Origin of the sequence: Corynebacterium sp. HMSC076G08 (assembly GCF_001811515.1) — a bacterium.
GTDB classification, from domain to species: Bacteria; Actinomycetota; Actinomycetes; order Mycobacteriales; family Mycobacteriaceae; genus Corynebacterium; species Corynebacterium hiratae.
Map to the genome: position 1 here is coordinate 1 of NZ_KV805007.1, position 115,343 is coordinate 115,343.

The following is a 115,343-nucleotide window of genomic DNA, read 5'->3' on the forward strand; positions in this document are numbered from 1 at the left end:
AGCCGGGCAAGCCAGGTGAGCCGAACGAGCCGGGCAAGCCGAACGAGCCAGGAGAGCCTAACGAGCCGGGCAAGCCGAACGAGCCGGGCAAGCCGAACGAGCCTCGTATCCCTGAGCTCGGTGGCTTGTGGCCGCTGCTCATTCCGCTGGTTCTTTTGCCGCCGGTCTTGAGTCACTTCTTCAAGCCGCCGCATGATCCTGCACTGCCGCAGAAGCCTTTCGAGCCGCTGAAGCCGCTGGATCCGAAGGCCCCAGGCGAGGCTCCGCAGCAACCGCAGCCGGAACAGCCGCAGCCGCAGGCACCAGGTGAGGCAGCGCAGCCGAGTGCTGTGGAGTCCAACAACAATGCTCAGCCGAGCCAGAGCGACAACACCACTCGCTCTACTGGCAAGACCTCGAGCACGAAGGACTCCAAGAAGAGTTCCTCTTCTAGAGCCCTGGCGAATACCGGTGCAAATATCCTGTGGCTTCTTGCCGCAGCATGGGCACTGATTGCTGGAGCAGTACTGCTTCTGCGTCCTGGTCGCCGCAAGGAGTCCTAGTCCGCTAGGAAGCTTCAGGGCCGGGTTGCCCTGAAGACACGGTTTACTAAGCCGTGAATGAAACGCCCGAGCATTAGCTCGGGCGTTTCTCTTTTGACTAGTTCATTGTGCTGGTTCGCTTCCGTTGTTGAGAGCCAATGCCGTGTATTAGGGCAGAGCCAAGACTGTGGGACAGGGAAACGGCGGATACCGTATTGATTGACCCGGTGACGTCGTTCGCTCACCTCGGCACTGGGGCTTAACTAGTGGCGCGCGTCCTTACGTGTGACTGTATTCGCCGCCTTCGTTGCTTCACCTGTGGCATCCCGTCCCGGTGTTCGTCGTCAAAGAAACCACCTGTGGTGCTGCCTTTCATGCAAGCCTCCCTTCGCGCTCGCGGGGGTGCGTCGGGAGGCTGATTGAGGTTCCACCGTGAGCGCGAAGGGGAGGGGCGCGGTCATGGTCGCGGGGGACTGGTTAGTCGATGTGACACTGGAAACTTTGCCATTGCACTTGCACGCAAGGTCGTTGCGGTGCCCGCCCGCGGCGGTTCGGCTGGCTTGGAGCCCTCGTCCCTGGTCGTCTTTCTAGCGAAATAAAAGGCCCCGGCCACCACGCTCGTAGTGAGTTCGTGGTGGCCGGGGCCTTGCTAGCGTCGCTGTGCTGTGTGCCAGCGCCTGGGGCTTAAGCGCCTTTAGACGTCGAAGGCTTCCTCCAGCAGGTTCTTCTGCTCAATCTGGTGAACCTTCGCGTTACCGGTAGCAGTCGAGGACTGCGAGCGGCGGGAGACGCGGACCATCTCCGGCATATCCGGGATGAGGTCGCGCAGGTGCTCGTTGTAGAACGGCCACGGGCCCTGGTTGGCCGGCTCGTCCTGTACGAAGCGAATCTGCGTTGCGTTCGGGTAGGCCTCGAAAGCCTCACGCAGGCGGTTGAACGGAATCGGGTGGAGCATCTCCACGCGCACGATGGCGATGTCGTCGCGGCCATCGGCTTCCTTCTTCTTGGCCAGCTCCCAGTAGAGCTTGCCGGAGACCAGCATGATGGTCTTGACCTTGTCGGTATCGCCGACCTTCTTGCCGTTGATGTCAACGTAGTTCGGGTCGTTGATGACGGACTGGAACTTCTTGACCTCAGTGAAGTCCTCCACAGAAGAGGTCGCGGCCTTGTTACGCAGCATGGACTTCGGCGTGAAGACGACCAGCGGGCGCTTCATCTCACCGAGTGCCTGGCGGCGCAGCAGGTGGAAGTGGTTAGCCGGGGTAGACGGCTGGGCCACGGTCATGGAGCCCTCAGCACACAGCTGCAGGAAGCGCTCAATGCGGGCGGAGGAGTGGTCCGGGCCCTGACCCTCGTAGCCGTGCGGCAGCAGAAGGATCAGGCTGGAGAGCTGGCCCCACTTGGCCTCACCGGAGGAGACGTACTCATCGATGATGGTCTGCGCACCGTTGGCGAAGTCACCGAACTGTGCCTCCCAAGCCACGACAGCATCCGGGTTACCCACGGTGTAGCCGTACTCGTAGCCCATGCCAGCGAACTCGGTCAGCGCGGAGTTGTAGACCATGAACTTGCCGCCATTGCCCTTGGACTCAGCCAGGCGGGCAACCGGGTTGTACTCGTTGCCCGTGCGCGGGTCGAAGGCCACAGCGTGGCGCTGGGTGAAGGTACCGCGGCGGGAATCCTCACCGGCCAGACGCACGACCTTGCCGGCGTTAGCCAGGGAGCCGAAGGCGATGAGCTCGCCCCAGCCCCAGTCGATGCCGCCCTCACGAGCAGACTTCTGGCGGTCCTTGGCCACCTTGGCCACACGCTTGTGGTACTCGAAGCCCTCCGGAGGGGTGCCGTAGGCGTCACCGATCTCGGCGATTTCCTCGGCGGTGATGGAGGTATCCAGACCACGGGTCAGCTCCTGGGAGGAGGTGATACCGGTCTGTTCCTTCGGGCCAGCCTCTTCAGCCTTCTTGTGGTCGGCGAAGACGGACTCCATCTGATCGTGGAAGTCGCGCGCAGCTGCCTCTGCCTCTTCATCGGAGAGGTCACCACGGCCGATGAGCTCCTCGGTGTAGCGCTCACGAACGGACTTGTGGTCATCGATGATGTCGTACAGCAGCGGCTGGGTCATGGACGGGTCATCGGCCTCGTTGTGGCCGCGCAGGCGGTAGCACACGAGGTCAATGAAAACGTCCTTGCCAAAGCGACGGCGGTACTCGGTAGCGAGCTTGCCCACCCAGACAACAGCCTCCGGGTTGTCGCCGTTGACGTGGAAGACCGGGCAGTCGAAGCCCTTAGCCAGGTCGGTGGCGTAGTGCGTGGAGCGGCCGGAGTCCGGGGTGGTGGTGAAGCCCACCTGGTTGTTGACCACCACGTGGACGGTACCGCCGGTGGTGTAGCCGCGCAGCTGTGAAAGGTTGATGGTCTCCTGGACCACGCCCAGGCCGGTGAAGGATGCATCGCCGTGGAGCATGATCGGCACAACAGTGTGGCCCTCGGCGCCCTTGTCCAGGATGTCCTGCTTGGCGCGTGCGATACCTTCCATGACCGGGTCGACGGCCTCGAGGTGAGACGGGTTAGCAGCCAGGGTGACCTTGATTTCACCGTCACCAAACATCTGCAGGTGCTCGCCCTCAGCGCCCAGGTGGTACTTCACGTCACCGGAGCCGCCCATCTGGCCGCCCTTGTAGTTGCCATCGAACTCGCCGAAGATATCCGCCAACGGCTTGCCCACGATGTTGAAGAGCACGTTGAGGCGGCCGCGGTGCGGCATGCCGATGACAACTTCGTCGAGGTCCTGGCCAGCGGCGGTGTCCACGATGGAATCCAGGAGGGCAATGAGGGACTCAGCACCCTCCAGGGAGAAGCGCTTCTGTCCCACGTACTTGGTCTGCAGGAAGTTCTCGAATGCCTCAGCGGCGTTGACCTTCTGCAGGATGTACTTCTGCTCGGAGTTGGTCGGCTTCGGCATACCGGCCTCAATCTGCTCCTGCAGCCAGCCGCGCTCATCGCGGTCCAGGATGTGGGCGTACTCGGAGCCAACCTTGAGGGTGTAGGCGGCGCGCAAGCGGCTGACCACCTCACGCAGCGTCATGGTCTCCTTGCCGCCGAAACCGCCGACGTTGAAGGTGCGGTCCAGGTCCCAGATGGTCAGGCCGTGGGTAGCCAGGTCCAAGTCGCGGTGATCCGGCCAGGGCAGGCCCGGTTGCTTCCAACCCAGCGGGTTGATGTCCGCGAGCAGGTGGCCACGGGAGCGGTAGGCCTCGATGTACTGCATGACGCGCGTGTTCTTGTCGACGCCCGTGTTGGGGACGTCGGCAGCCCAGCGGAAGGGCTGGTAGGGAACGCCCATCGATTCGAAGAGCTCATCCCAGAAGGCATCATCCAGAATCAGCTGGCCCACGGTGCGCAGGAACTCACCGGACTCCGCGCCCTGAATGACACGGTGGTCGTAGGTGGAGGTCAGGGTAACCAGGCGGCCGACGCCGAGGTCCGCCAAGCGGTCGGCAGAGGTACCGGCGAACTCTGCCGGGTAATCCATGGAGCCCACACCGATGATGGAGCCGGAGCCCTTGGTCAGGCGGGCGATGGAGTGGCGGGTGCCGATGCCGCCCGGGTTGGTCAGGTTGATGGTGACTCCGGAGAAGTCATCCATCGTCAGCTTGTTCTTGCGGGAGCGGTCAACGATGTCCTGGTAGGCATCGATGAACTCGGAGAAGGTCTTGTTCTCCGCTTCCTTGATGGCAGCCACGACGAGGGCGCGGGAGCCATCCTTCTGCGGAAGGTCGATGGCCAGACCCAGGTTGACGTGCTCCGGCTGGACGACGGTGGGCTTGCCATCCTGAAGCTCGTAGCGCACGTTCATATCCGGGTGGATCTGCACGGCCTTCACCAGCGCGTAGCCCAGGATGTGGGTGAAGGAGATCTTGCCGCCGCGGGTGCGCTTGAGGTGATCGTTGATCATCGCGCGGTTTTCCCACATGAGCTTGACCGGGATATCGCGCACCGTGGTAGCGGTGGGGATCTCCAGGGACTCGTCCATGTTCTTGGCGATTGCCTTGAACATGCCCTTGAGTACGCGGGAGCCCGGCTCCGGTGCTTCCTTGATGCGGTCCAGCGGGGACTCAGACTTCTTCGCCGTCTTCTTCGCAGCCTTCTCGGCGGCGGGAGCCTTGGAATCGCTCGGTGCCTTAGCACTCGGAGCAGCGGAAGACTTCTCCGCAGCCTGGACCTTCTTCGGCGCGGCCGGTGCCGCGCTCTTCTTCTGGGTGGGGGTGCTGGATTGAGCGTTCGCAGCCTTGGACTGTGCGGCCGACTTCGGTGTCCCGTTGGCCTCAAAGTACTCGCGCCACTCCTTGTCTACGGAGTTCGGGTCCTTGGAGTACTGCTGAAACTGTTCGTCAATCAGCCACGCATTCGGGCCATAGATGCTCGAGTTGCTCACGGCAGATGCTCGCCTCTTTCTGTGCTTCTAAGTTTGTCTTTGTTCGACTCTAGTAGGCCAATCCACGGGTGCGAAAGGCACCCCGAAAAGTGTCTCCCCATATGATACGGCCCTTGTAAGTTTGCTCACTACCCTGGGCGGGTTTCGCCCCTTTTATTCCCCCTGCAGGGGGGAGAGCTGGGTGCCCGCATGGTTGATCACTTGGCGTCCCAATTTACGGTTGGCGGTCGTTCCCAGTACCGCGCCCACACCCATCGGCAGCAGCTTGGACACCCATGCCCACTTGAGTTTCTTGGTGGCCTGCTTCATGAATAGCTTGGTCAAGCGGCCGTTGAGACCGCTAAGGGTGGGGCCGGAGAATCGCGAAAGAGTAGCAGCGGAGGTGACTCCGGAGAGCGAGGTTGCATCACCCACAAAGGTATCGACCAATGCGCTGCCTTGAGAACCAGTGAGCACCACTAGGACCAGGGCGCGGCGGCGTTCCTTGTCCCGGATGTTGTCACCGCGCAGGTGCGCGGAAGCCAGGATGTACCAAGCAGCCGCCTCGAGGAAGACCAAGGATTCCGCGCCAATAGTGGCTGCACCAGTGACCAAGCCGATGCCGGGGATAGCCGCGGAGGCGCCCGCGGCAGCACCCGTACCGGTGATGATGTTCATGAAGTGCTTGTCGATGAGCTCTTGCAGCTCCGCCGGACTGGCGTCGGGGTTGCGCTTCTTCACGCCCTCGACGTAGTTGATGATGACAGACGACTGAACAGAAACGATCTTGTCGATGGCCCCCAGGAATCCTTTGGTAATGCGGTTGGCTTCATCGACCTCTAAGGTGCCCACGGCCTCTGCTGAGCCGGCTTGATCGACCGATGCTTCCCGGCGACTAACTGCCTTATCTTTGCTGTCCTTGCCAAAGACTTTGTCCGACATTGTCTCACCTAACTTTTTAACTAAATCTGATTGTGAATCTGAACTGTATGTTTACCACCGTATCGAAAACGTTTTATTCAGCGCGCCAGCAGGTTAGCGCATTAGGGTAAGAGGCATGAGCGAGTTTGAGCCTTCCCCCTCGCGTGAGGTCGGCGCAGCAGCGGCGCGCTTGCTTGCCGAATCCCTGCATGCCCGTGCCCGCGCCGCGCAGGAGGCGGCACGCACCGCGCTTGCCGACGACCTCACGGTACTCACCACAGGAGGTTGGGTGCGCGGTTGCATTGAGGAAGATTTGCGCCCGGACCGCCCGATTTCTGCGCCGGTGCGCTCGTGGCGTGGCATCCCTTTCGGCGCTGATACGTCTGGGGCCAACCGTTTCATGGAGCCGCGGCCTGCCCCGGCGTGGGAAGGGATCCGGGATTGTCGCGAGTTCGGGCACGTGGCCCCGCAACCGGTCTATTCCTGGACGGATCGCATCGAAGGCGCGGAAGATTGCTTGACCCTCGATATTGTCCGCCCACACCGCAGCGTCCCCTCGGACACTTTGGCGAGTTCTGGGGCTCCGGCGACTTCTATGGCAGGGGAGAAGCTGCCCGTCGTGGTGTATCTGCATGGCGGCAGTTTTATCGTCGGCTCCTCCCACATGCTGATGCTGCGCGGCTTCGAGTTCGCAGCCCAGATGGACGTGGTCTATGTTTCGGTGAATTTCCGCTTAGGCGCTTTGGGCTACCTTGATGTCCGCAGCTTGGGCGGAGAGGCCTGCGCCAACCCGGCTGTGGCGGATCAGGTCTTAGCGTTGGAGTGGGTGCGCGAGAATATCGCTGCCTTCGGTGGGGACCCGGACAACGTCACGCTCATGGGCGAATCCGCCGGCGGCGCAGCGGTCCTGACACTCATGGCGGTGCCGCGTGCAGAAGGGCTGTTTCACCGCGCGATTGCGCAGTCGCCGCCGATAGGCATGATTCATTCCCGTGCGCAGTCGGTGTTTTGGGCCCGCGAGCTGGTTCACAAGATGGCCTTGCCGCGCGATACCACCGCGGATGATCTCCGCCGCGAGGATTTCGCGGACTTGGTGCGCTCCGGGCAGTCCATGATGTGGCGCGCGGGCGAGTTACTGTACCTGAACTCCTGCTACGCGCCGACTGTCGACGGTGACCTCATCGCGCAACATCCCATCGAGGCCTTTGAGGACGGCAACCAACACCCAGTGCCGCTGCTGGTGGGAACCAACTCTGGTGAGGCCAGCTTTGGTAAGTTCCTCTTCCAACGCCAGCGCGCCCGCGAGCGCGCGGCCCTGCGGCTGCTAGCCTCTTTCGATCCGGAGAGCGCGCCGGATGTCATCGCGGCATACGGCGGTGCGGTCTCGCGCCGCGACTTTGGGGACTTGCTGACCGACGCCCTCTTCTGGGCCCCCACCGTCCGCGTGGCCTCCGAACACGCACGGCGTTATCCGACGTGGATGTACCGCTTCGACTTCGCGCCGGCGGCGCTGCGCTGGTTGGGATTGGGGGCGATGCACTCGATGGAGCTCTCCAATATTTTTGGCGACCCAGGAGCGTCGCGCGTCTCCTTCCTGAACACCATCGCCAAGCCTTCCGAAATGGAGAACGTAACCGGGGCCATGCAGACGCAATGGGGCGAATTCATCCGGGGCGGGGCTCCGCGAGAGGATTGGCCGCAGTACACAGCCCCAGAGCGCTCGACCATGGTTTTCGATGTGGAGCCGCGCGTGGAGGAGGCGCCGATGGAGGGGCGTCGCCAAGCATGGGAGTCCTACGACATGTTGGAGTGGGGCACTGGGCGCCCGGAGATTCTGAAGGAACTGGGATTCCTGCTCAATGAGGAGAGCTATTGATGGGGATCGCAGGTAAGATGTGTGGGGCCTTGGCAGCAGCCCGGGTGAGACTCCCACATGGACGGATGTTAATCACATGAGCTTTTTTGAAGATATCGCCTCTGCGCTGGACGGGGAGGGCATTGAGTCCCGCGTCAACGACGATGTGATGTTCGTGCCCATCACCTCCGATTTGGAAATCCAGTTTGTGGAAATTGACCCCATCCTGCCGGCGGCCAACGTCTATATTGCCGCAGCCGATGTGGATGAAGACGATGAAGACTTCGAGGCCGTTTTAGTTTCCGTGGCGTTCTCCGTAGAGGATGCAGTCGAGGCCGTGTCGCGTCACATCGCCACCGACCAGGTGGTAACCGTGCTGCGTGACCTGCTGGAGGGCACCGATGAACGCATCGCTGAGTTGGAGTTTCTCCAGGATGAGTTCAATCCGAACCTCGTCGTGGCGGAGGTAGCCAACGACTCGGAGCTGCGCGTGCTGGTGGAGACCATCGACGGCGTCCCGAGCGCGGTCGTGCGTTTCCTCTCCTTCGACTTTGACGAGGAGGAGCTCGACGAGCTGGAAGACGAAGCAATCAGCAAGCTCTGGGAGGCCGAGGCCTCCGAGGACATGAGCGAGGAGGAGCGCGTTGCCCTGTTCGGCTCCGCGGAAGACGAAGACGGCGGGCTAGCACCCATCATTGAGGTCCCCGCCGAGGCCCTCGAGCTGGGAACCTACACCGACTTCGACCGCCTCTTTGACGTGCTGAGCCTCGTCTCCGATCAAGCCCTGGATTGGGAAGCTCAACTGGTGAGCATCGATGACTCCGACTTCGACGAACCGGAGGTCTACGACATCTTCGGCGCCGACGATGAGGATGAGGACGACGTTCTCTTCGACGACGATGATGACGAGGACGAGGACTACGACGAAGACTCCGAAGACGCCGAAGAAGACAACGAGTCTGACTAAACAGACGACACCGAGCTTCTACGGTAGGGTAAGCGGGTATTATTTCTCGACTTCGAAGAGGAGCAGCCGCAGCCAATGCCGGATAACAAGGCATCGCACAGCCAGCGTCTGTGTGTTGGATCCGCTCTAGCATGCTTGTGCCTGGCTTGGGCTCTGACGCTGGCCCCGAGCTACGGCCACACAGGCTTTGTCTTCGATTCCGCCTTATCAACCGGTGCATGGTGCCTGAGTTTGCTGGGAGCACTGCTGTTCATCGCTGCGCAATGGCGATCCTTGGGAAACCACGCGCTTGTCAACCCGCTGCTGGCGGTGGCGGCGAACCTACTGTTGTCGTCGCTGATTTTCAACGTCAACATCCCCTTGTACCTCGACATGATGGGCACGGCGTTTATCGCAATCGTCTACGGCCCCGTCTTAGGAATCGGCACGTCAGTTTTAAGTGCGTGCCTGGCCAGCATCAACAACCCGCTGCTCTTGGTCTATCTGCCGACCGCGGTGGTGGTGGCTTACCTGTTTGGTTGGCTAGCGCGCCGCGGAGTGTTCAAGCGGATGGTGGCCATGATGCTCGCCGGAACCGGGGTAGGCGTGGTTGCCGGGCTACTATCCGCTATGTCGACCTTGCTCCTTCCAACTGAGTACGAGCAGCAAGGGCCCCTCCAACTTCTGGCATTGCTGGAGCTGATCCTGCGCGACGAGCGCCTGGCAGTCCTAGTGCAAACCTTGAGCTCCGACATCATTGATAAGACTTTTACGGTGCTCGTGGTCTGCTTTTCCATTCGCTTGGCGCCGCGGGCGATCCGCCGCCTCTATGATTTCCCGGAGACACGCCCGGCTCTCGGCCGCGTGCTAACAGAGGATCGGTTCTCGCTTTCGCTTGAAGAAGAGCCACCCCGCAACTTTTTCGAGCGCATGCAGCGCTACTTCTAGCAGGCGTACAACGCTCGAGACTGAGCCTCATGCACTGCGGAGGGAGCGCATTACGCAGCCTGGCTGAAGCCTTCGAAGAGCGAGAGTGGTGAATGCACCGGGGTATAAGCGCTATCCACCAGCCACACAAACGTGGCCGCGCTGCTGCTGGAAATTTCATGCACTGCGGAGACGAGCTCCTCTGGGACTAGGGCGCGCACCCATGCCTCCGCCAACGAAGGGGAAACCGGGCGGCCGGTGGGGTCGGTGATGCGCACCGTAATGAGATAGGACGGCACGCGCCTTTCGCCGTAGCCCAGTACGCGAGCCTTGGCGCGCTCACCCACGCGGTGGCGCGAGACAGTAAAGGTCAGCGGTAGTGATTTGCCATCCTGTATGTCTACTGGTGGCAACACCTTTGATGGCGGCCGCCATTGCGGAGTGGGTCGCGCGAGCGAGCGCGGGTGGCGGATGATGCTTTCGATGGAGCGAAGAGTTTCATGGTGGTGGTAGAGGATCTCAGTGGTGAGTTCGCTCGTACTCACGTCGGCCGGGAAAGGGGACTGAACGGACTGGTGAATGCTGCTGTAGTTCTTCATGGCCCACACACTAGGGGTAGGCACGGACATCACCGCACACAGATCCGAACGGTTGTTCGAGCAGGCGTTCGGTCATTTGACGTGATGAGCTACAGTGAGTGGCGATATGAAAAATACTGCAGCACCGCAGGTTAAAATCCCGCGGGAAATCTGGGTCATGGTCACCGCCGGGTTCATCATCGCCTTAGGCTATGGTCTCATCGCGCCGCTGCTGCCGCAGTTCATCGTCAGCTTTGACGTCTCAATGGCCGCAGCTGGTCTCGTAGTCTCCGTCTTTTCTGCCAGCCGTCTCATCTTTGCCCCCGCTGCGGGCTTTCTCATCGACCGCGTAGGTACGCGCAGGGTGTATGTGACGGGATTGCTGACCGTGGCAGTTACCACCGGCCTCGTGGGCGTGGCGCAGGAATACTGGCAGATCGTCGCCTTGCGCACTATCGCCGGTATTGGTTCGACGATGTTCACCGTCGCGGCGATGGGGCTCATCGTGCGCCTCGCCCCACCCAGCATCCGCGGGCGCTGTTCGGCCACCTATGCCACGTCCTTCCTCCTCGGTAACGTCATCGGCCCTCTCGTTGGCGCGAGCCTCTCCTTCCTGGGCTTCCGCTGGCCCTTCTTTATCTACGGTGTTGGTGTGGCGATTGCGGCGCTCGTCGTGTGGAGCCTCATGCCGCCTGTGTCCAAGGCTGATGAGAGTCGACGCAGCCTCCCGCCGATGCGTTTAGAGGAGGCCTGGGCGGACACTGCTTATCGTGCAGTGCTGACGTCAAACTTCGCCCAAGGTTGGATCAATATGGGCGTGCGCGTAGCCGTTCTACCGCTGTTTGCCGCTGCGATTTTTGCCAACGGCGCATCCGCGTCGGGTATAGCATTGGCGGTCTTTGCCGCGGGCAACGCCATCGTCCTGCAATTCTCCGGCTCCTGGTCCGACCGCGTGGGGCGCCGTCCACTCATCGTGGCGGGCCTCGTGGGGTCTGCCTTGTTCGTTGGAACACTGGGCTTGGCGACGAACATCGTTTCCCTGCTCATCCTCTCCGCCCTGTCCGGCGCGGCTTCGGGCCTTATCGCCCCTTCGCAGCAGGCGGCTGTGGCAGACATCGTTGGTTCCCAGCGCTCGGGTGGCCAGGTGCTGTCGACATTCCAGATGGCAGGCGATTTCGGGCAAATCCTGGGCCCCATCGTCATCGGTCTCCTGGCGGATAGGTACGGGTTTGAGACAGCCTTTGGTTTCTGCGCGATTGTCGCCGTGGCAGGTGTTGTGGCGTGGATGTTTGGTCGCGACACCCTAGGGGAGAGGAAAGGTATCCTGCGGGGTCTGCGCCGCCGCTACCGCCCACGGCGTTAATAGGCGTGGCTCTATCTAGCGAGTACGGCGCACTTTCTTGCTGCACGCAGCCCAACGAGGCGTCGTGCCAGTCTTGAAGCTGCGCTCCCGAAAACGCGTAAAGCCATAGATGGAAGTTCCAGAACCGTTATCAGGGCGGCTCCACCCCTTCCGGCTGCGCTCGCTCGCGGCTCCCATGACTGTCCTCCACACTTCTGCACAAAGGCATCAGAGACTAATCTTTTCTTAATCTGCTAAGCAAATATTAATTTATGGTGATAACGACGTCAACTTCACAGCTTGACTTTAAGTGAGGCTTAAGCCACAGTGCGTCCGGCTGCGTACAACTGCTTGGGCATGTCGCGACGAAGACTCCATTCAAACTGGATGGGTTTCTCGCCTCTGTGCGTGACGTAATCGACATTGCCCAAGAAGGTATATGCCGACGCAGTGTCTACCTTGTTCCGCTTAGTAAAACGCGTAGCGATGATGATGTTGCCGTTGAGTTCGTGGTGGTGGATGTAACGTCGGGCCCTTGCGGACTTGAGGGACGTGGTGGATTGGGACTCCCAGTGCAAACGATCTGGCGACAGCGGATAATCGCGGTAGTTCGTCGAGGCACTCACGTTTTCATCCTTCTGGAATGTGACGAGGAAGAGATCAGTGTTGGAGGCATCGAAGCGGCGCACGCCCTCACGTGGCAAGTTTGCGAGCTTGCGCAACGGGCCATCGTCCAATGCCCCGACCAGTTCGGCAAGACTGTAGTCCGCGTGAGTTTCTAAGACGCTATTCGTTGATTTCTCCGGGATGACGCGGGACCGGTCGAGCGTGAGCTGCATGACTTGAGTAACCTCAGCGACGAAGGAAGGACAGGCCCGGATGATACGCAGGGCCTCATCAAGGGATTCCGGCACCGTCGTATTTGAATTTGCCCACAGAGCCAGCACGAGCATAGTGGCATATCGGGTTTGCTCGGGAGTCATGTCTTTCTCGTTGGGCCCGTCCGGAGAAATAAGAAGACTGTAGGCCGCTACGCGGTTCGGGTCATTGATGTGCAGTAGCACGCGGATTCGGCTGAGAAGAAACTCCTCGTGTTCATTTGCGGGGGCGGAGGGCAACAGTTCTTCGTCGCGCAGCAACGTGGTCCACGTAATACCCTTGCGGCGGTAGATGTCTTCCACGGGGACGCCAGAGCTATTTATGAAGCTTGCGAGGTCGGTCGTGCCGTAATCAGAAATGAGTGCCCGTATCTTCTTAACGGAGTTACGGGCCAAGCGCTTGATGTTCTTCAAGACGCGCTCGGTAGTCACGCGGTCCAAAGTGATGTTGGAGCCTGGTGGAGCAGTGGGGAAGCCCTGCTCCACCTCCTTGGCCAGGTTCTTTCCGCGCGCGGCGGTCAAGACCTTGAAGCGCTCTTCGAAATCGAATTCTTCGTGCTGGACACCTAAGAAATCAAAGACGGTGCAGGCGTTCTTTCCTTCGTTGAGGCGCAGACCTCGGCCAAGCTGTTGGACGAAAAGCACTGGGCTCTGCGTCGGGCGCAGAAGCAGCAGCGTGTTGACCTCGGGGATGTCCACGCCCTCGTTGAAAATATCGACCGCGAAGATGATGCTGATGGTGCCTTCGCGAAGCTGCTCAATGGCGCGTCGACGCTCATCGACACTGAGCTTGCTGCTTACCGCTTTGGCAGGGATGCCGAAAAGGTTGAATTGCTCGGCCATGTATTCGGCGTGAGCGATGGAGACGCAGAAGCCAAGGGCCTTCATGTCGGAGAGGTCGAAGATACGGCGGTTGAGCTCATTGATGATGAACCTGGTGCGCTTTTCACCGGCCTTGATATAGAACTCGCTGAGCTCCGCAGTCTGGTAGTCCTTCTTCCCACGGTTCCAAGTCAGACTCGTCAGGTCCGTGTCATCGTCCACCCCGTAGTAGTGCAAGGGGGCAAGGAGCTGTAGGCGCAACGCATCCCAGAGGCGAAGTTCATGTGCCACGCGGTAGTCGAAATACTTCTGCACGTTCTCGCCGTCACCGCGCTCCGGTGTGGCCGTTAGCCCCAAGAGCTCGCGCGGTTGCAGGTAGTCGAGCACTGCCCGGTAGGTCGAAGCCTCGGCGTGGTGGAACTCATCGATGACGACGACTTCAAAGTGATCCGGCGCAATCTGGGCTAGGCGCTTCCCATGCAGGGACTGGATGCTGGCGAAGACATGGTCCCACTCGGCTGGCTGCTCACCGCTGACGAGGAGCTCACCAAAACCAGAAGTGCGAAGAACCTCGCGGTAGGTTCGCTGGGCCTGGGTAAGAATCTCGCGCCGGTGAGCAATGAACAGTAACCGTGGCCTACGCCCCTGCTTCTCGCATAAGCGGCGGTAGTCCAGTGCTGCCACAACAGTCTTGCCTGTGCCGGTAGCGGCAATGAGGAGGTTGCGGTGGCGATCGTGAACTTCGCGCTCGGACTCTAGGGCTTCAAGCATCTCCTCCTGGTAGGGGTAGGGCTCAACGCGAAGGCCTGACAGCTCGAGCTTCTCGCCGGGCTTTGATTCGAGGAATTTGGCGCTGCCGAGCGCGTTTACGAGGCGGTCGTAGTCTTCCTCGGGGTCGAAGGCTTTGAAGTGAGTGTCGTACCAGTAGCTATCGAAGGTCTTGATGAACTTTTCGATGATCTCCGGAGTGGAGGAGCGTGAGCCGCGGACGTTCCATTCCCAGCCGTCGACAAGCGCCGAGCGCGAAAGATTTGAGCTACCGATGAACGCGGTATCGAAGCCAGACTGGCGGCGGAAGAGCCAGGCCTTGGCATGCAGGCGAGTGGTCTTGTGCTCATAGCAAATCCGGACCTCAGCGCCATAGTCCTCCACGAGACGACGCACGGCGGCGGCTTCGGTCGCTCCGCAATACGTCGAAGTGATGACGCGCAGCGGGATCTGATGATCCCTGAGGTACTCCAGTTGATCGCTGATGACCGCAATACCCGAACTCTTGATGAAAGCGCACAGCAAATCGACGGAGTCCGCAGTGCGGATCTCGCGGGCGATCTCGACCGACATATTGGTGTCGTCCACGCTGTTGGTGAACAAAGCACTGGCGTTGAGTGAGACCTCGGGAAGCTCTGGTGCCTCTGCGAGCTCTGAGCTGTAGATGGCATAGAGCAGCTGTTCCGCAGAAATAGACTCATCTTCCCCGAGGTGTTGTGCGAGTCCATTAATGAGGGCCACGCGCTCCTCGGGCTTATTTAGCTCTGTTAGTTTTTGCTCGAGGACCTTGGCAAAATGCTGGGACACTGCCGCGGCGAACCGAGGGTTCACGTCTTTCATGGTTCCATGGGCGATGCCCGTTGCGGCCGTGGGACGAGCCCGCTTAGTTTCCTCGATCCGCTCCTGGATACGAGCGGTGACCGGGGTTTCATAGATGCCGAAAGGCAGGAGAGAATCGGAACTCATAGGCGCGAAGAAACCAGCTTGACGGCGGGGATGTCTGCGGGAGCCCAGTCGAGTTCCTGCGCCTCGGCAGGGGACACCCAACGAGTCGCATCGTGATCACTGAGAGTCAGGTCACCGGACTCGATGGTGCACAGAAACGTAGTGAGCTCGATGGTGGCGAAGTCATACTCGTACACGGTCGAGGTGACCTTGTCGCCAACGGTTGCGGTTACGGAAAGCTCTTCCTTAATTTCACGCGCGAGAGCCTGCTCGGGTGTTTCACCGAGTTCAATCTTGCCGCCCGGAAATTCCCACATGCCGGCTAGGGATTTTCCCGGGGCTTTGCGGCAGGCCAGGAATCTATTGCCCTTAGCGAAGACGGCTCCGACAACACGAATCGGTGAACTCATGGGGACCAGTATGCCGGCTGGCCCCGGTCTTATCTAGGAATTCGTGTCCGCGGCAGCAGAAAAATGCGCCGTCACAATGTCATCAATCAACCGCGCGGCCAGCTTGGCGGTGTGGCTGTCGGTGTCGAATTGGGGATTGAGCTCGACGACGTCGACAAGCGCGAGGCGTCCCGTGGCGGCGATGGTGAGCGTGAGTTCACGGATGGTGTTCAGGGGTACGCCGAGGCCGGCGGGGGCGGAGACACCCGGTGCCTGGTCGGCGGGGAGGACATCCAAGTCGATGGAGAGGTGGATGGGCTTGGCACCGGAGCAGATGCTGTCGATGGTTGCGCGCAGCTGGGCGCGGTCCATGCTGAGCAGTTCCTCATCGAGGACGACGGTGACGCCGAGGGCAGAGGCTTCGTCGAAAAGTACGGGCGTGTTGTTGGGACGGGAGATACCCAGGACGGAATAGTCGAAGTCCTCCCGGCCCACCAGTTCAGAAATCTGCTTGAACGGGGTGCCGGAGGTGGGCACGTCCGCGGTGCGGAGATCGAAGTGCGCGTCCAGGTTGATGATCTGCAGCGGGCCCTGAGCCCTAAAGGCGCCGCGGTGGGAACCGAAGGCGGTCTCGTGCCCGCCGCCGAGGATTATGGGCAGGTGCCCGGCGCGCGAGAGTGTCTCCACTGCGTCGGAGAGGCGCGCATGGGAGCCTTCCAGGTCGGTGCCTTGGGTGGTGATCGTGCCGGCGTCGTAAAGCGGGTGCGTATGGTGCAGCGCCAGGGAACCCAGGGCGGTGCGCAGTGCGGCCGGGCCCGCAGCCGCGCCGGGGCGGCCATGGTTGCGCTCAACGCCCTCGTCGGAGGCGAAGCCCAGGAGTGCGACGCCGGGTTCTGCCTGGGGCTTGGCGACGTCCAGCGGGCGAATCACGCTGTGCCACCGCGCATGCTCGGGGCCCGGGCCATCGGAGCGGCCGGACCACTCGGGGGCAGGGGAGTAGGCGGGGGCATCAACGGTGTTCATGGTTATCCTTTCGCGTCTGTTCCTTGCGGAGCTTTTCCCTGTGGGGAGCTCGCGGCGGCGCTGCGGCGGCCGGTGAGGTAAAAGATGGCGGACATCAGGAGGATGAAGATAACGCCCGTGGCGAGTGCCGGGCGGTATTGCTCCTGCCACACCATGATGCCAAAAGTGAAGATGATGAAGGCGATGGAGAAGTATTGGCCCCAGGGCCAGAAGGGGACGGTGTATTTCAGGCTGGCGCGTTCTTCGGGTGGCATCTGGCGGCGGGAGGCCACGTGGGCGAGCAGAATCATCAGCCACACGTAGATGGTGGCAAAGGTGGCCAGGGAGGCGATGACCTCAAAGACGTTATCCGGGATGAGCGCGTTGAGTCCGGTGCCGATGATCATGACGATGAGCAGGATGATCATGGTCATGACCGGCACACCGCGGGTCTTCTTAGCCATGACTTTCGGCGCGAGGTTCTGGCGGGCCAGGCCGGTGAGGACGTTGCCGGCGCCGAAGAGATCGGCGTTGATGGCAGAGACCGCCGCGGTGATGACGACGACGTTGAGGGCGGCCGCAGCCCAGGTGACGCCGAGGGTGGAGAAGATTTGGACGAAGGGGCTTTCCTCGCCGGTGATGCTGCGCCAGGGGTTGATCATGAGGATGACCAGGATGGCCAGGACATAGAACAGCAGGATGCGCACCGGGATGGTGTTGACGGCCTTGGGCACGGACTTGGCGGGGTCTTCTGCCTCCGCACTGGCCACGCCCACGATTTCCGTGCCGCCGAAGGCGAAGAGGACCAGGATGAAGGAGGCGACCATGCCGGAGACGCCGTTGGGGAAGAAGCCGCCATCGTTGACCAGGTTGACAGGGCCGGTGGTCTCCGCGGTGGAGAGGCCGAAGACTAAGACAGCCACGCCACCTAGGATCATGGCGATGACGGCGCCGACCTTGACGATGGTGAAGGCGAATTCCAGCTCGCCGAAGGCTTTGACGGTGGCGAGGTTGGCGCCGCCGACGAGAAGCAGTGTGGCGGCTACCCACACCCATTTGGGCGAGCCGGGGAACCAGAATTGCATGTAGACGCCGATGGCGGTGAGATCCGCCAGGGCCACGATGACCATCTCGAAGGCGAACATCCAGCCAGTGATATAGCCGGCCCAAGGGCCTAGGAAGGTGCGGGCGTACTCGGCGAAGGAGCCGGTGACGGGGTGGTGCACGGACATCTCACCGAGTGCGCGCAGGAGAAAGTAGACCACGGCGCCGCCGAGGAGATAGACCAAGAGAACCGAGGGCCCGGCGGCTTGGATGGCGCCGGCGGAGCCATAGAACAGGCCGGTGCCGATGGCCGAGCCTAAGGCGATGAAGTGCAGGTGCCGGTGTTTCAAGCCGGGGCGCTTGGTGGTGGTTTCTGCCACGGGGATGCGTCCTCCTCTGTGCCCCTGTTGTGGCGCTAGCTAGTCCTAGCGCTGCGGATGAGGGGAGTGGTTGGTGCGAGTGATTCCGGGAGCTACTTTCCTCTAGTTAGTGTGTCCGGTCAATTCCGCTACGGGGCAGAGGTCGATCTGGCCTATGACCCTGCACTCATTCGCTACTCGGGGGTGACCTATGTGACATTTGTTCGGGGTGGCGTTAGTATATGGAAGACCTGCGTGTGGCTGTCGCGTGGGCATGGCTACAAGCACTCGCCGTCGTGTGTTGGCGAGGGTGTGCTTGGCGCGTTCGTGTAGTGGACGTGTTGTGGCCGTGCTAATGACGTGTCGTTTCCACCACCGTGAGGTAGAACATGAAATCTGAAGACGCAATCGTTGACGCCTTCTACGAGAGCGAGGACGACGTCCCCTCCAAGAAGGGTATCTGGCGCCTCTTCGTCTACAGTGCTATCGGCGCTTTCGTATTCTTCTTTCCCATTAGCTACGACGGAAAGAAATCCATCCCGCTTGACCACATGGTCACCATCATCCGCACCTATGCGGACGTCTTGGTGCCTTGGTTCATCCTGGCGCTGGCGCTCTACGGCACGGTGCGCAGCATCGTGAATAAAAACTGGAAAGAAGGCCCGCTCCAGGCGGTCTTTACTGCGCTCAACGTGGTGGGCCTGGTGGTCTCCTTCCTGATGGTCATCGGAAAGCTTCCCGGAGTGCTGGGCAACGAGGACATCGTGCCCTTCCTGTGGAACTCGATTGCCACGCCAGTCGGGCTCATCGTGCCCATCGGCGGCGCGTTCTTGGCCTTGCTCATCAGCTACGGCCTTCTGGAATTCGTCGGCGTATTCATGCAGCCCATCATGCGCCCGCTGTGGCGCACGCCGGGGCGCTCCGCCATTGACGCGGTGGCCTCCTTCGTGGGCTCCTACTCTTTGGGAATCCTCATTACTGACCGCGTGTACCAGCGCGGCGGCTATACCGCGCGTGAGGCTTCCATCATCGCGACGGGCTTCTCGACGGTCTCCGCTGCCTTCATGGTGATCGTCGCCAAGCAGCTCGACCTTATGGATATGTGGGGCATCTACTTCGGTGTCTCCCTCGTGGTGACCTTCCTGGTCACCGCGATTACCGTGTGGATTCCGCCGCTGAGCAGGATTCCTGATGATTACATCGATGGTGTGGAAGCGGATCCGGAAAAGCCGGTGAAGGGCAATTTCTTTAAGGCCGCGTGGCGGGAAGCGCTGCTGGCGCTGGACCGCGCGCCGTCTTTGGGCGCTGCCATTTGGGAGAACCTGCGCGATGGCGTGCGCATGGCGTCGGCGATTGTGCCCTCCATCATGTCCGTGGGCCTGATTGGCCTGCTGCTGGCTAACTTCACGCCCCTCTTTGATTGGCTGGGCTACCTGTTCTACCCGTTCGCGTGGCTTGTCCAGCTGCCGGAGCCGGAGCTGGCGGGCAAGGCCGCTGCTATGGGTATTGCGGAGATGTTCCTGCCGGCGACGGCCGTGGCGGGCTCTGAAAGCATGGTGCTCAAGTTCGTCATCGGCGTGGTGGCGATTTCCGCCATCATCTTCTTCTCCGCGCTGGTGCCGTGCATTCTGGCTACTAAGATTCCGATCAAACTCTGGCAGATCGTGGTCATCTGGTTCGAGCGCGTGGTGCTGACCATCATTATTGCGACGCCGATTGCCTTCCTGGTGACTTAGCTGGGACTTGTACGAGGGCTCACTAGAATGTGGGCCCATGAGTACCTCCCGAGTCCCGGCGGCGCGCAATGCGCTGGAGATCCTCCGGCTGCTGTCCACTATCGACGTGCCGATTTCCGCCGCGCGCATCCGCAGTGAGCTGAACCTGCCGCGCTCCACGACTTACCACCTGCTCAAGGAGATGGTGGACGCGGGCTTCGTTGTGCACCTGCCGGAGAACCAAACCTATGGGTTGGGGCTCGTTGCCTATTCGATGGCTGCTGCCTACGCCACGCAGCAGCCCCTCGTGCGGGTAACCCAGGGGCACCTCGAGCGGATTGCCAGCAGTGTCGGGGGTTCGGGGCACCTGTCGCGTTTGGCGGGCTCGGAGATTCTCTACCTCAACGAGATTCGCGCGCCGGGGGCGCTGTCCTTGGTGACGGAGAGGGGAGTGCGGCTGCAGGCGCAGCGCACGGCCTCCGGGCGGGCGATGCTGGCCCTGCTCCCGGAAGCGGAGTGGCGTGCAGCATTCGTCCCCGGTTCTTTAGGTTTTGGGGAGTACAAGGAAATCTTGCGCCAGGTGCGCGAGCGCGGCTGGGCCGAAGAGGTTGAGGTGGTGGCGCGCGGGCAGGCGTCGGTAGGCGTGGCGGTGGTTGACCACGTGGGCAGGCCCGCGGCGGCGCTGGCGGTGACCTTCCCGGTGGGGACTGCCGACGCCGCCGACGTCGCCCAGCAACTGCACGCTGCAGCGCAGCAGGTGGCGGAGAGGATGTACGGGCGCCGCTAACTGGTCGTGCGCGGGGTATTGGCGCGCCGGGCAGCCTGTTGTACTATGAGCGCAACGCGTAAGGCTGTCGCGCGTATCACTATTTTTCTATTCTTGTGAAAGCAAGTACGTGTTTTCGCGTGCCTTCTTCCCTTCCACGCGGGTGGTGGGGCGGGGTACCACAGCGACGTCAAAGGAGCCTTACATGTCTAATTCTTATCCCTCCACCGTGACCGTGGGTATCGGTGCGCTGAGCATCGAGGAGGTCGTGGCCGTTGCGCGCTATGGCGCGAAGGTGGAGATCTCTGAGGATGCCCTGGCGGAAATCGCCTCCACACGTGAGCGTGTCGAGGAGCTGGCCCAGGATCCGACTCCGGTCTATGGCATTTCCACCGGCTTCGGTGCCCTAGCGCGCCGCCACATTCCGGAGGAGATGCGCGCGCAGCTGCAGCTTTCGCTCGTGCGCTCCCATGCGGCGGGCACAGGCCCGGAGGTTGAGCAAGAGGTCATTCGCGCGCTCATGCTGTTGCGCCTGTCTACCCTGTGCACTGGGCGTACTGGCGTGCGTCCGGTGGTGGCGGAAACCTATGCCGCGGTGCTTAACGCGAACATTCACCCGGTGGTCCGCGAGTACGGTTCCCTGGGATGCTCCGGTGACCTTGCGCCGCTTGCGCACTGCGCGCTGGCGCTGTTGGGTGAGGGCGAGGTGCGCGTCGATGGCGGCGAGGTCACCCCGGCCGCCGAGGCCCTATCCGCTGCGGGTATCGAGCCGCTCAAGCTGCGGGAAAAGGAAGGCCTAGCACTGATTAACGGCACCGATGGCATGCTGGGCCAGCTCTGCCTGGCCATTACAGACTTGCGTGAGCTGGCCAAGACCGCCGATATCGCCACCGCGATGACGGTGGAGGGCCTGCTGGGTACCTTGGTGGTCTTTGCCGATGACCTGCAGCAGCTGCGCCCGCACCCAGGCCAGGCAGATGCTGCGGCCAATATTCTGCAGGTCGCAGAGGGATCGGAGATTCTCGCGTCCGCTCTCGAGGAATTTAAGAAGAAGCAAGTCCAGGACGCCTACTCCGTACGCTGTGCGCCGCAGGTGGCTGGCGGTTTCCGCGATACCGTGGCGCACACAGCAACGGTTGCGGAGCGCGAGCTGGCCGCGGCCGTCGACAACCCGGTGGTGGCCATGGACGGGCGCGTGGTCTCCAACGGCAACTTCCACGGCGCGCCGGTGGCCTATGCGCTGGACTTCCTGGCCATCGTCGTGGCGGACCTGGCCTCCATCTCTGAGCGCCGCACCGATCGCTTCCTCGATGTTGCTCGCAATCGCGGCCTCAATGCCTTCCTGGCCGATGACCCAGGCGTGGACTCCGGCCACATGATCGCGCAGTATGCGCAGGCGGGCATCGTCTCTGAGCTCAAGCGCTTGGCCAACCCGTCTTCGGCGGATTCCATCCCGTCTTCGGCCATGCAGGAAGACCATGTGTCCATGGGCTGGTCGGGTGCGCGCAAGCTGCGCAAGGCCGTGGACGGCCTGCAGCGCGTGCTTGCCATCGAAATTCTCACCGCCGCCCGCGCTATTGATATGCGCGAGGGCCAGCCGGCCAAGGGTACCGGCGCGGTCATCGATGCCCTGCGCCAGACCGTCCAAGGCCCGGGCACCGACCGCTACCTCTCTCCGGAGATCGAGGAGACCGTGCGCCTGGTCAAGGAGGGTGCGCTGGTGGCTGCGGTAGAGGGGGCCGTCGGCACGCTGCGCTAAACACCTCCCGCCCCATGGCATGTGCCATGGGGCCTTCTCTTGCCGTCTTATTTCCAAAAATGCAGACCTGGAAGTGCAGACCTGCTGGTCGTCGCAAAGCACTGCCTTGCGCTGGACGACGCCCACCTGCATGAATGCACTTCCAGGTCTGCACTTTTAGGCTGGGCACCGGATTACAGGTAGTGCGGCGGAGGTGAAGAACGGAAGCCTATCTGTGGCGAGGCACACAAAGCTGGGTTATGAGTAGTGCATGAACAATGAACAACTCTTTAGCTTTTTAGACCAGCACCTTATCGACCTTCGGAAGCTGCCCAATGATGATCCCCGGTGGAAGAAGGTGCATGCCGGCAAGGTGGCCAAACTGGCGTGGTGCTTCGTGCTGCCGATGGTGCATTGGCACGAACTCAAGCCGTGGCAGAAGGAGACCGCGAAGGCGTACGTGCTCGGGTTGACCTTGCCCAAGGCGACATTAGTGGGAAAGTCCGCCGCCCTTATTCACGGCATTCCGCTGGTTGTGCCGCCGACCGAATGGGAGGCAACGTTGCCTTCGAACTCGGTACCTCCACGATCTAAAGCCACTGTCCGTTATCGCCGCATGGACTTGTGCGGTAAAGAGACGGTGGTTCACGGGATTCGCGTGTCAACCCTGGAGCGCACGGCCATTGATATTGCGCGGTTCTATGGATTTGAGGAGGGGCTCGTTGCCGCCGATGACGTGCGGGCGCGCAATGTTGGCCAGTTCTGGATCAGTGAGACGCTCGGCGCTATGGGGAGAGTTAAGGGTGTTGCCGCCGCGCGGCGGGCGGTTGCTGAAAGCGTCAATTGCGCGGAGTCACCGTGGGAATCCTATGCCCGTGCCTTGATTCTTGCGGCGGACTACCCGGAGCTGCGCTGGGTCAAGGCGCAGTATGTGATTGAGAACTATCGAGCGGATCTGGTCATTAATGGGTGGCTCGTGATTGAGATTGACGGAAACGTCAAGTACCGCTTCGAGGCCGAAGAGGTAATTCGCGCGGAGCATCGGCGCCAGCAAGCCATCCTCAACAAGGGCTACATCGTCTTGAGGTTTAGCCCAGAACAGTTGAGTTCGCGGCCTGACTATTTCCAGGAGACGGTGGGCAAGCACCTGGCACGCGGCCCGCGCTTGTAAAAGTGCAGACCTGGAAGTGCAGACCTGCTGGTCGTCGTAAAGCATTGCCTTGGCGCTGGACGACGCCCTCCTGCGTGAATGCACTTCCAGGTCTGCACTTTTGGGTTGGGCTCTGGGTTGCAGGCAGCGCGGCGCTGAAGTGCCTGTCAGGCGACAGTCTTGTATCTGAGACAGGCGGGCAAAAAGAGCCCTAGAAGTTGGTGCTGCGTCACAGTAGCTTCTGATGTGTGACGCTGACCAAGCCCCACAAGGGACAGCCCCGGGCAACCGGCCTTGGGGGTTTGGAAGGGCGTCGAAAAGCACGAGCGAAAGGAAGTCATGTCTGAACCCCGCGAAGTACGCGCCCCGCGCGGAACCGAAATCACCGCCAAGTCTTGGCAGACCGAAGCCCCGCTGCGCATGCTCATGAACAACCTCGACCCCGAGGTTGCCGAGCGCCCCGAGGACCTCGTAGTCTACGGCGGCACCGGCCGTGCAGCCCGCAGCTGGGAAGCATTTGATGCCATCGTGGAGTCGCTGAAGGATCTCGAATCCGACGAGACCCTGCTGGTGCAGTCCGGCAAGCCGGTCGGCATTTGGAAGACCAACGAGTGGGCACCGCGCGTGCTCATTGCGAATTCCAACCTGGTCGGTGACTGGGCTAATTGGGAGCACTTCCGCAAGCTCGAGGATGAGGGCCTGATGATGTACGGCCAGATGACGGCCGGCTCCTGGATCTACATCGCCACCCAGGGCATCCTGCAGGGTACTTTTGAGACCTTCGCGGCCGTGGCCAAGAAGCGCTTCAACGGCACGCTCGCCGGCACCTTCACCCTGACCGGTGGCTGCGGCGGTATGGGCGGCGCGCAGCCGCTGTCCGTGACCTTGAACGGCGGCGCCTGCCTCATCGTTGACGTTGACGAGACCCGCCTGAAGCGCCGTCAGTCCAAGCGCTACCTCGATGAGGTCGTTACCGACCTGGATGAGGCCCTCAAGCTGGTGCTCGACGCCAAGGAGAACAAGAAGCCGCTGTCCGTCGGCCTCGTGGGCAATGCCGCCGAGGTCTTCCCGGAGGTGCTGCGCCGCCAGCGCGCGGGCGAGTTCACCGTGGATATCGTCACGGACCAGACCTCCGCGCACGACCCGCTGAGCTACCTGCCCACCGAAATCACCGTCGAGGATTGGCACAACGAGGCCAAGGCAGATCCGACCACCTTTACCAAGAAGGCCCGCGAGGCCATGGCGGCCCAGGTCCAGGCCATGGTGGAATTCCAGGACGAGGGTGCTGAGGTCTTCGACTACGGCAACTCCATCCGTGATGAGGCCCGCAAGGCCGGCTACCAGCGCGCCTTCGAGTTCCCGGGCTTCGTCCCGGCCTACATCCGCCCGCTCTTCTGCGAGGGGCTCGGCCCGTTCCGCTGGGCAGCGCTCTCCGGCGACCCGGAGGACATCAAGGTCACCGACCAGGCACTCAAGGAGCTCTTCCCGGACAACGAGCACCTGCACAACTGGCTCGATGCTGCCGAGGAGTACGTGGAGTTCGAGGGCCTGCCGGCGCGTATTTGCTGGCTGGGCTACAACGAGCGCCACAAGGCGGGCCTGCTCTTCAATGACTTGGTCAAGGAAGGCAAGATCAAGGCCCCGATCGTCATCGGCCGCGACCACCTCGACTCCGGTTCCGTGGCCTCCCCGTACCGCGAGACCGAGGCCATGCTCGACGGCACCGATGCCGTGGCCGACTGGCCGCTGCTCAACGCCATGACCGCAGTCTCCTCCGGTGCTACCTGGGTATCCATCCACCACGGCGGAGGCGTGGGCATGGGCCGCTCCATCCATGCGGGCCAGGTCACCGTGGCTGATGGCACCGAGCTGGCTGCCGCCAAGCTGCGCGCGGTGCTGACCAACGATCCTGGCATGGGTGTTATCCGCCATGTGGATTCCGGTTACACTCGCGCCAAGGAAGTCGCCGACGAGCGCGGCGTGCGTATCCCGATGGAATTCAAGGCCCGCGACTAGACAAGAGAGGAATCGAAGATCATGGCCACCCTGTTTACTGGAATCTCAGAGCTGCGCACGGTGTCGGAGGCCGGCACGCTTGCCGACGCCGCCCTTATCGCCAACACCGACGGAACCATCGCCTGGATCGGCCCGGCCTCCGAGGCGCCGGACGCCGACGAGAAGGTCGACCTGGGCGGGCGCGCAGTTCTGCCGGGCTGGGTGGATTCCCACACTCACATGATCTTCGATGGCGACCGCTCCGCCGAGTTTGAGGCCCGCATGGCGGGCGAGTCCTACCAGGCCGGCGGCATCGCCGTGACGATGGACGCGACCCGCTCGGCGGGGGAGGAGCGCCTGGAAAAGCTCTTGGTGGAGCGCATCGCCGCTGCCCGCCGGGGTGGTACGACGACCTTGGAGACGAAGACCGGTTATGGTCTCAATACCGAATCCGAGGTGGAGGCCGCTCGCGTGGCGGCCCGCCACGTCGATGATGTGACCTTCCTCGGCGCGCACCTCGTGCCGCCGGGAGCAGAGGCCGAAACCTACCTCGACGAGGTTGTGGGCCCGATGCTCGACGGCGTGGCCGAGCACGTGCAATGGATTGACGTCTTCTGTGAGCGTGGTGCCTTCGACGAGGAGCAGTCGCGCCGCGTGCTGGAGGCGGGCAAGGCTCGCGGACTTGGCGTGCGCGTGCATGGCAACCAGCTCGGCGAGGGGCCCGGCGTAGCACTCGCGGTGGAGTTGGGCGCGGCCTCCGTGGATCACGTCAACTACCTCAGTGATGCGGATGTTGAAGCGCTGGCCTCCTCCGAGACGGTGGCCACGCTGCTGCCGGCGTGCGACCTGTCCACGCGGGAACCGCTGGCGCCGGGGCGCAAGCTTATTGATGCCGGCGCGACCGTCGCCATCGCCTCCAACCTCAACCCGGGCACCTCGTACACCTCCTCGATGAACTTCTGCGTGACCACGGCCGTGCTCCAGCAGCACCTCACCCTCGATGAGGCCATCGCTGCCGGCACGCTGGGCGGTGCCACCGCGCTGCGCCGCCAGAATGTTGGCGAGGGCAAGGACGCGCAGGGCCGCCCGGCCAAGGGTTCGCTGGTGGTCGGCGCTGCCGCGGACCTGCATGTCCTCGATGCCCCGAGCGCTATCCACCTGGCTTACCGCCCAGGCATGCCGATGACCTGGAAGACCTTCGTCGGCGGCCGCGAGGTCTAGAGCGTAAAGTCTTACACTCTAGAGTGCAAGACTTTGCAGTCTGCGGTATTCTGCAGACATGATGTGGACGGTCGATGAGCTCGAGGACTACCTCGAGCACTGTCGCCTCCTACAGTCGGATACGACGACCGTGGAGGTGAAGTCAGGGCGCGGCGGAATGCCTCAGTCCCTGGGGGCTACGCTGTGTGCTTTTGCGAATATGCCGCGTGGCGGCACCGTCATCATTGGAGTGGCGGAACCCGACTTTGCGGTGCACGGCGTGGACGATCCCGGAGCCATCGAAAGCGCCCTGGCGGATCAAGCACGCACCCTCGCGGAACCCGCGCCCTTCATTGAGACTCAGACCCTCTACGTCGAAGGGCGTGCTGTCGTGCTTGGTCACGTTGAAGGTGTGCTGCCACACCAGCGGCCGGCGCTCTATCGGGGGCGGCCCTACCTGCGCATGGCGGATGGTGACTACGTTATGAGCTCCAATGACCTCCGCATGGTCGAGGTGGATAAGCTGCACGCGCGCGAGGCCATTGCCTATGACTCAGCGCCCGTTCCTAGGTCAAGCCTAGAAGTTTGTGATGATTCGGTGCTCAAGGAAGCAGTGGCGGAGCTGCGCAGCGCCACCCCTCGTTTGCGGGATGTCAGCGATACTGAGCTGCTGGAACTATTCCGCGTTGTCGATTCCCAAGGGCAGCTGAGCGTGGCCGGATTGTATGCTCTGGGGCGCTTTCCACAGGGGTTCTTTCCCGACCTGCATATTTCTGCGGCCGTGCAATACCCAGCGGGGGAGGAAGGACCGCGCACCCGGAACTTGGAGGAGTTTTATGGACCCGTCCCGGATCTGGTGGATGGAGCCGTGGCGTGGGTGCGCAGGAATATCGACACCGATTTGGTCTACGGCACGGATGGCCACTTGCGCGAGGTTCCAGAGCTACCCCTCGAGGCTGTTCGTGAAGTCATTGCTAATGCTGTGGTCCACCGCGACCTCGGCCCAGAAAGCTTAGGTGCGGGCAAGTTTGTCACTGTCCGGCTGACCCGCCAAGCTTTGATTGTGACTAGCCCCGGTGGATTGCGGGGTATCTCCGTGGAAGAGCTCAGGGGAAAGATGCTGTCACCCGTCGCTGTGAACCCGCGACTGTACACATTGAGCACGAAGCTGCGGCTTGAGGACGGCGAGCGTGTTATCGAGGGCCAGGGCGGAGGAATGCGGGTGGTCTTTGAATCGCTTCGAAAAGCCGGATTGCGCCCGCCCACTCTCATCGATACAGGAGTGCGCTTCACCGTAATCCTGTGGCGGTCAAGGCGAGGCGATGGCGAACATGACGCGGCACCGCACGGTGCTCACGCTTCCTCTCTGTCTGCTCCGAAGCCTGCGAGCATAGGCAGTGAGGGCAGTGTGGTGGAAGATGGGCTCGTCGCCAAGCTCGGCGGAAACCCAGCCCTTGTGCTTGCTGCACTACGCCGGAACGGCGAGCTCTCGCTCGTGGACATCGTGAACAACACGCAGCTCACCCGCGGCCAGGTGCGTTACGCGTTGGGCAAGCTCATCGAGTCCGGGCACGTCACGATGCGCGGCAAGCACGGTGACCGCGCCACGCGTTACGCTGCGAAGGAGTAGCCCGAGGCGGAAAAGCTCGGGTAATTCAGCGGCGAAATAGCTAATTGGGTGCCGGTGCCGTACTCTGGTCTGAGCAATGAGCATTACCGATAACGCCACCGGCGGCGTAAACGAGCCGGAAGAATTCAATAAGTCGGAATCTCAGGAAAACTCGCAAGGTGGCGAAGCATTGGACGCTTCGCAGGTGTCGAACCAGGACACCGGGGCTGCGAATAACCCTGAGGACACCGGCGCTGAAGAAACTTCAGCCAACGACAACTCCCAGGGTTTTGCACACCTCGGCCTTCCCGATGACGTTCAGGAAGCCGTGTCCAAGGTGGGCTTTACCAAGCCATCCCCAATTCAGGAAGAAACCATCCCGATCCTCATGGAGGGCCGCGACGTCGTCGGTCTGGCCCAGACGGGTACGGGTAAGACCGCGGCCTTCGCTCTGCCGGTTCTCTCCCAGATTGATACCGAGGCCCGCTACCCGCAGGCTCTGGTCCTCGCGCCCACGCGCGAGCTGGCCCTCCAGGTAGCGGACTCCTTCCAGTCTTTCGCCGACCACTTGGGTCGCATCGAAGTTCTGCCCATCTACGGTGGCCAGGCTTATGGCATCCAGCTCTCCGGGCTGCGCCGTGGCGCCCAGATCATCGTGGGCACCCCGGGCCGCGTCATCGACCACCTGGAGAAGGGCTCCCTGGATATCTCGCAGTTGCGCTTCCTCGTCCTCGATGAGGCGGACGAGATGCTCAACATGGGCTTCCAGGAAGACGTCGAGCGCATTCTTGAGGACACCCCAGAGGACAAGCAGGTCGCACTCTTCTCGGCCACCATGCCGAACTCGATTCGCCGCCTGTCCAAGCAGTACCTCAACGACCCTGCCGAGATCACGGTGAAGTCGGAGCGCCGCACGAATGACAACATCACGCAGCGCTTCCTGCTGACCCCGCACCGCCACAAGATGGATGCCTTTACCCGCATCCTCGAGGTCATTGACTACGACGCCATCATCGTCTTCTGCCGCACCAAGCACGCGACCGAAGACGTGGCCGATAGCCTCAAGGAGGCCGGCTACAACGCTGCCGCCATCAATGGCGATATTGCCCAGCAGCAGCGTGAGCGCACCGTCGATCAGCTTAAGGATGGCCGCCTTGACATCTTGGTGGCTACCGACGTTGCCGCCCGCGGTCTCGACGTGGACCGCATTACCCACGTGGTCAACTACGACATCCCGAATGACACCGAGTCCTACGTGCACCGCATCGGCCGTACGGGCCGTGCTGGCCGCACTGGTGAGGCCATCCTGTTTGTCACCCCGCGTGAGCGTCGCATGCTGCGCTCCATCGAGCGCGTGACCAACGCCCGCTTGGAGGAGATGGATCTTCCGACCGCGGATGAGGTCAACGCTAAGCGTAAGGAGAAGTTCTTCGCTTCCATCGGCGCTTCGCAGGAGGACAAGCAGTTCGAATTCTTCCGCGACATGGTGCGCGAGTACTCCGCAGCGGAGAATGTGGCGATGGATGATATCGCCGCGGCCTTGGCCGTGCAGCTGCAGGGCGGGACGGACTTCCTGCTCAAGGAGCGCCCGGTGACTAAGAAGGACCGTCGCGAGCGCGATCGCTTCGAGCGCGACGGCCGCGGGCGTGACCGTGATCGTGGTCGTGACCGCGGTGGCCGCGACCGTGACCGCGGCCCGCGCCGCCCGGATGGGGACTTTGAGACGTACCGGCTGGACGTCGGCAAGCGTCAGAACGTGCGCCCGGGTGCGATCGTGGGCGCGCTGGCCAATGAAGGTGGCCTGACCTCCAAGGACTTCGGCCGCATTACCATCGCGGTGGGCCACACCTTGGTGGACCTTCCGAAGAACCTGGACCCGGCAGTGCTGGACCGTCTGAAGGACACCCGCATTTCTGGACAGCTCATCAAGATTCAGAAGGATACCGGCCGCCCGCCGCGCCGGAACTACGATGACGACCGCGGTCGAGGCGGTTACGGAGGACGCGGACGCGGTGAGCGCGGCGGATACCGTGACCGTGACCGCGGTGGACGTGGCCGCGACCGTGGCGGTCGCCGCGGGGGCTGGCGCGACTAGGCTCCGCTAGGCGCCGCAGCGGCCCCAACGCTGCACGAGAAAACCTCCCAAACTCTCACTGAGAGCTTGGAAGGTTTTATCTGTTGAGGCCTAAACCGAAGAGTTTAGACGTACATCAGGATGGCGCAGACAACCCACAGCAGGTTGAAGATACCGGAGAACATCGCCAGCTGCTTCTTCAGCTTGGCCACATCGGCGCTGCCCGGGCTGGCAATCGCAGCCATGGCCTGGTTCTGCTTCGGGATAACCACGACGAGCAGAATGACCCAGGCGATGACGGAGAGCAGAAGGGCAATGTGGAACTGGACCTGAGACTTGTAGGCAGCCAGGTCAGTAAGGAAAACAGCCAGGCCGATGACCGGAACGATGGCGGAAATGTAGCCATAGGTCGAGGTGATCTTGTTGAGGATGCCGGCGGCACCAGCGGCCGAAGCATCACCGGCGCCAGCCTTTGCCAGCTGGGCAGGGAAGGCGGAGGTGGAGATACACACGGTACCGACCAACAAGATGGCAGCGAAGGCGTGAAGGAAGATGAGCAAGCTTGTCATGGGGAGTGCGCTTTACCTTTCTGTACGGGGCTTTTCCCAGCGAAAGTCTAACGGTGCTGGGAGATGAAATCGAATCGGCACTGGTGGCGCATGACCACATAGTCGCGGGAGGGAAGCGGGAGTTGGTACTTGCGCGCCACCGCAGCAAGGCGCAGGGAATAGTCGCAGCGGTTGGCGGGCGGAAGCCAGTCCGCCGGCAGGGAATCGGACTTGGCTTGGTTCAAGTTGCGGGCGGTGGCAACAAGGTTGAGCGGATCGTTGGCGAACGCCATCTTCTTTTCCCGCGGCCAGGTTGACGCGCCGAGATCCCAGGCTGCTGAGAGCGGAAAGACGTGGTCGACTTCGACGCGCTCCGCCGCAGGTGCGCGGGCATAAGGATCGAAGAGGGTGCCGTCGATGGTCTGCGCTGCTTTGACGTTATCGCGGGTGCCCGGCGCCCAGCCGCCGAAGTCATCGCGGTCGTAGCCAGAGACCTCCACACGCGCAGGCACGGTAGCCACACCCAGGTCCGGGCCGGGAAGGAGATGGTAGCCGCCGTAGGCCACCGTGGCTATGGAGAGGAAACCGATATAGGCCGCGCGCAGGTTCATGCACTTTTAGACTGCACGTGGCGTGGAGGGGTTCCTGAAGGGCTCGGAGGGGCGTCGCCAAGCACGCAATTAGGTGGGTTGTGATGTCAACAAAACTTGACAAAATAAGAATAGTTTTAATAATTAGCTTGGTAATAGATTAAGAATGTCAAAATTACTGATCCCGCTATCACTGCTAAAAGAAAGGAAACGCAGTGAAATCTCCGCTCCCCATTCTTGCTGCGACATGTCTCGTTGTTGCAGCAAGCCCTCTTGCCTTTGCGCAGGACGTCGCGCCGGAACTGCCGGAATCTGCACTCGCCGAGGAAGCCCTCAAAGACCCCATAGCAACGGAGAGCCCCAACGAATCCGGTGACATTAAGGATGCCGCCGAAGAGTTAAAGAATTACTCCACAGCACCAGCACCTGGTGGTAACAGTCCGGTCGGTGATGAATACTCGGCCTTCTACCACGATGCTGTAGATCTGGAGTCATCCACCCCCGGCCAGCTTTTCCGTTCCGCGCCTGTTCGCAACCCGGCGAATACCCTCGGAATTACAAATATCGGCCCCTACAAGGCCCAGCGCATCCTGTATTCCTCTACCAACCGCACGGGAGAGAAAACGGCAGTCAGCGGCATTGTTATTGAGCCCAAAGCAGCATGGACGAAGCCGGGACCACGCCCGGTTGTAGCATTCGCCCCTGGTACCCAGGGTGTGGCAGACCGCTGTGCGCCGTCGCGCAAGATTGCTGAAGGCGTGGGGGATTATGAGCAGTTCTTCTTCGAGCAATACTTGAAGAAGGGATATGCGGTGGTGGTGACAGACTATGAAGGTCTTGGTACCCCAGGAATGCACACTTACATGGACCGAATCTCCCAGGGGCATGCAGTCTTGGATAGTGCGCGTGCGGCACAGCAGCTGAACGGCTGGGATATTAGTGGTGACAACCCCGTGTTCATTAACGGCTATTCGCAGGGAGGTGGGGCAGCGGCATCAGCAGCGGAACTCTATGATGACTACGCGCCTGAGCTTAACGTCAAGCTAGCAACGATTGGTGCTGCACCCGCGGATCTGACGTTGCTGCCGCCGGCTCTCGACGGCACGCTGTACTTCCTTTTTGAGTCCTATGCGTTGTTGGGCTTGAGTAACTCCTATGGCGAAGACCTGTACGCTCATCTCAATGAGAAGGGGGCTGCAATTCTCAAGCGCGCCACCAACACCTGCACCCTGGGGCTGGCTGGCTTTTCAGGAACCACCATTGAACAGATCAGCAATGAGGGCAAGAGCGTTGACCAATTCATTGCTACTGCGCCCTATGACCGAATTCTGGCGGACCAGCACATTGGTTACGATGCGCCGTCGATTCCGGTGGTGGTTACGCACGGCCGCGGCGATGACGTGATTCCTTTCTCCACCGCTGAGCAGCTGGTTGAGCAGTGGACTTCGCGCGGTGCAAACGTGACCTTTATTCCGAATGATGCCCGCTCCCACGTGGCTGGTACCGTCCCGCATATTACGGAATCCGTCAAGGCTATTGAGGCAGCGCTGTCTTAAAAGGAAGGTGTCTCGGGCACCTCAGTTCACAAGACAAACCCCTCGCCGGAGCTTAGTGATGAACTAGCTCGACGAGGGGTTTAAAAGTAGGAGGGGGGAGGGGCCGAAGGCTACTTCTGAACCTTCTCCGCGGCCTCCTCGAAGTCCAAGTCATCGTTTTCTTCAACGAGCTTGGCCAAGCGGGTAGCCTCCTCGAATTCCTGGATGACCTTCTCATCCGGAGCCTTGGTAGCAAGGGAAACACCGACGGATACGAGCAGAGCGGAGATGAAGCCCGGAACCAACTCGTAAAGGGTATCGCCCAGCGGGCTCATGCCCCAGCCGATGGCCACGACGGCACCGGTGATCATGCCGGCGATGGCGCCGGTGGAGTTGAGGCGCTTCCAGTACAGCGACAGCAGCACCAGCGGGCCGAAGGCGGAGCCGAAGCCGGCCCAGGCGAAGCCGACCAGACCCAGAATCGAATCCGACGGGTTGATTGCCAGCACAGCGGCGACGATGGCGATGGCCACGACGGCAGTACGGGACAGGTTGATCAGGACGTTCTGGCTTGGCTTCTTCTTAGCGAAGATGAGGTAGAGGTCCTCAATGAGGGAGGTGGAGACCACCAGCATCTGGGAGGACATCGTGGACATGATGGCTGCCAGAACAGCGGTCAGAACCAGACCAGCAAAGAGCGGGTGGAACATGACCTGAGCCATGTCCAGGAAGATGGTCTCGTAGTTCTCCTGGTCGGTGATGGAGTGGTTGGTCTCAGTGAAGAAGACCGTGCCGGAGAGCGCGACGAAGATGGCTCCGATCAGGGAGATGCCCATCCAGCTCACACCGTAGAAGCGGCCTGCGCGGGCGTCGGAAGGCTTGCGCAGCGCCATGAAGCGCACGATGATGTGCGGCTGGCCAAAGTAGCCCAGGCCCCAGGCCAGGTTGCCGATGATGACGGCAGCGGATACACCGGAGAACAGGGAGAAGTAATTGGGGTTCTCAATCACGCCACCGGTGGCGTAGGGGTTCTCAGCGGCGAAGCTGAAGATATCGCCCGGGTTGTCCAAGGAGAAGAGCACCATGATCGGCACGATGATGAGGGAGGCGAACATGAGCAGGCCCTGGACGGTATCGGTGTAGGACACCGCCAGGAAGCCACCGACGAAGGTGTAGAAGACCGTCACGGCTGCCACGACGAGCATGCCGACCATGTAGTCGCCGCCGAAGCTGGACTCGAAGTAACGGCCGCCGGCCACCATGCCGGAGGAGACGTAGAAGGTGAAGAAGAAGATAATGATGGCCGCCGCGATGATGCGCAGCAGGCGCGACTTATCGTGCAGGCGGTTTTCAAAGAAGGAGGGCACGGTAATGGAGTTGCCGGCAATTTCGGAGTAGGAGCGCAGACGCGGCGCGACCCACTTCCAGTTGGCCCAAGCACCGATGAGGAGGCCGATCGCCATCCACAGCTCGGACATACCGGTCAGGAACAAAGCGCCAGGCAGGCCCATGAGCAGCCAACCCGACATATCGGAAGCGCCGGCGGATAGGGCGGCTACGAACGGGTGGAGGCCGCGGCCGGCGAGAACGTAGTCGTCGTACTCATCCGTCTGCTTGTAGCTCCAGAAGCCGATAGCGGCCATGGCAAGCAGGTAGATGATCATCGCAACGACATACCAAGTGGAGTCTTGCACTGATCTCTCCTTGAGATTGAGATTAAAAAATAGGACCTAACCACGCTAACGAGGCACAAGCTCCTACCCAACTGAAAATTGGCTGGTTGACCAGTATTTGGTTACCTTGGTCACAGCTTATTGTACGGTCTTACTGGTGTTACGTCGTTATGTAACGAGACTATAACGATTGTCTATTTAGGCAGGATTCGGGAACTTTCTGCGACCCCGTCCCCAAAAGGCGTGCTGCTAGACTGGCCCCTATGGCTTCTTACCTGCTGCATGGCCTCTGGCTGCCCGTCTCCGGCCTGAGTCTATGGATCGAACAGGTCGAAGGGCACAAAATCATCATGCCCTCAGCAGTCCCAGGGGGAACCTTCCCGGATGTGGTCGATAGCATCCTGAGCAAGAAGACCTTCCGCAACCGCGCGCGAGTCTCCCTGCGTACGCCGAAGGGCAAAGATGTTTCCCTCATGGTGCCCATGGCTATGTTCGCCCCAGATGAAGCGGTAGAAACATTGGCCAAGCTGGAATACCTCGACACCGATAGCCAAGCGGCCACCCCAGAGCAGCGCGCGACCATCGCGCCGGATCTCCTGTGGCTCATCCGTGCTTATCGTGGCCTCTTCCGGTTTGTTCGCGCTGGCCGGGTGACCATCCGCCTGTCCTATCAAGCCGGTGAGTGGTACCCCATGTGGCAACTGGCCTCCGGTTTGGGCGAGCGCAGCTGGCTGGCGGAGATGCTAGCCTCCGCGCCCGGCATCCTCTCCATTAATAACCGGGCTCTCACTGATGATCTGGCGGATGAGCTCACGCACTGGATTGCCTACACCCAATTGCGCCCGCAGATCGATGCCCCGCGCGCAGCACCCTGGCATGATTTCGCTCAAGCACTGTTGAGAACTTCGCCCGTGAAGAAGGGGCGAGCGCAGTTATTGCGCGGGCTCAACGAGTGGAAAGACTCCATTACCTCTGTAGATCTTCAACTGGTCTTCCTCGTCGAGGAGCCGCCAAATGATTCTGTCTCCGTCGAGGATGCAGCATGGCCTATTCGTCTGCTGGTTCGCTCCGGCACGGATTCGCCGCTGCCGGTGCGGCAGGACCAGTTGGATCGGGGGAGCGTCGAGAAGCTGCGTGAAGCCCGTCGCCACGCCTTCGATGTGGCCCCGCGGCTAAAGTACAATTCCGCCCCGGCGAGCCGACATGCGGGTGATTGGGACGTCTACCTGACTACCGAACAGCTCGTGGATTTTGTCACCCACGACGCCGCTGCCCTGCGTAAGGCCGGTTTTACCGTCCTGTTGCCCAAGTCTTGGTCCCACATGGAGACCAAGGCCAAGCTGGAAACCACGGAGGTGCGTGATCCGGCTGATGCCGCCACCAAGGCGCACATCGGCATGGAGAAGCTGTTCAGCTATGACTGGAAACTTTCGGTGGGGGATACGCAGCTTACCGACGCCGAAATGCACGAGCTCATCTCCTCCAAGTCCGGCCTGATTCGCCTGCGCGGCGAGTGGGTGATGGCGGATACACAGGCTTTGAACAAGATCTCGCAATACATGCGCGAGTTGGCCGATACCGCCCGCCAGCGCGCCCTAAAGGAGCTCGAGCAGCTCGCCGCGACCGCCGAGATGGCCCGCCAGCTGGAACAACCCGGCTGGGAAGAACTTGTGGCCGAGGTGGAACGCCGCCGCAAGGAATTCAACGAGGGTGAACAAGAAGAAGCGGTCACGCTGGCGGACCTGCGCGAGATGGCCTTGAAGTCGATGGCGGAGGACCCCGTTGCCTTCACTGGCTCCGAGTGGCACACCTCGCTGCTTGGCGGGCTGGATAGTACTGCGCCCGACCGCGTGGAGATCCCCGATACGGTCCATGCCGAGCTGCGCGAGTACCAGCGCCGGGGCGTCGACTGGCTGTATTGGATGTCCCGCAACAACATCGGCGCGGTGCTGGCGGATGACATGGGTTTGGGCAAGACGCTGCAGCTGTTGTCCCTGCTGGCGGTAGAGAAGGCTGCCCATGAGACTGAGGGGGAAGCGGAGGCGTGGAAGCCCACCCTAGTGGTTGCCCCGACCTCCGTGGTGGGCAACTGGGCTAGGGAAGCCAAGCGCTTCGTGCCGGACTTTAAGGTCATGGTGCAACATGGCACCGGGCGCCTAAAGGGCGAGGAGCTGGTCACGGCGGCGCAGAACGCCGATATCGTCATCACCTCCTATGGCACGGTCAGCCGTGACTTCCTGACCTTGAGCAAGGTGGAGTGGGACCGCGTGGTCCTCGATGAGGCCCAAGCGATCAAGAACGCCTCCACGCGCTCCTCCAAGGCCGTGCGCGCCATCCCCTCGCGGCACCGCGTGGCGCTGACCGGCACGCCGATTGAGAACCGGCTGTCGGAAATGCGCTCCATCCTGGACTACTGCAACCCCGGGATCCTGGGCTCAGCTTCCTTCTTCCGCAACCACTTTGCCAAGGCCATCGAGCGCGAAGGAAGCGATGTCATGGCGGAGCGCCTGCGCCTGCTCACCGGCCCGTTCATCTTGCGCCGCCTCAAAACGGATCCGAATATCATCGATGACCTGCCGGAGAAGTCCGAGCAGATTATCACCGTGCGCATGACCGATGAGCAGGCCGCCCTCTACAAGGCCCTGGTCAATGACGTGGAACAGGCCCTGGCAAAGAAGAAGGAGGGCATCTCGCGCCGTGGCCTCATCTTGGCGTCACTGACCCGCATCAAGCAGATCTGCAACCACCCAGCGCACTTCTTGGCCGATGGCAGCGCTGTCACCATCAAGGGCAAGCACCGCTCCGGCAAGGTGGAAGAACTCATGCGGATCATCGACCAAGCCATCGAATCCTCGGAGCGCGTGCTGGTCTTTACCCAGTACAAGGCTTTCGGTGACGTCCTCCAGCCCTACCTGTCTGAGCAGCTGGGCTGCGAGATTCCCTTCCTCCACGGCGGGGTGAGCAAGAACCGGCGCGACCAGATGGTGGAGGAATTCCAGGCCGATGATGGCGCACCCGTCATGCTGCTCTCGCTCAAGGCGGGTGGTACCGGGTTGAACCTCACGGCGGCGTCGATTGTCGTGCACATGGACCGCTGGTGGAATCCGGCGGTGGAAAACCAGGCCACGGACCGCGCCTTCCGCATCGGCCAGCAGCGCAACGTACAGGTCTACAAGATGATTACCGCCGGTACTTTGGAGGAATCCATCCAGGACATCCTCGACGGTAAGACGCAGCTGGCCGGTGCCGTCGTGGGCGAAGGCGAGGGCTGGCTCACCGAACTGAGCCCCGAGCAGCTGGCGGACCTCATGAGCTACAGGGAACAGGAGAAGTAAATGGCACCAAAGAGTCCTGAGGACAACAACGTCATCTACGCCAACTTCGGCACCCGCAAGCGCGTGAGCACTCCGGAGGAGGTCAACCGCGTCGACCGCGTGCGCACCATGCAGCCGGCGGCCACGCGCCTGCTCAACTTTGTCAACCAGCAAACGGATTCCGGCCGAATTCGCCGCGGGCGCCAGTACGCCACGGAGGGCCACGTCGTGGGCCTCGATGTGCGCAATGGCGCGGTGCACGGAAAGGTCGCGGGCTCCCAGAACGAGCCTTTCGCGGTGCTCATCCAGGTGCCCTACCGCAATAACGAGGACATCGGGCGGCTGTCGGAGATGTTCGCGCGCACCCCGAACTCCGTGGCGCAAGCCAGGGAGGGCATGCTTGCCGACGCCTCCCTCGACATCCTCATCGCCGAATACCCCGACGACCTTCGCTTTTCCTGCACCTGCCCCGACCCGGAGTACGTGTGCAAGCACGTCGTGGCGGTGGCAGACCGCCTCGCGGCCCGGATGGATGCCGATCCTTCCGTGATTTTTGCCCTGCGCGGACTCGACTTCGCGCGGCTCGAGCAAGCGGTCATGGAGCAGGCCAAGGCGGCCTCGGAGGACTCGTTTTCCGCTTCTGCGGCCGCTGAAATCTCGGCCGAGGAACGCAATGCTTTGTTCTGGGAGGGGCGCGAGCTGCCGCCGTTGCCGGAGCCGAAGACCGCTCCTGCGGTGGATGATTCCGACCCGGAACTGTTGCGCAAGGCCATGCGCTCCGTCAGCCATACGAACATAGATTTGCTTCGGGCGGTCTCCGATGTCGAGGACCTTTACTATCATCTGACGCACTAGACATTGCCACCTTAAGGGGAGGGGCTCACACGCCCAGCCCTGGACCACGTTGTAGGGAGTTTGCATGGCCGCGGTCACGTTCATCCACACCTCCGATTTTCAGCTGGGCATGACCCGCTGGTTTTTAAGTCCCGCGGCGCAATCGCGTTTTGATGATGACCGCGAGGCGGCGGTGTTGCGCCTGGGGGAGCTGGCCACCAAGACGGGTGCCGAGTTCATCGTCGTGGCCGGTGACGTGTTTGAACACAACTCCTTGAGCAAGTCCACGCTGCTGCGGGCGAAGGATATGTTCAAGCGCCTGCCGGTTCCGGTCTACCTGTTGCCCGGCAACCATGACCCTCTCGTGGCGGATTCCATCTTCTTCAACTCCTTTGCGGATAACGTGCACGTGATTGCTGATTCGGAGCCGATTGCGGTGCGCCCGGGCGTGGAGATCGTCGGTGCTCCTTACCTGTCCAAGCGGGCCAACTATGACCTCGTGCGCCGCGCGCTGGAGCCGCTGCCGCCTGCCGAGGAGGGTGCGGTTCGCATCGCGGTGGGCCACGGCCAGGTGGAATCCCGCGCGGGCGAAGGCGAGGACTCGGATGCGGATACGATCGACCTCGCCTTCGTGGAGGAGTGTCTGGATAAGGGGGTTATCGATTACTTGGCGCTGGGGGATACGCACTCCACTGAATCCTTGGGCCGCTCCGGCAAAGTGTGGTTCTCGGGCAGCCCAGAGACCACCGCTTTCGACGATAGGGAGCGCGATTCGGGCAACGCCTTGGTGGTGACCGTTGAGGGGGATCGGGTGGACGTCGTCAAGCACCGCGTTGGCCGTTGGGACTTCCGGGCGATTGATGCGGACATCGACTCCATGGAGGATGTCGAGGGCTTCCTCAAGTTTTTGGACGCGGTGCCGGAGAAGATTCGCACCGCAGTCAAGTACAGCCTGCGCGGCACCGTGGGCTTGAGCGCGCAGGCCCGTTTGGAGCAGGGCCTAGCGGAGATGGAGGAGGTCTTCGCCTCCCTCAAGCCCCGCGAGAGAACCATGGATCTGCATCTGGCGCCCTCGGAAGAGGAGCTCAGCGAGCTGAGTTTGAGTGGGTACGCCGCGGATGCACTAGCGGAGCTGCTTGAGGATCTAGATAATCCCGCCGCCCGCGACGCTGCCAACCTGTTGTTCCGCCTCAGCGCGAAGGGAGTCTAAACCATGATGCAGCTGCATTCTGTGGAACTGAACAATGTCCGGGGCGTGGAGCATCTGGAGGTCAAGGACCTCCCAGAGACCGGGGTGGTGGTCATCGGTGGGCCGAACGAAGCCGGCAAATCCACGCTGGTGGAGGCCATCGATTTCGTGCTTACGGAAAAGCACACGGCCAATTCCAAGCCGGTGCGGGCGCTGCAGCCTGCCGGCCGCGACGTGGGGCCTGAGGTCACACTGGAGGCGACCGTGGGGCCTTACCGCTTCCGCATTCGCAAACGGTGGGTGAAGAAACGCACGTCGGAGCTGCACGTTTTCTCCCCGCGCCCGGGCCAGTGGACCGGAGCCGAGGCGGATGGGGAGTTGGAGCGGATCCTCAGTGAGAACGTGGACCGCGCGCTTCTCGACGCCCTCTTCGTCCGCCAGGACGACAACCACCAAGGCATCGCCGCGGTGGGCATTCCTTCCCTGACCGCGGCGCTGGAGGAGCAGACCGGAGCGAGTGCCGCGGCGGAAGACTCCGAGCTGCTCACGCGCATCGAGGCGGAGTACAAGGAGTACTTCACCGCGAAGACAGACAAGTCGGCAGGAGACTATAAGGCTGCCATCGCCGCGCTAGCGGATGCTGAGGAGAAGCACGCTGCCGCCGAGGCAGCGCTGCGCGAGCTCGACGGTGTGGTGGAGCGCTATGAGGCTGCCGAGCTGAAGAAGAAGGAGGCTGAAGCCGCTCTGCCGGCGGCCGCGGAAGAATGCGAGCGCCGTGACGGTGAGCTGGTCGCCGCACGGGCTGCCCAGGAGAAGGTCACCGCGCAGGAGGCTGCAGTGACTCGGGCGGCGGAGGCCGTGACGCGCGCGGAGGAGGAAGCGGAGCGCCGTAAAGCTGTGGTTGCTGAGCATGCCGCAGCCGTAGAGTTAGCAGAGCGCGCCGCCGCCGCGGTTGTGGAAGCCCGGGAGCGGACCGAGGAAGAAGCCGCCGCCCGCACGAAACTAGAAGAAGAGCGCGCCGAGGTCCACAAGCGCTACGAGGCCGTGCGCGAGGAACGCCAGCGCGCCCGCCGCGCGCAGCAGCGTGCTGAACGTGAGGCCCTGGGCACCCGACTCGAAACACTGAACAAGCTGGAAGAGACTTTGGCGGCCCGCCGCCGTGAGCTGGCGGCGACTCCCGACGTACCGAACCTTCAGGCCTTGGAGGACGCGGCTCGCGAGGTTACTGTCCAGGAGCGCCTGCGGGCAGCTGCGGCGGCCAAGCTTTATTTTTCCGGTGAGGGCTCCTTTGTCGTCGATGGCGAGGAACGTGCGCTGGAGAACGGTCAAGAACTGGCAGTCGAACTGCGCGAGGGCACCACGCTGAAGGTCGGTGACATCACCGCCCGCTATGCAGCCGGTGCGGGCGATAGCGGTGAGGAAGGCGTGGAGAAGGCCCGCGTGGAGCTCGCACGCCTGCTGGAGGATGCCGGGTGCGACGACCTTGAGTCCGCCCGCGCCACCCACGAAAAGCACGCGGAGCTGGCCTCCGCCACGGATACTGCTGCCCGCGAGCTTCATGCTGCGCTGGGTGGGGAGGACCTGGGTGAGTTGCGTGCGCGCTTTGAGGCGGGCGCGGCCGATGCTGAGGACGCCGAGAAGGTGGGCGGGACTACTGAGGACGACGCAAAGCCGCGGGAGCTCGACGTAGTGGAGCGTGAGGAAGAGGAGTTGCGCAGGAAGCTGGATGAGCTTGATCGCGCCCTGGCGCCCTACCGCGAGAACAAGGCGGGCGCGGCACTGGAGGTGGCTATGGTCCGTGCGGAGGAGGCCACCGCGCAGCGCGATGCCAAGGCCGCGGCAGTGGCGTCGGCGCGTGCCCAGCTTGCTGATGAAGGCGTGACCGCCGCTATCGAAGCAGCACGGACCGCGTACGCTACTGAGAAGAAAGCGCTGGAGGAGATGTCCGCCGTCGATGTCGACACCGCGGAGCAGTTGGCGCGGGGAGCGCATACGCACGTTGATTCCCTGAATACAGCGGTCAATGCGGCGGTGGGGGATATGCGTGAGTTCCGCGGGCTTATCGATATGCACTCGGGCGCGGCCGAAAACGAGGAGAAGGCCGCTGCCGAACTCGACGTTGCTCGTGAGCGCCACGCTGCCATCCAGCGCCGCGCGGAGGCCGCGCGCTACCTGCGTTCGCTCATGCTGCGCCATCGCGATGCCGCCCGTCAGCGTTATGCCGCGCCTTTCGTCACTGCACTCAACGGACTAGCCCGCACCGTGTTCGGCGGTGACGTGGACTTCGAGCTTTCCGAAGAGCTCAAGGTCCAGGCGCGCAGCCGCAACTGCGAAACCGTGACCTTCGACGCGCTCTCCGGCGGCGCGAAGGAGCAGTTGAGCATCTTGACGCGCTTTGCCATCGCCCAGCTGGTGTCCAGTGAACCGGTACCCGTCGTTATCGATGACGCGCTGGGCTCCACCGACTCGCAGCGTCTCCAGCTCATGGCGGCACTGTTTACAAAGGCAGGGAAGACAACGCAGGTCATCGTGCTCACCTGTATGCCGCAGCGCTATTCCTGGGTACCCGGGCGCATAGACCTGGACATGGAGAGGCTTAGGAATGCTTAAGAGCCGGAGTGTAGGGTAAGTGCCATGACAGCGGATATTCGATGGCTCACCGGCAGCGAGCAAGAGCTGTGGCGCCAACTCCTGGCCAGCATTCGCAAGATTAATCGCGGCATGGAGGAAACCCTCTTGGCCTGCAGTGATATCTCGGCGGCCGAATTCTCGGTGCTCGTTTCGCTTTCGGAGGCACCCGAGCATACCCTGCGCCTGCGCGATCTGTGCACAGAATTGGAGTGGGACCGCTCCCGCGCTTCCCACCAGATCACCCGCATGGAAAAGCGTGGGCTCGTACGCAAAGAAAAGTGCGCAGGCGATGCCCGCGGCGTGGAGGTCGTCATGACGCGGGCCGGCCGTGAGCGACTTGAGGCGGCGGTGCCGGAGCATGTTGAGTCCGTGCGCCGCATGGTCTTTGACCATCTGGATCCCGCCGATGTTCCGGCGCTTCTGCGCTTTTGTGAAGGCGTGCTCTCGGAGAAAAACCTTCCGGGCTATGACGGCTTCGTGCCGGATGAGCGCCTGGGCACTCGTGACCACTAGCTGCGCCCACCGGGGTAGAGTAGGCCCCGTCCGTTTACGCACCAGGAGGTGACCCGTCCACATCATGATGGGACAAGAATTGTTCGAGCACCCAGAGCGCCAATACACCACGTACGTCATCACGCCGCTGAAGGAACTCAGCGTTCAGGTAGGCTCCGTCGAGGACTTGGAAGAGCTCAGCGAGGAGCAAACCGCCGCACTTGAGCACGCCCTCGAACAGCACCCGGACGGGGCTCTGACCTTCGATGATGCCTCCCAGTTGTGGATTATCGGCGCGGAGGATGACATCGAGCGCATGTTTCAGGATCGTGAGGACTTCGTCGAAGCGCTCAACAACAATGAGGACCCTGGGGTCTAGCCCACAGTCGGTGTCATACTAAAGGCGGATAGCGGCCGAAATATCTGCGTTTAACTACGGTCAGCTCTGCATAAACTGCTAAGATACTCTGTGTTAATGGGCGAGCATCCCACACGCCACCACGAGACGGTTTCCGCGAAAACTTCTCAGGCACAGGGAGCTAAGTGAAAGGACTAAACATGATCGTCGAGCGCGATTTGGCTCAGGAGCAGCGCGAAGCAGCTGCCCGTGACAAGGCTGATGGCTGGGTTTCCGTCTTCGTTGAGTGGATTCCCTCCATGCTTCTTTCCGTGGTGATGCTGGGAGCTTTGATGTTCGGCATGTACTACGTCGAGCACGGCACCCTGGACATCACCCAGCCGATCGTCAACCAGCACATCACCCAGTAGCCTGGTTCGCCTCCTCGCTGCCGTCCAGCGGGGAGAATAGCTTGACTTGAGCCCCAGCAGAATTTCCTGCTGGGGCTTCGTCCTTCTCACCTGCCGCAACACTCAACCTGTTCCTTTGCGCCGAAAGCCATTGCGGTTCGGGAAGGGCTTCATGCATGCGTAGAACCATGCCCAGGCCGCCGCGCAGCTGCCCTCGTTGACAAAACTATCGCTCCCGCCTCAAGATCTCGCTTGATCTTTGGCAACTAGGGCAGTGTCGAGCCTGAGAGTTAGTTTCCGAGCCATCACTTCTTCGCCCTTCGCGCTCACCGCGAGCCTTAAACAGCCGCCGCCCGCGGCTTCGGTGAGCGCGAAGGGCGAAGCCATGCGATAGCCTGAACTCCATGGCCTCTCATATCTACGTTCGCTATCTCAACGGCCCGCTCCTGTGGCTGGGAATTATCGTCGGTCTTGCCGTCGTGGCCGCTGTGGTTCCCACGATGATTGACTCCACGTGGGCAGCCACCCTTTTTGGTGCCTTGGTCATCGCTACAACCGTGGCCTGCATCATGATGCGAGTGAAAATCGTCGTGAGTGACGACGACGTTGTGGTTTCCATCCTGGGTATCTTCACGAAGAGGATTGCACTCAGCGATATCACCGGTGCCAGCGTCGGGCCTGAGACTGGGCTCAAGGAAGGCGCAGGCCCGCGTGTTGTCGATGGGTCTCCGGCCTATATCGTTTCTGGGCCGACTGTGCGCATCGAGCAGGGCCGAAGCTCTCTCATCGCTTCGGCGAAGAATCCGGAAGAAGTGGTTGCGGATATTAAGGCGCGCTTGCGTTAGTTCCATATCCCCAGACCTCGAACCCGAAACCTCCAAGTGAGTGGCTTGGTGCCGTCAAGCGCTGGGTGACGCCCACCTGCAGGTTGCGGGTTTCAGGTCTGGGGGAATGCAGAATGGCAGAGTGCGAAAGGCTTTCCCGCACTCGCGGCATCATTAAAATTGCGGGCCGCGGTGCGGCCTGATGGGAGAGAGGTTTGGGCATGAAAAAGTGCCCCTGACAGGGATCGAACCTGCGACCTTCGGTACCGGAAACCGATGCTCTAATCCGCTGAGCTACAAGGGCATTGCTGGCGAAATGCCAACGATGCGATTCTAGCCTATAAAGACTGAAGCGCAGTAATTGGCCTCACGCCGATGGGGGTGTGGCGGGAGGAAGGGGCGGCTAGGTAAGTCGCCCCTTCATTGTTTCGCAGCCTGTGTTACTGGGCGGGCTGCTCCTGTGCCTGGGGCTGGTCAAAGAAGCCCGGCGCATCCGCGGTGTGGACCTCACCGGTGCGCAGGTAATCAACCACGATCTGGTCGACGGCCTTGTTGCCCATCGCGAAGTGGCCGTGACCCGGGCCGTGGACGGTCACCACGCGGGACTGCATCGGATCCGAGAGACCGCGGTAGAAAGCGTACGGGGTCTGCGGGTCACCGGTGGCCTGCAGCTGCAGCGGCTTGGTCTGCAGGTTCTGGCCGGAGACGGCAATCGGGGTGTTGACCGGTGCGCGGCCACCGCAACCCGCGCCGGAGGCGTACATCGAGTTGAACAGAGTGAAGGGGTCAATCGTGACGAAGTTCGACCAGAGGAACGCCGGAATGAGGGTGGGATCCGTCGGCGCGGTGTTCTCATTGCACATGATGATGTTCTGCATGCTCACGGCATTGAGAACGTCCTGCTGAGCCTGCTGCGGATCCTGCTGAGGCTGCTGTGCTGCCTGCTCCTCAAAGTTGATTGGCTCGATGCCGCCGATGTGCTTAGCCAGCGTGTCCCAGGCCTCTGGGCGGGGGAGCAGCTCACGGGTCGCGGACAGCGTCGGCGAGGAGGCTTGGACAGCTTGCGGGTTGCGTACCTTGCCGGCGAGGTGCTCTGCCTGCACGCGCAGCTCACCGGTAGCAGTCATGATGTTAGCGCCTGGCTGTCCGGCGAATTCCAGCCCCGGCGGGAGGTCACCAATCTGGGCGTTTGGTGGAAGCACAGTCGGGCGCACGCCTGCCTCGGCGGCAACAATCTGGGACCAGCGCTCGTAGGCCTTCAGCGGGGTCTTTCCGGCGTGGTAGGTGGCGTCATTCTTGGACACGTACGCGAAGAAGTCATGCAGCGCATTCTCGTAGCCTGCCTGCTGGGAAGCGAAGATCTGGTTCCATGCCATCTTCGGATTCATACCGGAATCCAGCACGACCTTGTCGGTGTGCTGTGGGTAGAGCGTGGCGTAGGTGGAGCCCAGGAAGGTGCCGTAGGAGAGACCGGCGATGTTGATTTTCTCCTCGCCGAGTGCCTGGCGGACAACCTCCCAGTCCTTTGCGGTGTTTTCCGTCGTCAGGGAGTCCGTGTAGCCGGGGGTGTTCTTCTCGCAGTCATTGCGGGTAATCGCGCCGATCTGCGTGATCTCCGCAAGGGGATTGGCGCCCAGCTCACTGGCCGTGCAGTTCACCTCTCCCGACTCGCGCAGGCCACGCGGCTGCACACCGATGATGTCGTAGCTCTGTTTGACTTCCTCCGGCCACGCGGCGAAGCTCACCCAGCTATACGCGTCACCGCCCGGGCCACCCGGGTTGGTAAACAGGGTGCCCTGTCGGTTTCCGGTGGCCTTGAGGCGGATGAGGCCGACGTCGATGGTGCCTTTCTCCGGGGCATCGTGATAGGTCGGAACGGTCACGTGCCCGCATTCAGCGCGCTCTTCGGTGACCCCTTCCGGGCACGGGCCCCAGTTGATGGTGGGTTGGTCGGCGTGAGCAACAGCGGGCGCGGCAACCAGGCCGGCAGCAACAGCTACGGGCCCCAGCACCGAGCCTAAAACGCGAGAAAGACGCATAGAATAAGGCTCCTGAAATCGTTAATTAGTACGTGCCTTATCCTATGCGCCGGGGGTGATGTGAGCCGAGTGTTCGGAAGGGGCGGGTGCCCCCGAACGTCACATTACTTAACAATCACCACAATGAGATCGCGAGGGCCGTGGACACCCTCCACGCGGGAGAGCTCAATATCCGAGGTTGCGGACGGACCAGAGATCCACGTCGCCGGGCGCTCCGGGTTCATGCGGGAGACCATCTCCGGGACGCCGTAGACAATCTGGTCCTTACGCACGATGCACACGTGACGGTCCGGCACCAAGGTCAGCGCGCGACGGCCACAGGTTTCATTGGACTCGAGCACGATGGTGCCGGTCTGCGCGGAGGTGACGTGGGATTCGGTCACCACGGCGTCGACAGCGTCGAGCTCACGCGGGTCCTTGGCGTTGTCATCCGGGGTAGAGGTGCCCTCGAAGCCGTCGAGAAGCCCGGCATCCATGCCGGGTGCATAGACGACGTTCGAGCAACCGCGCTCTTTAAGGATGTCCACGAGGGTGGAGTTCAGCCCGGACTCATCGGTGACGTGTACATCAGCCTTGTAGTCCTCGAGGCGGTCCACCAGCATCTCGCGCAGCTCATCTTCGTTGAGCGTGCCTTCCTTCTGGTACTCGCGCGGGATGTCTACGTGGTCCGGCAGGCCGGCCTGCTTCTGGGCGGCTGAAATACGGTTGAGGATTTCCTCTTTGGCGGTGGTCACTTGATGCCCTCCTTCTTGGCTTGGGCGAGGAGTTCTTGAGCTTCGTCAGTGTTGAACCATTGGCGGAAGGACTTCTTCGGCGGAACGGCAGTATCGCGTACCTCGGACCAACCAGACATGAACAGCGGCAGCTTGTCGATGACTCCGTTGAAACCACCGAGGACACGGCCGAGTGCCACCATGTGGGTGATCTGGTTCCAGATCTTCGGGTTCTTCCACACCAGCTCCACGACCTGGAAGAGCTTCTCCTCGACCGGCGGGGTGGCGTGGGTGACCTTCTGGTAGCGGTTTTCCAGAATGACCTGGGAGAGCGGGATGCGCACCGGGCACACCTCGTCGCAGCGGCCGCACAGGGAGCAGGCATAGGGCAAGCTTGCCGACGGATCGTTGTGGTCCTTCATGCCAGTCAGCTGCGGCGTCAGGGAGATGCCGATCGGGCCTGGGTAGACCGAGCCATAGGCGTGGCCGCCGGCGCGCTCGTAGACCGGGCAGACGTTCAGGCAAGCAGAGCAACGGATGCATTTGAGCGCCTCGTGGCCGACGGGGGAAGACAGAGCAGCGGTGCGGCCGTTATCCAGCAGCACGATGTGGAAGTTCTGCGGGCCGTCGCCCTCGGTAACACCCGACCACATGGAGGTGTACGGGTTCATGCGCTCCGCGGTGGAGGAGCGCGGCAGCAGCTGCAGGAAGACCTCGAGGTCCTGGAAGGTCGGGACAAGCTTCTCAATACCCATCACGGTAATGAGGGTCTCCGGCAGGGTCAGGCACATGCGGCCATTGCCCTCGGACTCCACGATGTTGATGGTGCCGGTTTCTGCCACACCGAAGTTAGCGCCGGAGATGGCGACCTTGGCCTTCATGAACTGCTCGCGCAGGAACTGGCGGGATGCCTCAGCCAGTTCCGCCGGCTCGGCCTTGAGGGAGTCATCGGTATTCGGCATCTTGTTGACAAAGATGTCGCGAATCTCCGCGCGGTTGCGGTGGATAGCCGGGACCAGAATGTGGGAAGGCTTGTCCTCACCCAGCTGGACGATGAGCTCCGCCAGGTCAGTTTCCTGGGCGTGGATGCCGGCCTCTTCCAGGTGCTCGTTGAGCGCGATTTCCTGGGTGGCCATGGACTTGATCTTGACCACCTCGGTCTCACCGGTCTCGCGGATAAGACCCTCGATGATCTCGTTGGCTTCCTTGGCGTCGCGTGCCCAGTGGACGATGCCTCCGCGCTTGGTCACCTGCTCTTCGAATTGGAGCAGCAGTTCGCCCATGCGCACGGCGACGTCATCCTTGAGTGCCGAGCCGGCGTCGCGAAGCTGCTCCCAGTCCGGTGTTTCATCCACGGCGTGCTGGCGCTTGTCACGAATCGTGGTGGTGGCGTGGTGCAGGTTGCGGCGCTGGGTGGCGTTGTTGAGGCCCACGTGAGCCAGCGGCACGAAGGCCTTCGAGCCGCGCAGGTTGCCGTAGCCTTCAGGAGCGCGCGGAGGAGTGGTGTCGAGGAAGGAAGTCATTAGAGCATCTTCTCCTTGGAGTAGGCCGCAGAGGTAGGAGTCCACGGGTGTTCCTTGGTGGAGGCGAGGATTTCCGCCAAGTGGATAGCGCGAACACCGGAGCGCTGGCGGGCCAGGGCACCACCGATGTTCATCAGGCAGGAGGAGTCACCGCCGGTGACGTATTCGGCCTCGGTTTCGCGGATGTGGCGGGTTTTGTCACCCACCATCGCGGCAGAAACCTCGGCGTTCTTGAGCGCGAAGGTGCCGCCGAAGCCACAGCACTCTTCAGCATTAGGCAGCGGGGCGAGGTCGATTCCTTCGACCTCCTTAAGAAGCTGGTAGGGGCGGTCACCCAGTTTGAGGAAACGTAGGCCGTGGCAGGAGGGGTGGTAGGTCACGCGGTGAGGGAAGAAGGCGCCGACGTTGGTGACACCGGCGACGTCGACAAGAAACTCCGGCAAGTCCAGGGTCTTGCCGGCTGCCTTCTTGGCGCCGTCCACATCAGCGGAGGTGCCGAAGCGGTCCGCGATCATCTCGTGCTGCTCGCGCACGGCGCCCACGCAGGAGCCGGAGGCAGAAACCACGTAATCAATGGAGGGATCCGCGAAGGCGTCCGCATAGGTGCGGATCATGCCCAAGGTCTGCTCCTGGTAGCCGGTGTTGATGTGCATCTGGCCGCAACAAGTCTGTTCCTCGGGGAAGACGACGTCGTAGCCCAGGCGGGAGAGGATCAGGGCCGTGGCCTTGTGGGCATCGGGGAAAAGTGAGTCACCGATGCAGGTGGAAAACAATGCTACTCGCATTTGTGAGCGCTCCTTAATCTGCCTCCATGTGGCTTGTCCCGTGCTGTGCACAGCGGAGTTGTGCTCGGATGCGCGCTACCAGGACAGCCGCACTGGGCATTTTTCGAGTGTGTACCTTTGAGCCTACCGCCCAAAACTCACATTATCGACACGGGATTACCCCTCCTACCTGGCTTTTTATCGCAACACTAATGTTGTGAAATTCCTAACGTGCGGTGATGGTCGCAGCGGTCGCGGCCGATATGAGGCAACCCCCAGACTGGGCGATGAAGACGCCCGAATCTGGGGGTAGTTAGTGGTGTAGAACTTTATGGCTAAACCCTTTTAGGGGACCAAGAAGCCCAGCACGTTGGTCATGAGGAAGACGATGACGCACACGACGGCGAGGAAGGCGACGGAGTAGCCCACGACCGCCTTGAAGATGCGGGATTCCTCGCCCTCCATCTGCACGGCGGTGGCGGCGATGGCCAGTGACTGCGGGGAGATCATCTTGCCCACAACGCCACCGGAGGTATTGGCGGCCAGCATGAGGTCCGGATTGACGCCGATGCGCTCGGCGGCGGTGACCTGCAGGTTGGCAAAGAGTGCGTTGGCGGAGGTATCCGAGCCGGTGACGGCGGTGCCGATCCAGCCCAGGACGGGGGAGAAGAGCGCGAAGATGCCGCCGACAGAAGCCACGAACTGGCCGATGGAGATGGTTTGGCCGGAGTAGTTCATGGTGTAGGCCAGTGCGAGGACCAGGATGATGGTCAGCGCGGAGAACTTCATGCGGGAGACAACCTCGCCGAACTTGGTCAGCGGCGCGGAGGCGTCCAGCTTGTAGCGGCCGTTCTCGTTGAAGGTCATGTAGATAAGGGCCACGATGATGCCGGAAATCAGCAGTAGGGTTCCCGGGTTGCCCAGCACGTTGAACGTGAAGGCGGTGTCCATGGCGTGGCCTTCGGCGTCGAAGACGGTGCCGTCGAGAAGCGGCCAGGCAACGTTGACCTGGAGGAAGCCGAAGATGGCCGGCCATGCGGTGGCGATGGCGAAGACAGCGGTGACCACGGCATAGGGCAGCAGGGCCATCCAAATGCGGCTGCCGTTGAGATCCGTGACCTCCTCCTGGGCGGGCAGCTCCATGCGCTCGCGCAGGCTGTCGACACCCTTGGGCTTCCACACACGCAGGAAGATGAAGCCCGCGCCGAGGGAGACGATGCAGGCCACGACGTTGGTGAGCTGGTAGGCGAAGAAGGTAGCCGCGGCCCACTGGGCAATGGCGAAGGAGATGCCGATGACGGCCGCGGCGGGGCCGGCCTCCTTAACACCGCGCATGCCGTCAAGGATAAAGAGGATGAAGAAAGGCACGACGGCGGCAATGAGCAGGACCTGGAGGGAAATCAACGCGGCGATGTCAGCGGTCTGCTCGGCGGTGCGCCCGCCGACCGAGCCCGCGGTGGTGACTGGGATGCCCACCGCGCCGAAGGCCACGGGCGCGGTGTTGGCAATGAGCACCGTGGTGGCCGCCTTGAGCGGCTTAACACCCAAGGCCAGGATCATGGTCGCCGTAATCGCGACGGGAGCGCCGAAGCCGGCGAGGGCCTCCAGCAGGCCACCGAAGCAGAAGGCGATGAGGATGGCCTGGATGCGGATATCGCCATCGCCCAGCAAGTCAAAGGTCTTGCGCAGGTCATTGAATCGTCCGGAAGCCACGGTCACTTCGTAGAACCAGATGGCGGTGATGATCACCCAGACGATGGGGAAGAGGCCAAAGAGTCCGCCGCGCACCGCGGAGGACAGGGCCATGCCGGTGGGCATGTCCATGCCAAAGACTGCGATGAGGAGTGCCACGAGAAGCGCTACCGCACCCGAGGTATGGGCGCGGGCCTTGAGGCCCAAGAGCATGATGAAGAACGCGATGAGCGGCAGCGTGGACACCAGCGCGGTAAGCCCCACGTTGCCAGCAATGGCGTCGGTGGTGATGTTGAAGGTTGACATAAATCTCAATTCCAGTTGGCTCCCGCTGGCGTCCTCGTGGAGATCCCCAGGATGCGGCACCGCATGTTTCGGCCGAGCGAGAGGGCGAAAGATTGAATCGATTCAGATAACGCCTTTTAGGGTAGAACTTGGCGCTTCGCTGTGCTGCATTGTTCACCCGATGGGGGTGAGTGACCTTGCTAACGTCTGAGACCTGGTAGCGCCTCCAAGCGGCGGAGACGATAGACTTTGGCCCTATGAATCCTGAAGATCTTTCCGTCCTGATCAAGAACACTGCCGCCGCCGTGCTCACCGAGCATGAGCTGGACTCCTCCGTCCTGCCGGAGACCGTGAGCGTGGAGCGCCCGCGCAACCCGGAGCACGGCGATTACGCCACCAACCTGGCACTCCAGGTGGCCAAGAAGGCCGGCACCCAGCCCCGCGAGCTGGCGCAGTGGCTGGCGGATGCCCTCGCCGGCAATGACGCCATCGATGAAGCATCCATCGCGGGCCCGGGATTCCTCAACATTCGCCTCGCTGCTGCTGCCCAGGGCGCCATCGTGGCCCAAGTCCTTAGCGCCGGTGCGGACTTTGGTAGCAACTCCACCTACCAGGGCAAGAAGATCAACCTGGAGTTCGTCTCCGCGAACCCGACTGGCCCGATCCACCTGGGCGGAACCCGCTGGGCTGCCGTGGGCGATTCGCTGGGCCGCGTGCTCGAAGCCTCCGGCGCGGAGGTGACCCGCGAGTACTACTTCAACGATCACGGCGGACAGATCGACCGCTTCGCTCGCTCCCTCGTGGCTGCCGCCAAGGGCGAGCCCACCCCGGAGGACGGCTACGGCGGCGATTACATTAAGGAGATCGCGCAGGGGGTGCTGGATCAGAACCCGGCAGCTCTCGATGGCAGCGACGCCGACGTGCAGGAAGCCTTCCGCTCTGCCGGCGTGGAGATGATGTTCGCCCAGATCAAGGAGTCCCTCCACGAGTTCGGCGTGGACTTTGACGTCTACTTCCACGAGAACTCCCTCTTCGAGTCGGGCGCGGTGGAGAAGTCCATCCAGAAGCTCAAGGACAACGGCAAGCTCTACGAAGCCGAGGGCGCATGGTGGCTGAAATCCACCGAATACGGTGACGATAAGGACCGCGTGGTCATCAAGTCCGATGGCAACGCCGCCTACATCGCCGGCGATATCGCCTACGTGGCCGATAAGTTCGACCGCGGCCACGACCTGGCCATCTACATGCTGGGCGCAGACCATCACGGCTACATCGCTCGCCTGCGCGCCTCGGCCCAGGCCCTGGGCTATGACCCGGAGGCCGTCGAAGTCCTCATCGGCCAGATGGTGAACCTCGTCCGCGATGGCCAGGCGGTCAAGATGTCCAAGCGTGCCGGCACCGTCATCACCCTTGATGACCTTGTCGAGGCTATCGGCGTCGACGGCGCGCGTTACTCCCTGGTGCGCTCCTCCGTGGATTCCAGCCTGGACATCGACTTGGGCCTGTGGGCTTCCCAGTCGGCGGATAACCCGGTCTACTACGTGCAGTATGGCCACGCCCGTATTTGCTCCATCCTGCGCAAGGCAGCAGAGCTGGGCTTCGACACCGCCGCGCTTGCCGACGGCCCCCTCGACCTCCTCACCCACGAGAAGGAAGGCGACCTCATCCGCACCCTAGGCGAGTTCCCCGAGGTTGTGGCCACCGCCGCTACGCTGCGTGAACCGCACCGCATCGCGCGTTACGCCGAGGAGCTTGCCGCCGTGTTCCACCGCTTCTATGACCAGTGCCAAGTGCTGCCGAAGGCTGGTGAAGAGACCGAGCCGATTCACTCCGCACGCCTCGCCCTGGCCAGCGCCACCCGCCAGGTCATGGCCAATGCCTTGACCATGGTCGGGGTTAGCGCACCGGAGAAGATGTAAGAAAAGGTATCGATGACTGATTTCAATTCTCTTCCGGCCCACGTGTGGCCGCGCAACGCAGCGCGTGACTCCGATGGCGTGGTCTCGATTGGTGGCGTTTCCCTGACCGAGCTGGCCGAAGAATACGGCACCCCGCTCTATGTTTTCGATGAACAGGACTTCCGCTCGCGCTGCCGGGACATGGCCCAGGCCTTCGGCGGCCCTGACCACGTGCACTACGCCTCCAAGGCTTTCATCACCAAGCGCATCGTGCGCTGGGTAGACGAGGAGGGCCTGTGCCTCGACGTCGCCTCCCTCAATGAGGCCAAGCTAGCGCTCGCCGCGGACTTCCCGCCCGAGCGCATGACCGCGCATGGCAATAACAAGGAAGACGAGTACCTCGAGCTGTGCGTTAACGAGCGGATTGGCCATGTGGTGCTGGATAACGCGGAGGAGCTCTCGCGCCTCAACAGCATTGCTGCGGCCGCCGGCCGCGTGCAGCCGGTGATGATTCGCGTGAAGCCTGGCGTGGATGCCCACACGCACGAATTCATCGCCACGGCTCACGAGGACCAAAAGTTCGGCATCTCCCTGTCCACCGGCGCTGCCTTCGAGGTGGCTCGCACGGTGCTGGAATCCGCGAACCTTAAGCTCGTGGGATTGCACTGCCACGTGGGCTCCTCGGTGTTTAATGCCGATGGTTTCAAGCTGGCAGCCGAGCGCGTGCTGAGCCTGTACAAGCGCATTCACTCCGAGCTCGGCGTTGCCCTCGAGGAGTTGGACTTGGGCGGCGGCTTCGGCATTCCCTACATGGAATACGAGGAAGCCCTCGACGTCGCCACGCTGGCCAAGGACCTGCTCGACGCCGTGGAGCGCACCGCTACTGAGCTCGGCATCAAGCCGCCTTTCGTGTTGGTGGAGCCCGGCCGCACGCTGGTGGGGGCCTCCGCGGTCACCGTCTACCGCGTGGGCACGGTCAAGGATGTGGAGACCGGCAAGGCGGATCTGCCGATGCGCCGCTACCTCTCCGTGGACGGTGGCATGTCCGATAACATCCGGCCGGCGCTCTATGGCTCGGAGTACGACGTGCGCGTGGTCAACCGCCGCACCCAGGGCGAGCCCGTAGATTCGCGCATCGTGGGCTTCCACTGCGAGTCCGGCGACATTCTGGTCAACGAGCGCCGTTTCCCCTCGGATATCACTACCGGGGATCTCCTCGCTTTCGCCACCACCGGTGCCTATCAGTACATGATGGCCTCGCGCTATAACGGTGCTTTGCGCCCGGCGGTCGTCTCCGTGCGTGACGGCAAAGCCTCGCTCATGCTGCGCCGGGAAACGGTGGAGGACTTGTTGGCGTTGGACGTCGACTAGCGCGGCGTTGCCACAGCTCACCGCATTTTATTCACAAAGATATGGCCGGTCGCGCGTTGTGCCGGCCACTTCGCGTAGAAATAGACAGCTCGTTCTGTATAGTGATGGGCTAGCACGTAACAATCATTCGCAATTTCAACAAGGGGACACCATGACGATGACGAACCGTAGCAAGAAACCCGAAGGCGAACCCGTAGGAATCGCGCTGCTTGGATTTGGCACCGTGGGCGCCGAGGTTTTCCGCCTCGTGCAGGAAAACGCTAACGCTTTTGCGCACCGCATTGGCGGCCCCGTGGAGATCCGCGGCGTCGCCGTGCACAACAAGAACAAGCTGCGCCCGGGCGTGCCGGCGGAGCTACTGACCGACGACGCCAAGGCACTTGTCCTGCGCGATGATATCGACCTCGTCGTCGAGGTCATCGGCGGCATTGATTTCCCGCGCGAGCTCGTCCTCGCGGCCCTCAACGCCGGCAAGTCCGTGGTTACCGCCAACAAGGCTCTCGTGGCCGCGCATGCGGATGAGCTCGCTGAGGCCGCCGACCGCGCTGACGTCGACCTTTATTTCGAGGCCGCCGTGGCCGCTGCCATCCCGGTGGTCGGCATGCTGCGCCGTTCCCTGGCCGGCGACAAGATCCAGCGCATCTCCGGAATCGTCAACGGCACCACGAACTTCATCCTGGACGCCATGGAGTCCACTGGTGCCTCCTATGAGGACGCACTGGCTGAGGCCACCCGCCTGGGCTACGCCGAGGCCGATCCCACCGCTGACGTGGAGGGCCACGACGCTGCCTCCAAGGCCGCCATCCTGGCTTCCCTGGGCTTCTACACCCGCCTGACCTTCGACGATGTCTACTGCGAGGGTATTTCCAAGATCACCGCGGATGACATCAAGGCTGCCAACCAGGCTGGCTACTCCATCAAGCTGCTCGCCATCTGCGAGCGCCTCGTCGATGAGGAGACCGGTGCGGAATCCGTTAATGCCCGCGTGCACCCGACGCTGGTTCCGAAGGAGCACCCGCTGGCTTCGGTCAGCCAGTCCTACAACGCCATCTTCGTTGAAGCGGAGGCCGCTGGCTCTCTGATGTTCTACGGCAATGGTGCCGGCGGTAACCCCACGGCATCCGCTGTGCTGGGTGATGTCATCGGTGCGGCACGCAACATTGTCCACGGCGGCCGTGCGCCGGGGGAGAACACCTACGCCAACCTACCTATTGCGGAGTTCGGAGAAGTGGAAACTCGTTATCACGTCGACATGGAAGTTGAAGACCGCACCGGCGTGCTCTCCGCCATTTCCGGTGTCTTTGCCCGCCATGGGGTCTCCCTGCGCACCGTGCGCCAGGAAGACGGCGATGCCACCGCTCGCCTCATCGTGGTCACCCACGCGGCGAAGGAAGCGGTGCTTGAGGATATCGTCGCTGCCCTCGGCGAGCTCGATGAGGTCAAGGCTGTCCACTCCGTCATCCGCCTCGGCGTCTAAGGGTTTTAGGTACAACAATGAGTATCGATATCGAAGTAGGCACCAAGGTCACGGTTCAGGTCCCGGCCTCCTCGGCCAACCTGGGCCCGGGCTACGACACCCTCGGCATCGCGCTGAGCCTTTACGACACCGTGGAGGTCGAGGTCACCCGCTCCGGCTTGGAGGTAGAAATCTTCGGCGAGGGCGCCGAAGAGCTGCCGCGCGACGGCTCCCACCTTGTGGTCAAGGCCATCCGCTCCGCACTCAAGGCCGCCGATGTCGAAGTCACCGGCCTGCGCGTGGTGTGCACGAATAACATCCCGCAGTCCCGCGGCTTGGGCTCCTCAGCGTCTGCCGCGGTGGCCGGCGTGGCCGCGGGCAACGGCCTGGCTGGGTTCCCGCTCTCCGAGGAGCAGGTTGTGCAGTTGTCTTCGGCCTTCGAAGGCCACCCGGATAACGCCGCGGCCTCCGTGCTGGGCAATGCGGTGGTCTCCTGGACCACCGTGCCTGTCGACGGCCGCTCGCTTCCGGAGTACCGCGCCGCCACCTTAGAGGTTCACCCAAGCATCAAGGCCACGGCCTTGGTCCCGGACTTCCATGCCTCGACGCAGGCAGTGCGCCGCGTGCTGCCCTCGCACGTCACGCATGCCGACGCCGCCTTCAACGTCTCCCGCACCGCGGTGAACGTGGCGGCGCTGACCGCTTACCCGGACCTGCTGTGGGAGGGCACCCGCGACCGCCTGCACCAGCCTTATCGCGCTGATGTCCTGCCGGTGACCGCGGAGTGGGTCAACCGCCTGCGCAATCGCGGCTATGCCGCCTACCTGTCGGGCGCTGGCCCCACCGTCATGGTCCTGCACACCGAGCCCATAGAGGAAGAGATCCTCGACGATGCCCGCGAGCAGAACCTGCGCGTACTGGAGCTGGAGGTCGCCGGGCCGGTCTCCGTCGAGCGTGGTTAGGCTAGCTAGCTGGGCTTTTCCACGCTGATCCGGCACACACCGTTGCCGGACTTGGGGATAAGTTTCAGGCTCAGCCGCCCGCCGGAATCGGCCGCCGCCTGCTCCAAGTAGCCATCGTGGATGGCGCAGACGAAGGGGGAGGGCTCTACTCCGGCGGTCACAAACGGGCAGGCGTGCAGCTCCACATCGGTGCGGCCCTCCTGGTCGAATTGCTCGGCTGAGGTTACTGGGTCAAAGCCCATTTCGCGCATCATCCGATGAAGCGAACCGAGCGCCTCAGCACCATGGCTGCTGGCAGCGGTCTTCGCCCACTCGCGGCCAAGCTCCCGCGCCTGCTCTGAGGCATAATCATTGAGCTGCTCCTTAGCCGCCAGGGCTTTAATCAACACACTGATCAGCGTGACGTACTCCTCCGCGACCGAACGGTTGTCCGGCACCCGCACTTGGAAGATCAGGGAGGGGCGCCCGCGCCCCTGCGCTGGGGCGGTGACTACTCGCACCGCGCCAGCGTTGACGAGTTCATCCAGATGCCCGCGCGCGGTGTTAACGTGCATGCCCATTTTCTTAGCAACTTCTGCGGCCCGTGCTCCTTGCGGGAACTTCTGCAAAACCGAGAGGACTTCGCGCTGCTTGGGGGAGAGCTTCATCGTGTCGGGAAAGAGCTCGGTCGATGAGCGAGGACTTTGTGTAGAAAATGTGGACATGGACTGTAGCTCCTTGATTAACGCTACGAGGATCCTACATCCAGACCGCTGTTTTTCTACTATTGCGGTCAGTACATATACCGAGATCTCCCTCACGACATGGGTAAATACACTGGATTAAGTACGGGTGTAGACCGTGAGGGCGCTGGCGTCGAGGGCCACGGGCACCACCTGGCCGGGAGCGTTTCTACGCGCTGGCTGGCCCACCGTGACCCGTTGGCCGTCAATATCAACGAGGGTAGTGCTTCCCAAATCAGCCACAATGGTGGCACTCAAACTGGTGGCGCCCTGCGCGCCAATGGGGTCGAAGCACAGCGCGGTTTGAGGGAAGGCCGCCCAGTGTTCGCCGTTGCGGTCTGGAGCAAACGTGTCTCCTCTGAAGGAACCGCGCAGTACATTAACGCCCGCTAGTTCTGCCATGAAGCGGGTGGTAGGTTGCTCCAGTAGTCGGTCTGCAGGGCCCTGGGAGACAATGTCGCCAGCTTCCATTACAGCGATATCGTCTGCCAGAGTTTCGAGGTCCACACGGCTGTGGGTGACAATGACCGTGGTGCGATCAGCGGCTGAGATACGCAGAAGGTGGCGCCACCGGGCGGCGGATTCGACGTCCATAGCGGCAAAGGGCTCGTCCACAATCAATACCTCTGGACGAGCGGCAAGCGCGCGCAGGAGGGCGACCTGCGCGGCTTGCCCGCCGGAAAGCTCGGAGACATGCCCGAGCTTCTGCAATCCGGCTGCGCTCAGAAGCTCCTGGGTGCGTCGTGTGTCCTTGGTCACCATGGTCAACGCTTGAGCCACGGTGGCAGTGGGTGGTAGCCCGGGGTCTTGGGAGAGCATGACCACGCGCTCGGCGTTAGTCTGGGCTCCTTGCAAGCGCCCGCTAATAAAGCGCATCAGCGTGGTCTTGCCGGCGCCGTTGGGGCCAACCACCGCGGTTACGCGCCCGCCACGGAAAGTTGTGGTGGTGTTGTCGACCGTTACGGAAAGCTCGTGGGGTGGCGCCAGCGGGGCAGTCGCCGCGCGGAGTGCATCTGGGTCCATCGGTTTCAAAGCGCGTACAGCCTGCTCGCGGCGGCGCCGCAGTAGCAGAGGCATTCCGGCTGCGGTGAGGGTGAGGATGGCTATCCCGATTAACACGGCCGACAGAGCATAGGCATTGTCCGCGCTGACCTCACGCTCAAGATAGATACCGCTCGGCATGGTTCGGGTAGAACCGGGCAGGGAACCGGCGAAGGTGATCGTCGTTCCGAATTCGCCCAGTGAGCGTGCGAAAGCGAGCGCTCCGCCCGTGAACACGGCAGGAAGGATAGTCGGGAGGATGATGCGCCAAAGGATGGTCCCTGCGCTCAGGCCGATGCCCCGCGCGCTAGCCACGACCTCAGGATCGAGCTGCCGCAGTGCGGAGTCCACCGCCACAACTACGAAGGGGAGGGTGACAAATAGATGAGCGGCCACGACGCCGGGGAAGGCAAAAGATATGTGCAGCCCTGCTTGCTCCAATGCTGGGCCAAGCAGACCGCGGCGCCCGAGCAGCGCGGTAAGGGCCAAGCCGCCAACCACGGGAGGCATGGCCAAAGGGAGGTAGACCACCAGCCGCACAAGGTGAGACACGCGGCGTAGCTGCTGGAGCCACAGAGCCAGACAGGTGCCCAGCAACGTGGACAACAAGGTAGACAACGCCGCCGCGGAAAGGCTGACGCGGAGAAGGTCATGGGTCGCCGGAGCGCTCAGCGTGTCGGCGAGCTTCGGCCAGGGCACTCGTACCCCGAGGGCGAGCACCGGGGCAAGGATGTAGACCGCAGCGAGCACGCCGGCGGCGATGACCGGCCGCGTTGTCCGCGGGCGCTGTTCGCGCAATATCACTCGTGACACTTAGTCCACCGGGGTAAATCCGAATTTTTCCCAGGTGCTGTCAAAATCCGAATCGAGGAGGTTGAGGACATCCTGGGTTTCATCGTGTCGGGGCGAATCAGACACGACCGCGCCCATGATCTCGTTACGGAAGTCTTCCGCGCGGTCAAGCGGAATGGCCTCGACATCCTCGCTACCGGCAGCATCGGTGGAATAGACCCACCCGGCGTCCGCCTCGCCGGAGGCGACCTTACCTAGGACGTCAGCTACCTGGCCTTCAAGGGAGGAGGCCTGCAGATCCCAGTTGTTGGCCTCCATGATGCGCGTGGAAATCGCACCGCAGGGCACGCTCGGATCGCAGAGGACCAAGCGCGCGGAGGAATCCAAGTCCGCCGCGGAGCGCAGTCCTAAGGGATTGCCTTTCGGCACGACCATGACCATAACGTTGCTAGCGAGGGCTACAGGAGTGTCCACGCTGCCTTGCGCAGTCGCATTCTCCATGGTCTCGCGAGAGGCAGTAAGGAGCAGATCTGCGGGCGCTCCTTCATTGATCTGCTGAACGAGCGCGGAAGAGCCGCCATTGTTGAAGGCCAGCGGAGTTTCAGAAGCACTGGAGAGGTCGTCGTTGAGCACGCGCGTGGAGGACGCTGCAAAGACCTGCAACGGCTCGTCGGAGCTCGAGGTGCAGCCGGCCACTGTCAGCGCGGCGGCGAGAACAGAGACAGCAATTTTCAAGCGGCGCATGGTCAGTTACGTTACGGCATCTTTACGCGGTCCGCGTGAATTTAATATGGACTTCCTTTGGTTCCTTCTTGAGGTATTCACGGTCGAAGGATTCTTCGCGCTGGTCCACTTCGTTGAGCAGCGGAAGCGGGTCGTGGGGAGCAATGAGAATCATGGATTCGCCCACGTTGAGGGTGCCCAGCGCTCCGTGGATGGCGCCGTGGCGCACCGCGTGGGGAATTTCGGAGGCGTTGAGGGTGGGGATGGAGGGGCCTTGGGAGGCGTCAATAAGCGGCAAGTTCATGGGATTTTCCCTTTCGAGTTCTAGGGCGGCGGGCGTTGCTGCCCGTGCAACTAATTTACTACGATTATATCCGTGCAAATAAGAATGTCAGATATGTCTCTGCGTGATGTCTCCATGGCTGCTCGTCGGCGCTGGCACACCATTGCTTTTAGCCTGGTCGCCGTATGGTTCGCAGTGGGCGTGGGAATCGCAGTGGCGAATTTTTGGGGAGCGCCCGTGGTGTGGTGGGACCTTATCCACCCATTTACCCTCGGCGCGCTGACTACAGCCATCCTCGTGTTCAGTACTCACTTCACGGAGGCACTCACTCGCACCCCGGCTGTCGGTTTTCGCGGGGTCGGCGCGCGGGTCGGGCTGGTTCAGGTGGGGCTGGTTCTTCTACTCGTTGATCGCGCAGGCTACGACTGGGGCGTGCTCTCGGATATCGGCTCCGCTCTCGTCATCGCTGCCGTTGCGTGGCACCTGTGGGCGCTGTGGGGCAAGCTCCGGGGGTCATTGTCTGGTTCCTTCGCCGTCACCGTGCCTTTTTATCTGGCGGCGGCCTGCTTCATGATCTTCTCAGTAGTCCTGGTGATTCTGGCTGCGCACGGGGTGGGAAACTACTCGTTATTGGTAGCAGCGCACTCACGCGGGATGGTGTGGGGGTTTGCCTTGCTGACCATCCTGGGCACGGTCATTACACTGCTGCCCACGTTGACCCGAACCCCCATTTCAGCGGTTGCCCGGGCGCGGTGCAGCCGGGCTTTGACCGTGCATTGCGTGGGCCTAGCGGCGGCCATGCTTGCCGACGCCTCCGGGCTCACCCGCGCCGCCGGCATGGCACAGCTGCTCACCGTGCTTGCTGCCGTGCTCATTATCCAGCCGCTGCTGGCCGGCGCGCTTGGCGGCGAGAAGACCACGGCAAGCGTGTCCGCGATGGCGGGCCTGGTATGGATGGTGGCTCTCTGCGCCGGTGACGCCGCGGCCACCATCACAGGGGCCTACCCACGTGCAGTCACGTTGCTACTCATGCCAGCGTTCGTCGGTGCCGGCCTGCTGCAGCTGGTGACCGGGGTGCTTCACCACATGCTGCCCATCCTGGCCGGGGCAGTCCGTCCCGCGCGTGGACACCTTCCGGGGTTGTTGCGCGTGGCGCTTATCAACCTCGGCGGTGCGCTCAGCCTCCTCGGCATTGTCAGTGCGTCCGTGGCCGGGCTTATCATGATGGGGCTTGGCCTCATCGCCAATATTGTGGCCCTAGTGTGGGCCCTCGCATCATCCCAAGGAGAAGTTCATGTCAAGCGCGCCCGTTAAACAGGAGCATTCTGAGAAGCAATGGGCATCCTGGCTCATTATCATCGTGGCGCTTCTCGCCGTCATTGGGCTGGCGGTGTTCAACTCGGCCACGGGCAGGCAAGACCCAGCTACGGTGGCATCCGCCGACGCCGTGACTGTTGACGTCTCCGTGGACGGCATGGCCTTTGTCCCGTCCTCCATTGACGTGGCCGCGGGCAGTCACCTCGTAGTGAACTTCACCAACACCGGCGACCAGGTACATGACCTGAAGATCGGACGCGAGGAGACCGGACGGGTAGAACCGGGCGAGACCGTGCAGCTGGATGCCGGGGTCATCGAGGAGTCCATCGAAGGATATTGCACGATCGCCGGCCACAAGATGCAGGGCATGACGTTCATGGTCAACGCCGATGACTCCGCTTCGAGTGGGCATGATCATGCGGGGGCGTCGGAAAGCACGGGCTCTGCTGGTGCCCCGGCGAAGGTGCCCTCGGCTGCCGAGCGCATGGCAGCTCGCGAAGGATTTGAGGCTTTTGATGCTTCCCTTGCCCCTGCCAAAGGTGACCTTCATGAGGAAACGTGGGTGATGACGGAGGAGGAGATGGAAGTTGCCCCGGGAGTGCGCCAAACCCGGTGGCTTTTCAACGGGCAGGCGCCCGGTCCAACCCTGCGCGGCAAGGTGGGGGATACGTTCCGCATCACCATCAAGAATGAGGGCTCGATGGGGCACTCGGTGGACTTTCACGCTGGGGAGGTCAACCCGGATGAGAACATGAAGACCATCCAGCCGGGCGAATCGCTGACCTATGAATTCGTGGCTCACAGGGCGGGTATCTGGATGTATCACTGCTCGACCATGCCGATGAGTCTGCACATTGCCAACGGCATGGCAGGAGCGGTGATCATCGATCCGCGCGGCGAGGATGCCCTCGCAGACGTCGATGCGGAGTACGTCATGACGGCAAACGAGATTTTTCTGGCCTCCGCGGGCAAAGAAGCAGAGGGTGCGGATGCGCAGCGAGTCAGCGACGGCGATTATGACCTCACCGCCTTCAACTACTATCCCAACCAATATGACGAGGGCTTAGCCCCGCTGCGCGCCAAGGTGGGCGATACCGTGCGCATTTGGCTGGTCAACCTCGGCCCGGATCTGCCATTGAGCTTCCATGTCGTGGGCGAGCAATTCGACACCGTGTATAAGGAAGGCGCCTACCTAATTAAGGGCGCGAAGGATTCCGGTTCCCAGGCGCTGGACCTCTTGCCGGCCCAGGGTGGATTTGTGGAGATGACCTTCAACGAGCCGGGGACCTATTCCTTTGTTAATCACCTGATGACGAATGCGGAGAAGGGCCAGCACGGCCAATTCATCGTTGAGTAGCAAGTCGCTCGCGCCGCGCTCGTAGCTCGTCCAAGGTGTCGATATCGCGCACTGCGGGCGTTGCCTCGACCTCGGCGATGGTGCCCGCGAGCCTCAGTAAGTGCATGGCCGGCTTGTTGCGTGGATCTCTGAGCTCCTCCAGCGCGCGGGTGAGGGCCTCGGTGCGCCACAGCGCGCACAGCGGCTGCGGGAGCCCATCGAGTGTGGCCACTGCGACATCAGCACCGGAGCTTTCTAATGCCTGTTCGAGGGCAGGCAGCATCTGTGGGGAATCTGGGGCATCGACGGCCAAGATGGCGGTCGTGGACTTTGCGGCACCAGCCAGCGCGGCGTGGCCCGCGGCGATTCCCGCGGCTGGCCCGCCGAAAAGGGGCTTTTCACATACTTGGGGCATGCCCAAGTGGTAGGGCGAGACAACCGCCACCGGCGCATCATAAGGCAATTGGCGCAGGAGGCGGTCGATGAGGCGCTCACCGGCGAGGATGATACTTGCCTTGTCCACACCACCCATGCGTGTGCCGCGCCCACCCGCCAAAATAATGACACCTGACATTGTTCACTATCCTTCCTCACCCGGCAGGTCGCGGGACCAATCACCCGAGCGGCCGCCGGACTTCGCTGTGATGCCGCAGCGCCGGATATAAGCGGAGCGGTCCACGCCTTTCACCATGTCGATGAGAGCTAGCGCCGCAACGTTCACCGCGGTCAGCGCCTCCATTTCCACGCCGGTGCGGTCGGCGGTGTGAACGGTGGCTTCGATGAAGACGTGGTCTTCGCGCAGCTCGATGTCGACCGCGCACCCGTGCACGCCGATGGTGTGGGCAAGCGGTAGGAGATCCGGGACCTTCTTGGCGGCCGCAATACCGGCCACTCGAGCAACCGCAAGCACGTCGCCCTTCGGCACGGTTCCTTCCTGCAGCGCGGTGAGGACCTCCGGCGAGCAGGCCACCTCGCCTTGGGCGGTGGCGGAACGCACGGTGGGCTTCTTATCGGTGACGTCCACCATGTAGGCGGAGCCGGCCTCATTAAGGTGAGTGAACTTCATGGCTACAGCGGGTCCTTTCCTTGGGTGGACCTAGCCTATCTGACGAAGAGTGGGCCGATCCGGCGTTTAGAGGCGCGATCTTTGGCAACAACGGAGGGGTGGGGGATGTGGTGAAGCACCGTGAAGCTAGTAGGGGTAGACGGTAAGTTGCTCCCCTGTGGTGACGGGGCTCGTCAGCAGCGCGAAACCTTGCGTGCCGGGCAGTGCTGCAACGTGGTGGCTGCGCATGCGTGGTCCAGGCGGCGGGAAGGCGGTGATGCTTCCGTCCAGAGCAATCGAGCACGGCTGAATAAGCGGGCGGTGCGGATGCGGGAAGTCAGCCCCAGCGACGGCCGTCAGGTGCGGCCGGTCTAAAACTCCGGTGGGGCGGGGCAGCCCACGCAAGGAACGCATCAGCGGGGTGAGGTAGAGATGCGCGGAGACGAACGCCGCCACCGGGTTGCCCGGCAAACACACCACGGGAACACCGTCCCACAGCGCGTGGCCTTGCGGCGCGCCGGGGCGCTGGTTGACGTGTCCGAACCAATAAGAGCCGCGCTCCACGGCATCCTCAACGACCGCGCGAACCACGTCAAAGGCTCCTGCGGATACCCCGCCGGTGGTGACGATGAGATCGGAGTCAGCGGCAGCCGCGTCGAAGCGGCGGCGCAGCTCAACGGGTGAATCGCCACATACCGTGCGGGCGATGTCAACGGGGCCGGTAGTGCTAAGGAGTGCGTCGAGCATCGGACCATTGGAATCCGGGAGCTGGCCGTTGAGCAGCTCCTCACCCGTGGCAATGACGGTCACCCGCGGGGTGCGGTGGAGCACGGCGGTGTCGACGCCGGCGGAGAGGGCGGCGGCGATAAGGGAGGCGTCCACCAGCGTGGCGGCACCGGCTAGTTGGTGCCCGGCCTCGATGTGGGAGCCGCGCCGCCGGATGTGGTTGCGCTCGGGAAGGCGGTGCACCGTGACGGTCTCAGGCAGTGGCCCGGGGCCTGGTGGAATATCGGTGTCTTCCACGGGGATGACCAGACCATCAAAGCCCGCGGGTACTGGACCACCGGTCATGATGCGCAGCGCAGTGCCGGGCGGCAGGGTTTGGGCCGGCGCGCCGGCAGGCACATCACCCACGACAGGCAAAGTGAAGGGAACGGTGAGACTGTCTGGTGAGGAAGGCTGAGGAATGAGGAAGCCATCCATGGCCGAATTATCCTGCGGCGGGAGGGGAAGGCGGGCGACGAGGGGCTCAGCCAGCACGCGACCCTGCGATAAGGCAGCGCGTTCCGAAGGCAAGGTGCGGACCAGCGCGTGGAGGCACTCGAAGTATTCCTCGATACTTAAGTCAGTCCCGGTACTCGTCATTGCACCCAATCTAGCCACCGATGGCGGACATCGGGCGATCTGGCTGGAGGAAACCTTCATCATCCACCCCGTGGCCCGGTAATTTCCTCCACATTTCACCCGCCCACGCGGTAGCTAGCTCCGCATCGCTGGCGCCAGAGCGCATGAGGTCGCGCAGGGAGGTTTCCGAGTTGCCGAAGAGGCAATTGCGCACCGCGCCGTCTGCGGTCAGGCGCGTGCGGTCGCAGTCCCCGCAGAAGGGCCGAGTTACGGAGGCGATCACCCCGATGTGTCCTATGGGGAGGGAGCCATCGCGCGAGACCGCGGACCACAGTGCCGCCGGCGCGGAGCCGCGGGGTTTCTTAGCCGGGGTGAGCTCGAAGTCTTCGGCCAAGCGCGCCAAGATATCCTCCGCGGTGACCATCCGGGAACGCGCCCACTCCTCCCGTGGGCCCAATGGCATCTGCTCGATGAAGCGCAGTTGCGCGCCGCGTTCGAGGCAAAAGCGAGCCAAGGGAAGGATCGCAGACTCGTTGACACCCGGCATGATGACGGCGTTGATCTTGACCGGGTCCATGTCGGCGGCCAGCGCGGCGTCGATGGATGTGAGCACATCCGCTAGGCGGTCGCGCCGGGTGAGCCGGGCATAGAGCTCCGGATCGAGGGTGTCTAAGGAGATGTTGACGCGGTCGAGCCCGGCGCGCTGCAGCCCCGGCAGGCGCTTATCTAGGCCCAGCCCGTTGGTGGTGAGAGCAGTAGTGGGTGCCGTACCTTCGTCGGTCCGCAGAGCTTTGGTCGCGGCGATGATTTTCTCTAAGGAGCCGCGCAGGAGCGGCTCCCCGCCGGTGAAGCGCACCTGCTGGATGCCGAGCTTGTCTACCGCGAGGCGGATAAGACGGATGGTTTCTTCATCGCTGAGCGTGTGTTCGGTGGGCAGCCACTCATAACCTTCGGCGGGCATGCAGTAGGTGCAGCGCAGGTTGCAGCGATCCGTCAGGGAGACACGCAGGTCGCGGGCTTGGCGGCCGTAGCGATCCACGAGCGCGCGGCGGCCGTCGGGCCCTGGCGCCGGCAGGTCCGTGGGCGGAGTCCCCGCGCCCCGTACGCGCGGCAATGGCAGCGTCAGCGGGGCGGAGGTGTGTGGCGAAGGTTGGGATCGTTGGGCGGACATTGCTGGCAAGTCTAGATCGAAGCCTGCCGTATGAGTAGGAGGGGTCGGGCTAGTCCTCCCCGTCATCCTCTCCGGCATCGAGGCGCTGCGCCTCGCCCGGGCCCTTCAGCCGGATGATGTTGTACTCGCCCTCCGCCAGGTGGGCGCGCAGGTCCTTCTTGTCGAATTTGCCCACCGAAGTCTTATCGATGGATTTCACGAAGGTCCAGTACTCCGGCAGCATCCAGGAGGGAAGCTCAGAGCGCATCCCGTTGCGCAGGCGCTCGGCGGTCTCAATCGTGGGGCTGATGTCCGCGGCGAGCACGGTGACAGCCAGCGGGCGCTCCACCCACTGTTTGTCGGGGTAGCCAATGACGGCGCATTCCAGCACCACCGGGTTGGCCATGATGAGGTTCTCCAATTGGACGGAGTAGATCCACTCACCGCCGGAGCGGATGACATCGCGGGCGCGATCCTCCACGGTGAGGAAGCCATCCTCGGTGACGAAGCCGACGTCGCCGGTGCGCAGCCAGCCGTCGGCCGTGAACTTGGAGTCCGCGTCCTCGACATCCTTGCCACGGAACTCGTGGGCAGCACCGCCGTCCTCCGAAGCGGGCGAGTGGTAGTAAGAACCGGTGACCAAGTTGCCGCGGACCTGAATCTCGCCGGCATTGCGGTCCGTGGTGTTGACCACGTGGCCGTCATTGACCACGCGGTATTCCAGGGAGGCAGGGAAGCGCCCTTGGGAGATGCGGTAGGCCCAGCGAGCCTCGCCCGAGGCGCCTGAGGGTGGGCGGGCCACCGTGCCCACCGTGGTGGTTTCCGCCATGCCCCACACGTGGACCACGTCCACGCCGTAGCGCTCTTCCCAGCTTTTGATGAGCTGCGGTGGCACAGGCGAGCCGCCAGCGAAGATCTCCGTCAGCGTCATGCGCTCCGGTGGATTCTTGAGGTAGTGCACGAAGAGCTGAATCCAAATGGTGGGCACACCGTGCGCCACGCGCGGGGAGGTGGCGGCGATGATTTTGGCCAGGGTGGCGGGGGAGACGTCGGCGTCGGGAAGCACCAGCGGCGTGCCCGTCATCCACGCAGCAAAGGGAACACCCCAGCTCAGCACGTGATAGATGGGGATGCAGCACAGGAATGTCTCGCCGTGGGTCACACACAGGGAATCGGAGGAGCGCAGCTGCATTCCTTCCAAGTACAGAGCGCGGTGGGAGTAGAGCACGCCCTTTGGTGCACCAGTGGTGCCGGTGGAGTAACACAGTGCGGCGGCGGTGTGCTCATCCAAAACCGGCCAGTCATACACGGTGGAGCGCCCATCCAGCAGTTGCTCGTAGCTGTAGATTTCAACGTTGCCCGGCAGAGCGGTGCTGGGCTTGCCGACGCCCGTAAACACCACCGCACGCACACAGTCCACACCTTCCAGAACCTGGGCTAGCTGCTCGGCGAGGCGACAATCCGCGACGATGACGCGGACCTCAGCGTGGTTGATGATGTGCCGGATCTGATCATTCATCAGCTGCTTGTTGAGCGGGGTGAACACCGCTCCCTTACAGGCGGTGCCAAAAAGCACTTCGAGGTGCTCGGCGCAGTTCCACATCAGTGAGCCCACGCGCTCGTCACCGGTGATGCCGAGCGTGTCATGCAGGGCGTGGGCGAAGGCGGCGGCGCGGGCGCCGACATCAGCGAAAGTGGTTTCCTCGCGTTCATTGCCGGGATTGGCGCTGTGCCAGGTGATGACCTGGGTTTGGCCGTGGACGGAGGAACCGTACTCCAGGATGCGGGTGAGGGACAGCGGGATATCCTGCATTGTGGAGAGCATGCGCACTACTTTAGCCGTGTCAGTGTGAGCGCGGGGGAAGGATGCGGTATAGTTATCCGCGACTGGTGGGGAACGCTTTCCCCGCATCTCCGAGCTCCCTCCACGGCGCACACACCTGCGGTGACACTCTCATGGCAGTCCAACGGTGCGCGCGACGGTGAGAGGGGAGAGATACGCTCGCAGTCGCCTTCTTAAAATATCTCCCCGCGCTTGACCCGCGGCCGATTCCTTGAGTGCTTTCAGGAGTTCAACAAGGAGTCCTTCACGTTCCGTACCGCCGGGCCGGAGAGGGGGGAGAGCCAAGACAACCACCGCCCACGGGGATCGCGGTTGCGTGAACTCGCTGGTGGCGGAGGACCATCCCAATTACACACTGGCTTCCAACGCCCGCTTGGAACAGCACCACGCACAGTGCAGGTGCGGCAGACAAGACGGCGCGCGTTGGTGAAGCGACGAAAGGATATCCGTGAGCGATACGGACAAGACCGCAGCACAGGATCTCGCCTCCCTGAAGCTGCCGGAATTGCGCAAGCTAGCTGCGGAGCGCGGACTTCGCGGCGTCTCCGGACTGCGCAAGGGGGATCTCATTACTGCCCTGACCACCGGCCAGGTGCCGGCGCGCGGCGCGAAGGCCGCTGCCCAGGGCGAGGCTAAGGACGCACCCGCCGCAGAGGACTCCGCACAGAAGGAGTCGAAGAAGGACGCGCAGCCGCGCCGCGCGACCCGCAAGGCTTCCCGCCCTGCCGGCGCTGCTGACCAGGCCTCCGAGAAACCGGAGTCTGAGAACACCCATAAGGGCGAGGACGGTGCTCAGGAGTCTGAGCAGAAGGACGGCCACGACGAGCAGCGCTACGAGTCCCGCTCCCAGGCCCGCCGCGCCCGCCGTAACCGCGCGCGCCGCCAGGAGCGCGAGGCCCGCGAAGAAGCCAAGGGCAATAACAACGGCAACGGAAATGGCAACGGCGCCGAGGACAAGCAGTCCAAGTCGGAGGGTAACCAGTCCCGTGGCGGCAACAACTCCGACAACTCCGATAACGGGGACCACGGCAACGGTGGCAACAACGGCGGTGGCAATAACGGGGGCGGCAACAACAACCGCCGCGATAACCACCGCAACGATGATGACAACAACGGCGGCGGTGGCCGCCGCAATCGCCGTAACCGTCGCAACCGCCGCGGGCGTGACCGCGATGGCGGCGGCAACGGCGGCAATGACCTGCAGATCCGCGAGGGCGATGAAGTGCAGGTAGTGGGCGGCATCCTCGAGGTCGTCGACAATAACGTGGCCTTCCTGCGCACTACCGGCTACCGCGCGGCCAGCTCCGATGTCTTTGTCAACAACAACCTCGTGCGCCGCCTGGGCCTGCGTTCCGGCGACGCCCTGACCGGCAAGGTCAAGGTCTCGGGCCCGACCCACACCCACGGCAACGGCCGCAACCGCCGCAAGTACAACCAGCTCGTGGAGGTCGACACCGTAAACGGCCTGGATCCGTCCACCGCGAAGGAGCGCCCGGACTTCGCCAAGCTCACTCCGCTGTACCCGAACCAGCGCCTGCGCTTGGAGACGGACCCGAAGATCCTCACCACCCGCGTCATCGACCTCATCATGCCGATTGGTAAGGGCCAGCGCGCGCTCATCGTCTCCCCGCCGAAGGCCGGTAAGACGACGATCCTGCAGAACATCGCCAACGCCATCGCCACGAACAACCCGGAGTGCTACCTCATGGTCGTCCTCGTGGACGAGCGCCCCGAAGAGGTCACCGACATGCAGCGCAGTGTCAACGGTGAGGTCATCGCCTCCACCTTTGACCGCCCGCCGTCAGAGCACACCTCGGTGGCGGAGCTGGCCATCGAGCGCGCCAAGCGCCTGGTGGAGCAGGGCAAGGACGTCGTCGTCCTGCTCGACTCCATCACCCGCCTCGGCCGCGCCTACAACAACTCCTCCCCGGCATCCGGCCGCATCCTGTCCGGTGGTGTGGACTCCAACGCCCTGTACCCGCCGAAGCGCTTCCTGGGTGCTGCTCGCAACATTGAGAACGGCGGCTCGCTGACCATCATCGCTACCGCGATGGTGGAAACCGGCTCCACCGGTGACACCGTCATCTTCGAGGAGTTCAAGGGCACCGGCAACGCCGAGCTCAAGCTGGACCGCGCCATCTCCGAGCGCCGCATTTTCCCGGCCGTGGATGTCAACCCGTCCGGCACCCGCAAGGACGAGCTCCTGCTGGTTCCGGAGGAAGCACGCATCATGACCAAGCTGCGCCGCATCCTCTCCGGCTTGGACTCCTTCGCCGCTATTGACCTGCTGATCAAGCAACTCAAGAAGACCCGCTCCAACGGCGAGTTCCTCATGCAGGTGGCCTCGTCCGCGCCCATGGCGGCTGACACGGATGAGGAGGACTACAAGTAATGTCTAACCAGGTTTCCCTCGTCGATGACATTGTCTCCGAGTTCCAAGGCATCGAAATGCAGATGGCTGACCCGGAGGTAGCCGGTGATCAGTCCCAATTCCGCAAGCTGTCCAAGCGCTACGCCGAACTGCGACCCATCGTCGCTGTGAACGACGAGTTGGTCCAGGCTCGCCAAGACCTGGCCGATGCCAAAGAGATGGCCTACGAGGACCACGAGTTCCAGCCCGAGGTCGACCGCCTTGAGCCACTCGTCGTCCAGCTGGAGGAAAAGCTCGCGGACCTGCTGGCCCCGCGCGATGAGCATGACTCCGAGGACATCATCATGGAGATCAAGGCCGGTGCCGGCGGCGAAGAGGCAGCACTCTTCGCCGGCGACCTGGCCCGCATGTACGAGCGCTACGCCGATAAGGTCGGCTTCCAGTGGGAGGTCCTAGGCCTCAACGAGTCCGACCTCGGTGGTGTGAAGGACATGTCCATCTCCTTCAAGTCCAAGACCCCCTCGCGCGATGGCGCGTGGAGCGTGTTCAAGTTCGAGGGCGGCGTCCACCGCGTGCAGCGCGTGCCGGTGACCGAGTCCCAGGGCCGAATCCAGACCTCCGCAGCTGGTGTGCTGGTCTACCCGGAACCGGAAGAAGTCGAAGCCGTAAACATCGATGATAAGGACATCCGCGTCGACGTGTACCGTTCCTCCGGTAAGGGCGGCCAGGGCGTGAATACCACTGACTCCGCGGTGCGTATTACCCACCTGCCGACCGGCCTGGTGGTGACCTGTCAGAAGGAACGCTCCCAGATCCAGAACAAGGCGCGCGCCCTGCAGGTGCTGCAGGCACGCCTGGACCAGATGGAGCGCGAGGCCCGCGAGGCCGAGGCCGGCGAGCAGCGCGCCTCCCAGGTGCGCACCATGGATCGCTCCGAGCGTATCCGTACCTATAACTGGCCGGAGAACCGCATCACCGACCACCGCATCGGATACAAGGCCAATAACTTGGATTCCGTGCTCAACGGTGACATGCAGGACCTCATTGATGCCCTGCAGGCCCAGGAGCGCGCGGAGCGCCTTGAGGCTGAGGACTAAGGCTAAGGCACGGTTTAGTTCGGTGACTTTTCACACCTATCGGGAGGCGCTTCGTGATGCCACGGAGCGCCTTCGCGCTGCCGGGGTACCTTCACCCGAGTGGGACGCGCGCCTGCTGGCTGCCCACCTCATCCACTGCGGCCACATGGACATCCCGCTTAACGAGGCTCCGATGCCCGGCTTTGACGTGGCATATGGGGCGTTGGTGGGGCGTCGTGAAGCGCGCGAGCCCCTCCAGCACATCCTGGGCGTGGCGTGGTTCGGCGCCCTCGAACTCGAGGTGGGCCCCGGCGTGTTCATCCCGCGCCCGGAGACGGAGGTGCTCGCCGACTGGGGAGTTAAATCTCTTCAGAGATTTAACTCGGGAAAGATGACGAAACTTGACCCGCAATCTCCCCGCGTCGTGGATCTGTGCGCTGGCTCCGGGGCGCTGGCGCTGTACGTCGCCCACTATGTGCCGCAGGCCCAGGTGTGGGCAGTGGAGCTTGCCGACGCCGCCCTGGCCTACACCCGGCGCAATGCCGCAACCGCTTCGCGCGGCGGGGCGGGTTCTGTGAACGTGGTGCAGGGCGACGTCACCGACGCCGAGATCTTGTCGGAACTGCACGGCACCGTTGACCTCGTGCTCACCAATCCACCCTACGTTCCGGAGACCCCGGACCTGGACCCAGAGGTCTACCAGGATCCGCACGATGCGGTGTTTGGGGGAGCAGACGGCATGGAGACCATCAACGCGATGATTCCGACCATCGCCGCGTTGCTGCGCCCCGGCGGGCGTGTGGGCATTGAGCACGACGACGAGACCTCCCAACAAGTGCAGGGAGCCCTGCGCGCGCACGGCGGCTTCACCGATATCGAGGTGCTCAAGGACCTCACTGGCACCGCACGATTTGTCACAGCGAAGCGGGGAGTACAGTAGATTGGTCGAAGATTGGTCGACAAGCCGATAGGAACGGGATTAAAGGAGAGACCAATGCAGGGACAGATTTATAACTGTGCGGACGCTGCTGAGCGCGAGGAAGGCATGGCACTTGCCGTCAAAGCAGCCAAGTCAGGCCGACTCGTCGTGATGCCCACCGACACGCTCTACGGGCTGGGCTGCGATGCTTTCGATAACGATGCCGTGGCCAGCCTTTTGGCCACCAAACACCGCGGCCCGGACATGCCGGTGCCGGTGCTCGTCGGCTCCTGGGACACCGTCAAGGGGCTTGTCGCTTCGTTGGATGACACCGCGCAGACCCTCATCGAGGCCTTCTGGCCGGGTGGACTGTCCATCGTGGTGCCGCAAGCGCCTTCGCTGCCTTGGAACTTGGGCGATACCCGTGGCACGGTGATGCTGCGTATGCCCCTGCACCCCATTGCTATTGAGCTCCTCCGCGAGGTCGGCCCCATGGCGGTCTCCTCCGCGAATATCTCCGGTCAGACCCCGCCGACCACCGCGATTGCCGCCAAGCAGCAGCTGGGCAAGGCCGTCACGGTCTATCTGGATGGGGGAGAGGCCGAGGTGGGCAAGCCCTCCACCATTATCGATCTGTCCGGTCCGCGCCCCTACCTCTTGCGCGAAGGCGCGCTGAGCGCCGAGCAGATTGGTGAGGTCATCGGAGTGTCTGCAGAGTCTTTGCGCACCCGGCCGGGTAGCCAATCCTCTTAAGGAGACATCAGTGGCTGGAACCGGAGTGCCGCTGCGCGAACTGGCGTTGATTATTTTCGTCGCGGCGGCGTTTACCTACATCACCACCGGACTGGTGCGCAGCGTCTTGGTGCGCAGCGGCCAGGTGGCGGAGATTCGTCTGCGTGATAGTCACTCGCAACCCACCCCGCAGTTGGGTGGCGTTGCCATGTTCACGGGGTTTGCGGCTGCTGTCTATCTCGCAGGCCAGCTTCCAGCCTTGACTCGCGGGTTTATGCCGGTCACGCCGGAGATGAACGCTGTGCTGTGGGCAGCCGCGGCCATTGTCATCGTCGGCGTGGTGGATGACCTGGTGGAGCTGAGTGCTCTGGTCAAGCTGATTGGGCAATTGGTGGCGGCGGCCATCATGAGCGGTCTAGGTCTGACGTGGACTCTTCTCTTCTTGCCCTTTGGTGATGGAACCACGGTCATCCTCGACCAGGTCCAGGGGACACTCTTGACTACGTTCTTTACGGTCCTGCTCATCAACGCCATCAACTTCGTGGACGGGCTCGATGGGCTGGCTGCCGGGCTGGGCATGATTGCAGGTGGTGCCATCCTGGTTTTCTCGCTGACCGTGCTGCACGACCAGGGTGGGGCGGTCTCCGCCTATCCGCCGGCGATTATCGCGGCGGCGCTCGTGGGCGTGTGTGCCGGGTTCCTCCCGCATAACTTCGAGCCCTCTCGCATCTTCATGGGGGACAGCGGAGCGATGCTCATTGGCTTGCTGCTGGCGGCTGCATCCACCTCCGCGTCGGGCAAGATCAACATGTCGCTCTATGGAACCGTGGACATCGTGGCGCTGATGTCGCCCGTCATCGTCGTGGTAGCCGCCGTCTTTATTCCAGTCCTGGACCTTGTCTGGGCCGTGATCCGGCGCGTATCCCAGGGGCGTTCGCCCTTTGCCGCGGACAAGGCCCACATCCACCACCGGCTGCTCTCGCTGGGGCACACCCACCGCCGCACCGTGTTGGTGCTGTACCTGTGGGTCTCTGCGGTGGCCTTCGGGGCGGTCTCTTTTTCCATCGTCCCCGCGCCCGTGGCCGTCGTACTAGCGCTTGTCGCGCTCGTTGTGGCCTTTGGCGTGACCCTGATTCCGCTGCGCCAGGGCAAGCTTGGGCGCCAGCCGCGTCCCACCAGCGTGGTGCTGGAAACGGATCCCTCCTGAGGTAGGGTATGGGGCTGTGACTGATTCAACGACCTCCGAAGAGCTTTCGCCGTACGACGATCATCGGCGCCCCCTCAAGCGTGCGCTCCGCCTCGGGGCCATCGGCCTTGTCGTCGTGACCATCGCGTCCCTGGCTATCTGGGGCGGTGTCCGCGGGTTGCCCGGAATCTGGGGCGTACTCGTCGGCGCGGCCATCGGCGGCGGCTTCGTGCTCTTTACCGCGGCCTCAGTTCTTCTTACTGCGCGCACCACGCCGTCGACCACGATGGCGGTGGTGCTTGGCGGCTGGCTGCTCAAGGTGGTCATCCTGATTATGGTGCTGTTGCTGATTAAGGATCTTGAGTTCTACGACACGATGGCGCTTTTCGTCACCGTGCTGCTAGCGTTGGCTGTGACGCTCGGCACTGAGGTCTGGGGTGTGATTACATCCAACGTGACCTACGTGTCCTAGCCAGTCTCGACCTTTTAGAGTGAGCCACTGCTTCCGGTGACCCCGGGAGGGTGGCTTTTTGTGTAGTTAAGTGGCCACGGCGACAGCGCCCGTTACCCCCGTCAAGGTGGGAAAACACGGGTGTGTGACCAAATACACTTGGCAGGGTTTCGGCAGAATGTGGGCGTTTTATAGCGCCCACTGGCACTAGGCTGTGCCTTTAGGGCCGCAACGGGGCCCCCACGTGCGAAAACTTGAGGGCGAACTGATAGCATTCTCTTCGGGTTACCGCGGGTTAGCGCCATGCTATCCCGAAAAAGTACGGTTTATCCTTGCCCTGTTTACGCTGATGTGCGACGGAGTCCGTAGACAGGGCAAAGAGCTTGAGACGTCCATCGCACCACATAGCCTTCGACAAGCTGTGTGGCCCGAACACGGGAGAGAACGCTGAGCGTTACGACATTGGCCATGAAGGGTGAGTTTCACGCACCCGAACTGGATCCAGAATTTTTCCCGGGGCACGTAACCGATGATGGTGAAGTCGTCGATCTTCTTTTCGCCGATTTCGCCAACGGTTGGTTCGCTTTGGATCGCATCATGCTGGTTCGTCTGTTCATGGCGGCCATCCTGGTGCTCCTTTTTGTTGTCGCCTTCAGGAACCCGAAGCTGGTTCCTAAAGGATTGCAAAACGTAGCGGAGCATGCGATTGACTTCGTACGAATTCACATCGCAGAAGACATCTTGGGCCGCAAGGAAGGACGTCGATTCCTTCCGATCCTGGCCACGATCTTCTTCGGTGTTTTGTTCTGGAACGTAGCAACTATTGTTCCAGCTCTAAACATCTCTCCGAACGCTCGTATTGGTATGCCAATCGTGCTGGCTGTCGTCGCGTACATCGCCATGATTTACGCCGGCGCCAAGCGCTTTGGCTTCGGCAAGTTCATCAAGTCCTCGGTGGTTATTCCTAACCTGCCGCCGTTGCTGCACGTGCTTGTCGTACCGATTGAGGCTTTCTCTACGTTTGTCATGCGCCCAGTCACGCTGGCTCTTCGTCTGATGGCGAACTTCCTGGCTGGCCACCTCATTTTGGTCCTGTTGTACTCGGCAACGAACTTCTTCTTCTTCCAGTTCAACGGTTGGACTGCACTGAGTGGCCTCACTCTGGTCGCAGCGGTTCTGTTCACGCTGTACGAAATTATCGTCATCTTCCTGCAGGCATACATTTTCGCCCTGCTGACGGCGGTATACATCGAACTGTCGCTGCATGCAGATTCGCACTAACAACAACGCGAACCTCGCGGTTAACTAAATACCCCAAAACCACCACATCCCCCGCGGAAGAATCCGTGGGAAAACTTTGAAAGGGAACGACTTTCATCATGAACGAAATCATTCTTGCTCAGGCTGCTGACGAGTCCACCCTCAAGGGCCTCGGCGCCATCGGCTACGGCATCGCAACCATCGGCCCGGGTCTGGGCATCGGTATCCTCGTCGGCAAGACCGTCGAGGGCATGGCACGTCAGCCGGAGATGGCTGGCCAGCTGCGTACCACCATGTTCCTGGGTATCGCCTTCGTTGAGGCCCTCGCCCTGATTGGCCTCGTTGCAGGCTTCCTGTTCTAAAGAGCGCTTTACACAAAGTAAATCGAACTTTAAGAACGGAGCCCCATGAACAACGTCATTTACTACCTTGCAGCAGAAGGAAGTGAGCACCTGCCGCTGGAGAGCGGCAACTCCATCCTTCTGCCCAAGATGTACGACTTGGTCTGGTCTCTCATTCCGTTCACCATCATCCTGATTGTGTTCTGGAAGCTCGTTCTTCCGGCATACAACAAGATGCTGCAGGAGCGTGAAGACCGGATCGAAGGTGGCCTTAAGCGTGCGGAGGCTCAGCAGGCCGAAGCAAAGGCCGCTCTGGAAAAGTACAATGCTCAGCTCGCTGACGCGCGAGCAGAGGCTGCGGAGATTCGTGAGCAGGCGCGCGAGCGCGGCAAGCTGATCGAGGCAGAGGCTAAGGAAGCTGCAGAAGAAGAGTCTCGTCGCATTCTGACCGCTGGCGAGAAGCAGCTTGAAGCTTCCCGCGCACAGGTCGTGTCTGAGCTGCGTTCCGACATCGGACAGAACTCCATCAACCTGGCAGAGAAGCTGCTCGGCGGCGAACTTTCGGACGCCACCAAGCAGTCCTCCACCATTGATAACTTCCTGTCCGAGCTCGACACTGTGGCACCGGCCGGAAAGTAGGCAACGATGAAGGCAGCTAGCCGCGAAGCACTCGCTACCGTTGAGTCCAAGCTGGATGAGTTCCTCTCCGGTGACCGCTCGGTGGCGACTGCTACCCAGGCAGGCCAGGACCTCTTTGAGGTGGTCCGCGTCCTCGACGGCGACCGCGAGCTGCGCGTCGCGCTGACCGACGACGCCTCCACCTCCGAGGAGCGCAAGTCCCTGGTCCAGACCCTTTTCGGCGGCAAGGTTTCCCCGGTAGCACTGCAGGTGCTCCAGGAGGCAGCCGCCGCACAGTGGTCGACCCCGCGTGATATCGCCCGCGGCCTTATCATCCTTGGCCGTCGCGCACTGCTGCGCGGCGCTGAGTTTGAGGGCAAGCTGGGCCAGGTGGAAGACGAACTCTTCTCCCTGTCGCGCGTACTTGACCGCGAAGGCGAACTGACCCAGCTGCTTTCAGACCGTACTGCGACGTCCGACCGCAAGGTTGGGCTGCTGGCAAGCGTGCTCTACGGCAAGGTCACGATGGTCACTGAAGCGCTTGCGCTGCAGGCCATTGGCCGCCCGGAGCAGAACCCGATTGATGATCTCGCCGGATTGGCGGACACTGCAGCCAAGCTGCAGGGCCGTACCATCGCGCGCGTGACCTCGGCGGGTGAGCTGAACGATAGCCAGCGGGCAGCACTCGCTGAAAAGCTGGGCAAAATTTATGGTCGTGCGATGTCCATCCACTCTGAGGTTGACACCAGCCTCCTCGGTGGTATGACCATCCGCGTCGGCGACGAAGTCATCGATGGTTCGACGGCAGGCAAGATTGCCCGCCTTCGCGCGCAGATGGCATAAGCCGAAACGACAGAAACGATTAAGTAATTGCTGGAAGATACTACCGAGAGCAGGAAGAACATGGCGGAGCTGACGATCTCCTCCGACGAGATCCGTAGCGCGATTGCGAACTACACCTCGAGCTACTCCGCGGAGGCCTCCCGTGAGGAGGTCGGCGTGGTCATTTCGGCAGCTGACGGTATTGCGCAGGTTTCGGGCCTGCCGTCCGTCATGGCGAATGAGCTGCTCGAGTTCCCCGGCGGCGTGATTGGCGTCGCACAGAACCTTGACACCAACTCCATCGGTGTCGTGGTCTTGGGCAACTTCGAGTCGCTTAAAGAAGGCGACGAGGTCAAGAGGACCGGCGAGGTTCTCTCCATCCCTGTGGGCGAGGAATTCCTCGGCCGCGTTATCAACCCCCTGGGCCAGCCGATTGACGGCATGGGCCCGATCACCGCTGAAGAGGACCGCGTCCTCGAGCTGCAGGCACCGTCCGTGCTGCAGCGTCAGCCGGTGGAAGAGCCGATGCAGACCGGCATCAAGGCTATTGACGCGATGACCCCGATTGGTCGCGGTCAGCGTCAGTTGATCATTGGTGACCGTAAGACGGGTAAGACCGCCGTTTGTATCGACACCATCCTGAACCAGAAGGCTAACTGGGAGTCTGGCGACAAGAACAAGCAGGTCCGCTGCATCTACGTCGCCATCGGCCAGAAGGGCTCCACCATTGCTGGTGTGCGCCACACCCTGGAGCAGCACGGCGCTCTGGAGTACACCACCATCGTGGCTGCTCCGGCATCCGACGCCGCCGGCTTCAAGTGGCTGGCACCGTTCTCCGGTGCAGCTCTGGGTCAGCACTGGATGTACCAGGGCAACCACGTCCTGATCATTTACGATGATCTGACCAAGCAGGCTGAGGCCTACCGTGCGATTTCCCTTCTGCTGCGCCGTCCGCCGGGCCGCGAGGCTTACCCGGGCGACGTCTTCTACCTCCACTCCCGTCTGCTGGAGCGTGCTGCAAAGCTCTCTGACGACATGGGTGCAGGTTCCATGACCGCACTGCCGATCATTGAGACCAAGGCGAACGACGTCTCCGCCTTCATTCCGACCAACGTTATTTCTATTACCGACGGCCAGGTCTTCCTGGAGTCCGACCTGTTCAACCAGGGCGTCCGTCCGGCAATTAACGTCGGTGTGTCCGTCTCCCGTGTTGGTGGTGCCGCACAGACCAAGGGTATGAAGAAGGTTGCCGGTAACCTCCGTCTCGAGCTGGCTGCCTACCGTGACCTGCAGGCCTTCGCGGCCTTCGCATCCGACCTGGATCCGGCTTCCAAGGCTCAGCTGGAGCGCGGTGAGCGCCTCGTCGAGCTGCTCAAGCAGTCCGAGTCCTCCCCGCAGCCTGTCGAGTACCAGATGGTGTCCATCTTCCTCGCAGACCAGGGCATCTTCGACGTCGTTCCCGTCGAGGACGTACGCCGCTTCGAGAAGGAGCTGCACGACCACCTCAACTCTGCAACCCCGCAGGTGTTCGAGCAGATCCAGGGCGGTACCGCTCTGACCGACGAGTCCAAGGATGCACTTGTTGCAGCAGCAAAGGACTTCACTCCGTCCTTCCGCACGACCGAGGGCAACAACCTTGGTACCGAGGCGCCGGTTGACCCGCTCGCCGCGGATGATGTGAATAAGACCGAGCTCAACGTCTCCCGCAAGACGGCCAAATAGAGTTTCGCACGCTCTAAGAATTAACCGTCTAGAAAAAGAAGGGAGGAGCGAACACCATGGCTAATCTTCGTGAACTGCGTGACCGTATCCGGTCCGTCAATTCCACCAAGAAGATCACCAAGGCACAGGAGCTCATTGCTACCTCGCGCATTACCAAGGCTCAGGCCAGGGTAGAAGCGGCGCAGCCTTATGCACGTGAACTGTCCAACGTGCTTAACAAGCTGGCGGCGCACACGTCCTTGGATCACCCGATGCTCCGGGAACGCGAAGATGCGAAGGTTGCCGCTATTCTCGTGGTCTCTTCGGACCGCGGTATGTGCGGTGGCTACAACAACAACATCTTCAAGAAGGCGGCCGAGCTGGAAGCCCTGCTCAAGAGCGAGGGTTTCGAGACCGTCCGCTACGTGACCGGCAACAAGGGCGTTGGCTTCTACAAGTTCCGTGAGGACGAGGTCGCAGGCAGCTGGACTGGATTCTCGCAGGATCCGACCTGGGAAAAGACGCACGATGTGCGCCGCCACATTATCGACGGCTTCGTCGCCGGTTCGAACGGCCAGGCCAAGACCCGCGAGGGCATTAACGTGGAGGGCGAGACCGTTCGCGGTTTCGACCAGGTACACGTCGTGTACACCGAGTTCGAGTCCATGCTGACCCAGACCGCGCGTGTGCAGCAGCTGCTGCCGGTGGTACCGGTTATCGAGGAAGAGGACTACAACCTGGGTGAGTCCGCGCTTTCCGACGCCGAGCCGAACAATCAGATCACCCCTGATTACGACTTCGAGCCGGATGCGGACACCCTGATGGAAGCGCTGCTTCCGCAGTACGTGTCTCGCCTCCTATTTGCGATGTTCTTGGAGTCCTCGGCCTCCGAGTCCGCCGCACGCCGTACCGCAATGAAGTCTGCAACCGACAACGCTACCGAGCTGGTCAAGGACCTCTCGCGCGTGGCCAACCAGGCCCGTCAGGCGCAGATTACCCAAGAAATCACAGAGATCGTCGGTGGCGCTGGGGCGCTCGCCGAAAGCGCAGAAAGTGACTAGATTATGACTACAGCTCTGCAAGAGCAGAACACACAGTCGTCGGCTACCGCCGGCCGTGTGGTGCGTGTCATCGGTCCGGTCGTCGACGTGGAGTTTCCGCGTGGCGGGCTGCCGGCACTGTACAACGCACTGACCGTCGAGGTGACCCTCGAGGCTGTTGCAAAGACCGTCACCCTTGAGGTCGCTCAGCACCTCGGTGACAACCTCGTCCGTGCCGTGTCCATGGCTCCGACCGACGGCCTCGTCCGCGGTGCCGCCGTGACCGACACCGGCAAGCCGATTTCCGTCCCGGTGGGCGATGTGGTCAAGGGCCACGTCTTCAACGCCCTCGGTGACTGCCTTGACCAGCCGGGTCTGGGCCGCGATGGCGAGCAGTGGGGCATCCACCGCGCGCCGCCGGCTTTCGACCAGCTCGAGGGTAAGACCGAGATTCTGGAGACCGGTATTAAGGTCATCGACCTGCTGACCCCGTACGTGAAGGGCGGCAAGATCGGCCTGTTCGGTGGTGCAGGTGTGGGTAAGACCGTTCTTATCCAGGAGATGATTACTCGTATCGCACGCGAGTTCTCCGGTACCTCCGTCTTCGCCGGCGTCGGCGAGCGCACCCGTGAGGGCACCGACCTCTTCCTCGAGATGGAAGAGATGGGCGTTCTCCAGGACACCGCACTTGTCTTCGGCCAGATGGATGAGCCGCCAGGAGTCCGTATGCGCGTGGCTCTGTCCGGCCTGACCATGGCGGAGTACTTCCGCGATGTGCAGAACCAGGACGTGCTGCTGTTCATCGACAACATCTTCCGTTTCACCCAGGCCGGTTCTGAGGTGTCGACCCTGCTGGGCCGCATGCCTTCCGCCGTGGGTTACCAGCCGACTCTGGCTGATGAGATGGGTGTGCTGCAGGAGCGTATTACCTCCACCAAGGGTAAGTCCATTACCTCCCTGCAGGCCGTCTACGTGCCGGCCGATGACTACACCGACCCGGCTCCGGCGACCACCTTCGCCCACCTCGATGCCACCACCGAGTTGGACCGTGGTATTGCTTCGAAGGGTATTTACCCGGCAGTGAACCCGCTGACCTCTACCTCTCGTATTCTGGAGCCGTCCATCGTGGGCGAGCGCCACTACGAGGTTGCACAGCGCGTCATCGGTATTCTGCAGAAGAACAAGGAGCTTCAGGACATCATCGCCATCCTTGGTATGGATGAGCTGTCTGAGGAAGACAAGATTACCGTTCAGCGTGCTCGCCGTATCGAGCGCTTCCTGGGCCAGAACTTCTTCGTCGCAGAGAAGTTCACCGGCCTGCCGGGCTCCTACGTGCCGCTGGCCGATACCATCGATGCTTTCGAGCGCATCTGCAACGGCGAATTCGACCACTACCCGGAGCAGGCCTTCAACGGCCTGGGTGGCTTGGACGACGTCGAGGCTGCGTACAAGAAGCTGACTGAGAAGAAGTAGGGAGAGGCACATGGCTGACATCACCGCCGAATTGGTTTCCGTCGAGCGCCTGCTGTGGACCGGCAAGGCCACCATGGTGACGGCTGAGACCACCGAGGGTGAGATCGGCGTGCTTCCTGGTCATGAGCCCATGGTCGGTCAGTTGATCGACAATGGTGTTGTGACCATCCACCCAGTCGACGGCGACCGTCGCGTCGCCGCTGTCCAGGGTGGCTTCCTCTCCGTGTCCGAGAACAAGATCACCGTCCTCGCCGATTGGGCCATCTGGGCCCGCGAGGTCGATGAAGCCCAGGCACAGGAAGACCTGAAGTCTGAGCGTGAGTTGACAAGGTCTCGCGGCGAAGCTGCACTGCGCGCCGTACGCCGCTTCAACAGCTAACGGATGAGCGGAGAGGGAACCGACGGGCAGCAATGACCGCCCTTCCCACTTTCACTTAGGAACCCCACAACCTCGCTAAGAGGGGGTGGGGTTCCTTCGTCTTCTCCGCCCCCAAGACGAGTAACTCTGAGCAATGACTAGCGTTGTCTACTCCAACGGCGGTACAATCAACCCATGAATTCTCAGGTGCTTCAGGGGCTAACAATTCTTTTAGGTCTGTGTGCACTGGTCCTTCTGGTTTTCCTCATCCTGGCGGCGGTGCGCTTTTTCACCGTGCGCTCCCGCGGCACGAGCATCCTTTTGCGCCAACTACCGTCGAAGGACTCTCATTCTTGGCGTCATGGTCTCGTGCGCTATGACGGCGAGTATATGAATTACTTTAAGCTTCGCTCCGTCATGCCGCGCGCCAACAAGCGTTTTAATCGCCTCGACATCGAATTGGGTAAGACTCGCCCGATGGACGATGACGAGGCTTCTTTTATGCCCTCGGATCACCAAATTATCCAGATTCGCATCGATGGGCGGGACTACGAGATTGCCTCCGATGCGCAGGGCATTATGGCCCTGAACGCGTGGGTGGAGTCGGCTCCGTCGAAGCGCCAAGAAAAGCTGGACTATCACCAGATGCGCCAACGGGCTACCCGTTTACCTAAGAAGTAGCGCTCAACGATAGGGTAGAGGACATGCGTCTTGTCATCGCCCAATGCTCCGTAGACTACGTCGGCCGCCTCGACGCCCACCTTCCGATGGCGGATCGGCTCATCCTCATTAAGGCCGATGGTTCGGTGTCCATCCACGCGGATGATCGCGCCTACAAGCCCTTGAACTGGATGACGCCGCCGTGCACCTTTGAGGAGTCAGCGATTGAGGATATCGATGGCGAAGACACCGGGGAAAAGCTGTGGCTGGTGGAGAACCCCAAGGGTGAGCAGCTGCGCATCACCATTGCTGCGATCCACCAGGATATCGACATGGAGCTAGGTGAAGATCCGGGCTTGGTCAAGGACGGTGTGGAGGCCCACCTGCAAGAGCTGCTGGCCGAGCACATCGAAACGTTGGGGGAGAAGTACTCTCTGGTGCGCCGCGAGTACCCCACGGCTATTGGCCCGGTGGACATTATGGCGAAGAACGCTGAGAACGAGTTCGTCGCCGTGGAGGTCAAACGCCGCGGGGGCATCGATGGCGTCGAGCAGCTCACGCGCTACCTCGAACTGCTTAACCGCGATGATTTGCTAGCACCCGTGCATGGTGTCTTCGCCGCGCAGGAAATCAAGCCCCAAGCCAGGACACTGGCGGAGGACCGCGGCATTCGCTGCGTGGTCCTGGACTATCAGGAGCTGCGCGGTATCGAATCCAACGAGCTGCGGTTGTTCTAGTGCCACGCCGCAACCGCAGAATCCGCGAGGAGTCGCGCTCGCTGCCGCGCGATGGCAGCGCCTTCCTGGGCTCGCAGACGGTGGCAGGGCCGACCTGGACCAATGGCGAGCCCTTCGTCATGCGGCACGTCGGAAGTGCCGCCGCCCAGAAGTTTTACGTTTGCCCAGGATGCAACCAGAATATCCCTCCCGGGGTGGCGCACATCGTGGCGTGGCCACGGGATACCGGTGGGCGCGGTGAGGACCGTCGACACTGGCACCGGCACTGCTGGGACCGGCGGTAGGATGGCGGGCATGATTGTTGCCTTTTCCGTAGCGCCCACTGTCGTGGGCGATGAAAGTGCTGAAATGTCCGAGGCCGTGGCCGAAGCAGTGCGTGTTGTCCGTGCTTCGGGCTTGCCCAATGAGACCAACTCCATGTTCACCATCATTGAGGGTGAATGGGACGAGGTCTTCGCGGTCATTAAGGAGGCCACCGATGCCGTACGCGCCGTGTCGCCGCGCACGAGCCTGGTGATTAAGGCCGATATCCGCGAAGGCGTGACCGGGCAAATCACCCAAAAAGTAGATTCCGTTAACCGTTACCTGGAGGAGAATAAGTGACCGGACCGTACGTAGGAGGAGCCCTCGACCTGGGTGCGATCAAGCAGCAGGCGGAGGCACGGGCGCAAGCCCAGACACAGGCTGCAAGCGCCGGAGCCGCTAGCTCCGGCGGCTCCAGCGAAGGGATCGCGCCCTTCTTCGAGGTCACCGAGCAGAACTTTGAGAATGACTTGGTACGCCGCTCCGCGGAGGTGCCGGTTATTGCCTTGATCGGCTCGCCGCGCTCGCCTGCCTCCGAGCAGCTCAAGAAGGACTTCGAGGAGATGGCGGCCACCGGTGGGCTGAAGTTCATCGTGGGCTACATCAACGCCGATGTCGTGCCCCAGGTAGCGCAGGTCTTCGGCGTGCAGAATCTGCCGACCACCGTTGCCATTGCCGCCGGCCAGCCCGTCACCAACTTCGAGGGTGGACAGCCGCGTGAGAACCTCGAGCAGTGGGTTGCGGCGATCGTCGACAAGCTCGGCCCCCAGCTCAAGGGCCTACCCGAACAGGGCGAAGCAGGGGAGAACCCCGCAGAGGAAGTTGCTGATCCGCGCCTGAGCCTTGCGGAAGACGCACTCAACCGCGGCGATTTCGATTCCGCCATCGCCACCTACGAGGAGATCTTGGCCGCCGAGCCAGACAACGTGGAAATCAAGCAGGCCCGCGATACCACGCTGTTGCTCAAGCGTTTGGACCCAGCTAATCGCAGCGAGGATCCCGTCGCCGCTGCGGATGCCGCCCCGGAGGATGTGTCCAAGCAGCTCGATGCCGCCGACGCGGAGGTTGTCGCCGGTGCCCCTGACCGCGCCTTCGAGCGCCTCATCGACGCCATGAAGCGCACCGCCGGGGATGACAAGGAGCAGCTCAAGACTCGCCTCTTGGAGCTCTTTGGGCTCTTCGACTCCGGCGACCCTCGCGTGCTTGCTGCGCGCACGAAGCTGGCAAGCGCGCTGTACTAAAGACGGCGTAGTAATAGTGCCCGGCTTGTGCTGGGGCCGAGAGTGACCTTCCAGGACTGTCGCGGGTTGAACCCTCAGGATGACTCAACTGAGTCCTCTCTGAGGGTCTTTTGCGTTAAATCTATTATGTGAGTTGAAGCATGCTACATTCCTTCTAGTGTTATCACGCACACTGGTTGTTTAACTCTTTCAGGAGGACTCTCATGCGCAAGCTCCTCGGCGTCGTCGGCGCCGCCTCTCTTGCTTTTACCCTTGCCGCCTGCGGAAGCGACGGCTCCGATAGTGCCGGCGGTGCCAACTATGTTCGCGTTCTGGGCACCGAGCCGCAGCAGGGGCTTATCCCCGCGATGACGAATGAGAACGGTGGCGGACGCATCGTCGACATGCTGTTTTCCGGATTGGTGTACTACGACGCTGACGGCAACGTGCACAACGAGATGGCCGAGTCCATTGACAAGGAAGGGGACAAGACTTACAAGGTCACGCTCAAGCCGGACCTGAAGTTCTCCGATGGCTCCGCCGTAACCGCGGCTACTTTCGTCGATACGTGGAACTACGCTGTAGCCAACGAACAGCTCAATGAGAGCTTCTTCTCCTCCATTAAGGGCTACGGTGAAGGCGTCAAAGAAATGGAGGGCCTCAAGGTCATCGATGAGCGCACCTTCACCATCGAGCTCACCCAACCGGAAAGCGACTTTCCGAGCCGCTTAGGTTACAACGCGTACTTCCCGGTGCCTGCGGCCGCACTGGAGGACCCACAGGCTTTCGGCGAGACCCCGGTGTCCAACGGTCCGTACAAGATCAAGGAATGGAACCACAACCAGAACCTGATCATCGAGCCGAACCCGGAGTATAAGGGCGACCGCGCAGCGCAGAACGACGGCATCGAATTCGCCTTCTACGCCGACTCTAGTGCTGCGTACATGGACCTGCTGGCGAATAACCTCGATGTGCTCGAAGCCATTCCTTCATCCGCTTTCGGCAGCTATGAGCAGGACCTGGCCGGCCGCGAGGAGACCAAGCCGGCTGCCACCTACCTGGAGATGTCCATCCACGTAGAAACGCCTCATTTCAGTGGGGAAGAGGGCACGCTGCGACGCAAGGCAATCTCGATGGCCATCAACCGTGAGGAGATCGCGGAGACCATCTTCCATGGCACCCGCACCCCGGCCCGGGAGTTCACCTCACCGGTGCTGAACGGGTACAACGACAGCCTGCCGGGTTCGGAGAACCTGGACTATAACCCGGAGGAAGCCAAGAAGCTGTGGGCGGAGGCCGACAAGAAGTACGGTGCTTTTGAAGGCACGTTCCCGATCAACTATAACACCGATGGTGACAACAAGGACTGGGCTGATGCGGTGGCTAACAGCATCAGCAACGCGCTGGGAATCCAGGCCGTGGGCAACCCTTACCCGGACTTCAAGTCCTTCCGCGATGCCTACCGCACCGAGCGTATGGACGGCGCCTACCGCACGGCGTGGTTCGCCGACTATCCCTCGATGGGTAACTTCCTTGGGCCAAACTTCACCACGGGCGTAGCTTCGAATGACTCGAAGTACTCCAACCCGGAATTCGATGAACTGATTGTGAAGGCCAACGGCGCCGCGAACGAGGAGGAAGCCGCGAAGCTCTACAACCAGGCACAGGAGCTGCTGCTGCGTGACCTTCCCTCCATCCCGCTGTTCTACCCGAACGTGGTCGGCGGGTGGTCGGAGAACGTCCAGGACGTGACATTCAACTGGAAGTCCCTGCCGGTGTACTACGCGGTGAAGAAGAACTAGGGATCTGGTCCTACAGACACACCGCAATATGACTAAAGTGCGGAGGCATGACCTCCGTACTTTTTCTTTGCAATACCAACCGGGGCAAGTCTCAGATGGCGGCTGCCTTAGCTAGGAAGCATGCGCCCGATTGGGAAGTTCACTCTGCAGGCGTAAAGACCACTGAACAGCACCGTGAGCAGGGGGTGAACGCTGAGGCGCAGGCTTCCCTTGCAAAGGTCGGAGCGGACATGGAAGGTACGCCGACGCTGCTTGATGCCGGCCTCGCGTCTTCGGTGGATCACGTCGTCATCGTCGGTGATGCCGACTATGACGGAGTGGCTGAGCGTTGGGAGATTGAGGACCCGTCCGTGCGTGGCCTAGAGGGAGAAGCGCGTATGGATGCGCTGCGCGATGACATTGATGCTCGCGTAAGAGCTTTCCTTGATGGTCACGCGCAGGACTGAAAACTGAAACTGCCTGAGTTGCCAAAACTAGGGGCTGGAATTCGATCCCAGCGGTGATCTTTGGCAACTCGGGCAGTTGTATTTTGAGAAACTAGCCACGGAAGGCATACCACTGCACCGAGTTGGCCGGCAGGTGCAGCTGTACGTGGTTGCCTTCGGAGCGCACGTGGTGGGCAAGGTCGTTGCCAGCGCCCTGGTAGACGGCGTCGTCTGTGTTGATGACCAGCTCCCACTCGCCATCGCGCGGCACCCAGAGGTCATAGTGGGGCACCGAGCTGCCGGAGAAGTTGCACACCGCCAACAAGGCGGAGCCGTCCTTGCCGTAGCGGACGTAGCCCAGCATGTTGTTATTCGAGTCATCAGCCTTGACCCACTGGAAGCCATCCTGCGTGAAGTCTTGTGTCCACAGGGCCGGCTGTTGCTTGTACACCGCGTTGAGGTCGCGCACCAGGCGCTTAATGCCGTGGTGCCACTCGTTGCCCCAGCCCTCCAAGTTGGACCAGTCCACAGAGTGGCCCTCTGCCCATTCGGTGGTCTGGCCAAACTCCTGGCCCATGAACATCAGTTGCTTGCCCGGGTGGGAGAACATGTAGCCGTATAGCGCACGCAGGCCCGCGGCCTTATTCCAGTCATCGCCCGGCATGCGCTCCCACAAGGAGCCCTTGCCGTGCACCACCTCGTCGTGGCTAAAGGGGAGCACGTAGCGCTCCGAGTAGGCGTAGACCATGGAGAAGGTGAGCTCGCCGTGGTGGTAGCGGCGGTGAATCGGTTCGTGTTTGAAGTACTCCAGGGTGTCGTTCATCCAGCCCATGTTCCACTTCAGGCTAAAGCCCAGTCCGCCCTCGTGGGTCGGTGCGGTCACGCCCGGCCAGGAGGTGGACTCTTCCGCGATGGTCAGCACGCCCGGGTGGGTGCGGTTCAGGGTGGCGTTGGTTTCCTGGAGGAATTGGACGGCCTCAAGGTTCTCGCGCCCGCCGTAGATATTGGGCAGCCATTCCTCGCGGGAGTAGTCCAGGTAGAGCATGGAAGCAACGGCGTCGACTCGCAGGCCATCCACGTGGAACTCCTCAGCCCAGTACAGGGCGTTAGCCACGAGGAAATTGCGCACCTCGTTGCGGCCGAAATCGAAGACGTACGTGCCCCAGTCAGCCTGTTCGCCGCGGCGCGGATCCGGGTGCTCGTAGAGTGCCTGCCCATCGAAGCGGCCCAGCGCCCACTCATCCTTGGGGAAGTGCGCGGGAACCCAGTCAACGAAGACGCCGATGCCTGCCTTGTGCAGGTCGTTGATGAGCGCGCGTAGCTCGTCCGGGGTGCCCCAGCGCGCGGAGGGAGCGTAGTAGCCGGAGACCTGGTAGCCCCAGGATCCACCGAAGGGGTGTTCGGCCACGGGCAGCAGCTCCACGTGGGTAAAGCCGTGCTCCACCAGGTAAGGGATGAGTTCTTCGCGCAAGCTGTTGTAGTTGGCGCCCACTTTCCAGGAGCCGACGTGGAGCTCATAAACGCTCATCGGGACGTCGAGGTCCCCGGTGCGCTTGCTCATCCACTCCTCGTCGCTCCACTCGAAGCTGGAGCGGGCCACCACGGAGGCGGTTTCCGGCGGGGCAATGGTGCGCTTGGCCAGGGGGTCGGCCTTGTCAATGCGCGGAGAGTTCTTGCCGTGGACCGCAAACTTATAACGCTCGCCTTCGCCCACGCCGGGGATGAAAACCTCCCAAATGCCCGTGGAGCCGAGGCAACGCATGGGGTACTGGGTAGGGTTCCAACCGCAGAAGTCACCGACCACGGCCACGCCTTCCGCGTTGGGTGCCCACACGGCAAACGCCGTTCCTTCGACCTCACCCAAGTCGGTGGTGTAGCTCTTGAGGTTGGCGCCCAAGACCTCCCAGAGGCGCTCGTGGCGGCCTTCGCCAATGAGGTGCTGATCCAGGGTGCCCAGGGTAGGCAGGAAGTGGTAGCCGTCCGCTACCTCGACGGCGGGCTGGCCCGGGTAGGTGATGCGCAGGCGGTAGTCTGCTTCTTCGGCGAGCGAGGCCTCCCAGATATCATCCCCAACCGCGCGCATGGCGAGGGTTTCGGTGGCGGTGACGAGCTCGACGGCTTCGGCACCGGGGCGGCGAGTGCGGACGGTTCCGTCGTGCCACCCATAGAAATCATGGGGCGCGTGGTGGCGGCAGTGGTTGAGGCGTTCGAGGTCTGAGGCCGGGATGTTCATACAGACCAAATTACCGAACAACGCCCGCTCGCGGGGCCTAAAAGAAACCCCGCGCTACCTATGAAGGGGGTACGGGTTCAGCGCGGGGTTTCAGCGGCTTTAAAGCTTAGGCGCGGTAGTCGTTCACCCGGCGCCACGCTATGCGTTCCTGCAGGTCATGGTGGGCCGGCGGGAGGATGAAGATGTGGGCGACGTCACGCAGCGGTTCCAGGCGCACGAAGTTACGGTCGGACCACTCGTAGGCAGCTCCACTGATGGTGTCCTGCACCGTGAAGTGATCGCCCGGGTGGCGGCCCACGGCGGCAAGATCCAGGAAGACTGTGGCCTCCTGTGCATTGCGCGGATCCAGGTTGACCACCACGAGCACCACGTTGCCGGTGGTGGGATCAGCCTTGGAGTAGGCAATGATGGCCTCGTTATCGGTGTTGTGGAAGCGCAGCGTGCGCAGTTGCTGGAGGGCCGGGTTCTCGCGGCGGATGAGGTTGAGCAGGCGGATATAGGATTCCAGGGAGTCACCAGACTTGACTGCGGCCTGGAAGTCACGCGGGCGCAGCTCGTACTTCTCCGAATCGAGGTATTCCTCGCTGCCCGGCTTGACTGCTTGGTGCTCGTAGAGCTCGAAGCCGGAGTACACGCCCCACAGCGGGGAGAGCGTGGCCGCCAGGGTGGCGCGGATGGCGAACATGGCGCGCCCGCCGGTCTGCAGGGACTCGTGGAGGATATCCGGGGTATTGACAAAGAGGTTGGGCCGGCAGATATCGGCTTGCTCCACGTGCATCTGCGCGAATTCGGTGAGCTCGTGCTTGGAGGTCTGCCACGTGAAGTAGGTATAGGACTGCGTAAATCCTGCCTTGGCCAGACCGAACAGACGCGGGGCGCGGGTAAAGGCCTCGGAGAGGAAGATGACCTCCGGGTGGGTGATGTGCACCTTGGAGATCAGCCAGTTCCAGAAATTGGCCGGCTTGGTGTGCGGGTTATCCACGCGGAAGGTGGTGACACCAGCCTCCACCCAAATCATGACGATGCGGTAGATCTCCGCGTAAATGGCGTCTGGGTCGTTATCGAAATTGAGCGGATAGATGTCCTGGTACTTCTTCGGCGGGTTCTCCGCGTAGGCAATGGTGCCATCGGCCAACACCGTGAAAAATTCCGGGTTGGTCTTGGCCCACGGGTGGTCCGGGGAGGCCTGCAACGCCAAGTCCAGTGCTACCTCCAGGCCCAAGTCGGCGGCCTTCTTGACCAGCTCCTTGAAGTCCTCCATGGTGCCCAGCTCCGGGTGCGTGGTGGAGTGGTCCTGAATGGCCCACGGCGAGCCCACATCACCAGGCTCAGCCACCACCGAGTTGTTGCGGCCCTTGCGGTGCACTTCGCCAATGGGGTGGATGGGAGGGAAGTAGACGGTGTCGAACCCCATGGCAGCCACGCGCTCCAGTGCCTGCGCTGTGGTCTTAAACGTGCCGTGCACGGGGTTGCCCTCGTCATCCCACCCGCCGGTCGAGCGCGGGAAGAGCTCGTACCAGGAGTTGTAGAGGGCCTCGCGGCGCTCTACCAGGACCTCGTGGATGTCACCTTCGACCAGCAGGTGGCGCAGCGGGTGGTGGTGGAGGATCTCGGCGACCTCCTCGGAGAGCGCGGTACGCACGCGCTTGTCGACGTCCACCGTGTCATCCTTGAGCTCTTTCGACGCCTGAAAGAGCAGCTCCGCCTTATCGCTCGGGCACTGGATGGCCGCCTCCTCGAAGAGCTCGGCGCCGTGCAACAGATCGTTGCTGAGCTCCTGTGCGGATTGCCCCGCCTCCATCTTCTTGATCACCGCGTTGCGCCACGTGGACATCGGATCCGACCAGGCATCGATGCGGAAGAACCAACGCCCGGGAGTCGCCGGAGTAAACACCCCGTGGACTCGGTCCTGGTCTTCCGGGTCCACGGTCATGGTCACGGCGGAGGTGGACGGGGATTCGGTGTTCCACACCGACAGCGTCGCGGCGACGGCATCGTGGCCCTCGCGCCACACCAGCGCGGTGACAGGAACAACCTCTCCGACTACGGCCTTCGAGGCGGCATTACCGGAGAGGGAGGGGCGGACATCGTCGATACCAAGGCGTTGAGTCATGCCCATAGAATAATGCAGCTGTGTCAGTTTCACCGGGGAAGGAGGATATCGGCCACAATGGTGCGTGTGAACACTCCAGAGCAATTGAGCCAGCAAGACCCTGAACTGATGGAAACCGACGAGGATTGGTTGATTGACTTCCGCGGCGTCGAGCTACGACGCGGCGGGCGCACGCTGGTGGGGCCCGTCGACTGGCAGGTGGAGCTCGATGAGCGTTGGGTCATCATCGGCCCCAATGGCGCGGGCAAGACCTCCCTGGTGCGCATGGCCGCCGCCGAAGAATTCCCGTCCGCTGGCGTGGCTTTCCTCATGGGTGAGCGCCTGGGCAAAACGGATATGCGCGATCTGCGCGCCGCCATTGGCATCTCTTCCGCTGCCGTCCAGCACCGCATCCCGGACAACGAGCGCGTGGATGATCTCGTCGTGTCTGCTGGCTATGCGGTCCTCGGCCGCTGGCGTGAGGACTACCAAGACATGGACTTCTCCCGTGCCGACGAGATCTTGGAACAAGTCGGCGCCGCACACCTTGCAGAGCGGACCTGGGGCACGCTCTCCGAGGGAGAAAAGAAGCGCGTCATCCTCGCCCGCGCGCTCATGGCTAACCCGGAGCTGCTCATCCTGGATGAGCCCTCCGCGGGCATGGACTTGGGCGGCCGTGAGGACCTCGTGGGCTACTTGGGGGACCTAGCACTCGATGCGGATGCCCCGGCGATTGTCATGATTACCCACCACGTGGAGGAAATCCCTTACGGATTTACCCATGCGATGCTCCTGGATGAGGGTAAGGTCGTGGCCAAAGGACTCATTAACTCTGTCCTGACGTCGGAAAACCTTTCCAAGGCCTTCCACCAACCTATCCAGGTGGATCGCATCGGGGAGAGGTACTTCGCCCGACGAGTCCGCTAACCCCTAGTACATATCTCTCAGTACAAAACCTCGGTACACACCCTCGACGTATACCTCTCGAATTCTGCCCCCAGCCTGCAGACACGGAAAGTTGCATGAGTCAGTCCATCCACGACAGCCTTGACGCCATCGACCCTGGCGAAAAAACGGGCTTTAACGGGGCACGTCTGGCCGCTACTGTCCTCCTGTTGCGCGATACGGCCGAGGGGCTGCGCGTGTGGATCCAAGAACGCGTGCGCACCATGCGCAACTACCCCGGCCACGTCGTCTTTCCCGGCGGCGGGGTAGACCCGCGTGACTTCCCACCGCGAACCTGGGACTCTGGCGAACTGTGGGCAGGCCGCTCAGTGGTGTCCATGGCACGCCGCATGGGCGTAACCAAGTACAAGGCACACGCCCTTGTCTTCGCCGCCGCCCGGGAGCTTTTCGAGGAGGCCGGCACGTTGCTAGCCATCCGCGAGGACGGCTTGGTCTCCGACGCCTCGCGCTACCATCGCGAGCGCGAGCTGCTGGAAACCCATGAGATTTCCTTCACCGAGTTCCTGGAGCACAACGGCATGCGTGTCGACGCCGACATGCTGCTGCCTTGGTCCCGCTGGGCCGGTGAAGACAACAACCACTGGTTCGACACCTTCTTCTTCATCGGTGTACTGCCCGAGGGCCAAGAACCCGATGGGGATACGGGCGAAGCCGATGACGCCGGCTGGTTCGACCCGCAATTGGTCTTGGATGGCTGGCGCGCCGGGCTGGTGCGCCTCGCCATCCCGACGTGGGCACAGCTCAAGCGCCTCACGTCCTATTCCAGCGTCAAGGAAGTCTTGGACGATGCCTCCTTCTCCGATCTGCGCCCTATCATCGGGGATCCCCGGGACGATGAGCGCTACCGCGAATACTTCACCACCTTCCCCGTCGACCGCATTTAAACCGGCTTGAAGAAACGACCATGAGCTACACCCTGGACGAAGTTTCCTTCCTGCGTGAGAACGCCGCTGCGATCGACGCCGCCGCGGCGGACCTGGAGGGCACCAAGAAGGCGCACCTGAGGGACGTCGCCAAGCTGCAGGCCCACTTTGGTGACTACGGGCGTGCCGTGGCCGAACTCATCCAAGCCCGCAGCTCCGGAAAGCTGCCGGGGCAGTGGCTCATGGACCACGACTCCGCCCAACAGGCCACCCCGCCCGCGGTGGCCGCCTACCGCGCGCAGTTCCTTCAGGAACGCAACGTGGACGTGGTCCACGACCTCACCTGCTCTATCGGTACCGAAGGGCAGGCCTATCGCCCCGGTGCTTATGTGGGCAGCGACCTGGACGCCTCGCGCGTAGCCATGGCGCAGCACAACATTGAGCACCCAGTCTTTCGCGCTGATGCTCTGACCACCACGACCACCGCCGAAGTCTGCATCGCCGACCCCGCCCGGCGCCAAGGCGGCAACCGCATTACCCGCCTGGACCAACTTCTGCCCCCGCCAGCAGATCTGCTGGCCACCCACGGCGAGATGGCCATCAAATGCGCACCCGGCATCGACCACTCCGAATGGGAAGGCCTGGCCTGCGCGGTGAGCCTTGACGGAGGGGTGAAGGAAACCTGCCTGTATACCCCGGGCCTGGGAATGGGGAAGAGGGCAGTGGTCCTCAATACCACGCCCGAAGGAATACACACGGACGTCATCGACGACGACCTCGACGACGACGAGCTACCTGAGGCTGGACCCATCGGGCGCTTCCTCATCGACCCCGACGGCGCCATCGTGCGCGCCGGGCTGGTGCGCCACTACGCCGCGCGGGAAGGCCTGCACCAACTGGACCCGCGCATTGCTTACCTCACCGGTGACCGCCTGCCTCACGGCACGTCCGGATTTGAATTCATCGAGATGGTCCCCATGAAGAAGCTCAAGGCGGCTATGGCGGCTCACGACGTTGGCTCGCTGGAAATCCTGGTACGCGGGCAAGACGTGAACCCGGATCAGCTGCGCAAGAAGCTCAAGTTGAAGGGGTCGACCGCCAAGACGCTCGTGGTCACACGCATTGGAACGAAGGGAGTCGCGGTGTTGTGCGGACCGCGAGTAGTATCGACCGAAGGTAATTACGCACCCTAATAGTTTCAAAATTTACGGAAGGGGAAGTGCCCACATGCCAGTCATTGTGGCTCTGGTCAAGCACGTACCGGATACGTGGTCAACGAAGACCCTGGAGGCGGACCACACGTTGGACCGCACCTCGGTGGATAACGTCATCGATGAGGTCAACGAGTACTCCGTCGAGCAGGCACTGCGCCTGCGCGACGATAACGCCGACGCCGGCTACGAGGTCGTCGCACTCACCATGGGCCCGGCCGCTGCCGATGAGGCCCTGCGCAAGGCCCTGGCCATGGGCGCGGATCACGCCGTGCACGTGACGGATGACGCCCTCGCTGGCGCCGACGCCCTGGCCACCGCCTGGGTTCTTAACGCCGCCATCAACAAGGTGGCCGAGAAGTTCGGCGAGGTCCAGGTCATCACCCTGGGCAATAACTCCTCGGATGCCTCCACCGGTCTCATTGCCGGCCTGCTGGCCGAGTACCGTCAGCTGCCCGCGCTCACTGAGCTCAAGGCAGCCTCCCTGGCCGGCGCCACCGCCACCGGTACCCGTGAAGATGTCCACGGCCACTGGGAACTCAGCGCCAACCTGCCGGCCATCCTGTCCTTTACGGACAAGGCCGACAAGCCGCGTTTCCCCAACTTCAAGGGCCTGATGGCCGCCAAGAAGGCTGAGGTCACCACGCTCGCCGTGGCCGACCTGGGCATTGATGGCGTGCCGTCCACCACCACGGTTACCGCCTCCGCGCAGCGCCCGGCCCGTACCGCCGGTGAGGTCATCACGGATACTGATCCGGCCGTGGCTGCCGCCAAGGTCGCGGACTTCCTGGCCGCCAAGAATCTCATCGAGGGTTAAAGGAGAAAAATTATGTCTCACGTTTATGTCCTAGTTGAGCACGAAGCAGAGCAGCTGAGCCCCGTCACTGGTGAGCTCATCACCGCCGCCCGCGCACTTGGTACCGTCTCCGCCGTCGTCGTGGCGAAGGATGCCGCTACCGCCGCCTCCTTCGATGCCGAGTTGGGTAATTTCGGTGCAGCCCAGGTAGTGCAGGCGACCGCCGCGGACTATGAGCAGCGCATCGTCACCCCGGAGGTCGACGCCCTCCACGCCCTGGCCGCCAATAACCCGGCGCCCATCGTGCTGGCTGCGACTCCGACTAACAACGAGATCGCCGGCCGCCTCGCCGCCCGCCTGGGCTCGGGCGCCCTGGTCAACGTCGACGGCATCAATGCTGATGGCTCCGCGCACCACACCATCTTCGGCGGCTCCTACGAGACCTCCTCCACGGCCACTGGTTCCGTGGTTTACACTCTGCGCCCTGGCTCCGTGGCTGCCGAACCCCAGCCGGTCACCGCGGCACCCGCTCCCTTCGAGCTGCCCGCCGCCACCGTGAAGGACGTCACCGTCACCTCCTTCACTCCGGCAGAGAAGACCGCCCGTCCGGAGCTGACCTCCGCGAAGGTCGTCGTCGCCGGTGGCCGCGGCGTGGGCGATAAGTTCGCCGACGTGGTGGAGCCGCTTGCCGACGTCCTCGGTGGCGCCGTCGGCGCCACCCGCGACGCCGTGGACGAAGGTTTCTACGACCCGGCCCACCAGGTGGGCCAGACCGGCGTGACCGTCTCCCCGAAGCTCTACATCGGCCTCGGCATCTCCGGCGCCATCCAGCACACCTCAGGCATGCAGACCTCGGAGACTATCGTCGTGGTTAACCAGGATCAGGACGAGCCTTTCTTCCAGATCGCCGACCTCGGTGTGGTGGGCGACCTCCACGAGATCGCCCCGGCGCTGGTCTCCGAGCTTGAGTCCCGCAAGGGGGCCGGCAACTAATGCCTCGCTACCTCGATTACGCAGCTACCCAACCCATGCGCCAGTGCGCCATCGACGCATGGGTCGACGCCGCCGGGTCCCTCAACCCCGGCTCGGCCTATGGCTCCGGGCGTAAGGCACGCTCCGTGCTGGACGACGCCCGCGAGACCGTCGCCGAGCTGCTGGGCTGCGAACCCATCGAGGTAGTCTTCACCTCCTCCGGCACGGAGGCGGATAACATTGCCATCCAGGGTCTTTTCCGTGCTGCGCAAAGCGCAGCACCGGAGGCGGAGAAGCGCATCATCTCGACCCCCATCGAGCACCCCGCCGTCCTTGAGACCGTGGAGAAGCTCCGCGCTGAGCATGGCGCCACCGTGGATCTGCTGCCGGTCGATTCCACCGGCCACATCAGCGACTTAAGCGCCCTGGATACCCCGGCCGCGGTTGCCACCTGCATGTGGGCTAACAACGAGACCGGCGCTATACAGCCGGTCGCGGACATCACTCAGCGCGCCGCCGCGCAGAACACCCCAGTGCACATCGATGCCGTGCAGGTCGCCGGCAAGCTACCCATCAACTTCCATGAGCTGGGTGCCACCACACTCGCTGCCAGCGCCCACAAGTTCGGCGGGCCCCGCGGCATTGGCTTGCTGCTCGCACGCCGTACCCCGGCGCCTCAACCCATCGCCTTCGGCGGCGGCCAGGAGCGCGGCATCCGTCCCGGCACCGTCGACGTCGCGAGTGCGAGCGCGCTCGCCGCGGCCCTGCGCGAGTCCGTCGCGGAAATGGAGCAGGAAGACACCCGCCTGACGGCACTCCGCGACAAGCTCAAGGCCGGCATTGAGGACAGCATCGACAACGTCATCATCAACTCCACCGAGCCCACCTTGGCCTCCCACCTGCACGTGTCCTTCCCGGGTACGGATGGTGACAGCCTCATCATGCTTCTCGACGCCGCCGGTATCGAAGCCTCCGCCGGCTCCGCCTGCCACGCCGGTGTCAACCGCATGTCCCACGTGCTGGAAGCCATGGGCATTGACGAGGAACACGGGCGCGGCAGCCTGCGCTTTAGCCTGGGACGAATGACCACTGAAGAGGACATCGACGTGGTTATCAACGAACTTCCAGAGATTATTCGCCGCGCGCGGTCGGTGTAAACACAACAGCTCCCGGCCAGTACCGACGCCCAAAGACAAAGGCGAGCAAACGCGTTTCGCAATCTTCGGTGTTGTGCCACGGAGCCGATAGCCCATCAGGCACAATGTTGTCATGTCGAAGTTCTCTGAGGTCCTAGAACAGCTGCGTGAAAACCAACCAAAGGCTAAATATGGCATTGCCTTTGAGAAGCTGATGGTCAACTATTTCAAGACCGACCCGACCTTGAAGAACCAATTCGATGAGGTCTACCGCTGGACGGATTGGCGTTACAACGGTGGTAAGGCGGATACCGGCATTGACCTGGTAGCTCGCCGCGTGGATGACGGCACGTGGACCGCCATTCAGTGCAAGTTCTATGACTCCAAGGCACGCATCCAGAAGTCCCACCTGGATTCCTTCTTCGAGGCTTCCGGGCATTCTTTTGACACTGAAGAAGGCCGCCAGCACTTTGGCAGCCGCCTGATCATCTCCACCACGGACCACTGGTCCTCCCACGCGGAGGATGCTCTGGCCAATCAGATTATTCCGACCAGCCGCATTGGCATCTCCGCGATTGCGGAGTCACCCATCAACTGGGACGTGGCCTTCCCTGGCTCGGAGATACGCGATAAGACCATCCAGATCAACCTCTCCCAACGTGAGACTTTTGAGCCCCGCCCGCACCAGCAGGCGGCCATCGACAAAGCCATCGAAGGCTTCAAGACCCATGATCGCGGCAAGCTCATCATGGCCTGCGGCACCGGAAAAACCTTCACCGCGCTGCGCCTAGCGGAGCGCGTTGCTGAGGACAACGGCGGCAAGGCCCGCATCCTCTTCCTCGTGCCGTCCATCTCCTTGCTCTCCCAAACTCTGAAGGAGTGGACCGCCCAGGGCCGCCTCGACATGCGCGCCTTCGCGGTGTGCTCCGATAGCAAGGTTTCCAAGAAGGCCGAAGACATCGCCGTCTACGACCTTGAAGTCCCAGTTTCTACCGAAGGCAAGGACATCACCACGCGCTTTGAATCCGGCAAGCGCGCCAAGGGCCTCAACATCGTCTTCTCCACTTACCAGTCCATCCAGGCGGTGCACGATGCCCAGCAGGTAGGCCTCGATGATTTCGACCTCGTCATCTGCGATGAAGCCCACCGCACCACCGGCATCACCTTGGCCGGGGAGGATGCCAGCAACTTCGTCCGCGTCCACGATGCCGACTACATCAAGGCAGCCAAGCGCCTCTACATGACAGCCACCCCACGCCTTTATGACGAAGCCGTCAAGGGCAAGGCCGAAGAGCACTCCGCGGAGCTGGCCTCCATGGATGATGAAGCCATCTACGGCCCGGAGTTCTACCGCCTTGGCTTCGGCGAGGCCGTGGACAAGGGCCTGCTCACTGACTACAAGGTGCTCGTCATGACCGTGGATGAATCCGTGGCCGCCCAAGCTATGGCCCACAGTGAGAACAACCAGGTCAACCTTTCTCTAGCGTCTGCCATGATTGGCGCCTGGAACGGCCTGGCCAAGCGCTCCGGCGATTTGCAGGGCAAGAAGGGCGGCTTTGAGGAAGACGCCCAGCCCATGCAGCGCGCCGTGGCCTTCGCCAAGGACATCAAGACCTCCCAACTCATTGCGGAGACTTACCCCTCACTCATCGGTACACACCAAGAGTTGCTCAAAGAAAAGGCAGTGCTTAACGACGTCTCCCTCACCAACGTCGACCTAAACGTCGCCGCCCAGCACGTTGATGGCAGCATGAACGCCATGGAGCGCGGCACCAAGCTTTCCTGGCTGGAGGCTCCTTCAGGGGGGGGGGCAACAGTCGCGCATGCTCACCAATGCGCGCTGTCTTTCTGAGGGCGTAGACGTTCCGGCGCTGGACGCCGTCATCTTCTTCAACCCCCGCAACTCCATGGTGGACGTGGTCCAGTCCGTCGGCCGTGTCATGCGCAAGTCCGAAGGCAAGGATTACGGCTACATCATCCTGCCCGTGGCCGTTGCCAGCAACGTCTCCCCAGCAGAAGCACTCAACGACAATCAGCGCTTCAAGGTGGTCTGGCAGATCCTCAACGCGCTGCGCGCCCACGATGATCGCTTCAACGCGAAGATTAACTCGATTGCGCTTAACGGTAAACCCGATGATCTTCCGATCATCCCAATCCCTGTCAATCCGATTCCTGACGATCCAAACGATGCCAAGAAGGAAGAAGACCCTCGGGAGAAGCTCAATAGCAGCGACGCGAATATCGGTGGCGGCGATATTGACGAAGCAGAGCGACGCGGGGATCTCGCTAAACAGATGGCACTGTTTCCGCTGGAACAGTGGCAAGAAGCTATCTACACCAAGCTGGTGGACAAGGTCGGCACCCGCACTTACTGGGAAGACTGGGCCGACGACGTCGCTACCATCGCGGAGAACCAAATCACCCGCATTAGGGCGCTTCTCGACGGCGCCGATGGCTCCCTCCGCACCGAATTCGACAGCTTCGTCGAAGGCCTGCGCAATAACCTCAATGATGGCATCAGCGAAGAAGATGCCATCTCGATGCTCTCGCAGCACCTCATTACGGCACCAGTCTTCAACGCGCTGTTTGAGAACCATGACTTCATCACCCACAACCCCGTGGCCCAAGTCATGGAGAAGATGGTCAAGGCCTTGTCCAAGGCAAACCTCGATACCGAAACCGAGTCCCTGGAAAAGTTCTACGAGTCCGTCCGCGTCCGTGCTTCTGAGGTGAATTCCGCTTCAGGCAAGCAGCAGGTCATCAAGGAGCTTTACGAGCGTTTCTTCCGCAAGGCCTTCAAGAAGCAATCCGAGGCTCTCGGCATCGTTTACACCCCAGTCGAGATTGTCGATTTCATCCTGCGTGCTGCCGACGATGTATCCAAGAAGCACTTTGGCAAGGGATTGACCGATGAGGGAGTGTGCATCCTCGACCCCTTCGCGGGAACCTCTACTTTCACTGTTCGCCTCCTGCAATCCGGTCTTATCAAACCGGAAGACCTCGCCCGCAAGTACGCCAACGAGCTCTTCGCCACGGAAATCATGCTGCTGGCCTACTACGTCTCCGCGGTGAACATTGAGACCACCTACAACGCTCTGCGCGAAGAGGCAGCCCTGCGCAACGGCGAACCTGCACCCGAGTACGTGCCTTTCACCAACATCGCGCTGGCCGATACCTTCCAAATCCACGAAGAAGGTGACATCCCAGACCTCAACATCTTCCGCGAGAACAATGAGACCATCGAGCGTCAGAAGAAAGCACCCATCAACGTGGTGATTGGTAATCCGCCGTACTCAGTTGGTCAAAAATCCGCCAATGACCTCAACGCGAATCAGAAGTATCCAAGTCTAGATGAGCGGATCTCGGAAACTTATGCTGCTAGGTCCACCGCAACAAATAAGAACTCACTTTATGATTCCTACCTTCGTGCCTTCCGTTGGGCAACTGACAGGATTGGAGATCAGGGTGTAGTTATTTTTGTCACGAATAATGGTTGGATTGATGGAAATACCGGTGGCGGTATTCGTTTGTCCATGGCAGAGGATTTCACTGACCTCTACATATTCAACCTGAGGGGTAATTCTCGCACTGCTGGAGATGTCGCGAAGCGGGAAGGGGGAAATGTATTTGATATTCGTGTAGGTATTTCTATTGCTATCGGCGTGAAGAGCGCAAACAAGAAGTCTTTTGAATTGCATTATGCAGCTTCGCCTGACTATGCCTCCAAGGCGCAGAAGATTGAAGATGTGGTTAATGCAACTATCAATAATTTGGGTTGGCAGTCAATTGTTCCTAACAAGGAGGGGGACTGGCTGAATCAGCGGTCGGAGGAGTTTGAGGCATGGCCAGTTATAGGCGAAAAAAAGGGCGGTTCACTGAAGGTTTTCGACGTGTTTTCTGCGGGTTTGAAAACTGGTCGAGATGCGTGGGCCTATGCGCAAGCTGACGGCCAGCTGCTCTCACAGTTAACTCAACTGACCGATTCCTACTCCAAAGCCCTCCCTGCTCTGCAGACATGGTTTGGAGAGAACACCGTCACTAATCCGAATGCTTCAGATACCACTAGATTCTTGACAATTTATCCTCAGCATGCGGATTCTAAACAGATTTCATGGACCGAAATTCTCAAGCGATTGGCGGCAAATAACGAGCCGGTTCCAGTGAGGAGCGAAAGGATTTATACATCCCTTTATCGTCCATTCACTAGGATGAAATCTTATTTCGAGCCAGCTCTAAATGATAGGCAGTATCAGCTCCCTTCGATGTTCCCAACCCCGGAGCACCGGAATATTGGCTTCGTTGTTATGGCTCCGCGTGATGCAGCAATTTTCGCAGTGCTTGCGACGGACCTTATGCCGGATTTGTCTTTCTTTACCTACACCGGCCAATACTTCTCCCGCTTCACCTGGGCCGCCGTCGAAGCCGACGACGGTGGGCTGTTCGGTGAGGGGACCGCGGTAAAGCAAGGCGAAGCCAGCGTCTACGGTTCGATTGGCGAGGTCGTCGACGGCTACGTGCGCGTGGACAACATCACTGATGAGATTAAGGCTCTCTACCGTGATGCGCTGGGGTCAGACATCACGGGCGATGACATCTTCCACTTTGTCTACGGCAAGCTGCATGACCCCGTCTACCGCACGAAGTACGCGGCGGATTTGAAGAAGATGCTGCCGCATATTGAGACGCCGAGTTCACGTGCGGAGTTTGATAAATTCGCTGCTGCTGGCCAAAAGCTGATGGACCTTCACGTCAACTACGAGACCGTGGAGCCGTGGCCGTTAGACATTCAGGTCAAGGGCGATGAAGCAGACCGTGAGACGTGGCGCGTGCTCAAGATGAAGTGGGCCAAGCGCAAGGATCCGGAGACGGGAAAGAACGTCAATGACGTGACGAAGTTGATCTACAACAAGCGCGTGACCATTGCTGGCATTCCGGAAGAAGCTGACGAGTACATGCTGGGCTCGCGCTCGGCAGTCGCGTGGCTGATTGACCGCTACCAGGTCAAGAAGGATAAGGCTTCTGGCATCGTCAACGACCCTAACGATTGGGCCGATGAGGTTGGAAACCCGCGCTACATCGTGGACCTGATTGGGAAAGTCGTGCGCGTGGCGATGGAGACAGTGCGAATCGTGGATGGGCTGGGTTCCGAATAGCGATGCAATAAGCTGCGCCCGGTTACTCGTGGCTGCGGCTCATCCCGCTCAGGACTCCTGGATGATCAGGGTCCGCAAGCTTGGGTGGGGGCGTCGCCAAGCACTGCATAAGTATCAAGGTTTTGGACTTGGCACCTGGAGCCCAGCACCTAGGGTCGAGACCTAGAACAAATAGTTCGGCGCGAAGTGCGCGACGATGGGAATCACCGACGCGATCGAAAGCACGAGTGCGATGATGGCGTTGCGCTTGCGTTCGGGAACGTCAGAGTCAAGCGATGCGATGGCGATGAAGGCAAAGAGGGGCGCGAGAAAAGGCGTTGCAAACCACAGCCCGATGAACGCGAAAAGGCCGAAGAATCCGAACATGTAGGACGCGGCCCCATCAGGGCCTGATGCAGCGCTGTCTGCTAAGAGCAAGGAAAGGAATCCCAGCGCCCAGCTCCCCAGAAGGATAGCGGAGCCCCATAGGGCGAGTTTCTCGTTGAAGATTCCTGCTAAGCCGCGGCGTGGGGGAAGCTCAGATTCCTTGGGCTCTGCGGGCCGCTGTGGCTCATTGGGGAAGTGAGGATCGATGGAGGGCTGGTCCATGGGGGCTGTCCTTAGTCTGCATCAGTCTTTGGTGCTGACATTGGGCTGAGGTTGTTAAGGCTTAGACATCACAGAGGCAGCACCTAAAACATGTATTTCGGGCCGAAGTAGACAACGATGGGCACTATGCTCAATATCGCCAGCACGAGTGCGATTCTGGCGTTGCGTTTGCGTTCTGGCACGTCAGAGTCGAGTGATGCGAGGGCGAGGAAGGCAAAAAGCGTCGCGAGAAAAGGCGTTGCGATACACAGCCCGATGAACGCGAAAATGCCGAAGAATCCGAAGAAGAAGGACACGGCATCATCAGTGCCCGAAGTAGAGCTGTCAGCGATGAGCAAGGAAAGGAATCCCAGCGCCCAGCCGGACAGAAGGATTGCGGAGCCCCACAGTGCGAGTTTCTCGTTGAAGACTCCTTCCCAGCCGCGGCGTGGAGGTAGCTTCGAGGCTTTGGGCTCTTGGGGTGCGTTGGGGTCTTGAGATGCCTTGGGTGCGTTGGGTTCGGCAGGCTGCTGTGGCTCGTTGGGAAGGTGTGGGTCGATGGTGGGTTGGTCCATGGCGCTGTCCTTCGTCGGCGTCGTGATCACCTGATGGGGTGGTAGCGATGTGAAGCGCAGTCTAGCAGCGGTTGCTGCTGTTGGGAGCGGTTGTTGGGGAGTTGAGTTGTTGGTGTGGCAAAAGAGTTCAATGTTTCGCGTGTTGTTTCAGTGATTAGTGTTAATGCGGAGGTAGTGTGGCGCGCATGAGCCATGCACGTCGCCTTGTTACCGCCGCCGTTACCGCAGTAGCGGCCGTGGCACTGTCCGTATCCACTGCCGTTGCCATCCCGTCCTACGCACCTTCTGGTGTGGATGTCTCCGGCAATAACCACATGTCCCTGCGTGGGATCGATTGGGATGCTGTGAAATCCGACGGCCAGTCCTATGCCTTTGTCAAAGCCACCGAGGGCGTTGGGTTTGTCAACAACCACTTCGTGCGCGATGCCAATGCCGCAGCAGCTGCTGGTTTGAAGGTGGGCGCCTACCACTACGCACGCCCGGCAGGGGATGCCAAGCAGCAAGCGGCCAGCTTTGCTTCCCAAATCGCGCTGGTGCCGACGCAGACCCTGCCGCCGGTGCTCGACATCGAGGTTGATGAGGGCCTGAGCGCTAAGCAGCTGGAGGAGTGGATCGACACTTTCATGACGGAGGTAAGGTCCCTGACCGGCCGAACGCCGATGCTGTACACTTACAAGTACTTCTGGATGGGCCAGATGGGTAACACCACGCGCTTCTCCGAGTATCCGTTGTGGCTGGCGGCCTACCAGGACACCGCGCCGGACCCGGTCGGCGGCTGGGACAAGCTGGCCTTCTGGCAGCGCTCCGGTAGCGGCCGCGTAGCCGGCATCGAGACCGACGTTGACCTGAACCTCTTCAACGGCACTGAAGCCCAGCTGCACTCCTTCTCCGGTGGCAACTACATTGACTTCGGTGGCATCTTGGATGACTTGGTCATTCCGGGTGTGGACCTTGGTGATGACGCCGGTGTGCTGATTGCGGGCATCCTGGCTCTGGCAGCAGGTGCGGTGGCCGTTCCTGCCGTGGCCGATGCCGCGAAGGATGCGGGCTTGGACGTGGATCCGACCGGTCTTGTGAAGCAAGCAGAGAAGCTGCTCAACACCGGCGCTATCAGTGTCGATGATCTCAAGAGCCTGGCAAACAACGACGCCACCGTCGGCGACCTGGCCATCTTCCTTGACAACGCCCAGCACCTGCAGGACTTTGATGCCAACAACGTCAGCGAGCAGGACGTGGAGAATGCCAGCCGTGCCGCACGCAGTGCTGGTCACGCCGCGGGTGTGGAGATCCCGGCATTTGATTCCAAGCAGGTGGCGGACCTGCTCAAGAGCCTGCGCTAAGTCTCTTTAGGGCTTGAGTGTCCTTGACTCTCCGCGCTGTCCGGGGCGTCGTGGCGGGGGCTCGCGCCGGTAAAGAAGCGGCGGGTCCAGGACTCGTCGCGGAAGTGTGCGGGCACCGCACCGGAGAGCAGCGGCTTGGCCAGGGCGGCGGCTTCGGGGGAGCCGTCGTGGGGCAACTCGGTATCGGAGCCTATGAGGATGATGTTGCCGTAGCGCCGACCCTTAAGCATGGGAGGATCGGCGATAACGGCGACGTGGGCAAAGACCTCCGCCATGCCAGCTAGTTCTGCCTTCGCGCCCTGGAGATCGGAATGGTCACCGCAGTTGGCAACGTAAAGACCGCCGGGGGATAGGGTGGCGTGGGCGTGCTGGAAGAACTCTGTGGTGGTGAGAGGTTCTGGCGTGACAGCGCCCGCGAAGACATCCCGAATGATGACGTCGAAGCGGTTCGGCGGGAAACCTTCGGTGACCGCGCGTGCCTCGCCGGCGCGGATTTTCACGCGGGGAGCAGAGGGGATATCGGCCAGCTCACGGATGAACTCGGCCAGTTTGGCGTCGAGTTCGACGACCGTGTTGTGGGAATCCGGCCAGAGATTCGCGAAGTAGCGGGGGAGAGAACAGCCACCGCCGCCCAGGTGGAGCAGGCGCTTGCCAGGGGCGAGGTTCTCCACCGCGGCGGCAATCCAACGCATGTACTCGAACTCGAGGGTGCGCGGCTCATCGGGGATGAGGTGTGAGGATGGCACGCCATTGACGTTGAGGATGAAGGCACCGTCGCGGAAAGGATCCGGCTCGACGACGAGTTCGCCGGTGGAAATCTCGTAGGTGCCCGCGATGGAATTGGTGGTGTTGCGCTTTCTGCCCATAGTGCCTCTTAGCTTAGGGAATAGGCTGCGTGGTTCGTGTGTTGGGGTATGAGGTGCACCGCGACTAGCCTTGGTGGGCGATAACGAAACGAGAAGGGGAGAGCATGCGAGTATTGGTAGCCATGTCCGGCGGCGTCGATTCCTCGGTCGCAGCCGCGCGTGCGGTGGAGGCGGGCCACGACGTCATTGGTGTGCACCTGGCCCTGCACAAGGATGCGCAGCAGACACGTGAGAAGGCACGCGGCTGCTGCTCCTTGGAGGATTCCGCCGATGCCCGTCGCATCTGCGACAAGCTCGGCATTCCTTTCTACGTGTGGGACTTCTCTGAGGAGTTCAAGGAAGCCGTCATCGGCGATTTCGTGGACTCCTATGCCCGCGGTGAGACCCCGAATCCCTGCCTGCGCTGCAATGAGAAGATCAAGTTCGCGGCGCTACTGCGCAAGGGGATGGCGCTGGGCTTCGATGCGGTGGCCACGGGCCATTACGCCACAATCGACGATGATGGCTACATGCGCCGCTCCTTGGACGAGAACAAGGACCAGTCCTATGTGCTGGGTGTTATCACCAAGGAAGAGCTGGATCACTGCTTCTTCCCGATTGGCGATACCCCGAAGCCGCAGATCCGCGAGGAAGCCAAACGCCATGGCTTCTCCACGGCGGCCAAGCCGGATTCCTATGACATCTGCTTCATTCCGGACGGCAATACCCAGGCCTTCCTGGGCCGTTCCATCGGCCTGCGCCCCGGCATGATCGTGGATACCGAGGGCAATGAGCTCAAGGAACACGACGGCGCGTGGAACTACACCATCGGCCAGCGCAAGGGCCTCGACATCAAGACGCCGACTGCCGACGGCTCCCCGCGCTACGTCACCGACATCGACGCTGCCACCGGCACCGTCACCGTCGGATCGCGCGCCGACTTGGCCGTAACCCGCATTGAGGCCGATCGCCTGAAGTATCTGCACCCAGCGATGGAAGGTGACTTCGACTGCGAGGTGCAGGTGCGCGCCCACGGCTCTGTCGTTTCCTGCCGCGCTCACGTGGACCGCGAGGCCGACCGCATGACGCTGGAGCTGAACGAGCCGCTCTCCGGCGTGGCTCGTGGCCAGGCCGCCGTGCTCTATCTGCCGAGCCCGGATGAGCTGGGTGATATTGTCCTGGGCTCCGGCACCATCTGCGGGACTGAGTAGTTCTATCGAAGCACGCAGTCGGCGATGAGTCGGTCGAGGGCTCGAATATCGACTTTGGGCCCGATGTTGATTTTGAAGTGGCCAGCCCGTGTCCAGAGCTCCAGTTCAGCATTTACGTCCAGGAGCTTTCCGGCATTCTCCGTCGACCACATATTAATGGAGGAGTAAGGGAGAGAATAGATTTCGACTTTCTTTCCAGTGAGACCTTGAGAATCTCGGATAATCAATCGGTGGCTAGTGAAGACCGCTGCGTCTCGGACAGTTTTAAATGCGCAGATTGGCTTTTCGTTGGCTGCGAGAATTGACGGAATGTCGCTCGGAATCTCGCAAGGAGAATAGAAGGTCCAGCCAGAAAACTGTTCAAGTGCCACGGGAGTATCCTTTACTATCTGCGACTTAGTGGTTTGTGAATTGCATTATAGATGTCGCAGTAGTCTTTGATTCGGTATTAAAAGAAAAACATTCGGGAAGGAGAACAGATGACGGGATTCGCCCTTGGCCCCATGCCCGGTACCTCCATCGCAGAGGCCGCGGACATCATCATGGGGGAGACCGAGCTCCCTGCCATCCCGCAACTTCCCGAGCGCGGGTTGGGGTCGGATGCGGTGGGCCGCACGGCCAGCATGCTGGAGGCTATCTCCATCGACCGCGGCCCGCGCTCGTGGCGCATGACAGCGCGCCCGCAGCTGCTGACCCGGCGTACGTGGGACCGCTTGGAGCGCGATATCGACGAGGTCCAGGAAGTCTGGGGCGAAACCGTGCCCCGTATTAAGGTGCAAGCGCTCGGTCCCTGGTCGCTTGCGGCGAGCATTGAGCTTTCCGACGGCCACCGTGTCCTCACCGACCGCGGCGCCTTTAGCGAACTCGCGGAGTCACTTCTCTATGGCCTCCGCGCTCACGCCGCGGATGTTGCGCGCCGTTTCCACGGGGAGGTCGTCGTCCAACTCGACGAACCACTCCTCGCAGACGTTATCGCCGGCCGAATCCCCGGCACCACCGACTTCGATACCATTCCGGCGGTCCCAGATGAGGTAGCTCTTGAGCAGCTCCTTGTCTTCGAGGCCGACTACCTGCACGCCCCGCCGCTGTGGTCAGTCGCGCCTGCAGCCACGACTTTCCTCACGGATTTCCGTGGTCTGGAGACCCCGCGCCACCTAGACGGCTTGGGCGAGCACTTGAATGCCGGCCACCGCATTGGTCTGGGCCTTGAAGGCTCCGATGCCCGCGCGGAGGCCATTGCGCTGGCCCGGCATCTCGACCGCATCGGCATGCCGCGCGAGCTCCTCGTCGATTATTTCGACGTCTATCCTGTCAAGGCCTCTGCCAGATCCCTGCGCTCGGTTAACGAGACCGCCGGCATTCTCACCCGCGATGCTGGGGATCTCTAATTGAGCTTTCACCTGACCTAGGCCTCGAATATGAACCAGAACAGGCTAGATATCTATTGCAGCATGCTTTCTTTTGAAGGATAATCCCTGATTAAATCCCTCGTTGTCCTAGAGAAAGAACCACCTGCCATGCCAGAGTTCACAGCACAGGTTAAAGCGTTACGTTCGATGATCGAGTCCGGAGAGCTCGTCTCCGAAGATGCCGATGACCTAATCCAACTTGCCAAGCCAGGCGTCGTCCTTCCCTACTCCAACGGCACTCCCACCGAACATGGCTCGTACTTCGGAGGTAGACCGTATCTTCCGGAAGGTTCGACATGGCCCATTTCAAAGAACGGTCAGCCATTACTCCATATCATTCAGCTAAATTTTGCCGATATTGTCTGTCATGTGCGTGCGGAGGGGGCGTCGGAAAGCGAAGCAACTCTCGACGGATTGATTCCGGAGTCAGGAATTTTTCAACTCTTCGTCGGTGCTGATCCGTTCTTCGGCGGTTTCGATTCGGATTCGCCTGGCGATGGCATGGAAATTCGCTATATCCCTGAGCCTGCGGAAGGCTTTGGCAACCACAGCTTTCCTGGACCTCATACCGCGGAGCCTGCTGCCTTCGATGAAAAGCACGAGGATTTTTGTTCCCCGTTTAGCAAGGATCTTGGGGAGGTTATGAACTCTCCGATCTCCTTGTCTAGTGCAGTGGCAATGGTCCCTCCCACCGACTATGCAGTGTACGAGGCTTTGAAGTCTAGAAAAGGCGATGACTTTCTTGAAGAGTTTGATTACTTTGACGAGCTGGTTGAGTTGCGAGCCGCAGCCAGAAACCAAAGCGACATTATGCTTGGCGGTTTCCCAGCCTTCGCACAAGACCCTACGCAGCCTGAAGGGTACGTTCACTTCCTAGAAATCGATTCCACATATCTGGAAGAAGAAGAGCTTCCTTTCGAGGCCATGTGGGGTGACCTCGGTGTGGCCCACGTATTTCTGCACCCGGACGCATTGAAGAAAATGCAGGCTGGCGAGGCTGTCGTGTACCGCTCCGAAAACACTGGCAGGGCCGATGGTGCTGTCTTTTACTGGGATTGCGGCTAGTTTTGCTTCCCCAATTTCCCTTTTAATCAATCCTCCCCAGGCTGTCCGTCGCGGTGAAGTAGGCCTCCATATAAGGGATGACGAACTGGAGTTGGCCGTGTGCGGTGGGCTCGATCAGGTCGGCGTCGATAAGCCTTTGGCGCGTGGCCGACAGTGAGCGCACCGTCCGGTCCTGGTGAGCGGCGATGTTCTTGATTTCCGCCGTGCCGTTCTCCATAACCGCGCTCATCGCTTCGAGGAAGAGGCGCTGCGCTGGCGGAAGCGCCAGGGTAGCGGGCTGGTGGACCTGGGCGCCGAGAACCGAGATCGCCTCGGCTGACACTGCCGCGACGTCACCCTCCTCGATGCGGCTTCCACCCTCGCGCTGCGCCTTTCCCCAGGCCAATGAGCCCACCAGCTGCACCATGTAGGGGTAGCCTCGGGACAGCCGCACCGCAGCCGCAACCGCATCCTCGGTGAATTCGAGTCCGGACTGCGCCGCGGTTTCTGTGAAGGCCACCTTGGCGTTCGCGGGGGAGAGCGGCCCCAGAACGAACTTCTGCGCGCGGCGCAGGAAGGTCACACCCGGCAGGTCCAGCAGGCGGTTGACTCCCTGCGGAAGGCCCGCGGCGACAATAGCGACATCGAGCTCATCGCGCACCAAGTCTTGGTAGGTCACGGCCAGGGAGGTGAGGTCCTCGGCGTCTGCGTCCTGCACTTCATCGATGGTGAGCAGTACGCCAGTGCCTTTGAGCAGGCCTAAAAGCTCGCGCAGGCGGGTGTTCAACGTCGGTTTATAGGCTTCCTCGGTGTTGTGCTGGATGCCGATGGTTGCCAGGCCGCCAATACCGACGCGGTTGACCTTGCTCTTATCCGCCGGGGCAAGCTTGTCTATGATGCGCGGGATGGTGGTGTCCACGAGTTCCTCCACCAAGGAGCTGCGTCCCGAGGCCCGCAGGGTAATCCACCCGCGGCTAGAAGCGATATCTTCGAGCTCATTGAGCAAAACCGTCTTACCGATACCGCGGGCACCGCTGATGATGAGCGAGCGGCCCGGGCTGCCCGGCTGGGAGTCGAGTGCAGCCCGGAAGGTGTCGAGCACTGCCGTGCGCCCAACCCAAAAGAGTGGTGGAACGCCGAAGGTGGGGCGGAATGGGTTCTCATGTGGGGACATAGTCTCAATCCTAGGGCATTGGGAGATTTGGGAGACTTTTCTAAAAGCGGAGATTTGGGAGACTTTCGTCCCCCAGGTGGAATTAGGCGTCCCGCCCCGCCCGAATGGCGCCGACGATGTCAAAATCGCCGTTTATAGCTATAGGGTCACGCTGGGTGAGCTCCGCGAGCTTTTCCTGGACGCTGGGACGCGGCGAAAATTCAGGGCGTGAAGCTGTGGTTGTCAGGAGATCGCGCAGGTAGTTTTCCAAAGAAACCCCAGCGGCGTCAGCGCGCTTCTGAAGGGTGGCAATTACGGAGGGATTGACGTCGTGGATATGGACCGTGCGGTAAGCGGGAGCAGTCATAACGTCAGTCTACGGGAGGACTTAGATTGTGCTTGCGGGCTTCGAATCCATAGCCCGCCAGGCCACCGCACCGGCGTACACAGCACATGCGGCGACGAGGCCATACCACCAGAAGAAGTGGAGGTCCGCATTCCAGGGCAAGGTATATCCGATGAGCACGATGACGAAGGCAGTGATTGCTACGGAAACAACGCGCGGGACTGTCTTCCCTGGGGTGGTGAATGCCTTCCATGCGGACCATAGAAGGGAGGCGATGATAACGATCATGCTGATGGTGAGGAACACGGTAACTCCTTAGGATGCGAGCTCGTCGAAAAGAGCTTGGGCCAGGTTTTCGGTGCCGGCGAGGGAATCGTTGTTGGCGAAAGTAGCGCGTTTGGTGGCCGGGTCGATGATAAGCATCGTGGAATAGCCATAGGTGCCGCCGTTGTGCCAGTACCCAGCATTGTCCTTGCTGGGAGGCTGCCAGCCGTAGTCGGTATCGCCGTTGTCCATAAACCACTCGGCGAACTTGGCCATGTCACTCGCCGTGGAGCGGATCGCTCCCGCGGGTGCGGAACCTTCCATCTCCCAGGGCTCGGCGTGGCGGCCGGTATTGGTAAGTCCCCGTGGGGCGTCGTCAGGCACAGAGCCCGGCGTCATGAGATAGGTTTCGGTCATGCCGGCTGGCTCAAAGATGCGTTCTTTGAGCATCTGCTCATAGGGCTGCCCGGCGGCGGTCTCTACAATATGACCCAAGAGCCCGTAGCCAAGGTTGGAATAGGATTCTTCGCCGCGGTCCTTTAGCTCGGCCTTCGTGGCAGCGTCCACGATGTCCTCTACGGTCTCACCTTCATAGGGATTCGAACCGGTGATCGTTGAAGCGAAAAAGCTGAGGACGTTCGCTTTGGCGACGGCGGGTAGTCCAGAGGTGTGGTCGAGCAGCTCCCTTACGGTGACGTCAGCGACGGGCGCATCGCCGACATTGAGGACCTCGCCCACAGTGGTGTCAGTTCTCAGTTTTTCCTCTTCGACGAGCTGGTGGGCCAGTTCGCCAGTGAACATCTTGGTCACGGAGCCGATTTCGACCTCCGTGTGCTCGTCGCTGCCCAGTCCCGCAAAGGTGACCTTGCCGTCTTGGAGGGTAAAGGCAGTGAGGTTGTGGAAGCCGGACTCTGAGTGCTCTTCCAACTGGGCAGCTAAGGCTTCGTCGCCAGTTTTGTCTTTTGCCAGAGCAATTCTTTGCGGCCCCGTGATGAGCAGGATGGCTGCAACGGCAATGGCAGCGATGACGGCTAGGGATATTCTACGCATTAGTGGTCCTCGCTTGCAGTGATGATGGTGAGAAGGGGGATAACTCGGGCGGGGCGGATGGAATACTCGCCGCCAGACTTCGTGGTCCAGCCTGCATGGGTCAGCGCGCTCAAGTGGTGGTAGGCGGTGCCGGTAGAGGAGACGATGTCTTCTTCGACAAGCTCTGCGGCTGTCGCGGGTGCGGCGAGCAGGCGGCGCAGGATTTCGCCGCGGACTGGATGGGCAAGGGCGGATAGGCGCTCGAGGTTTTCTGCCCAATCCTCGTCGGTGACGAAGTTCGTGGGGCGCTGCCATTGATAGGCATAAGTGCGCTTGCCGACGTTTATGTTGCCGCCAAAGATGATGGAGCCGTCGGGAAACTGCTCGTTGGGTGCGAGGGCGTCGACCAGCCAGTAGGCCGAGCTTTCTCCAGTGGTGGATGCGGGGCCGGCGTCGGCAGTGTTGGTGCGCCCCTCAAGCACGGCTACGCGCGCTTCGAGTTCGGCGAGGCGTGCTTCGACTGTCGTTTCCATGATTTCTAGAATTCCAGAAATCTAGAAACCTGGCAAGAGGTAGTTGAGGATTGGGTGCTGGGGTTAAGAAATCATCGGCCACGCGGTGGACACATCCGAGGCGTCCCGCCCGCGGCCTTCCAGGTACTTCTTGAAGGATTCGCGGTCCTTGTACCACTCGACGGCCTGGTACTCCATGAGCTCGTTGGTATCCATCTGGGCTAGCTCGGGGAAGTGCTGGCGCACCTGTTTCCAGGCAACGCGGGCGGCCGCGAGGGCGTCGGCAGTCGCCTCATGCGCGTTGCTCAATTCCACGCCGTAATGGGCGGAGACCTCCTCCAAGGTGCGCTTGCCCTTGCGCCACTTATCCTTAACGCGGTCGATAACGAAAGGATCGAACACCGGGCCGTTGACCGTGAAGTCCCCGGTCAGCGCGCGCAGTACGGAGAGATCGTAGGCGGCGTTGTAGACGATGAGCGTGAGCCCCTCGTCCCAGGCCTTATAGATGGAATCGACCGTCTCCTTGAGCACCTCCTCGTGGGGGCGACCTTCCGCGCGGGCCTTCTCAGTAGTGATGCCGTGAATCTTGGCGGCTTCCTCGGGGATCTCCACGCCGGGGTCAGCGAGCATTTCCCGCTTGTCTACTTCACGCCCGTCGATACGCACCAGGGCAGAGGTGACGATGCGGGCTTCTTTGGGCTTTACGGAGGTGGTCTCGAGGTCGAAGGAGAGCATGCGGGTGGCGTCGAAGTTCATGGACAACACTCTAGCGCCCGGCTCGGACACGCACTGTGGAAGTGCTGCAGAATGACGGACGAACTCTTGCAGAATGACCATCCGCAGGTCACAGGCTTGTCCAGAGTCCCCGCTACACTAGTGACTCGTGAGTGATGCAGTAGATATCCAACGCGAATGGTCCGAGCTTGCCCAGGAAGTGCGCAAGCACCGTGAGTTGTACTACAACGGTGAGCCGTCAATCCCGGATGCGGACTTTGACGCGCTCTTCCAGCGCTTGCTGGCGCTTGAGGCGGAGCACCCGGAGCTGCAGACCCCGGATTCGCCAACCCAGCAGGTCGGTGCTGCGCCGGAAGGTGCTGTCGACATCGAGCACCTGGAGCGCCTGTACAGCTTGGACAACGTCTTCAGTGCGGATGAGCTGCAGGACTGGCTGGACCGCACGCCGGCCGAGGCTTATCTGACCGAGCTCAAGATTGATGGCCTGTCCATTGATTTGGTCTACCGCGATGGCAAGCTCGCTACGGCCGCCACACGCGGTGATGGTCGTGTGGGCGAGGACATCACCGCCAATGCACGCGTTATCCCCGATATCCCGCACGAGCTGACGGGTACCAAAGAGTATCCGGTTCCCTCCCTGGTCGAGGTCCGCGGCGAGGTGTACATGCGCCCGGATGAGTTTGAGGAGATCAACTCCGCGCGCCGCGAAGACGGCAAGCCCACCTTTGCCAATCCCCGTAATGCGGCGGCGGGCGGGCTGCG

Annotated in this window: 95 protein-coding genes, 1 tRNA gene and 2 pseudogenes (1 of these 98 running past the window's edge); 61 read left to right on the top strand and 37 right to left on the bottom strand. The window is 61.8% G+C overall.

Annotation, left to right across the window (positions count from 1 at the left end; all coding sequences use genetic code 11):
• Window positions 1–542: pseudogene (locus HMPREF2806_RS00095) on the top strand (hypothetical protein); the annotation flags it as partial.
• Window positions 543–1,215: 673 nt separating this feature from the next.
• On the opposite strand, the gene HMPREF2806_RS00100 reads toward HMPREF2806_RS00095, so the two are convergent.
• The gene (locus HMPREF2806_RS00100; protein WP_070515506.1) at window positions 1,216–4,956 is read right to left on the bottom strand and encodes a multifunctional oxoglutarate decarboxylase/oxoglutarate dehydrogenase thiamine pyrophosphate-binding subunit/dihydrolipoyllysine-residue succinyltransferase subunit; all 3,741 of its coding nucleotides are present in this window, start codon (window positions 4,954–4,956) and stop codon (window positions 1,216–1,218) included.
• A 153-nt stretch (window positions 4,957–5,109) separates the two neighbouring features.
• Window positions 5,110–5,877: a hypothetical protein gene (locus HMPREF2806_RS00105; RefSeq protein ID WP_070515509.1), complete on the bottom strand. Its 768-nt coding sequence runs from the start codon at window positions 5,875–5,877 to the stop codon at window positions 5,110–5,112.
• A 115-nt stretch (window positions 5,878–5,992) separates the two neighbouring features.
• On the opposite strand from HMPREF2806_RS00105, the gene HMPREF2806_RS00110 reads away from it, so the two are divergent.
• The 3 genes from HMPREF2806_RS00110 to HMPREF2806_RS00120 all read left to right on the top strand — a co-directional run bounded on the left by HMPREF2806_RS00110 (window position 5,993) and on the right by HMPREF2806_RS00120 (window position 9,605).
• Window positions 5,993–7,732, top strand: a complete 1,740-nt coding sequence (locus HMPREF2806_RS00110) for a carboxylesterase/lipase family protein (RefSeq protein ID WP_070515512.1) — start codon at window positions 5,993–5,995, stop codon at window positions 7,730–7,732.
• 76 nt (window positions 7,733–7,808) lie between these two features.
• Window positions 7,809–8,678, top strand: coding sequence for a DNA primase (locus tag HMPREF2806_RS00115; RefSeq protein ID WP_070515515.1), 870 nt, complete (start codon window positions 7,809–7,811; stop codon window positions 8,676–8,678).
• Window positions 8,679–8,753: 75 nt separating this feature from the next.
• Window positions 8,754–9,605, top strand: coding sequence for an ECF transporter S component (locus tag HMPREF2806_RS00120; RefSeq protein ID WP_070511494.1), 852 nt, complete (start codon window positions 8,754–8,756; stop codon window positions 9,603–9,605).
• 50 nt (window positions 9,606–9,655) lie between these two features.
• Here HMPREF2806_RS00120 and HMPREF2806_RS13685 read toward each other — a convergent pair whose 3' ends face one another.
• On the bottom strand, window positions 9,656–10,183 hold the full coding sequence (locus tag HMPREF2806_RS13685; protein ID WP_232745214.1) for a hypothetical protein: 528 nt from the start codon (window positions 10,181–10,183) through the stop codon (window positions 9,656–9,658).
• Between the two features lie 106 nt (window positions 10,184–10,289).
• On the opposite strand from HMPREF2806_RS13685, the gene HMPREF2806_RS00130 reads away from it, so the two are divergent.
• Entirely contained in the window at window positions 10,290–11,525 is a 1,236-nt protein-coding gene (locus tag HMPREF2806_RS00130; protein WP_070515518.1) for an MFS transporter, read from the top strand.
• A 296-nt stretch (window positions 11,526–11,821) separates the two neighbouring features.
• Here HMPREF2806_RS00130 and HMPREF2806_RS00135 read toward each other — a convergent pair whose 3' ends face one another.
• The 4 genes from HMPREF2806_RS00135 to HMPREF2806_RS00150 are packed head-to-tail and all read right to left on the bottom strand — an operon-like array spanning window position 11,822 to window position 17,732.
• Window positions 11,822–14,938: a DUF3427 domain-containing protein gene (locus HMPREF2806_RS00135; RefSeq protein ID WP_070515520.1), complete on the bottom strand. Its 3,117-nt coding sequence runs from the start codon at window positions 14,936–14,938 to the stop codon at window positions 11,822–11,824.
• Window positions 14,935–15,327 carry a (deoxy)nucleoside triphosphate pyrophosphohydrolase gene (locus HMPREF2806_RS00140; protein ID WP_070515521.1) on the bottom strand — a complete coding sequence of 131 codons (393 nt, stop codon included), beginning with the start codon at window positions 15,325–15,327 and terminating at the stop codon, window positions 14,935–14,937. Before HMPREF2806_RS00140 ends, HMPREF2806_RS00135 begins: the two co-directional genes overlap by 4 nt.
• A gap of 33 nt (window positions 15,328–15,360) precedes the next feature.
• Window positions 15,361–16,329 (bottom strand): formimidoylglutamase, encoded by a 969-nt coding sequence (gene hutG / locus HMPREF2806_RS00145; protein WP_070515523.1) that lies wholly within the window; start codon window positions 16,327–16,329, stop codon window positions 15,361–15,363.
• Between the two features lie 2 nt (window positions 16,330–16,331).
• A complete protein-coding gene (locus HMPREF2806_RS00150) occupies window positions 16,332–17,732 on the bottom strand; it encodes an amino acid permease (RefSeq protein ID WP_070515525.1) in 1,401 nt (466 codons plus the stop codon).
• Between the two features lie 368 nt (window positions 17,733–18,100).
• Here HMPREF2806_RS00150 and HMPREF2806_RS00155 point away from each other — a divergent pair, with 368 nt between their 5' ends.
• The 8 genes from HMPREF2806_RS00155 (at window position 18,101) to HMPREF2806_RS00190 (ending at window position 29,979) form a co-directional block, all read left to right on the top strand.
• Window positions 18,101–19,447: a YjiH family protein gene (locus HMPREF2806_RS00155; protein ID WP_070515527.1), complete on the top strand. Its 1,347-nt coding sequence runs from the start codon at window positions 18,101–18,103 to the stop codon at window positions 19,445–19,447.
• A 37-nt stretch (window positions 19,448–19,484) separates the two neighbouring features.
• On the top strand, window positions 19,485–20,213 hold the full coding sequence (locus HMPREF2806_RS00160) for an IclR family transcriptional regulator (RefSeq protein WP_049155142.1): 729 nt from the start codon (window positions 19,485–19,487) through the stop codon (window positions 20,211–20,213).
• Between the two features lie 184 nt (window positions 20,214–20,397).
• Window positions 20,398–21,951, top strand: a complete 1,554-nt coding sequence (hutH, locus tag HMPREF2806_RS00165; protein WP_070515528.1) for a histidine ammonia-lyase — start codon at window positions 20,398–20,400, stop codon at window positions 21,949–21,951.
• Between the two features lie 250 nt (window positions 21,952–22,201).
• Window positions 22,202–23,101 carry an endonuclease domain-containing protein gene (locus HMPREF2806_RS00170; protein WP_070515530.1) on the top strand — a complete coding sequence of 300 codons (900 nt, stop codon included), beginning with the start codon at window positions 22,202–22,204 and terminating at the stop codon, window positions 23,099–23,101.
• Between the two features lie 318 nt (window positions 23,102–23,419).
• Window positions 23,420–25,096, top strand: coding sequence for a urocanate hydratase (locus HMPREF2806_RS00175; protein ID WP_049155138.1), 1,677 nt, complete (start codon window positions 23,420–23,422; stop codon window positions 25,094–25,096).
• A 21-nt stretch (window positions 25,097–25,117) separates the two neighbouring features.
• Window positions 25,118–26,296: an imidazolonepropionase gene (hutI, locus tag HMPREF2806_RS00180; protein ID WP_070515532.1), complete on the top strand. Its 1,179-nt coding sequence runs from the start codon at window positions 25,118–25,120 to the stop codon at window positions 26,294–26,296.
• Between the two features lie 58 nt (window positions 26,297–26,354).
• Entirely contained in the window at window positions 26,355–27,905 is a 1,551-nt protein-coding gene (locus tag HMPREF2806_RS00185) for an ATP-binding protein (RefSeq protein ID WP_070515534.1), read from the top strand.
• A gap of 76 nt (window positions 27,906–27,981) precedes the next feature.
• Entirely contained in the window at window positions 27,982–29,979 is a 1,998-nt protein-coding gene (locus tag HMPREF2806_RS00190; protein ID WP_070511516.1) for a DEAD/DEAH box helicase, read from the top strand.
• Between the two features lie 104 nt (window positions 29,980–30,083).
• Here the strand turns inward: HMPREF2806_RS00190 and HMPREF2806_RS00195 are convergent, their stop codons facing one another.
• Complete coding sequence (locus HMPREF2806_RS00195) at window positions 30,084–30,527, bottom strand: hypothetical protein (protein ID WP_046648900.1); 444 nt, start codon at window positions 30,525–30,527, stop codon at window positions 30,084–30,086.
• Window positions 30,528–30,574: 47 nt separating this feature from the next.
• Window positions 30,575–31,117 carry an HNH endonuclease family protein gene (locus HMPREF2806_RS00200; RefSeq protein ID WP_070515537.1) on the bottom strand — a complete coding sequence of 181 codons (543 nt, stop codon included), beginning with the start codon at window positions 31,115–31,117 and terminating at the stop codon, window positions 30,575–30,577.
• A gap of 194 nt (window positions 31,118–31,311) precedes the next feature.
• Here HMPREF2806_RS00200 and HMPREF2806_RS00205 point away from each other — a divergent pair, with 194 nt between their 5' ends.
• Window positions 31,312–32,652, top strand: a complete 1,341-nt coding sequence (locus tag HMPREF2806_RS00205) for a lipase family protein (protein WP_049155126.1) — start codon at window positions 31,312–31,314, stop codon at window positions 32,650–32,652.
• A gap of 110 nt (window positions 32,653–32,762) precedes the next feature.
• Here the strand turns inward: HMPREF2806_RS00205 and putP are convergent, their stop codons facing one another.
• Window positions 32,763–34,325 carry a sodium/proline symporter PutP gene (gene putP / locus HMPREF2806_RS00210; protein ID WP_046648903.1) on the bottom strand — a complete coding sequence of 521 codons (1,563 nt, stop codon included), beginning with the start codon at window positions 34,323–34,325 and terminating at the stop codon, window positions 32,763–32,765.
• Window positions 34,326–34,567: 242 nt separating this feature from the next.
• Here putP and HMPREF2806_RS00215 point away from each other — a divergent pair, with 242 nt between their 5' ends.
• The 8 genes from HMPREF2806_RS00215 (at window position 34,568) to HMPREF2806_RS00250 (ending at window position 44,356) form a co-directional block, all read left to right on the top strand.
• Window positions 34,568–37,639, top strand: coding sequence for a DEAD/DEAH box helicase (locus HMPREF2806_RS00215; protein WP_070515539.1), 3,072 nt, complete (start codon window positions 34,568–34,570; stop codon window positions 37,637–37,639).
• Entirely contained in the window at window positions 37,640–38,473 is an 834-nt protein-coding gene (locus HMPREF2806_RS00220) for an SWIM zinc finger family protein (protein ID WP_070515540.1), read from the top strand.
• A gap of 64 nt (window positions 38,474–38,537) precedes the next feature.
• Complete coding sequence (locus HMPREF2806_RS00225; RefSeq protein WP_070515542.1) at window positions 38,538–39,662, top strand: metallophosphoesterase family protein; 1,125 nt, start codon at window positions 38,538–38,540, stop codon at window positions 39,660–39,662.
• A gap of 3 nt (window positions 39,663–39,665) precedes the next feature.
• On the top strand, window positions 39,666–42,251 hold the full coding sequence (locus HMPREF2806_RS00230; RefSeq protein ID WP_070515544.1) for an AAA family ATPase: 2,586 nt from the start codon (window positions 39,666–39,668) through the stop codon (window positions 42,249–42,251).
• Between the two features lie 24 nt (window positions 42,252–42,275).
• On the top strand, window positions 42,276–42,785 hold the full coding sequence (locus HMPREF2806_RS00235; protein WP_070515546.1) for a MarR family winged helix-turn-helix transcriptional regulator: 510 nt from the start codon (window positions 42,276–42,278) through the stop codon (window positions 42,783–42,785).
• Window positions 42,786–42,849: 64 nt separating this feature from the next.
• Window positions 42,850–43,143, top strand: a complete 294-nt coding sequence (locus HMPREF2806_RS00240) for a molecular chaperone GrpE (protein WP_070515547.1) — start codon at window positions 42,850–42,852, stop codon at window positions 43,141–43,143.
• A 164-nt stretch (window positions 43,144–43,307) separates the two neighbouring features.
• The gene (locus HMPREF2806_RS00245) at window positions 43,308–43,532 is read left to right on the top strand and encodes a hypothetical protein (protein ID WP_232745215.1); all 225 of its coding nucleotides are present in this window, start codon (window positions 43,308–43,310) and stop codon (window positions 43,530–43,532) included.
• Between the two features lie 383 nt (window positions 43,533–43,915).
• A complete protein-coding gene (locus HMPREF2806_RS00250) occupies window positions 43,916–44,356 on the top strand; it encodes a hypothetical protein (RefSeq protein WP_070515550.1) in 441 nt (146 codons plus the stop codon).
• Between the two features lie 209 nt (window positions 44,357–44,565).
• Here HMPREF2806_RS00250 and HMPREF2806_RS00255 read toward each other — a convergent pair.
• From HMPREF2806_RS00255 to HMPREF2806_RS00280, 6 genes are all read right to left on the bottom strand, one after another.
• Window positions 44,566–44,639, bottom strand: a tRNA-Arg gene (locus tag HMPREF2806_RS00255).
• A 136-nt stretch (window positions 44,640–44,775) separates the two neighbouring features.
• On the bottom strand, window positions 44,776–46,374 hold the full coding sequence (locus HMPREF2806_RS00260) for an alpha/beta fold hydrolase (RefSeq protein ID WP_070515552.1): 1,599 nt from the start codon (window positions 46,372–46,374) through the stop codon (window positions 44,776–44,778).
• A 104-nt stretch (window positions 46,375–46,478) separates the two neighbouring features.
• Window positions 46,479–47,108 (bottom strand): LutC/YkgG family protein, encoded by a 630-nt coding sequence (locus HMPREF2806_RS00265; protein WP_070515554.1) that lies wholly within the window; start codon window positions 47,106–47,108, stop codon window positions 46,479–46,481.
• On the bottom strand, window positions 47,105–48,610 hold the full coding sequence (locus tag HMPREF2806_RS00270) for a LutB/LldF family L-lactate oxidation iron-sulfur protein (protein WP_049155104.1): 1,506 nt from the start codon (window positions 48,608–48,610) through the stop codon (window positions 47,105–47,107). The genes HMPREF2806_RS00265 and HMPREF2806_RS00270 overlap by 4 nt, the downstream gene beginning before the upstream one ends.
• Window positions 48,610–49,395 (bottom strand): (Fe-S)-binding protein, encoded by a 786-nt coding sequence (locus tag HMPREF2806_RS00275; protein WP_070515555.1) that lies wholly within the window; start codon window positions 49,393–49,395, stop codon window positions 48,610–48,612. The genes HMPREF2806_RS00270 and HMPREF2806_RS00275 overlap by 1 nt, the downstream gene beginning before the upstream one ends.
• Window positions 49,396–49,719: 324 nt before the next feature.
• Window positions 49,720–51,372 (bottom strand): L-lactate permease, encoded by a 1,653-nt coding sequence (locus tag HMPREF2806_RS00280; protein ID WP_070515557.1) that lies wholly within the window; start codon window positions 51,370–51,372, stop codon window positions 49,720–49,722.
• Window positions 51,373–51,608: 236 nt separating this feature from the next.
• Between HMPREF2806_RS00280 and argS the strand changes: the two genes are divergently transcribed.
• The 4 genes from argS to thrB all read left to right on the top strand — a co-directional run bounded on the left by argS (window position 51,609) and on the right by thrB (window position 57,038).
• Window positions 51,609–53,270 carry an arginine--tRNA ligase gene (gene argS, locus HMPREF2806_RS00285; RefSeq protein ID WP_046648913.1) on the top strand — a complete coding sequence of 554 codons (1,662 nt, stop codon included), beginning with the start codon at window positions 51,609–51,611 and terminating at the stop codon, window positions 53,268–53,270.
• 12 nt (window positions 53,271–53,282) lie between these two features.
• Window positions 53,283–54,620: a diaminopimelate decarboxylase gene (lysA, locus tag HMPREF2806_RS00290; protein WP_070515559.1), complete on the top strand. Its 1,338-nt coding sequence runs from the start codon at window positions 53,283–53,285 to the stop codon at window positions 54,618–54,620.
• A gap of 151 nt (window positions 54,621–54,771) precedes the next feature.
• Window positions 54,772–56,097, top strand: a complete 1,326-nt coding sequence (locus HMPREF2806_RS00295) for a homoserine dehydrogenase (RefSeq protein ID WP_049155096.1) — start codon at window positions 54,772–54,774, stop codon at window positions 56,095–56,097.
• Between the two features lie 17 nt (window positions 56,098–56,114).
• Window positions 56,115–57,038, top strand: a complete 924-nt coding sequence (thrB, locus tag HMPREF2806_RS00300; RefSeq protein ID WP_070515561.1) for a homoserine kinase — start codon at window positions 56,115–56,117, stop codon at window positions 57,036–57,038.
• 5 nt (window positions 57,039–57,043) lie between these two features.
• Here the strand turns inward: thrB and HMPREF2806_RS00305 are convergent, their stop codons facing one another.
• From HMPREF2806_RS00305 to HMPREF2806_RS00320, 4 genes are all read right to left on the bottom strand, one after another.
• The gene (locus HMPREF2806_RS00305) at window positions 57,044–57,742 is read right to left on the bottom strand and encodes a helix-turn-helix transcriptional regulator (protein ID WP_049155094.1); all 699 of its coding nucleotides are present in this window, start codon (window positions 57,740–57,742) and stop codon (window positions 57,044–57,046) included.
• Between the two features lie 117 nt (window positions 57,743–57,859).
• The gene (locus tag HMPREF2806_RS00310) at window positions 57,860–59,605 is read right to left on the bottom strand and encodes an ATP-binding cassette domain-containing protein (RefSeq protein WP_232745216.1); all 1,746 of its coding nucleotides are present in this window, start codon (window positions 59,603–59,605) and stop codon (window positions 57,860–57,862) included.
• A gap of 9 nt (window positions 59,606–59,614) precedes the next feature.
• Window positions 59,615–60,337, bottom strand: a complete 723-nt coding sequence (locus tag HMPREF2806_RS00315; RefSeq protein WP_070515565.1) for a molybdate ABC transporter substrate-binding protein — start codon at window positions 60,335–60,337, stop codon at window positions 59,615–59,617.
• A gap of 22 nt (window positions 60,338–60,359) precedes the next feature.
• Window positions 60,360–60,620 (bottom strand): DUF2249 domain-containing protein, encoded by a 261-nt coding sequence (locus HMPREF2806_RS00320; protein WP_049155089.1) that lies wholly within the window; start codon window positions 60,618–60,620, stop codon window positions 60,360–60,362.
• A 93-nt stretch (window positions 60,621–60,713) separates the two neighbouring features.
• On the opposite strand from HMPREF2806_RS00320, the gene HMPREF2806_RS00325 reads away from it, so the two are divergent.
• Together HMPREF2806_RS00325 and HMPREF2806_RS00330 are read left to right on the top strand one after the other, a co-directional pair.
• Complete coding sequence (locus HMPREF2806_RS00325; RefSeq protein ID WP_070515567.1) at window positions 60,714–61,913, top strand: beta-carotene 15,15'-monooxygenase; 1,200 nt, start codon at window positions 60,714–60,716, stop codon at window positions 61,911–61,913.
• The gene (locus tag HMPREF2806_RS00330) at window positions 61,894–63,273 is read left to right on the top strand and encodes a multicopper oxidase domain-containing protein (RefSeq protein ID WP_070515569.1); all 1,380 of its coding nucleotides are present in this window, start codon (window positions 61,894–61,896) and stop codon (window positions 63,271–63,273) included. Before HMPREF2806_RS00325 ends, HMPREF2806_RS00330 begins: the two co-directional genes overlap by 20 nt.
• Here the strand turns inward: HMPREF2806_RS00330 and HMPREF2806_RS00335 are convergent.
• The 5 genes from HMPREF2806_RS00335 to HMPREF2806_RS00355 all read right to left on the bottom strand — a co-directional run bounded on the left by HMPREF2806_RS00335 (window position 63,260) and on the right by HMPREF2806_RS00355 (window position 68,616).
• Window positions 63,260–63,826 carry a molybdenum cofactor guanylyltransferase gene (locus tag HMPREF2806_RS00335; RefSeq protein WP_049155084.1) on the bottom strand — a complete coding sequence of 189 codons (567 nt, stop codon included), beginning with the start codon at window positions 63,824–63,826 and terminating at the stop codon, window positions 63,260–63,262. The two genes, HMPREF2806_RS00330 and HMPREF2806_RS00335, sit on opposite strands and share 14 nt — an antisense overlap.
• 6 nt (window positions 63,827–63,832) lie before the next feature.
• On the bottom strand, window positions 63,833–64,318 hold the full coding sequence (gene moaC / locus HMPREF2806_RS00340; protein ID WP_049155083.1) for a cyclic pyranopterin monophosphate synthase MoaC: 486 nt from the start codon (window positions 64,316–64,318) through the stop codon (window positions 63,833–63,835).
• A 126-nt stretch (window positions 64,319–64,444) separates the two neighbouring features.
• Entirely contained in the window at window positions 64,445–65,662 is a 1,218-nt protein-coding gene (locus HMPREF2806_RS00345; RefSeq protein WP_070515571.1) for a molybdopterin molybdotransferase MoeA, read from the bottom strand.
• Between the two features lie 10 nt (window positions 65,663–65,672).
• Window positions 65,673–66,812 carry a GTP 3',8-cyclase MoaA gene (moaA, locus tag HMPREF2806_RS00350; RefSeq protein WP_049155079.1) on the bottom strand — a complete coding sequence of 380 codons (1,140 nt, stop codon included), beginning with the start codon at window positions 66,810–66,812 and terminating at the stop codon, window positions 65,673–65,675.
• 49 nt (window positions 66,813–66,861) lie between these two features.
• Entirely contained in the window at window positions 66,862–68,616 is a 1,755-nt protein-coding gene (locus HMPREF2806_RS00355; protein WP_049155160.1) for a long-chain fatty-acid--CoA ligase, read from the bottom strand.
• A gap of 466 nt (window positions 68,617–69,082) precedes the next feature.
• Between HMPREF2806_RS00355 and rho the strand changes: the two genes are divergently transcribed.
• The 21 genes from rho to HMPREF2806_RS00455 all read left to right on the top strand — a co-directional run bounded on the left by rho (window position 69,083) and on the right by HMPREF2806_RS00455 (window position 88,150).
• A complete protein-coding gene (rho, locus tag HMPREF2806_RS00360) occupies window positions 69,083–71,026 on the top strand; it encodes a transcription termination factor Rho (RefSeq protein WP_070515572.1) in 1,944 nt (647 codons plus the stop codon).
• Window positions 71,026–72,102, top strand: a complete 1,077-nt coding sequence (gene prfA / locus HMPREF2806_RS00365; RefSeq protein WP_049155076.1) for a peptide chain release factor 1 — start codon at window positions 71,026–71,028, stop codon at window positions 72,100–72,102. Before rho ends, prfA begins: the two co-directional genes overlap by 1 nt.
• A 22-nt stretch (window positions 72,103–72,124) precedes the next feature.
• Window positions 72,125–73,021 (top strand): peptide chain release factor N(5)-glutamine methyltransferase, encoded by an 897-nt coding sequence (gene prmC, locus HMPREF2806_RS00370; protein ID WP_070515574.1) that lies wholly within the window; start codon window positions 72,125–72,127, stop codon window positions 73,019–73,021.
• A gap of 54 nt (window positions 73,022–73,075) precedes the next feature.
• Complete coding sequence (locus tag HMPREF2806_RS00375; protein ID WP_070515577.1) at window positions 73,076–73,753, top strand: L-threonylcarbamoyladenylate synthase; 678 nt, start codon at window positions 73,076–73,078, stop codon at window positions 73,751–73,753.
• A 10-nt stretch (window positions 73,754–73,763) separates the two neighbouring features.
• Window positions 73,764–74,939: an MraY family glycosyltransferase gene (locus HMPREF2806_RS00380; RefSeq protein WP_070515579.1), complete on the top strand. Its 1,176-nt coding sequence runs from the start codon at window positions 73,764–73,766 to the stop codon at window positions 74,937–74,939.
• 16 nt (window positions 74,940–74,955) lie between these two features.
• Window positions 74,956–75,390, top strand: a complete 435-nt coding sequence (locus HMPREF2806_RS00385; protein ID WP_049155069.1) for a Cg1360 family ATP-synthase-associated protein — start codon at window positions 74,956–74,958, stop codon at window positions 75,388–75,390.
• A 447-nt stretch (window positions 75,391–75,837) separates the two neighbouring features.
• A complete protein-coding gene (gene atpB / locus HMPREF2806_RS00390; protein ID WP_049155068.1) occupies window positions 75,838–76,650 on the top strand; it encodes a F0F1 ATP synthase subunit A in 813 nt (270 codons plus the stop codon).
• A 98-nt stretch (window positions 76,651–76,748) separates the two neighbouring features.
• On the top strand, window positions 76,749–76,991 hold the full coding sequence (locus HMPREF2806_RS00395) for an ATP synthase F0 subunit C (RefSeq protein ID WP_010187073.1): 243 nt from the start codon (window positions 76,749–76,751) through the stop codon (window positions 76,989–76,991).
• A gap of 45 nt (window positions 76,992–77,036) precedes the next feature.
• The gene (locus HMPREF2806_RS00400; protein ID WP_070515580.1) at window positions 77,037–77,609 is read left to right on the top strand and encodes a F0F1 ATP synthase subunit B; all 573 of its coding nucleotides are present in this window, start codon (window positions 77,037–77,039) and stop codon (window positions 77,607–77,609) included.
• Between the two features lie 6 nt (window positions 77,610–77,615).
• Window positions 77,616–78,431, top strand: coding sequence for a F0F1 ATP synthase subunit delta (locus HMPREF2806_RS00405; protein ID WP_010187070.1), 816 nt, complete (start codon window positions 77,616–77,618; stop codon window positions 78,429–78,431).
• Between the two features lie 60 nt (window positions 78,432–78,491).
• On the top strand, window positions 78,492–80,132 hold the full coding sequence (gene atpA / locus HMPREF2806_RS00410) for a F0F1 ATP synthase subunit alpha (protein WP_010187069.1): 1,641 nt from the start codon (window positions 78,492–78,494) through the stop codon (window positions 80,130–80,132).
• Between the two features lie 56 nt (window positions 80,133–80,188).
• Window positions 80,189–81,172: a F0F1 ATP synthase subunit gamma gene (locus tag HMPREF2806_RS00415; protein ID WP_070511577.1), complete on the top strand. Its 984-nt coding sequence runs from the start codon at window positions 80,189–80,191 to the stop codon at window positions 81,170–81,172.
• Between the two features lie 3 nt (window positions 81,173–81,175).
• Window positions 81,176–82,624, top strand: a complete 1,449-nt coding sequence (atpD, locus tag HMPREF2806_RS00420) for a F0F1 ATP synthase subunit beta (protein ID WP_070515582.1) — start codon at window positions 81,176–81,178, stop codon at window positions 82,622–82,624.
• Window positions 82,625–82,634: 10 nt separating this feature from the next.
• Window positions 82,635–83,003, top strand: coding sequence for a F0F1 ATP synthase subunit epsilon (locus HMPREF2806_RS00425; protein ID WP_049155064.1), 369 nt, complete (start codon window positions 82,635–82,637; stop codon window positions 83,001–83,003).
• Window positions 83,004–83,177: 174 nt separating this feature from the next.
• Entirely contained in the window at window positions 83,178–83,663 is a 486-nt protein-coding gene (locus HMPREF2806_RS00430) for a DUF2550 domain-containing protein (RefSeq protein WP_070511579.1), read from the top strand.
• Window positions 83,664–83,686: 23 nt separating this feature from the next.
• Window positions 83,687–84,379, top strand: a complete 693-nt coding sequence (gene nucS / locus HMPREF2806_RS00435) for an endonuclease NucS (protein ID WP_049155061.1) — start codon at window positions 83,687–83,689, stop codon at window positions 84,377–84,379.
• A complete protein-coding gene (locus HMPREF2806_RS13690) occupies window positions 84,379–84,663 on the top strand; it encodes a hypothetical protein (RefSeq protein ID WP_083306479.1) in 285 nt (94 codons plus the stop codon). Before nucS ends, HMPREF2806_RS13690 begins: the two co-directional genes overlap by 1 nt.
• Window positions 84,664–84,673: 10 nt before the next feature.
• Window positions 84,674–84,982 carry a thiamine-binding protein gene (locus HMPREF2806_RS00440; RefSeq protein WP_049155059.1) on the top strand — a complete coding sequence of 103 codons (309 nt, stop codon included), beginning with the start codon at window positions 84,674–84,676 and terminating at the stop codon, window positions 84,980–84,982.
• The gene (locus tag HMPREF2806_RS00445; protein ID WP_070515584.1) at window positions 84,979–85,923 is read left to right on the top strand and encodes a tetratricopeptide repeat protein; all 945 of its coding nucleotides are present in this window, start codon (window positions 84,979–84,981) and stop codon (window positions 85,921–85,923) included. Before HMPREF2806_RS00440 ends, HMPREF2806_RS00445 begins: the two co-directional genes overlap by 4 nt.
• Before the next feature lie 203 nt (window positions 85,924–86,126).
• Entirely contained in the window at window positions 86,127–87,704 is a 1,578-nt protein-coding gene (locus HMPREF2806_RS00450; RefSeq protein WP_070511583.1) for a peptide ABC transporter substrate-binding protein, read from the top strand.
• 47 nt (window positions 87,705–87,751) lie between these two features.
• Complete coding sequence (locus HMPREF2806_RS00455) at window positions 87,752–88,150, top strand: arsenate reductase/protein-tyrosine-phosphatase family protein (RefSeq protein ID WP_070515586.1); 399 nt, start codon at window positions 87,752–87,754, stop codon at window positions 88,148–88,150.
• A 91-nt stretch (window positions 88,151–88,241) separates the two neighbouring features.
• Here the strand turns inward: HMPREF2806_RS00455 and glgB are convergent, their stop codons facing one another.
• Both glgB and HMPREF2806_RS00465 read right to left on the bottom strand, forming a co-directional pair.
• Complete coding sequence (gene glgB / locus HMPREF2806_RS00460) at window positions 88,242–90,362, bottom strand: 1,4-alpha-glucan branching protein GlgB (RefSeq protein ID WP_070515588.1); 2,121 nt, start codon at window positions 90,360–90,362, stop codon at window positions 88,242–88,244.
• Window positions 90,363–90,468: 106 nt separating this feature from the next.
• Window positions 90,469–92,475, bottom strand: coding sequence for a maltotransferase domain-containing protein (locus tag HMPREF2806_RS00465; RefSeq protein ID WP_070515620.1), 2,007 nt, complete (start codon window positions 92,473–92,475; stop codon window positions 90,469–90,471).
• Window positions 92,476–92,532: 57 nt separating this feature from the next.
• Between HMPREF2806_RS00465 and HMPREF2806_RS00470 the strand changes: the two genes are divergently transcribed.
• The 7 genes and pseudogenes from HMPREF2806_RS00470 to HMPREF2806_RS00500 all read left to right on the top strand — a co-directional run bounded on the left by HMPREF2806_RS00470 (window position 92,533) and on the right by HMPREF2806_RS00500 (window position 103,551).
• Complete coding sequence (locus tag HMPREF2806_RS00470) at window positions 92,533–93,381, top strand: ABC transporter ATP-binding protein (RefSeq protein ID WP_046648947.1); 849 nt, start codon at window positions 92,533–92,535, stop codon at window positions 93,379–93,381.
• 95 nt (window positions 93,382–93,476) lie between these two features.
• Window positions 93,477–94,304 carry an NUDIX hydrolase gene (locus HMPREF2806_RS00475; protein ID WP_070515589.1) on the top strand — a complete coding sequence of 276 codons (828 nt, stop codon included), beginning with the start codon at window positions 93,477–93,479 and terminating at the stop codon, window positions 94,302–94,304.
• A 20-nt stretch (window positions 94,305–94,324) separates the two neighbouring features.
• Window positions 94,325–95,476: a THUMP-like domain-containing protein gene (locus tag HMPREF2806_RS00480; protein WP_070515591.1), complete on the top strand. Its 1,152-nt coding sequence runs from the start codon at window positions 94,325–94,327 to the stop codon at window positions 95,474–95,476.
• 34 nt (window positions 95,477–95,510) lie between these two features.
• On the top strand, window positions 95,511–96,311 hold the full coding sequence (locus tag HMPREF2806_RS00485; RefSeq protein ID WP_070511592.1) for an electron transfer flavoprotein subunit beta/FixA family protein: 801 nt from the start codon (window positions 95,511–95,513) through the stop codon (window positions 96,309–96,311).
• 12 nt (window positions 96,312–96,323) lie between these two features.
• Window positions 96,324–97,283, top strand: coding sequence for an electron transfer flavoprotein subunit alpha/FixB family protein (locus HMPREF2806_RS00490; protein ID WP_070511595.1), 960 nt, complete (start codon window positions 96,324–96,326; stop codon window positions 97,281–97,283).
• Window positions 97,283–98,419 carry a cysteine desulfurase family protein gene (locus HMPREF2806_RS00495; protein WP_070515593.1) on the top strand — a complete coding sequence of 379 codons (1,137 nt, stop codon included), beginning with the start codon at window positions 97,283–97,285 and terminating at the stop codon, window positions 98,417–98,419. Before HMPREF2806_RS00490 ends, HMPREF2806_RS00495 begins: the two co-directional genes overlap by 1 nt.
• Before the next feature lie 112 nt (window positions 98,420–98,531).
• Window positions 98,532–103,551 (top strand): annotated as a pseudogene (locus tag HMPREF2806_RS00500) (DEAD/DEAH box helicase).
• A 162-nt stretch (window positions 103,552–103,713) separates the two neighbouring features.
• Here the strand turns inward: HMPREF2806_RS00500 and HMPREF2806_RS00505 are convergent.
• Both HMPREF2806_RS00505 and HMPREF2806_RS00510 read right to left on the bottom strand, forming a co-directional pair.
• Window positions 103,714–104,139, bottom strand: coding sequence for a hypothetical protein (locus HMPREF2806_RS00505; protein ID WP_046649324.1), 426 nt, complete (start codon window positions 104,137–104,139; stop codon window positions 103,714–103,716).
• 83 nt (window positions 104,140–104,222) lie between these two features.
• Window positions 104,223–104,693 carry a hypothetical protein gene (locus tag HMPREF2806_RS00510; protein ID WP_070515595.1) on the bottom strand — a complete coding sequence of 157 codons (471 nt, stop codon included), beginning with the start codon at window positions 104,691–104,693 and terminating at the stop codon, window positions 104,223–104,225.
• A 185-nt stretch (window positions 104,694–104,878) separates the two neighbouring features.
• Between HMPREF2806_RS00510 and HMPREF2806_RS00515 the strand changes: the two genes are divergently transcribed.
• The gene (locus HMPREF2806_RS00515; protein ID WP_070515597.1) at window positions 104,879–106,033 is read left to right on the top strand and encodes a glycoside hydrolase family 25 protein; all 1,155 of its coding nucleotides are present in this window, start codon (window positions 104,879–104,881) and stop codon (window positions 106,031–106,033) included.
• Here HMPREF2806_RS00515 and HMPREF2806_RS00520 read toward each other — a convergent pair.
• Window positions 106,030–106,899 (bottom strand): spermidine synthase, encoded by an 870-nt coding sequence (locus HMPREF2806_RS00520; RefSeq protein ID WP_070515599.1) that lies wholly within the window; start codon window positions 106,897–106,899, stop codon window positions 106,030–106,032. The two genes, HMPREF2806_RS00515 and HMPREF2806_RS00520, sit on opposite strands and share 4 nt — an antisense overlap.
• Before the next feature lie 104 nt (window positions 106,900–107,003).
• On the opposite strand from HMPREF2806_RS00520, the gene mnmA reads away from it, so the two are divergent.
• Entirely contained in the window at window positions 107,004–108,089 is a 1,086-nt protein-coding gene (gene mnmA / locus HMPREF2806_RS00525; RefSeq protein WP_049157234.1) for a tRNA 2-thiouridine(34) synthase MnmA, read from the top strand.
• 2 nt (window positions 108,090–108,091) lie between these two features.
• Here mnmA and HMPREF2806_RS00530 read toward each other — a convergent pair whose 3' ends face one another.
• A complete protein-coding gene (locus HMPREF2806_RS00530) occupies window positions 108,092–108,460 on the bottom strand; it encodes a PH domain-containing protein (RefSeq protein ID WP_046649328.1) in 369 nt (122 codons plus the stop codon).
• A 108-nt stretch (window positions 108,461–108,568) separates the two neighbouring features.
• Between HMPREF2806_RS00530 and HMPREF2806_RS00535 the strand changes: the two genes are divergently transcribed.
• Entirely contained in the window at window positions 108,569–109,477 is a 909-nt protein-coding gene (locus HMPREF2806_RS00535) for a uroporphyrinogen decarboxylase/cobalamine-independent methonine synthase family protein (RefSeq protein ID WP_070515601.1), read from the top strand.
• Window positions 109,478–109,606: 129 nt separating this feature from the next.
• On the top strand, window positions 109,607–110,563 hold the full coding sequence (locus HMPREF2806_RS00540; RefSeq protein WP_046649330.1) for a DUF1963 domain-containing protein: 957 nt from the start codon (window positions 109,607–109,609) through the stop codon (window positions 110,561–110,563).
• Window positions 110,564–110,585: 22 nt separating this feature from the next.
• On the opposite strand, the gene HMPREF2806_RS00545 is transcribed toward HMPREF2806_RS00540, so the two are convergent.
• The 6 genes from HMPREF2806_RS00545 to HMPREF2806_RS00570 all read right to left on the bottom strand — a co-directional run bounded on the left by HMPREF2806_RS00545 (window position 110,586) and on the right by HMPREF2806_RS00570 (window position 114,602).
• Complete coding sequence (locus HMPREF2806_RS00545) at window positions 110,586–111,716, bottom strand: ATP-binding protein (protein ID WP_046649331.1); 1,131 nt, start codon at window positions 111,714–111,716, stop codon at window positions 110,586–110,588.
• Between the two features lie 82 nt (window positions 111,717–111,798).
• Window positions 111,799–112,062: a hypothetical protein gene (locus HMPREF2806_RS00550; RefSeq protein WP_070515603.1), complete on the bottom strand. Its 264-nt coding sequence runs from the start codon at window positions 112,060–112,062 to the stop codon at window positions 111,799–111,801.
• A gap of 21 nt (window positions 112,063–112,083) precedes the next feature.
• Window positions 112,084–112,347, bottom strand: coding sequence for a hypothetical protein (locus HMPREF2806_RS00555; RefSeq protein WP_070515605.1), 264 nt, complete (start codon window positions 112,345–112,347; stop codon window positions 112,084–112,086).
• Between the two features lie 9 nt (window positions 112,348–112,356).
• On the bottom strand, window positions 112,357–113,355 hold the full coding sequence (locus HMPREF2806_RS00560) for a serine hydrolase domain-containing protein (RefSeq protein ID WP_070515607.1): 999 nt from the start codon (window positions 113,353–113,355) through the stop codon (window positions 112,357–112,359).
• Complete coding sequence (locus HMPREF2806_RS00565) at window positions 113,355–113,867, bottom strand: ArsR/SmtB family transcription factor (RefSeq protein ID WP_070515609.1); 513 nt, start codon at window positions 113,865–113,867, stop codon at window positions 113,355–113,357. Before HMPREF2806_RS00565 ends, HMPREF2806_RS00560 begins: the two co-directional genes overlap by 1 nt.
• 63 nt (window positions 113,868–113,930) lie before the next feature.
• A complete protein-coding gene (locus tag HMPREF2806_RS00570) occupies window positions 113,931–114,602 on the bottom strand; it encodes a 3'-5' exonuclease (RefSeq protein ID WP_070515611.1) in 672 nt (223 codons plus the stop codon).
• 127 nt (window positions 114,603–114,729) lie between these two features.
• On the opposite strand from HMPREF2806_RS00570, the gene ligA reads away from it, so the two are divergent.
• On the top strand, window positions 114,730–115,343 hold the beginning of the coding sequence (ligA, locus tag HMPREF2806_RS00575; protein WP_070515613.1) for an NAD-dependent DNA ligase LigA. The gene runs 1,411 nt beyond the window's last position; the window shows 614 of its 2,025 coding nt (coding positions 1–614); the start codon lies at window positions 114,730–114,732; its stop codon lies off the right edge, out of view.

Bases quoted from the DNA above. Each gene is read 5' to 3' on its own strand.
- HMPREF2806_RS00200 (WP_070515537.1), bottom strand. From the start codon at position 31,117: ATGAACCTGCGCGCGGCCTATATCGGTTTCCTCTCCATAGCCACGGTG.
- HMPREF2806_RS00215 (WP_070515539.1), top strand. From the start codon at position 34,568: ATGGCTTCTTACCTGCTGCATGGCCTCTGGCTGCCCGTCTCCGGCCTG.
- HMPREF2806_RS00545 (WP_046649331.1), bottom strand. From the start codon at position 111,716: ATGTCCCCACATGAGAACCCATTCCGCCCCACCTTCGGCGTTCCACCA.
- HMPREF2806_RS00510 (WP_070515595.1), bottom strand. From the start codon at position 104,693: ATGGACCAACCCACCATCGACCCACACCTTCCCAACGAGCCACAGCAG.
- HMPREF2806_RS00425 (WP_049155064.1), top strand. From the start codon at position 82,635: ATGGCTGACATCACCGCCGAATTGGTTTCCGTCGAGCGCCTGCTGTGG.
- HMPREF2806_RS00520 (WP_070515599.1), bottom strand. From the start codon at position 106,899: ATGGGCAGAAAGCGCAACACCACCAATTCCATCGCGGGCACCTACGAG.
- lysA (WP_070515559.1), top strand. From the start codon at position 53,283: ATGACTGATTTCAATTCTCTTCCGGCCCACGTGTGGCCGCGCAACGCA.
- HMPREF2806_RS00560 (WP_070515607.1), bottom strand. From the start codon at position 113,355: ATGCGTAGAATATCCCTAGCCGTCATCGCTGCCATTGCCGTTGCAGCC.
- HMPREF2806_RS00185 (WP_070515534.1), top strand. From the start codon at position 26,355: ATGATGTGGACGGTCGATGAGCTCGAGGACTACCTCGAGCACTGTCGC.
- glgB (WP_070515588.1), bottom strand. From the start codon at position 90,362: ATGAACATCCCGGCCTCAGACCTCGAACGCCTCAACCACTGCCGCCAC.
- HMPREF2806_RS00240 (WP_070515547.1), top strand. From the start codon at position 42,850: ATGATGGGACAAGAATTGTTCGAGCACCCAGAGCGCCAATACACCACG.
- mnmA (WP_049157234.1), top strand. From the start codon at position 107,004: ATGCGAGTATTGGTAGCCATGTCCGGCGGCGTCGATTCCTCGGTCGCA.
- HMPREF2806_RS00140 (WP_070515521.1), bottom strand. From the start codon at position 15,327: ATGAGTTCACCGATTCGTGTTGTCGGAGCCGTCTTCGCTAAGGGCAAT.
- HMPREF2806_RS00570 (WP_070515611.1), bottom strand. From the start codon at position 114,602: ATGAACTTCGACGCCACCCGCATGCTCTCCTTCGACCTCGAGACCACC.
- HMPREF2806_RS00235 (WP_070515546.1), top strand. From the start codon at position 42,276: ATGACAGCGGATATTCGATGGCTCACCGGCAGCGAGCAAGAGCTGTGG.
- hutG (WP_070515523.1), bottom strand. From the start codon at position 16,329: ATGAACACCGTTGATGCCCCCGCCTACTCCCCTGCCCCCGAGTGGTCC.
- HMPREF2806_RS00375 (WP_070515577.1), top strand. From the start codon at position 73,076: ATGCAGGGACAGATTTATAACTGTGCGGACGCTGCTGAGCGCGAGGAA.
- HMPREF2806_RS00315 (WP_070515565.1), bottom strand. From the start codon at position 60,337: ATGCGCCGCTTGAAAATTGCTGTCTCTGTTCTCGCCGCCGCGCTGACA.
- atpD (WP_070515582.1), top strand. From the start codon at position 81,176: ATGACTACAGCTCTGCAAGAGCAGAACACACAGTCGTCGGCTACCGCC.
- HMPREF2806_RS00335 (WP_049155084.1), bottom strand. From the start codon at position 63,826: ATGTCAGGTGTCATTATTTTGGCGGGTGGGCGCGGCACACGCATGGGT.
- HMPREF2806_RS00250 (WP_070515550.1), top strand. From the start codon at position 43,916: ATGGCCTCTCATATCTACGTTCGCTATCTCAACGGCCCGCTCCTGTGG.
- HMPREF2806_RS00130 (WP_070515518.1), top strand. From the start codon at position 10,290: ATGAAAAATACTGCAGCACCGCAGGTTAAAATCCCGCGGGAAATCTGG.
- HMPREF2806_RS00320 (WP_049155089.1), bottom strand. From the start codon at position 60,620: ATGAACTTGCCGCTTATTGACGCCTCCCAAGGCCCCTCCATCCCCACC.
- moaA (WP_049155079.1), bottom strand. From the start codon at position 66,812: ATGTCCGCCCAACGATCCCAACCTTCGCCACACACCTCCGCCCCGCTG.
- HMPREF2806_RS00535 (WP_070515601.1), top strand. From the start codon at position 108,569: ATGACGGGATTCGCCCTTGGCCCCATGCCCGGTACCTCCATCGCAGAG.
- HMPREF2806_RS00280 (WP_070515557.1), bottom strand. From the start codon at position 51,372: ATGTCAACCTTCAACATCACCACCGACGCCATTGCTGGCAACGTGGGG.
- HMPREF2806_RS00475 (WP_070515589.1), top strand. From the start codon at position 93,477: ATGAGTCAGTCCATCCACGACAGCCTTGACGCCATCGACCCTGGCGAA.
- HMPREF2806_RS00135 (WP_070515520.1), bottom strand. From the start codon at position 14,938: ATGAGTTCCGATTCTCTCCTGCCTTTCGGCATCTATGAAACCCCGGTC.
- HMPREF2806_RS00230 (WP_070515544.1), top strand. From the start codon at position 39,666: ATGATGCAGCTGCATTCTGTGGAACTGAACAATGTCCGGGGCGTGGAG.
- HMPREF2806_RS13685 (WP_232745214.1), bottom strand. From the start codon at position 10,183: ATGAAGAACTACAGCAGCATTCACCAGTCCGTTCAGTCCCCTTTCCCG.
- HMPREF2806_RS00550 (WP_070515603.1), bottom strand. From the start codon at position 112,062: ATGACTGCTCCCGCTTACCGCACGGTCCATATCCACGACGTCAATCCC.
- HMPREF2806_RS00260 (WP_070515552.1), bottom strand. From the start codon at position 46,374: ATGCGTCTTTCTCGCGTTTTAGGCTCGGTGCTGGGGCCCGTAGCTGTT.
- HMPREF2806_RS00540 (WP_046649330.1), top strand. From the start codon at position 109,607: ATGCCAGAGTTCACAGCACAGGTTAAAGCGTTACGTTCGATGATCGAG.
- HMPREF2806_RS00470 (WP_046648947.1), top strand. From the start codon at position 92,533: ATGGTGCGTGTGAACACTCCAGAGCAATTGAGCCAGCAAGACCCTGAA.
- HMPREF2806_RS00105 (WP_070515509.1), bottom strand. From the start codon at position 5,877: ATGTCGGACAAAGTCTTTGGCAAGGACAGCAAAGATAAGGCAGTTAGT.
- HMPREF2806_RS00305 (WP_049155094.1), bottom strand. From the start codon at position 57,742: ATGTCCACATTTTCTACACAAAGTCCTCGCTCATCGACCGAGCTCTTT.
- nucS (WP_049155061.1), top strand. From the start codon at position 83,687: ATGCGTCTTGTCATCGCCCAATGCTCCGTAGACTACGTCGGCCGCCTC.
- HMPREF2806_RS00175 (WP_049155138.1), top strand. From the start codon at position 23,420: ATGTCTGAACCCCGCGAAGTACGCGCCCCGCGCGGAACCGAAATCACC.
- HMPREF2806_RS00115 (WP_070515515.1), top strand. From the start codon at position 7,809: ATGAGCTTTTTTGAAGATATCGCCTCTGCGCTGGACGGGGAGGGCATT.
- HMPREF2806_RS00480 (WP_070515591.1), top strand. From the start codon at position 94,325: ATGAGCTACACCCTGGACGAAGTTTCCTTCCTGCGTGAGAACGCCGCT.
- HMPREF2806_RS00495 (WP_070515593.1), top strand. From the start codon at position 97,283: ATGCCTCGCTACCTCGATTACGCAGCTACCCAACCCATGCGCCAGTGC.
- HMPREF2806_RS00405 (WP_010187070.1), top strand. From the start codon at position 77,616: ATGAAGGCAGCTAGCCGCGAAGCACTCGCTACCGTTGAGTCCAAGCTG.
- HMPREF2806_RS00515 (WP_070515597.1), top strand. From the start codon at position 104,879: ATGAGCCATGCACGTCGCCTTGTTACCGCCGCCGTTACCGCAGTAGCG.
- HMPREF2806_RS00225 (WP_070515542.1), top strand. From the start codon at position 38,538: ATGGCCGCGGTCACGTTCATCCACACCTCCGATTTTCAGCTGGGCATG.
- HMPREF2806_RS00345 (WP_070515571.1), bottom strand. From the start codon at position 65,662: ATGACGAGTACCGGGACTGACTTAAGTATCGAGGAATACTTCGAGTGC.
- HMPREF2806_RS00395 (WP_010187073.1), top strand. From the start codon at position 76,749: ATGAACGAAATCATTCTTGCTCAGGCTGCTGACGAGTCCACCCTCAAG.
- HMPREF2806_RS00430 (WP_070511579.1), top strand. From the start codon at position 83,178: ATGAATTCTCAGGTGCTTCAGGGGCTAACAATTCTTTTAGGTCTGTGT.
- HMPREF2806_RS00490 (WP_070511595.1), top strand. From the start codon at position 96,324: ATGTCTCACGTTTATGTCCTAGTTGAGCACGAAGCAGAGCAGCTGAGC.
- HMPREF2806_RS00485 (WP_070511592.1), top strand. From the start codon at position 95,511: ATGCCAGTCATTGTGGCTCTGGTCAAGCACGTACCGGATACGTGGTCA.
- HMPREF2806_RS00400 (WP_070515580.1), top strand. From the start codon at position 77,037: ATGAACAACGTCATTTACTACCTTGCAGCAGAAGGAAGTGAGCACCTG.
- prfA (WP_049155076.1), top strand. From the start codon at position 71,026: ATGTCTAACCAGGTTTCCCTCGTCGATGACATTGTCTCCGAGTTCCAA.
- HMPREF2806_RS00505 (WP_046649324.1), bottom strand. From the start codon at position 104,139: ATGGACCAGCCCTCCATCGATCCTCACTTCCCCAATGAGCCACAGCGG.
- HMPREF2806_RS00220 (WP_070515540.1), top strand. From the start codon at position 37,640: ATGGCACCAAAGAGTCCTGAGGACAACAACGTCATCTACGCCAACTTC.
- HMPREF2806_RS00295 (WP_049155096.1), top strand. From the start codon at position 54,772: ATGACGATGACGAACCGTAGCAAGAAACCCGAAGGCGAACCCGTAGGA.
- HMPREF2806_RS00450 (WP_070511583.1), top strand. From the start codon at position 86,127: ATGCGCAAGCTCCTCGGCGTCGTCGGCGCCGCCTCTCTTGCTTTTACC.
- HMPREF2806_RS00195 (WP_046648900.1), bottom strand. From the start codon at position 30,527: ATGACAAGCTTGCTCATCTTCCTTCACGCCTTCGCTGCCATCTTGTTG.
- HMPREF2806_RS00190 (WP_070511516.1), top strand. From the start codon at position 27,982: ATGAGCATTACCGATAACGCCACCGGCGGCGTAAACGAGCCGGAAGAA.
- HMPREF2806_RS00110 (WP_070515512.1), top strand. From the start codon at position 5,993: ATGAGCGAGTTTGAGCCTTCCCCCTCGCGTGAGGTCGGCGCAGCAGCG.
- hutH (WP_070515528.1), top strand. From the start codon at position 20,398: ATGTCTAATTCTTATCCCTCCACCGTGACCGTGGGTATCGGTGCGCTG.
- hutI (WP_070515532.1), top strand. From the start codon at position 25,118: ATGGCCACCCTGTTTACTGGAATCTCAGAGCTGCGCACGGTGTCGGAG.
- atpA (WP_010187069.1), top strand. From the start codon at position 78,492: ATGGCGGAGCTGACGATCTCCTCCGACGAGATCCGTAGCGCGATTGCG.
- argS (WP_046648913.1), top strand. From the start codon at position 51,609: ATGAATCCTGAAGATCTTTCCGTCCTGATCAAGAACACTGCCGCCGCC.
- HMPREF2806_RS00440 (WP_049155059.1), top strand. From the start codon at position 84,674: ATGATTGTTGCCTTTTCCGTAGCGCCCACTGTCGTGGGCGATGAAAGT.
- HMPREF2806_RS00275 (WP_070515555.1), bottom strand. From the start codon at position 49,395: ATGCGAGTAGCATTGTTTTCCACCTGCATCGGTGACTCACTTTTCCCC.
- HMPREF2806_RS00330 (WP_070515569.1), top strand. From the start codon at position 61,894: ATGTCAAGCGCGCCCGTTAAACAGGAGCATTCTGAGAAGCAATGGGCA.
- HMPREF2806_RS00120 (WP_070511494.1), top strand. From the start codon at position 8,754: ATGCCGGATAACAAGGCATCGCACAGCCAGCGTCTGTGTGTTGGATCC.
- HMPREF2806_RS00325 (WP_070515567.1), top strand. From the start codon at position 60,714: ATGTCTCTGCGTGATGTCTCCATGGCTGCTCGTCGGCGCTGGCACACC.
- HMPREF2806_RS00160 (WP_049155142.1), top strand. From the start codon at position 19,485: ATGAGTACCTCCCGAGTCCCGGCGGCGCGCAATGCGCTGGAGATCCTC.
- HMPREF2806_RS00270 (WP_049155104.1), bottom strand. From the start codon at position 48,610: ATGACTTCCTTCCTCGACACCACTCCTCCGCGCGCTCCTGAAGGCTAC.
- moaC (WP_049155083.1), bottom strand. From the start codon at position 64,318: ATGAAGTTCACTCACCTTAATGAGGCCGGCTCCGCCTACATGGTGGAC.
- HMPREF2806_RS00415 (WP_070511577.1), top strand. From the start codon at position 80,189: ATGGCTAATCTTCGTGAACTGCGTGACCGTATCCGGTCCGTCAATTCC.
- HMPREF2806_RS00565 (WP_070515609.1), bottom strand. From the start codon at position 113,867: ATGGAAACGACAGTCGAAGCACGCCTCGCCGAACTCGAAGCGCGCGTA.
- atpB (WP_049155068.1), top strand. From the start codon at position 75,838: ATGAAGGGTGAGTTTCACGCACCCGAACTGGATCCAGAATTTTTCCCG.
- HMPREF2806_RS00155 (WP_070515527.1), top strand. From the start codon at position 18,101: ATGAAATCTGAAGACGCAATCGTTGACGCCTTCTACGAGAGCGAGGAC.
- HMPREF2806_RS00170 (WP_070515530.1), top strand. From the start codon at position 22,202: ATGAACAATGAACAACTCTTTAGCTTTTTAGACCAGCACCTTATCGAC.
- HMPREF2806_RS00465 (WP_070515620.1), bottom strand. From the start codon at position 92,475: ATGACTCAACGCCTTGGTATCGACGATGTCCGCCCCTCCCTCTCCGGT.
- HMPREF2806_RS00455 (WP_070515586.1), top strand. From the start codon at position 87,752: ATGACCTCCGTACTTTTTCTTTGCAATACCAACCGGGGCAAGTCTCAG.
- HMPREF2806_RS00355 (WP_049155160.1), bottom strand. From the start codon at position 68,616: ATGCTCTCCACAATGCAGGATATCCCGCTGTCCCTCACCCGCATCCTG.
- thrB (WP_070515561.1), top strand. From the start codon at position 56,115: ATGAGTATCGATATCGAAGTAGGCACCAAGGTCACGGTTCAGGTCCCG.